The following is a 110,933-nucleotide window of genomic DNA, read 5'->3' as shown; positions in this document are numbered from 1 at the left end:
CCCGGAAGATCCGCACGCCCATGGCCATCCAGTGTCGCAGCAGCCGGCAGGCCTCGGCGGCCAGGCCGCCGGGGTCGGTGTCGAAGGCGAGCGGGTAGATGTCCTGGTACTTCTTGGGCGGGTTCTCCGCGTGGGCGATGGTGCCGTCGGGGCGGTGGTGGAACCACTGGGGGTGTTTGTGCACCCAGGGGTGGTCGGGGGAGCACTGCAGGGCGAAGTCCAGGGCGACCTCCAGGCCCAGCTCGCCGGCGCGGCGGACGAACCAGGTGAAGTCCTTTGCGGTGCCCAGTTGGGGGTGGACGGTGTCGTGGCCGCCCTCGGGGGAGCCGATGGCCCAGGGCACGCCGACGTCGTCGGGGGCGGCGGTGAGGGTGTTGTCGCGGCCCTTGCGGTGGGTGGTGCCGATGGGGTGGATGGGCGGGAGGTAGACGACGTCGAAGCCCATGGCGGCGATCGCGGGCAGCCGGCGGGCGGCGGTGCGGAAGGTGCCGTGCGGCTGGTGGGGGGTGCCCTCGGAGCGGGGGAAGAACTCGTACCAGGAGCCGTACAGGGCGCGTTCGCGTTCCACGAGCAGGGGCATCGAATCGCCGGTGGTGACCAGTTCCCGCAGCGGGTGGCGGGCCAGGACCGCGTCCACCTCCGGCGTCAACGCCGCCGCCAACCGGGAAGCCGTCGGCCGCCGTTCGTCGCGCAGCGCGTCCGCCGCGTCGAGGAGGACGTCCCGTCGGTCCGGCTCCGGCACTTCGGCCGCCGCCCGTTCGTGGAGCAGGGCGCCCTCCTCCAGCACCAGCTCCGTGTCCGTACCCGCCGGGATCTTGATCCGCGCGTGGCGGCGCCAGGTCGTGATGGGGTCGCCCCACGCCTCCACGGTGTACGTCCAACGCCCCGTCGCGTCGGCGCGGACGGTCGCCCCCCACCGGTCCGTGCCCGGCGCCAGCTCCCGCATCGGGATGAACGGCCGCCGACGGCCCTCGGGGTCCTTCAGGACGACGTTGGCGGCCACCGCCTCGTGCCCCTCACGGAACACGGTGGCCGTCACCTCGAACGTCTCACCGACGACGGCCTTCGCCGGCAGGCGTCCCTGACGGACCATCGGCCGGACGTCGAGGACGGGGATGCGCCCCAGGGAGGTCGAGTTCGCCGCGGCCGGTGGGGGCGTTCCGGCGGCGGGCTTCGGAGAAGGTGTCGGAGGGGCCGACGACGAATGATGCGTGGCGGGCATGACCGCTCCTGTCCGCGTCAACGTGGGTGGGCGGATGACTGTGGGGAGGTGGGTCCTGCTTGATGCTGCGTGGGGTTCCTGAGGGGTGTACCGCAGGAGCCTTCCCACACTGTTCGGGTGGGCAATCCGGCGCTTTGCTAACTACCCGTGCGTATGTCGACATACAAGACCGGCCCCGTCCGCGCGGGACGGAGCCGGTCCTCGAGAGGCCCGCTCCCGGCCCCTCGCCCGCCCCCCGCCGGTGCCCGGGTGGTCGTGGCGCGAGGGTCCGGCAGGTGCGCACTACCGCGTCGGCGTCCGGAGCAGCCGGTTCGGCGAGCCGAGCCCGCGGCCGCTCACCTTCCCGCTCGTCGCCCCCCTGACCAGTGCGTTCGCCACCTGCGCCGGGGCGGCCCGCCGATGCTCGGCGAGGTACAGCGCCGCCGCGCCCGCCGCGTGCGGTGACGCCATCGACGTACCCGAGGCGGTGACTTGCCCGGTGTCGCTCGCGGCCGACGCCGAGGTGATGGACACCCCCGGGGCGAACAGATCGAGGGCAGAGCCGTGGTTGGAAAAGGCCGGTTTCTTGTCCTGCCGGTCGGTCGCGCCCACCGTGATCGCCTGCTTCACACCCGCGGGCGAGTACAGGGCTGCCGCTGTCCCCTCGTTTCCCGCGGCGACCGTGTAGCTGACGCCGGACGCGATGGACTTCCGTACGGCGGCGTTCAGTTGGGCGTTGTGGAAGCCGCCGAGGCTGAGATTGGCGACCGCGGGCTTGACCGCGTTCCGGGTCACCCAGTCGATGCCCGCGATCACCTGGGCCGTGGTGCCCGAGCCGTTGTCGTCGAGCACGCGGACGGAGACGATCCTGGCCCGCTTCGCGACGCCGTGGGTCTTGCCCGCGATGATGCCGGCCACATGGGTGCCGTGGCCGTTGCCGTCCTGGGCGGTCCGGTCGTTCTGGACGAAGTCCCAGCCGTGCCGGGCCCGGCCGCCGAAGTCGCGGTGCGATATTCGTACGCCGGTGTCGATGACGTAGACCGTCACCCCCGCGCCCGCCGTGGCCGGCGTGGTGTACCGCTCGTCCATCGGCAGGTTCCGCTGGTCCACGCGGTCCAGTCCCCAGGACGGCGGGCGCTGCTGCGTGTTGTTCTGCAGTTTCTGCGGGTTCTGCGGTTTCTGCGGCTTTTTCGACTTCTCCGGCGTCCAGGCCGGCGTCACCCGGGTGTCCTGGGTGACCGAGGCGACCCGAGGGTCGGCCGCGAGCCGCGCGGCCTCTCTCGCGTCGGCCCGGACGGCGTAGCCGTTGAGCACGGTGCCGTAGGTATGGCTGATTCTCGCCCCGTAGCGCCGCACGAGATCCCTGCCGATCGCGGAGCGTGCCGCGGTCCCCTTCTCCAGTGTCACCAGGTAGCTGCCGGTCACGGAGCCGGGTGCCCCGGCGCCGGATATCCGCCCCTCAGGCGCGGCGTGCGCGGGCAGGGTCGCGGCCGAGACCGTCGCGGTACACAGGACCGCCGCCATGACCCCCGCCCGGCGCAGACGCCGCGTTCGCGTCCGTGCCATGGTCCGAGTTCCCCTCCTTGACTCCGCGAACGGCGAATCGGCGTACGGCGTCGCCCGCCGGGTGCACCCGGCGGGCGACGCCGTACGCCACCGTGGCAGCGTCTCGTGCGGAACGAAGTGCCACAAGAACGCCTGCGGGTGGGGAATCGGCCATATCCGCCATGAGGCGAATCGTTTGGGTCGGGGTACGGCGGGGCCGGATTGCCCGGCTTCCACCGTGGAGGACGTTCCCGCCGGTACTGTCGTGCGCGACGACCGGACGCACACAGCCGTCCTTCCGCACCGCGACTCGCGCCGAGGTGGAACTTGAAGGCGATCCGTCGATTCACCGTCCGACCCGTTCTCCCCGACCCCCTCCGGCCCCTCAGCGAACTGGCCCGGAACCTGCGCTGGTCCTGGCACACGCCGACCGGGGACCTGTTCCGCTCCGTCGACCCCGAACGCTGGGCCGCCTGCGGCCGGGACCCCGTACGGCTGCTGGGCAGTGTGCCGCCCGACCGGCTCACGGAACTGGCCGGGGACCGCCCGTTCCTGGACCGCCTCGACGCCGTCGCGGACGACCTGCACACGTACATGACCGGCGACCGCTGGTACCAGGACCAGTCCGGCTCCCGGTCGCAGGGTGACCGACTGCCCGCCGCCATCGCCTACTTCTCCCCGGAGTTCGGCATCACGGCCGCCCTTCCGCAGTACTCCGGCGGGCTCGGCATCCTCGCCGGCGACCACCTCAAGGCCGCCAGCGACCTCGGCGTCCCGCTGATCGGCGTCGGTCTGCTCTACCGGCACGGCTACTTCCGCCAGTCGCTGTCCCGGGACGGCTGGCAGCAGGAGCACTACCCCGTCCTCGACCCCCACGAGCTGCCCCTCGCCCAGCTCAAGGAGCCCGACGGCACCCCCGCCCTGGTGATCCTCGCGCTGCCCGGCGGCCGCTCGCTGCGCGCCCGGATCTGGCTGGCCCAGGTGGGCAGGGTCCCGCTGCTCCTGCTGGACTCCGACGTCGAGGAGAACGACCTCGGCGAACGCGGCGTCACCGACCGGCTCTACGGCGGCGGCAGCGAGCACCGCCTGCTCCAGGAGATGCTGCTCGGCATAGGAGGGGTCAGGGCGGTGCGCGCGTACTGCAGGCTGACCGGGCACGCACCGCCCGAGGTGTTCCACACCAACGAGGGCCACGCCGGTTTCCTCGGCCTGGAACGCATCGCCGAACTGCGCGCCGAAGGACTGGAGTTCGGCCCCGCGTTGGAGACGGTCCGGGCGGGGACCGTGTTCACCACGCACACCCCCGTACCGGCCGGCATCGACCGTTTCGACCGCGAGCTGGTCGCCCGCCACTTCGGCCCCGACGCCGAACTGCCGGGCATCGAGGTCGACCGCGTCCTCCGGCTCGGCATGGAGACGTACCCCGGCGGCGAGCACAACCTCTTCAACATGGCCGTCATGGGCCTGCGTCTGGCCCAGCGCGCCAACGGCGTCTCCCTGCTGCACGGCAGGGTCAGCCGCGAGATGTTCGCCGGGCTCTGGCCCGGATTCGATCCCGAGGAGGTGCCCATCACCTCCGTGACCAACGGGGTGCACGCGCCGACCTGGGTCGCCCCCGAGGTGCTCCGGCTCGGCGCCCGGCAGATCGGCGCCGAGCGCGCCGAGGAGGCGCTGACCGTCGGCGGCTCGGACCGCTCGGACCGCTGGAACTCCGTCGGGGACATCCCCGACGAGGACATCTGGGAGCTGCGCCGGTCCCTGCGCTCGCTGCTGGTGACGGAGGTGCGGGAGCGGCTGCGCGCCTCGTGGCGGCAGCGCGGCGCGGGGACGGCGGAGCTCGGCTGGATCGACCGGGTGCTCGACCCGGACGTGCTGACCATCGGCTTCGCCCGGCGGGTCCCCTCGTACAAGCGGCTGACGCTGATGCTGCAGGACCGGGACCGGCTGACGGACCTGCTGCTGCACCCCGAGCGGCCGGTGCAGATCGTGGTCGCGGGCAAGGCGCACCCGGCGGACGAGAGCGGCAAGCGGCTCATCCAGGAGCTGGTCCGGTTCGCCGACGACCCGCGGGTGCGGCACCGGATCGTCTTCCTGCCCGACTACGGCATGGCGATGGCGCAGAAGCTCTACCCGGGCTGCGACATCTGGCTGAACAACCCGCTGCGGCCGCTGGAGGCGTGCGGGACCAGCGGCATGAAGGCCGCCCTCAACGGCTGCCTCAACCTCTCGGTGCTGGACGGCTGGTGGGACGAGTGGTTCCAGCCCGACTTCGGCTGGGCCATCCCCACCGCGGACGGGGCGGGTGGGGGCGCCCCCACGCTTTCGGCAGCGGGGGACGACCCGGACCGGCGCGACGCCCTGGAGGCCGCCGCGCTGTACGACCTGCTGGAGCAGCGGATCACGCCGCGCTTCTACGAGCGCGGTGAGAGCGGGCTGCCCGACCGGTGGCTGGAGATGGTCCGGCACACCCTGAGCCTGCTCGGCCCGAAGGTGCTGGCCGGCCGCATGGTCCGCGAGTACGTCGAGCGCCTGTACGCGCCCGCCGCGCGCGCCCACCGGGCGATGGGACCCGACCGTGCGCGCGACCTCGCCCGGTGGAAGACCCGGGTGCGCGCCGCCTGGCACGGCGTGAGCGTCGACCACGTCGAGACGTCCGGGACGACGACGGCCACCGCGGAACTCGGCACCACCCTCGCGCTGCGGGTGCGCGTCGGTCTCGGCGACCTCGATCCGGACGACGTCGAGGTCCAGGCGGTCTCCGGGCGGGTGGACGAGGAGGACCGCCTCACCGGCGCGACGCCCGTCCCGCTGAAACCGGTGGGGGCCGCCGACCTGGAGGGCCGCTGGGTGTACGAGGGCCCGCTCTGCCTGGACCGCACCGGGCCCTTCGGCTACACGGTCCGTATCCTGCCCAGCCATCCGCTGCTGGCGTACGGCACGGAGATGGGTCTGGTCGCGGCCCCCTCGGAGGACGTCCTGGGGGCGGCGGGGCTGCTGATGCGGTAGGCCGCCGGTCCGGCGGACGGACGTCGGGTGACGCGAAGGGCCTCAGAACTCCTCGAGGCCCTTCGTGGCCAGGCGCCGCAGCACCGTGCCGCAGCGGCGGGCGTAGGCGTGCTGCATTCCGCGGACCGCCGGGCCGGCCGCCCGGGCGTACCAGCGGGCCGCCTTGCTGAACGCGGAGACGGTCAGCCACACCGTTCCGTCACCGGTGCGGTGCACGACGAAGGCCTCCTCGCCGCACTCCGGGTGACCGGGCAGGGTGCCGTACGCCCAGCCGGCCCTGCGGGGTTCCTCCAACGTCCAGACCACCCGGCACGGCGCCCTGACCACCCCGGCGAGCGTGACGGTGACGTCGACACCGGGCGCCGCGCGGTCGGCGGTGGTGTCGATGCCGACGCCCAGGGCCCGGTGCAGCTCCCAGGTGAGCACCGCCTCCGCGCCCTGGCGGAAGACCGCCTCGCCCTCGCCGAGGCGGGTGCGCACGTGCAGGGGGTGGAACCCGGGAGGGCAGAAACCCGGCTCACGGGTCGCGCCGACGTGGTCGTAGGTGAAGTCCGCCGAAGACATGGGACCCAAGGGTAGGACGGTCCCGCACACCCGGTGGCACGGGGGCGCCCGCACCGGAGGATCTGACTCCGGTGCGGGCGCCCCCGTGCCGCGTACGGCGGGCCTGCGGCCTACCGGCCGCCCGGCCCCGCGCCCTCAGCCGCTGGCGCGGGCGCCGACGTTGACGGCGGCCCAGGCGTTCTGCACCGCCTTGTACTCGGCGCTGTTCGTGCCGTACAGCTCACCGGTCGCCGCCAGGGTGCCGGTGCGGGCGCCGGCGTAGTTGGTGGTCGAGGTGAACTTGGTGGTCAGCGCGCGGAACCAGATCTTCTCCGCCTTGGCACGGCCGATGCCGGTGACCGGCAGCCCGTCCGAGGTGGGCGAGTTGTAGCTGACGCCGTTGATGGTCTTGGCTCCGCTGCCCTCGCTCAGCAGGTAGAAGAAGTGGTTGGCGGGGCCCGAGGAGTAGTGCACGTCGATCGAGCCGAGCCCGGAGTACCAGGAGTCCTTGGACGAGCCGTCCTTGCTCGGCCTGTCCATGTAGCGCAGCGGGGTGCCGTCGCCGCGGATGTTGATCTCCTCGCCTATGAGGTAGTCACCGGCGTCCGAGGAGTTGCCGGCGTAGAACTCCACCGTCGCGCCGAAGATGTCGCTGGTCGCCTCGTTGAGGCCGCCGGACTCCCCGCTGTAGCGCAGGCCGGCGGTGTTCGAGGTGAGGCCGTGGGTCATCTCGTGGGCCGCCACGTCGATCGAGGTCAGCGGGTTGACGTTGCCCGATCCGTCGCCGTAGGTCATGCAGAAGCAGCTGTCCGACCAGAAGGCGTTGACGTAGTTGTTGCCGTAGTGGACCCGGGAGTAGGCGCCCACGCCGTCCCCGCGGATGCCGTTGCGGCCGTGCACGTTCTTGTAGTAGTCCCAGGTCAGCGCGGCCCCGTAGTGGGCGTCGGCGGCGGCCGACTCCGCGTTGGAGGGGCTGCCGTTGCCCCAGACGTCGTCGGAGCCGGAGAACAGCGTGCCAGTGCCGGAGGTGCCGCGGTTCAGGTTGTACGTCCTGTGGTTGCCGCGCGCCCCGTCGGTGAGGTTGTACGACGATCCGGACCGGGTGGTCGTCAGGTCGACGGTGCCGCTGTAGACGGTGTGGCCGGTTCCGTCCTGGACGGCCTGCCACTCGTACAGCTTCTCGCCCGTGGTGGCGTCGGTGACGACGTGCAGTTCCTGCGGGGTGCCGTCGTGCTGGAGCCCGCCGACGACGGTCTCGTACGCGAGGGTCGGCGTACCGTCCGCGGCCCAGACGACCTTGCGCGGGGCGCCCTCGACGTCGGGGCTCTTGGCGTTCTCGGCCTTCGCGGCGCCGAGGGCCTGCTGCTCCGCCTTGGCGGCGGGCACCGCGGCCTTGGTGGTGGCGGGCTTCACCGAGGCCCGGGTGGCCTTGACCACGGACTCGGCCGTGCCGGCCCGTTCGCCCTGGACGACCAGGTCGCCGCCGAGGACGGGCAGGCCGTCGTAGGTGCGCTCGTAGCGGACGTGGACGGTGCCGTCGCGGTCCTTGAGGACGTCACGGACGACGAGCTGCTCCTTCTCGCCCAGTCCGAGGTCCGCGGCGGTGTCCGCCTTGGTGGCGTTCGCCTCGCGGATCAGCTCGGCGCGCTGGGCGGGGGTGAGCCGGACCGACTCGGCGCCCGGGTTCGCCCGGCTCGAGGCCGACAGGGTGTCGTCCGGGGCGGCGGTGGCGCTGCCGGACTGCACGGCCGTGGCGACCAGGGCGGCGACCCCGGCGAGGGCGACGGCGGCGGTGCGGCGGCGTGCGGTGTGGGGGGTGCGTCCGTGGGAAGACCTGCTTCTCAACACTGACTCCTTCTGCGCGGCCGCGGGTTGTGCGGCCAGGGGAGACCGGCCGACTGGTGAGCCGGCCGGGCAGAACAGGGCGGTACGCGGTACCACGTGCTGCTGTGCTGGAGCGATGGCCGGGGCACGACGGTTCGGTGGCGCTGTGGGGTTGTCGCGCGGCGGCCGTGGGAAGAGTCGCAGGAGACCGCACTTCTTGTCAGGAGCGCGTCATAACATTGGCCGGAAACAGTCCGTTGTCCGAGAGTTCAGGTTCGATAAACGGAGCGTTCCGCCGGTGTGGCGCCGGTGCTGCCGACGACGGCAGAGGTTCCACGCCTGCCCGCTTCTTCACGTACGTCTTCTTCGCGTACGTCTGCGCTCCCGCTACGCCAGGCTGTCCCGCCAGGCGCGGTGGAGGTCCGCGAAGCGGCCGGTGCCCGCGATGAGTTCGGCCGGGGCGCCGTCCTCCACGATGCGGCCGTGTTCCATCACCAGAACGCGGTCCGCGATCTCCACGGTGGACAGGCGGTGGGCGATCACCACCGCCGTACGCCCCCGCAGGACCGTCGCCATCGCCCGCTGCACCGCCCGCTCGCCGGGGATGTCCAGGGAGCTGGTCGCCTCGTCCAGGATCAGTACGGCCGGGTCGGCGAGCAGGGCCCGGGCGAAGGCGACGAGTTGGCGCTGGCCGGCCGAGATGCGGCCGCCGCGCTTGCGTACGTCGGTGTCGTAGCCGTCGGGCAGGGCGGCGATGAAGTCGTGCGCGCCGATCTCCTTCGCGGCCCGCTCGATCTCCGCACGGGTGGCGTCCGGACGTCCGATGGCGATGTTCTCGGCGACCGTGCCGGAGAACAGGAACGCCTCCTGCGTCACCATGACCACCTCGCGCCGCAGTGCGGGCCCCGCGAGATCGCGCAGGTCGACGCCGTCCAGCAGGACCCGGCCGTCGGTGGGGTCGTAGAAGCGGGCGAGCAGTTTGGCCAGCGTCGACTTGCCCGCACCGGTCGAGCCGACGACGGCGACGGTCTGCCCGGCCGGGAGGGTGAGGTCGAAGCGGGGCAGCACCTCGCCGCCGGTGCGGTACGCGAAACGGACCGAGTCGAAGACGACCTCGCGCCCCGGGTGCCGCGACGGCGCCTCCGGAAGCTCCCGGGGGGCCGCGGGCTCCGGCACGGACGGGACCTGTGCCAGGAGCCCGGCGATCTTCTCCAGCGAGGCGGCCGCCGACTGGTACGCGTTGAGGAACATGCCCAGCCGGTCGATCGGGTCGTACAGCCGCCGCAGATACAGCACCGCCGCCGCCAGCACGCCGAGCGCGAGCGTCCCGTCCGCGACCCGGTAGGCACCCCACAGCACGATCAGCGCGACCGTCGTGTTGGCGACCACCCGGGAACCGACGACATAGCGGGCCATCTCCAGCAGGGCGTCCCCGTTGGTCCGCTCGTGCCGCCGGTTCAGCGCGCGGAAGTCGGCGTCGTTGGCGGCCTCGCGGCGGAAGGCGCGCACCGGGCGGATGCCGTTCATCGTCTCGACGAACTTCACGATCACCGCGGCGATCGCCGTCGACCGCTGCCGGTACACCTCCGTGACGCGCCGCCGGTACGACCGTACGAGTGCGTACAGCGGGACGAAGGACGCCGCCGCCATCGCGCCGAGCCCGAGGTCCAGCCAGAGCAGCAGCACCGAGACGTAGACGCAGGACACGATGACCGTGACCAGCTCCTGCAGGCCCTCCTCCAGCAGCTCCCGCAGCGACTCGACGTCCGTGGTGGAGCGGGAGATGAGCCGGCCCGAGGTGTAGCGCTCGTGGAAGTCGACGCTGAGCGCCTGCGCGTGCCGGAAGATCCGGCCGCGCAGATCCAGCAGCACGTCCTGGCTGACCCGGGCGGCGGTGGCGATGAACGCGTACTGCAGCACACCGCCCGACGCCGCACACAGCAGATAGCCCACCGCGACCGCGATCAGCGGCCCGTGGTCGGCGGACCGGAACGCGGGCACGCCCCGGTCGATCGCGTACGCCACCAGCAGCGGGCCCGCCTGCACCGCCGTCTGCTGGAGCAGCAGCAGGAGCGCGGTGAGGGCGACCCTGCCCCGCATCGGGGCCAGCAGGGAGCGCAGCAGGACGCCGGTGGCGCCCGGGGGAGCGGGCAGTACGTCCTGGTCGAAGGGGTCGCCGGCCTGCGGGGTGGGTGGCTCGCCGTTCTTGCCGTCCTCGTCCCGCGCGGGCGCGGTGGGGGCCGCCGTCATCGCTGGTTCTCCTGTTCCCCCGCCGGGTCGCCGGACATGAGGTGGGCGTACTCGGGGTGGGTGCGCAGCAGTTCGTGGTGGGTGCCGACCGCCGTGATCCGGCCGCCGGAGAGCAGGGCGACGCGGTCGGCCAGCAGCACCGTGGACGGGCGGTGCGCCACGATCAGCGCGGTGGTGTCGGCGAGCACCCGGCGCAGGGCGGCCTCGACCGCGGCCTCCGTGTGCACGTCGAGCGCGGACAGCGGATCGTCCAGCACCAGGAACTCGGGCTGCCCGACCACCGCGCGGGCCAGCGCGAGACGCTGCCGCTGCCCGCCGGAGAGACTGAGCCCCTGCTCGCCGACCTGGGTGTCGGTGCCCTGGGGCAGCGCGTCCACGAAGTCGGCCTGCGCCACGCCCAGCGCCCGCTCCAGCTCGGCCTTCCCGGCCCCGGGCCCCGCGCCCATCAGCACGTTCTCCCCGACCGCGGCCGAGAACAGGGTGGGCTCCTCGAAGGCGACGGAGACCCTGCTGCGCAGCTCCTCGCGGGAGAGCGCGGTGATGTCCGTGCCGTCCAGGGTGATCCGCCCCGAGGTCGCCTCGTGCAGCCGCGGGACCAGGGCGGTGAGCGTGGTCTTGCCGCTGCCGGTCGCGCCGACCAGGGCCATCGACTCACCGGGCCGGATGTGCAGGTCGACACGGTCGAGGACGGGCGGGGAGCCGGAGGGGGCGTCGGGGTAGCGGAAGGTGACGTCGTGGAAGCGCAGCCCGCCGTCGCCGCCGCCCTCGGGGGTGACCGATGTCCGTGCGCCGTCGGGGCCCGGGGACTCCTCCTCGGCGTCCATCACCTCGAAGTACCGCTCGGTCGCGGTCGCCGCCTCCTGGCTCATCGCCAGCAGGAAGCCGATCGAGTCCACGGGCCAGCGCAGCGCCAGGGCCGTCGACAGGAACGCCACCAGGGTGCCCGCGGACAGGTCCCCGTCGGCCACCCGCATGGCCCCCAGCACCAGTGTCGTGCCGATGGCCAGCTCCGGGAGCGTCACGATGACGCTCATGATGGAGGCCAGCAGCCGTGCCTTGTGCAGCTCCGTCCCGCGCAGCTCCTTCGACAGCTCCCGGAACGCCCGCGCCTGGCTGCGGTGCCGTCCGAACCCCTTGATGACGCGGATGCCGAGCACGCTCTCCTCGACGACCGTCGTCAGATCGCCGACCTGGTCCTGGGCGAGCCGGGACGCCTTGGAGTACCGCTTCTCGAAGGCCACGCAGATGACCATCACCGGCACGACCGGAATCAGGAACACCAGCCCCAGAGCCCAGTCCTGGACCAGCATGATGATCACACCGACAAGGATCGTCACCCCGTTGACCAGGAGGAACGTCAGCGGGAAGGCCAGGAACATGCGCAGCAGCATCAGGTCCGTGGTCCCCCGGGACAGCAACTGCCCCGACGGCCACCGGTCGTGAAACGCCACCGGCAGCCGCTGCAGACGCCGGTACAGGTCCGCCCGCATCCCCGCCTCGACCCCCGACAGCGGGCGCGCCACCAGCCACCGCCGGAACCCGAACAGCAGGGCCTCCGCGAGCCCGAGCAGCAGCAGGTACAGGGCGCCGAGCCACACACCCGCCGGGTCCCGGTCGGCGATCGGACCGTCCACCATCCACTTCAGGACCAGCGGGATGACCAGGCCGATGCACGAGGCGAGGATCGCGATGGAGGCGGCGGTGAACAGCCGCGCCCGCACGGGCCGTACGTACGGCCACAGGCGCAGCAACGTACGGACGGTGGATCGCGCTTCGGGTGCTCCGGGCGCTTCGCGCGTTTCGAGAGGCGGGGGCGCGGGTGGGGGTGTCGTGGCCATCAGCAGTGAGCCTACGGAACGCAACTGACACTGCCCACCGAGTTTTGGCCGGACCGGACTCGGTCTTCGGACCTACGACCTGCGGCTCCGGCCGCCCGTACGGGGAGACCGGGGGAGTCGTACCACCCCATCAGCCGATCGGTCGATGCGTCTCGAGCGTGACGGCCGATGTACGGGCACCCCGCCCACCGGGACACTCGGTGCCATGCCCGTCATCGAAGTCACCGAGCTGCGCAAGTCCTACGGGGGCCGGCCCGCCGTGGACGGCGTCTCCTTCACGGTCGAGGAGGGTGAGATCTTCGGCGTCCTCGGCCCCAACGGCGCCGGCAAGACGACCACCGTCGAATGCGTCGAGGGCCTGCGCGTCCCCGACGCGGGCCGCGTCCGCGTCACCGGCCTCGACCCGGTCGCCGACCACGGGCAGGTCGCCCAGGTCCTCGGCGCCCAGCTCCAGCAGAGCCGGCTCCAGGCCAAGATCACCGTCCGCGAGGCCCTGGGACTGTACGCCGCCTTCCATCCGCGGCCCGCCGACTGGCGGCCCCTGGCCGAACGCCTGGGCCTGACCCCCCACCTGAACAGCCGCTTCGGCAAGCTCTCCGGCGGGCAGCAGCAACGCCTGTCCATCGCGCTCGCCCTCATCGGCGACCCCCGGATCGTCGTCCTCGACGAACTCACCACCGGACTGGACCCCCGGGCCCGTCGCGACACCTGGCAGCTCATCGAGGACATCCGCGCGAACGGCGTCACCGTCCTGCTCGTCACCCACTTCATGGAGGAGGCCCAGCGCCTCTGCGACCGGATCGCGGTGATCGACAAGGGCAGGCTGGCCGCCCTGGACACCCCGGCCGGGTTGATCCGCCGCTCGGCGGGCGCCACCGTCATCAGCTTCACGCCCTCCGCGCCCCTGGACGAACACGAGCTGAACGGTCTGCCCGGCCTCGTCTCGATCGAGCACCAAGGCGGCCGCGTCACCCTGTCCGGCACGGACGAGACCGTCAACGCCGTCATCACCCTCCTCGCCCGCACCCGTGTCACCGCCCACCAGCTCCGGGTCACCGACGCCACCCTGGACGACGCGTTCCTGGACCTGACCGGGCAGACCGACAGCACACCCGAGCGCGACACCACACCCGAGCCCGCCGCCACCGAGGAGGTCCAGGCGTGACCGCTTCCGTCCTCACCCCTGTCCTCAACGCAGCCGTCCTGCGCAGCGAGATCCGCCTCTTCCGCCGTGAGCCCGGCGGGATCTTCTGGGTCCTGCTCTTCCCCACCCTCCTGCTGGCGATCCTCGGCTCCATCCCGTCCTTCCGCGAGGCCGACCCGTCCTTCGGCGGACTGCGCCCGGTGGACGCGTACGTCCCGGTCGCCGTGCTGCTCGGCCTGCTCGTCGGCGGTCTGCAGGGCATGCCGCAGACCCTCACCGGCTACCGCGAACACGGCATCCTGCGCCGGATGGCCACCACCCCGGTACGGGCCACGGCCCTGCTCGGCGCGCAGATGCTGGTGCACGGCGGGGCCGCCCTGCTCTCGGCGCTGCTCTCGCTCACCGTCGGCCGGCTGGCCTTCGGCGTGCGGCTGCCCCGCCAGCCCCTCGGCTATCTCCTCGCGCTGCTCCTCGCCGTGCTCGTCGCCCTCGCCCTGGGCGCCGTGCTCTCCGCGCTGTCCCGCACGACGAAGATCGCGGGCGCGGTGGGCTCCGCCGCGCTGTTCCCGGCGATGTTCTGCGCGGGGGTGTGGCTGCCGGTGCAGGCCATGCCGGACCTGCTCGCCGACATCGTCGGCTGGACCCCGTTCGGCGCCGCCGCCGAGGCGCTGAACCAGGCCGCCGCCGGCGCCTGGCCCGGCTGGGCCCACCTGGCCGTCCTGGCGGCCTGGACCCTGCTGCTGACGGCCGCTGCCGCACGCTGGTTCCGCTGGGAGTGAGCGGATGGCCGGGCGGGTGGCCGAGCACGCCGAGTACGCCGAGCACGCCGAGCACACTGAGAACACAGAGAACGCCGAGAATGGAGCCATGTCGGACGGGGCGGGGACAAGCGGGCACCGGTCTGATGGCGGGGTGTCCGTGTGGGGGACCAAGCCCCGGGCGTCCGCGCGGGTGACCGGGAAGGGCGCCGTGCCGGACGGGGCGGTGGTCGAGCAGCGCTGGGCGGTCTTCCACCGCTGGGGGCCGTACGTGCTGCTCGCGGCCGGCACCCTGCTGTCGGTGGCGGCCGCCGACGGGGTCGGCATGACCGGCGGTGAGCGGTGGGCGAGCGGTGTGCTGGTCGTCGCGGCCGCCGCCCTGCAACTGGCCTGGGGCAGAGCGGAGCGCCGACGCCCCGGGCCGTCCACCGAGAGCGCCTGCTACTACGCCGTCCGCTGGGCCGTCGGGTTCGCGCTCACCTGGCTGAACCCGCTGTTCGCCTTCTACACGGTCATCGGCTACTTCGGCGTCGGACGTCAGCTCCCGAGACGTCTGGTCCGATGGGGCCTGCTCGCCACCGCGGTGACCACGGCGGGCTCGCAGTCCGGCGGGCTGCCGCCGCGCGGGGGACTGGGCTGGGTGTTCTTCGGGGCGGTCCTCCTGGTCAACGCCCTACTGGTGGCCCTGTTCGCCCACTTCGGCGAACTGGAGGAGGAGCGCACCCGCGCGCAGGCCGCCACCATCGCCGAACTGGAGCGCACCAACGCCGCGTTGCAGCAGGCCCTCGACGAGAACGCCGCCCTGCACACCCAACTCCTCGTCCAGGCACGGGAGGCGGGGGTCGCCGACGAACGCAGGCGGCTGGCCGCCGAGATCCACGACACCCTCGCCCAGGGCCTGACCGGCATCATCGCCCAGCTCCAGGTCGTCGCGAACACCCGTGACCCCGACCTGGCGCGCGTCCACGTGGTGCGGGCCACCGACCTGGCCCGCGAGAGCCTCGGCGAGGCACGCCGCTCCGTGCACAACCTCGCCCCGGTCGCCCTCGACCGGGACGGACTGCCGCAGGCCCTGGAGAAGACAGTCGCGGAATGGGGCGAACGCACCGGGGCCCGCGCCGACTGCACGGTCACCGGCACCGCCGAGCCCCTCCACGAGGAGGTCGCCGCCACCCTGCTGCGGATCGCCCAGGAGGCCCTGTCCAACGCCTCCCGGCACGCCCGCGCCACCCGGGTCGGCGTCACGCTCTCCTATATCGGCGACGAGGTCACCCTGGACATCCGCGACGACGGCCGGGGCTTCGACCCGCGGGTGCGCCCCGCCCGCACCGGCAGCGGCGGCTTCGGCCTCGACGGGATGCGCGCCCGCGCGGAGCGCATCGCGGGCTCCCTCACGGTGGAGTCCGAGCCCGGCCACGGGACGGCGGTGTCGGCTCGCGTACCGTTGGTCCGCCATGACTGACACCCCGGCCACGACGGACCCCCCGGCCGTCTCCGTACTGATCGTCGACGACCACCCCGTCGTACGGGACGGTCTGCGCGGCATGTTCGAGTCCGCGCCCGGCTTCCGCGTCCTCGGCGAGGCGGCGAACGGCGTCGAGGCGCTGGAACGGGCCGCCGCCCTGGACCCGGACGTCGTGCTCATGGACCTGCGCATGCCGGGCGGTTCGGGCGTGGACGCCATCCGGGAACTGTCCCGCCGGGGCGCACGGGCCAAGGTGCTCGTCCTGACCACCTACGACACCGACTCCGACACCCTGCCCGCGATCGAGGCGGGCGCGACCGGCTATCTACTGAAGGACGCGCCGCGCGAGGAACTGTTCACGGCCGTGCGGGCGGCGGCCGAGGGACGTACGGTCCTCTCCCCGGCGGTGGCCTCCCGTCTGGTCTCCGCGGTCCGCTCCCCCCGCTCGTCCGGCGGCGAACCGCTGTCCGCGCGGGAGCGCGAGGTCCTCGGCCTGGTCGCCCGGGGCACCTCCAACCGTGAGATCGCCCGCGAACTCTTCATCAGCGAGGCGACCGTGAAGACGCACCTCACCCACCTGTACGCCAAACTGGGCGTCAGGGACCGCGCCGCGGCCGTGGCGGCCGCCTACGACCGCGGCATCCTCGGCTGACCGCGCGCCGCCCCGTCCCCCTCCCCGCGGCCTGCCGGTCCCCTCACCGCACCCGCAGCAGCAGAACCGTCCGTCCCGGCACCGTGATCGTCGTGTCCGCCGGGTGGGCCGTGCCCGGCGTGTCCGCCTGGTCCTCCCGGCCGGTGTCCAGGACCACCTCGTAGCGCCGCGCCCACGGCGGCCCCGGCAGCAGGACGTCCACCGGTGCGTCACCGGCGTGCAGCACGGCGAGGAAACTGTCGTCGCGTATCCGCTCCCCGTGCTCGTCGTGGTCCGGGATGTCCCGCCCGGAGAGATACATGCCGAGCGTGGCGGCGGGCGCGTACCAGTCCTCCTCGGTCATCTCCGTGCCCCGCGCGGTGAACCAGGCCAGGTCGCGCAGGCCGTCGGGGGAGTGCGCCCGCCCGGAGAAGAACGCCCGGCGGCGCAGCACCGGATGGCGGCGGCGCAGGGCGATCAGCCGGGACGTGAGGTCGAACAGGGCCTTCCACCCCGGTTCCGCCAGCAGCTCCCAGTCCACCCAGCCGGTCTCGTTGTCCTGGCAGTAGGCGTTGTTGTTGCCGCGCTGGGTGCGCCCCATCTCGTCGCCGGCGACCAGCATCGGCACGCCCGTCGACAGCAGCAGCGTGGCCAGCAGGTTGCGCAGCTGCCGCCGCCGCAGCGCCAGGACGTCCGGGTCGTCGGTCTCGCCCTCGGTGCCGCAGTTCCAGGAACGGTTGTCGTCGGTGCCGTCCCGGTTGCCCTCGCCGTTGGCCTCGTTGTGCTTGCGGTCGTACGACACGAGGTCGCGCAGCGTGAACCCGTCGTGCGCGGTGACGTGGTTGACCGAGGCGTACGGGCGCCGCCCGCCCCAGTCGTAGAGGTCGCTCGAACCGGAGAGCCGGTAGCCGATCTCCCTCAGGTCCGCCGCCGCGGGCCGCCAGAAGTCCCGCACGGCGTCGCGGTACCGGTCGTTCCACTCCGACCACAGCGGAGGGAACGCCCCCACCTGGTAGCCCCCGGGACCCACGTCCCACGGCTCGGCGATCAGTTTCACCCCGCGCAGCACCGGGTCCTGGGCGATCACCGCGAGGAACGGGGAGTTCATGTCGACGTCGTGCGCGGAGCGGGCCAGCGCCGCCGCCAGGTCGAAGCGGAAGCCGTCGACGCCCATCTCGGTCACCCAGTAGCGCAGCGAATCCATGATCAGGCGCAGTACGTGCGGCCGGCCGACGTCCAGGGTGTTCCCGCAGCCGGTGTAGTCGGCGTACCGGCGGGCGTCGGCCTGGAGCCGGTAGTGGCCGCGGTTGTCGACGCCCTTCAGGGACAGTGTGGGGCCCAGCTCGTTCGACTCGGCGGTGTGGTTGTAGACCACGTCGAGGACGACCTCGATGCCCGCCGCGTGCAGGGCGCGCACCATCCGCTTGAACTCGCCGACCTGCTGCCCGGCCGTCCCGGAGGCCGCGTAGCCGGCGTGCGGGGCGAAGTAGCCGATGGAGTTGTACCCCCAGTGGTTGCGCAGCCCGCGTCGCAGCAGATGGTCCTCGTGCGCGAACTGATGCACCGGCAGCAGCTCCACGGCCGTCACGCCCAGCTTCACCAGGTGCTCGACCGCCGCGGGGTGCGCGAGCCCCGCGTAGGTGCCGCGCAGCTCCTCGGGGACGCCGGGGTGGCGTCGGGTGAACCCCTTGACGTGCAGTTCGTAGAGGACCGTGTCCGCCCACGGGGTGCGGGGCCGGTGGTCGGCCGCCGCGCCGTCGGTGCCGTTGTCGGGTTCGTGGACGACGACGGCCTTCGGCACGTACGGGGCGGAGTCCCGGTTGTCGCGCACGGTGTCAGCGACGCGCTGCTCCGGCCAGTCCCGGACGTGCCCGTACACCTCGGGCGACAGTCCGTGCGTGGCGTAGTCGCCGTCCACCGCGCGTGCGTACGGGTCGAGCAGCAGCTTCGCCGGGTTCCAGCGGGCGCCGGTCCACGGGTCCCAGCGGCCGTGCACCCGGTAGCCGTAGCGCCGGCCGGGCAGGACGCCGGGTACGAAGCCGTGCCAGACGCCGTTCGTCAGCTCGGTGAGCCGGGCCCGGACCTCCCCGCCGCCCTCGTCGAACAGGCACACCTCGACCCCCTCCGCGCCGCCCGCCCACAGGGCGAAGTCGGTCCCCGCCACCCCGTCCGGGCCGACCCGGAAGCGGGCGCCCAGCGGTGTCGGAGGGCCGGGCCGCACGGGCACGGTCGCCGGCGGCGGTGGCGCCGCCCGCACGCCGTTCACGGCGACGGCCGGGCGCCCGTCGCCGGTGGCCCGCTCCCCGGCCACCGCCTCCTGCTCGGCTGCGCTGGACACCTGTCCGCCTCCCGCGGCTCGTGGGACGACGGCGGGCAGGGAAAGTGGCCGCGGCTCCCCGGCGCGTCGTCCTCCCCACAGTTCTGCCCAGAGCGTGCCGCGCACTCACGTGTCGCCGAGAGCACGACCTGTCCGCGTGACGGCACACCTGGAGCGGGGGCGCACCCGCGGGTTCCCCCGGAGGGCGTACCCCCGCGTGCCCCGAGGGGGCGCATGGTCGTTTCCCGACGGCGCGGACCGTCGTTGGGTACCGCGTGAGCCACGTACAAGGGCGCGCACGGCGCGCGAGGGCCGCACTGGCCGCCGTACTGACATGGACAGGGTTGTTGGCCGGAGCCGTCGGCTGCACCTCGGACGGCGCGATCGGAGGGGCGTTCGGCCCTCCGGCGCCCGAGGAGGTCATCCGGGTCGCGCCCGCCGACGGCAGCAAGGAGGTGCGCCCCGGCAGCACGCTGCGGGTACGGGCGCCCGAGGGGCGGCTGGAGTCGGTGAAGGTCGTCAGATCGCAGGACGCGCGGGAGTCCCCGGTTCCCGGGCGCATCTCCGCCGACGGGCGGAGCTGGAAGCCCGAGGACGAACGGCTGGCGCTCGCCGCGAGGTACACGGTCGACGCCGTGGCCCTGGACGGCGCCGGCCGCCGCTCCTCCCGCCGCACCACGTTCACCACGTACGTCCCCGAGGAACGCTTCATCGGCTACGTCGCCCCAGAACACCGCTCCGTGGTCGGCACCGGGATGATCGTCTCCCTGGCGTTCAACCGTGAGATCGTCCACCGCGCGGCGGTCGAACGGGCCATCCGGGTCACCTCCCGCCCGGCCGTCGACATCCGCCCGCACTGGTTCGGCAAGGACCGGCTCGACTTCCGGCCCGAGAATTACTGGCAGCCCGGCACCGAGGTCACCGTCGGACTGGACCTGCGGGACGTCGAGGGCGCGCCCGGCGTGTACGGACTCCAGCACCGCACGTTCTCCTTCACCGTCGGCCGCAGCCAGATCTCGGTGGTCGACGCGGGCCGGCACACCATGAAGGTGAGCCGGGACGGTGAGGAGCTCGCCACGGTGCCGATCACGGCCGGGGCGCCGAAGACCCCCACGTACAACGGGAAGATGGTGATCACCGAGATGCTCGAGGTCACCCGGATGAACGGCGCGACCGTCGGCTTCACCGACGCCGAGGGCAAGGGCGAGTACGACATCCCCGATGTCCCGCACGCCATCCGCCTGACCGAATCCGGCACCTTCCTGCACGGCAACTACTGGGCCGGGGAGGACGTCTTCGGCGACACCAACGTCAGCCACGGGTGCGTGGGACTGCACGACGTGAAGGGCGGTGGCGCGGACACCCCGGCCGGCTGGTTCTTCGACCGCAGCCTCATCGGTGACGTCGTCGAGGTGGTCAACAGCAAGGACACGACGGTCGCCCCCGACAACGGCCTCGGCGGCTGGAACATGGACTGGGAGGAGTGGACGAAGGGCAGCGCCGTGAAGTGACCCCGCGCAGTGTCTCCTTGAGGTGTCTCCTCGAGGTGTCTCCTCGTAGCGCCCCCGCGCGGACCGCCGGGAGGGCGCCCCGGTTGTGCGCCGCAGGCCATTGAATTTGGAACGGAACGGTGACAAACCTGCCGCGCCCAACGCCCCTGGCCTGTGGTTACTATGCGCCGAAGCGCGCGAGGGGCGTGCGGGGGCGCGGGTCCGGCCAGGCCCGCCGAGGGGAGAAACAAGTGAACGTGGGGCCGGTTCCGGGGGCGTCGGTTGACGCGCGGAGGCATGGTGGCAGGAAGCTGGCGGCGCTGGCACTCGGAGTGATGCTGGCGGTCACCGCGTGCGGCGGTGGGGAGACGGGCCCGGCGGCCGAGGGCAAGGGCAAGGACAAGGACTCCACCGCGGCGCAGAGCAAGCAGTCCGAGGCGGTCATCGGCATAGCGCCCAAGGACGGCGCCGAGTCCGTGAAGACCAGCGGCGCGCTGAAGGTCGACGCGACCAAGGGGAAGCTGACCGAGGTCGTCGTCAAGGCCCCGGACGGCAAGGAGGTCGACGGGGAGATATCCGGTGACGGCGCCAGTTGGACGCCGTCGGCCCACCTGGCCGCCGCCACCAGGTACACGGTGCACGCGGTCGCCGAGGATTCCGCCGGCCGCACCGCAGCCGAGGACTCCAGCTTCACCACCCTGACGCCGAAGAACACCTTCGTCGGCACCTTCACGCCCGAGGACGGCTCCAAGGTCGGTGTCGGCATGCCGTTCTCGCTCCGCTTCACCCGGGGCATCACCAACCCGGACGACGTCAAGAAGGCCATCCGCATCACGACCGAACCGCCCGTCGAGGTCGAGGGCCACTGGTTCGGCAACGACCGGCTCGACTTCCGGCCCGAGAAGTACTGGAAGTCCGGCACCAAGGTCACCGTCGACCTCGCCCTCGACGGAGTCGAGGGCCGCCCCGGCGTCTACGGCAAGCAGTCCAAGACCGTCTCCTTCACCATCGGCCGCAGCCAGGTCTCCGTCGTCGACGCCAAGAAGCACACCATGAAGGTCGAGCGGGACGGCAAGGTCATCAAGACCATCCCGATCACCGCCGGTGCCCCCGGCACCGAGACCTGGAACGGCAAGATGGTCGTCAGCGAGCGGCTCAAGGTCACCCGGATGAACGGCGCGACCGTCGGCTTCACCGACGCCGACGGCAAGGGCGAGTACGACATCAAGGACGTCCCGCACGCCATGCGTCTGAGCACCTCCGGCACCTTCATCCACGGCAACTACTGGGGCGGCGGCGCCTTCGGCAACTACAACGCCAGCCACGGCTGCATCGGGTTGCGCGACACCCGGGGCGGCTGGGACAAGAAGGCCCCGGGTGCCTGGTTCTACGAGAACACCATGATCGGCGACGTGGTCGTCGTGAAGAACTCCAACGACGCCACCATCGCCCCGGACAACGGCCTCAACGGCTGGAACATGTCCTGGGAGGAGTGGAAGGCGTAGGCCTGACCCGGTCCGTCACGGCGTACGCGGCCCCGGTGCCTGCCAAGGCACCGGGGTCGCTGCCGTCAGCCGGGTGTGATCTACCGCACCAGCCTCGTTGCCGTTAGTCACCGTGCTGTGTCTGCCCGGGGGCGACCCCCGGACCCCCGGCCGGGTGTGATCTACCGCACCAGCCTCGTTGCCGTTAGTCACCGTTAACCTGCTGGCATGACCGTACATCTCGAAGTCGCCGAGGGCGTCGGCACGCTGCGCCTGGACCGCCCGCCCATGAACGCACTGGACGTCGCCACACAGGACCGGCTGAAGGAACTCGCCGAGGAGGTCACGCGTCGCGAGGACGTACGCGCCGTCGTGATCCACGGCGGCGAGAAGGTGTTCGCGGCGGGCGCGGACATCAAGGAGATGCAGGCCATGGACCACACCGCGATGGTCCTGCGCGCCCGCGCCCTGCAGGACTCCTTCACGGCCGTGGCCTGCATCCCCAAGCCGGTGGTGGCCGCGGTGACCGGTTACGCGCTCGGTGGCGGCTGCGAACTCGCGCTCTGCGCCGACTTCCGCATCGCCGGGGAGAACGCCAAGCTGGGCCAGCCGGAGATCCTGCTCGGGCTGATCCCGGGGGCCGGCGGTACGCAGCGCCTGGCCCGCCTCATCGGCCCGTCGAAGGCGAAGGACCTCATCTTCACGGGCCGTCAGGTGAAGGCCGACGAGGCGCTCGCGCTGGGCCTGGTGGACCGTGTGGTCCCCGCCGCCGAGGTCTACGAGCAGGCGCACGCGTGGGCCGCGCGGCTCGCCAAGGGGCCGGCGATCGCGCTGCGCGCGGCCAAGGAGTCGATCGACACCGGTCTGGAGACCGACATCGACACCGGCCTCGCCGTCGAGCGCAACTGGTTCGCGGGCCTGTTCGCCACCGAGGACCGTGAACGGGGGATGCGCAGCTTCGTGGAGGACGGCCCCGGCAAGGCGAAGTTCCTCTGAACCCTCCTCCGAGGGCTTGCAATTGACGCGATGTCTGATCCGGGTCCCTCGACGGGGCGGTTTATGGGAGCCTTAACGGGCCCTTAAGTCTGCCGCGTCGAGGGAGCCTGTCGATTGCCGCACAGCGAGCCGTTGCCGCAGGTCGCAGGGGCCGCTGACGGCGCCGACGTGCCGAAGGCATATGTCGGCGGCCCGGCCCGGCACGGGGGCGTGCAGGGGGCGCATTCCCCCGGAACGACCCCGGACGCCCCACCGGACGGCCATGATGGGGCCATGACGGGGCTGGATGGCATGGAACAGCCGCGGGGAGACGGACGTGCGACCGCGTCGCGCTGGTCGCCGACGGTCGAGGACGAACACGCCCAGAAGGCACTGGAGTTGTTCGGCAACCCGACGGAGGCGGAGGTTCCGCTGCCGTCCCGCCCCGAGTCCGCCGCCACCGCACGCCGACTCACCCAGATCGTGCTCCTGCGCCAGTGGGGCCTCACCGCCGCGACCACCGAGGACGCCGTTCTGCTCGTCTCCGAGCTCGTCGGCAACGCGGTACGCCACACCGGTGCCCGCGTCTTCGGCCTCCGGCTGCGCCGCCGCCCCCGCTGGATCCGCGTCGAGGTCCGGGACCCGTCCCGCGGCCTGCCCTGTCTCATGCCGGTCCAGGAACTGGACGTCAGCGGGCGCGGTCTCTTCCTCGTCGACACCCTCGCCGACCGCTGGGGCGTCGACCTGCTCCCACGGGGCAAGACGACCTGGTTCGAGATGCGCGTCACCGACCGCTGAACCGCGGCCGCCACCAGGTCCCTCACATGCCGTCGGCCCACTCCTCCAGGGCCGCGCGGTCGGGGAAGTCGGCGACGTTCTTGTCCAGGGGGTCGTCGGTGTACTGGTGGAAGCGCCACTCCGCCTTGATGCGGGGCTTGCCCGCGGTGACGTAGTCGGCGATCCAGAGGCCGTCACCGGTGTAGGAGGTGGTGTCGACGTTGAGCCAGAAGTGCCTGTTCGCGTACAGGATCACCCTGCTGTGCGGCCGTAGTTCCTTCACCTTGCGGATGAAGCGGTCCTTCTCCGCGTTGCTCGCGCGGGTGCCCTCGCCGGTCGTCTCCCAGTCGACGGCGAGGATGTCACCCCGCTGCCCGGGAGCCTCGGAGACGAAGTGCTCCGCCTGCGCGCTCAGGTTGCCCGGCCAGAGGAAGTGGTAGAAGCCGACGACCAGTCCGGCCTCGCGGGCGTTCTCCGTCTGGGCGGAGAGTCTGGGGCTGACATAGGAACGGCCTTCCGTCGCCTTGATGAAGACGAAGGAGAGGCCGTCGGTGTCGAACGACGAGGACTGGTGCGAACTCACATCGATGCCGCGCAGCATGAGGCTCCCTGCGGTGCCGGTGGGGGGAGGGGAGTCGAATGGCTCACTGCCCTCACGGTGGCACGGGGGCCCCGCCTAAGTGGTGGAAACGTCAACTTCTCCCCGTAAGGGGTGACCGGAGGACCGCGACTCCCGCCCCGCCGACAGACCCGCCCCCAGGGGCCTGGGCCGGTCTCAGCCGTCGCACCAGCCGTGGGTCTTGCCGAACTGCAGCAGCCCGCGGCGCGCCTGGAGGATCTGCTCGCCGGTGAGCGTGGGCGCGGCGGACAGCAGGACCTCCGTGACCTCCTGGAGGTACTCCTCGGCGGTGAGCACGTCGCACAGCGAGTCGTCGCCGTCCGGATGCCTGCCCACGGCGGAGGACACCCCGCCGGCTCCCTGGGCCAGCCGTACGCCCGAGGCCTTGAGACCCCGGTCGCCCTCCTCGATCTCGAACTCCACGGCGATCCCGGGACGCAACTGGTGCTCCGGGATCCGTACGTCGTTGACGTGGAGGAAGACGTCCTCCCCGCCGTGCTCGGGAGCGATGAACCCGTAACCCCGCACGGCGTCGAACCGCACCACACGACCAGCAACCATGATTCCAACCCCCAGCAGAACACCGGACCCCATGTGCGGACCCCGTGCCCGAGCCCCGTGTCCGGGCCCCATGTCCGGACCAGAGTCCCAGCGGACAAGAATACGCCGCCGCCCGGCCTGCCGTCAGCTGTGGGCCGGAGCCCTGGACGGGCACACCCGCCGGGAGCGAAGGGAAGCGGTACGCCGAACGGGCAGCGGCCGAACAGGTGAATCTGAGGCGTTGTCCCCCGCCCTGGCCGGCCGACCGGAACCTCCTGCACGGCGGGGAAGCCCGGCGGGCGGTGGTCCGGTGGCGTCTGCTCCGGAGGAACGGGTTCCCGCAGGCCGCCGTGCGGCGGCGCCCCTGCTCGAGCAAGCTCATGGCAAAGCGGGACCACGTCCGCGCATGTGCCGAATGGAGGCGTCCTTGAAAACAGCCCTGCGCCTGGCCCTGGCCACCGTTCTGTCCACCGGGGCCGTGTGGGCCACGGCATCGGTCCCGGCTGCGTCGGCCGCGGCCGAACCACTGCGGTACGTCGCGCTCGGCGATTCCTTCGCGGCCGCACCACTGGTGCCGCCCGTCGACCCGGCCGACCTGAGGTGCCTGCGCTCCCTGGCCGACTATCCCCACATCGCGGCCGAGGCCCTCGGTGCGAAACTCACCGACGTCAGCTGCTCCGGCGCCACCAGCGGCCATCTGAGCACCGCCCAGCACCCGGGAACCGCGCCCCAGTACGAAGCACTCAAGCCCGACACCGACATCGTCAGCATCACCATCGGCGGCAACGACACCGACCTGTTCAACGAGGTGCTGGGCTGCGTCAACATCCTGCCCCAGCCTCACGGCACCAGCTGCGCGGAGAAGAACACCGCCGGCGGCACCGACAAGGTCAGGGCCCGCATCGACGCCTGGGCACCGTCCTTCGCCGCCGTCCTGGACGGCATCGCCCGACGGGCACCGCGTGCCGAGGTCTTCGTCGTCGGCTACGGCGACTACTTCCGCACCGACGGCTGCCACCCCGCCCAGCCCTTCTGGAAGCAGGACGCCAACCACCTCCAAGGCGCGGTCAACCACCTCAACACCGTGCTGAAACAGACGGCCGAAAAGCACCGCGCCGCCTTCGTCGACACCTACACCCCGGGCACCGGACACGACGTCTGCGCCGCCCCCGCCGACCGCTACATCGAGGGCCTGATCCCCACCCGTGCGGCCGCGCCGCTGCATCCCAACGCTTCGGGGGCCCGGGCCGTCGGCGAGGCCCTCGCCGCGGCCGTTCGCGCGACGTAGGCGCCGTCCCGCGGCCTTCGGCTCAGGGCCTGTTCCCTCAGCACTCGATGATGTTGACCGCCAGCCCGCCCCGCGCCGTCTCCTTGTACTTGACGGACATGTCCGCGCCGGTGTCCTTCATCGTCTTGATGACCTTGTCGAGGGACACCTTGTGCGAGCCGTCGCCGCGCAGGGCCATGCGCGCGGCGGTGACCGCCTTCACCGCCGCCATGCCGTTGCGCTCGATGCACGGGATCTGGACGAGGCCGCCGACCGGGTCGCAGGTCAGGCCGAGGTTGTGCTCCATGCCGATCTCCGCGGCGTTCTCGACCTGCTCCGGCGAGCCGCCCATCACCTCGGCGAGGGCGCCCGCCGCCATCGAGCAGGCGGAGCCGACCTCGCCCTGGCAGCCCACCTCGGCGCCGGAGATGGAGGCGTTCTCCTTGAAGAGCATGCCGATCGCGCCGGCCGCGAGCAGGAAGCGGACCACCCCCTCCTCGTCGGCACCGGGGACGAAGTTCATGTAGTAGTGCAGGACGGCGGGGATGATGCCGGCCGCACCGTTGGTCGGGGCGGTGACGACGCGGCCGCCGCCGGCGTTCTCCTCGTTCACGGCCATGGCGTAGAGCGTGATCCACTCCATGGCGAGGGCCTTCGGGTCGCCCTCGGAGCGCAGCTTGCGCGCCGTGTTCGCGGCGCGGCGGCGCACCTTCAGTCCGCCCGGCAGGATGCCCTCGCGGGACATGCCGCGCGCCACGCACGCCTGCATCACCCGCCAGATCTCCAGCAGATCCTGGCGGACCTCCTCCTCGCTCCGCCAGGAGCACTCGTTCTCCAGCATCAGCGCGGAGATGGACAGGCCCGTCTCCCGGGTCAGGCGCAGCAGCTCGTCGCCGGTGCGGAAGGGGTACTTCAGGACCGTGTCGTTGAGCTTGATGCGGTCCGCGCCCACCGCCTCCTCGTCGACGACGAAGCCGCCGCCCACCGAGTAGTACGTCTTCGACAGCACCTCGGCGCCGGACGCGTCGAAGGCCTGGAGGGTCATGCCGTTCGCGTGGTACGGGAGCGCCTTGCGGCGGTGCAGCACCAGGTCGTCGTCGAAGGAGAACGCGATCTCGTGGTCGTCGAGCAGCCGCAGGCGGCCCGATTCCTTGATCTTCTCCACCCGCTCGTCGGCCGTCTCCACGTCCACCGTGCGGGGCGAGTCGCCCTCCAGGCCGAGCAGCACCGCCTTGGGAGTGCCGTGGCCGTGGCCGGTGGCGCCCAGCGAGCCGTACAGCTCCGACCGGACCGAGGCGACCGAGTCCAGCAGGCCCTCGTTGTCCAGCCGCCGGGCGAACATGCGGGCGGCCCGCATCGGGCCGACCGTGTGCGAGCTGGACGGACCGATGCCGATCGAGAAGAGGTCGAAGACCGAGAGGGCCACGGGGGGACTCCTAGGGGTTCGGTGGACGGCGCTGTCCGCCGGGGCAGGGCCGGGAAAGGCCGGGGAAGGGAGATTCGGCACTGGATGCGCGCGGTGCATGGTGCGGGGCACCGTGCCCACCGATCCAGTGTGCGCGATGCCCCGCCCGTACGAACAAAAGCGTACGAAATTGTGAAAACTGCGAAACTACTTCAGACCCGGGTACAGCGGGTACTTCTCGGCGAGCGCGGTCACCCGGGCCCGGAGCGCCTCGACGTCGGCGGCCCCGAAGGGAGAGGACGCCTTGAGCGTCTCGGCGATCACGTCCGCCACCTCGGCGAAGTCCTCGGCCGTGAAGCCGCGGGTGGCCAGGGCGGGCGTGCCGATCCGCAGACCCGAGGTGACCATCGGGGGGCGCGGGTCGTTCGGGATCGCGTTGCGGTTGACGGTGATGCCGACCTCGTGGAGACGGTCCTCGGCCTGCTGCCCGTCCAGCTCGGAGTCGCGCAGGTCGACCAGGACCAGGTGCACGTCCGTGCCGCCGGACAGCACGTCCACGCCCACGGCCTTGACGTCGTCCCTGACCAGGCGCTCGGCCAGGATGCGGGCGCCCTCCAGGGTGCGGCGCTGCCGGTCCTTGAAGTCCTCGGACGCGGCGACCTTGAAGGCGACGGCCTTGGCCGCGATCACGTGCTCCAGCGGGCCGCCCTGCTGGCCGGGGAAGACCGCGGAGTTGATCTTCTTGGCCAGTTCGGCCGTGGAGAGGATCACACCGCCGCGCGGACCACCGAGGGTCTTGTGCGTGGTCGTGGTGACGACGTGGGCGTGCGGGACCGGGTTCGGGTGCAGGCCCGCCGCGACCAGACCGGCGAAGTGCGCCATGTCGACCATGAGGTAGGCGCCGACCTCGTCCGCGATCCGGCGGAACGCGGCGAAGTCCAGCTGACGCGGGTACGCCGACCAGCCGGCGACGATCAGCTTCGGCTTGCTCTCCTTGGCCAGCCGCTCGACCTCGGCCATGTCGACCTGGCCGTCGTCGCCGACGTGGTACGCGACCACGTCGTAGAGCTTGCCGGAGAAGTTGATCTTCATGCCGTGGGTCAGGTGCCCGCCGTGCGCGAGGTTCAGGCCCATGATCGTGTCACCGGGCTTGAGCAGCGCGAACATCGCGGCGGCGTTGGCCTGCGCACCCGAGTGCGGCTGCACGTTCGCGTGCTCGGCGCCGAAGAGTTCCTTGACCCGGTCGATGGCGATCTGCTCGATCACGTCGACGTGCTCACAGCCGCCGTAGTAGCGGCGGCCGGGGTAGCCCTCGGCGTACTTGTTGGTGAGGACCGTGCCCTGGGCCTCCATGACCGCGACCGGGGCGAAGTTCTCCGAGGCGATCATCTCGAGGGTGGACTGCTGACGGTGCAGCTCGGCGTCGACCGCCGCCGCGACGGCCGGGTCGAGCTCGTGCAGCGGGGTGTTCAGAAGCGACATGGTCACGGCCTCCTCAGCCCTGGATGAAGGCGTCGTACTCGGCGGCCGAGAGCAGGTCGGCAGGCTCGTCGCTCACCCGCACCTTGAACAGCCAGCCGTCCTCGAAGGGGGCCGAGTTCACCAGCGACGGGTCGTTCACCACGTCCTCGTTGACCTCGGTGACCTCACCGGTGACCGGGCAGTACAGGTCGCTGACCGACTTGGTCGACTCCAGCTCGCCGCAGGTCTCACCCGCGGTCACGGTGTCGCCGACCCCGGGGAGCTGGACGAACACGATGTCGCCGAGCGCGTTGGCCGCGTGCTCCGTGATGCCGATCGCCGACACGCCGTCCTCGGCGGCCGTCAGCCACTCGTGTTCCTTGCTGTAGCGGAGCTGCTGGGGGTTGCTCATGATCTGGATCCTCCTGTGTGCGAGGGACCGCCGGGATCGACGGCGAAGAAAGGGGGTGAAAGGGGGTGGAGGGGGGAGGGGGCCCGGGGGTCACGGGACCGGCCCGGGGTCGGCTGACGGCGGAAGCGCGGGTGAGCGGGTGCGCCGCGTCCGGCCTCGGCCGGTACGGCCGGACACGCGGCCCACGTCCTACGACGGCGTCACTTCTGCCGCTTGTAGAACGGCAGCGCCACGACCTCGTACGGCTCGTGGTTGCCACGGATGTCCACGCCCACGCCCGGGGTACCCGGCTCCGAGTGCGCCACGTCGACGTACGCCATCGCGATCGGCTTGCCCAGCGTCGGTGCGGGCGCGCCGGAGGTGACCTCGCCGATCACCTCGCCGCCGGCCACCACCGGGTACCCGGCGCGCGGGACCCGGCGGCCCTCGGCGACCAGGCCCACCAGGGCGCGGGGCGGGGTCCGCTCGGCACGGGCGGCGGCCTCGGTCAGGGCGGCACGGCCCACGAAGTCGCCCTCCTTCTCGAACTTCACGACCCGGCCGAACCCGGCGTCGAACGGCGTCAGCGAGGCGCTCAGCTCATTGCCGTACAGCGGCATGCCGGCCTCCAGGCGCAGCGTGTCCCGGCAGGCCAGCCCGCACGGGACCAGCCCCACGCCCTCGCCCGCCCCGGTCAGCGCCTGCCACACCTCGACCGCGTGCTCCGGCGCGACGAACAGCTCGAAGCCGTCCTCGCCGGTGTAGCCGGTACGGGCGATGAGCGCGGGGACGCCGGCGACCGTGCCGGGCAGGCCGGCGTAGTACTTCAGGCCGTCCAGGTCGGCATCGGTGAGGGCCTTGAGGATGCCGGCGGCCTCGGGGCCCTGTACGGCGATCAGCGCGTACGCGTCGCGGTCGTCGCGGACCTCGGCGTCGAAGCCCGCCGACCGCTCCACGAGGGCGTCCAGCACCACCTGGGCGTTGGAGGCGTTGGCGACGACCAGGTACTCGGGGGCCTCGGTCTCACCGAGGCGGTAGACGATCAGGTCGTCCAGGATGCCGCCGTCCTCGCTGCAGATCATGGTGTAGCGGGCGCGGCCGGGCTTGACGGTCCCGATGTTGCCGATCAGGGCGTAGTCCAGGAACCGCGCCGCCTGCGGGCCGGTGACGGTGATCTCGCCCATGTGCGAGAGGTCGAAGAGGCCCGCCTTCGTGCGCACGGCGTTGTGCTCGTCGCGCTCGGAGCCGTAGCGCAGGGGCATGTCCCAGCCGGCGAAGTCGGTCATCGTGGCGCCGAGCGAACGATGCAGGGCGTCGAGCGCTGTCCGGCGGAGTTCGGTACTGCTCATCGGTCGGTCTCCCAGGGCGATGGGGTCCCCGCCGGCCGGGGCCGAGCACGGGGAGGGTGAGGACGTTCCTCCCCATCTGTCATCGGAACCTGAGAGGTTCGCCATGACCGTCCGCGCAGGGGACGTCACGGCTTGCACCTTGGGTGGAGCCGCCGGAAACTCGCACGGCGGCCCGCTTTTCAGATGTGCCTGGCCCGCGCGGTAACGGTGCCTGAGAGATTCAAGGGAGGGACTTGCTCCTTCGGCGCCCCGGCGAAACGTGCCAGGGACTCTCCCGCGCGGATTCAAACGGCCGGTATGCAGTTGGCGCGCTCATCATTGCACGCATCGTGAGGCTTCGGCAGGGGGACCTTTCCTTCGTACGCACAGGGTGTTCAGGCCTGTACGGACGGCTGTGACAGGTCTGTATCGGGAAACGGACGGAATGAAGAGGCTCCGCCGTTACCGTCTCTTTACACTCGACGGGGACGGTGCTCAGGCGCCTGCCCCAGGGGAGGACTCACGGTGAACAGGACCACGGCGTACGCCACCACGGGTGTCGCGCCGCCCGAGCAGCAGGCCCCTTCGGCCCGGGAGGCCCGCGGCGCGCGGCCGTCGCCCGTCGTCCGCGACCTGCGCGGGTGCGCCGGCCGCGGTCCGCACGTCCTGGTCTTCGGCCCCCGCGACCTCGTCGTGGTCACCGGACTGCCCGGCAGCGGCAAATCCACACTGATGCGGCGCGCGGTGCGCGGCACCCGTATCGACTCCCAGGACACCCGCGACCGCTGGGACCGCCGCATGCCGCGCCTCCTGCCGTACGCGGTGTACCGGCCCCTGGTCCGTCTCGACCACTACGCCGGGCTGCGCCGCGCCCTGCGCGCCGGCGAGGGGGTCGTCGTGCACGACTGCGGTACCCACGCCTGGGTGCGCCGCTGGCTGGCCCGCGAGGCCCGCCGCCGGGGCGCGGGGCTGCATCTGCTGCTGCTCGACGTCCCCCCCGGGCAGGCGCTGGACGGGCAGCGTGAGCGCGGCCGCGGCGTCTCCCGGTACGCCTTCCTGCGGCACCGCACCGCCGTCGGCCGGGTGCTGCGGTCCGTGGAGCGCGGCGACCCGCCCGCGGGCTGCGGCTCGGCGGTCCTGATCGACCGGGACGCGGCGAACGCGCTGCACCGCATCGACTTCACGAGCTGACGGCTGCACGGGCTGACGGCCCCGGCGCGGCAGCGGTTAGCCTTTTCAGCCACAGCAGTGGTTCCAGGCAGGCGGTAGGCAGATGGACTTCCCGGCGGGCTTCTCCGCGGACTTCCCGGCACAGACTCACCCCCATCCGCACGGAGGATGGCCCGGCAACGAGTTGGAGGAGGTGCTCTCCGCCTCCCTCGGTGTCCCCTCGGCGGACGGCCGGATCATCGAGGTGCTGGGCAGGAGCTTCGTCTGGGTCCCGCTGCCGAACGGCGGCGGTCCGCACAGCGGCCCGCTGGACCTGCCCACCCTGGAGATCGAGGGGCAGGCGTACGTCCCGGTCTTCAGCTCCGAGGAACAGTTCCGCCAGGTCGTCGGCTCCCCCATGTCGTTCACCGTCGCGCCCGCGGTGGAGTTCGCGCGGGGTCTGCCGCCGCAGGCCGGGATCGCGGTGAACCCCGGCGGCGTGGTCGGCGTCCCGCTGCCGCCGCCCGCCGTGGCCGAACTGTGCCTGGCCGGACGCGGCCCGCTGGACGGTCCGGCGGGCGGCGGCCGGGTCAAGCTGTTCGAGCCCGACTGGCAGGACGACCCGGTGGACTTCCTCGCCGCCGCGGGCGCGGAGTTCGAGTCGATCGGCGTCGTCAGCACCGCCCGCCGCTGCCTCGCCGAGATAGAGACCGCGGACCCGGTGCTGTTCGTCGGGGTCGAACTGTCCCAGTGGGAGGGCGATCTGCGGGTCCTGCCCGGCGACGCCCTGGGCCGCGCGCTGGGCCGCCGGCCGGTGAAGTGGCCCGTCAACCTGGTCCTCCTGGACGTGGCCCAGGACCCGGTCGGCCAATGGATGCGCGACCGCGTCCGCCCGTTCTACCAGCGCGAGGGCTAGAGCCTGTCCGGCGGAGCGAGGGGGAGGCCCCCGTCCGGGGGCTCGCCGGTGCCCGGCGGACGGGCGGAGCCCCCGGGCCGCGGGCGGCTTAAGCTAGGTTCATTGGCTGGGGCGAGGGTGTTGTACGGAGGGGCGATACAAAGTGAGCGCTGGCACCGCGGCGGCCGGGCAGGTCGAGCACATGCTGCGCCAGGTGACCCCCGGGCGTTACGACGCCTATGAGGCGTTGCTTCGCGCGCTCGCGACCCCCTCCTCCGGTCATGTCTGGATGCTGCTGTGGCACGGTCAGGCCGGCTCCCCGGACGCCCAGTACGGGAACATGGAGGTCGGCGGCTTCGGCTACGCGCCCTGCGTGACCTCCGCCCAGGAGCTGTCCGCCAGTGGCTGGAACCGGTCGTACGAGGTCGTCGACGGCCTCGAGGCCGCCCGCGCCCTCTACCCCGACCGCTACGGCCTCTGGCTCAACCCGCACGCCCCCGGCGGCGGCCTCGGCATCCCGTGGCTCGATCTGCGCCGGCTCGCCACCGGCCTCGACCGGCAGCCCGCCGGACCCCTGCGGCTGTCCGAACCCGCCATCGAGATCCCCCAGTTCTACGCCCTGCTCACGCAGAACGCGCACCGTACGCCCGCCGTGCGCGCGTTGCGCCGCGCCTGGGTGCAGCCGGCGCTGGGCGCGCCGTATCTCGCCATCGGGCTGGACGTGTACGACACTTCGCCGCCGGCCGTCGACGCGGTGCGCGCGATGATGCAGCAGTCCATCGGTGCCGTCCCGGACGGGCTCCCGGTGTCGACCGTCGCGATGACCGACGAGCACGACCCGGTCGCCATGTGGCTGCGGGCCAACGCCCGCCCGTTCTACGACCGTGAGGCCCACGGGGCCGTTCCGCCCCCCGTCGCCGGCTCCGGCTACCCGCCCGCGCACCAGCACTGACCGGGCCGTATCCGCCGGAGGCCGGGGCCGTCGTACCCGCCGTTACTGACTCAGCGTGACGGTGTCCACATGGTGGACGCGAGTGCCGGCGGTGAGCGTCCGCGCCCCCGACGAGACTGATGTCACGTCAGTTTTTCGGTCGTATGTGCTCGGCTATGACCAGTTGACCGCCTGTCACCTGCGGTTTCACCCGTTCTTCACGCCGTTCGGCGCTTCCCGGGCGGCTGTTGGGGGAGGCGCCGGATATCTCGGGATGGTCACTTCCCGGCGGAGGGGCGCCTGAAGCGTCCCTTATGTCAACTGTTCAGATCTCAGGTAGGTATCACCGCTATCCGGACTGTTCTCGACTCGCTGTGAACATCTGTAGTGTTCGGCCGGTCAAGATGCATCCACATAGCGGACCCGGAGTGGCCCCAATATGCGCATAACCAAGTCCCGAGCGGCTCGGGCGATCACGGCCGCGGTGGCGGTCGCTCTGATCGCCACGGGCTGCTCCAGCGACCGGGACAGTGACAACAAGAGCGACGGCAAGAAGGACACCTTCGTCTTCGCCGGCGCCGGTGACCCTGGCTCCCTGGACCCTGCCCTCGCCAGCGACGGTGAAACCTTCCGTGTGACGCGGCAGGCGTTCGAGGCTCTCATCGAGCACGAGTCCGGCGGCAGCGAAATGGTCGGCGGTCTCGCCGAGGACTGGTCCAGCAACGACAAGGGCACCGTCTGGACCTTCAACCTCCGCAAGGGCGTGAAGTTCCACGACGGCGAGGCGTTCAACGCCGAGGCCGTCTGCGCCAACTACGACCACTGGTTCAACTGGACGGGCACCTACCAGTCCAGCGCGGTCTCCTACTACTGGCAGACCATCATGGGCGGCTTCGCGAAGAACGAGGACAAGGAGACGCCCGAGGCGAACTACAAGTCCTGCACCGCGAAGGACGAGAACACCGCCGTCATCGAGGTCAAGGAGCCCTCCGCCAACCTCCCCGGCGGCTTCTCCCTCAACGCCCTGGCGATCCACTCGCCGAAGGCGATCGAGGAGTACAAGAAGCAGGACGCCTCCGCCAAGGGCGACGCCATCACGTACCCCAAGTACAGCCAGGAGGCCGGCACGGTCGCCGGTACCGGCCCGTACAAGATCACGAAGTGGAACAAGGGCAACAAGGAAGTTTCCCTCGAGCGCTTCGACGACTACTGGGGCGAGAAGGCGAAGATCAAGAACCTGGTCTTCCGCACGATCTCCGACGAGCAGACGCGCCGCCAGGCGCTCCAGGCCGGTGACATCGACGGCTACGACCTCGTCGCGCCGGCCGACGTCACGACCCTCGAGAAGCAGGGGTACGTCGTCCCGACCCGTGGCGTCTTCAACCTCTTCTACGTGGGCATGAGCCAGGAGGCCAACCCCGCGCTCAAGAAGAAGGAAGTCCGCCAGGCGATCGCGCAGTCGATCGACAAGGAGAACCTGGTCAAGACCCAGCTGCCCGAGGGCGGCAAGGTCGCCGACCAGTTCATGCCCGACACGATCGAGGGCTACTCCAAGGGCGTCAAGCAGTACCCCTTCGACACGGACGCCGCCAAGAAGCTCCTGAAGAAGGCCGGCCAGGAGAAGCTGAAGGTCGACTTCTGCTACCCGACCGAGGTCACCCGCCCGTACATGCCTGCCCCGCAGGACCTGTTCGAGCTGATGAAGGCCGACCTGGAGAAGTCCGGCATCACCGTCACGCCCAAGGCGATGAAGTGGGCCCCGGACTACCTGGACGCCACCGAGTCGGGCTCCTGTGACCTGCACATGCTCGGCTGGACCGGTGACTTCAACGACGGCTTCAACTTCATCGGCACCTGGTTCTCCGGGTACGACAAGCAGTGGGGCTTCAAGGACAAGAAGGTCTTCGACGCCGTGAACGCCGGCTCGAAGCTCGGCAAGCACGACGAGCGCGTCGCCGCGTACACGAAGGCCAACGAGGTCGTCATGGACTACCTGCCGGGTGTCCCGATCTCGTCCTCCCCGCCGGCCATCGCCTTCGGCAAGAACGTGAACCCGCCGAACGTCTCCCCGCTGACGCAGGAAGTCTTCTCCGAGGCCTCCTTCAAGTAAGCGCGTAAGCGGCAGGAAACGAAGAAACGAAAAACGGGGGGTCCGCCCGGCCGCCGCAACTCGGCGGCCGGGCGGGTCCATTCATGTAAGACATCACGCAAGAAAGGGGCATGCGGGGTGCTGCGTCTCGTCGTACGAAGACTGCTCCAGCTCATACCCACGCTGCTCGGCCTGTCGGTACTGCTCTTCCTGTGGCTCGACCGGCTGCCCGGCGGACCCGCCTCAGCGATCCTGGGGGAAAAGGCCACCGAGGCCGAAGTAATCCGCATCAACCGTGCGCTCGGGCTGGACCAGCCCGTCTACGTCCAGTACTGGCGCTTCCTCAAGCGCATCGCCGAACTCGACCTGGGCACCAGCACCCAGACCGGACAGCCGGTATGGGACGAGTTCGTCCTGCGCTTCCCCGCCACCGTGGAGCTGTCCCTCCTCGCGATCCTCATCGCCGTGGCCGTCGGCATCCCGCTCGGTTACTTCGCCGCCCGCAACCGCGGCGGCTGGCTCGACGTCTCCGCGGTCTCCGGCTCGCTCATCGGCATCTGTATCCCGGTCTTCTTCCTCGCCCTGATCCTCAAGAGCGTCTTCGCCGTCCAGCTGGGGCTCTTCCCCGTCTCCGGACGCCTGGAGACCGGCATCGACGCCACGAGCGTGACCGGTTTCGCCGTCCTGGACGGCATCCTCACCGGGGAGTTCGACGCCGCCGGGGACGCGCTCCATCACCTGGTCCTGCCCGCCGTCGCCCTGTCCTCCATCCCGCTCGCGGTCATCGTGCGCATGACCCGCGCCAGCGTTCTCGAGGTGCAGGACGAGGACTACGTCCGCACCGCCGAGGCCAAGGGCCTCAAGCGGAGCGTCGTCCGCGGCCGGCACGTGCTGCGCAACGCGATGCTCCCCGTGGTGACCGCGGTCGGCCTGCTCACGGGCTCCCTGCTGTCCGGCGCGGTCCTGACCGAGTCCGTGTTCGACTTCGGCGGTATCGGCTCCTTCATCCGGACCGCGATCGACGGCCGCGACTACCCCGTGCTCGTCGGGTTCATCATGTTCATCGCGATGGTGTACGTCCTGATCAACCTGCTGGTGGACGTGGCGTACAGCCTCATCGACCCGAGAGTGCGGGTGCACTAGCGTGAGCGTCGCCACCAAGACCGAGAAGATCCAGCGCCTCGCGGAACTGACCGCGACCAAGGAGACCAGCACCGGCGCCAGCCTGTGGCGGGAGGCCTTCCGCCGTCTCAGGCGCAGCAAGATGGCGATCATCGGCGCGGCCGTCATCGCCCTGTTCGTCCTCGTCGCGATCGTCGGGCCCTACCTCACCCCGTACGCCCCGACTGCCCAGACCTGGCGGGGCGAGGTCTTCCCCAACCGGGGTGAGTTCGTCGGCCCGCGCGGCGGGAACTGGTTCGGAATCGACCACCTCGGCCGGGACATGTTCTCCCGCATGCTGGTCGGCGCCCGCCAGACGCTGCTCGTCGGCGTCGTCGCCACGCTCATCGGCCTGACCATCGGCTTCCTGATCGGCGGCCTCTCCGGAGCCGCCGCCACCCTCGGCGGCGACACCGGAAAGCGCATCGACTCCGTCATCATGCGCTTCATCGACATGATGCTGGCGATGCCCTCGCTGCTGCTGGCCGTGTCCATCGCGGCCGTCATGGGCCAGTCGCTGACCACCGTGATGATCGCCGTGGGTGTCGTCCAGATCCCGGTGTTCGCCCGGCTGCTGCGCGGTTCCATGCTGGCGCAGGGCGGCGCGGACTACGTGCTCGCGGCCAAGTCCCTCGGGGTGCGCAAGCGACGCATCGTGGTCTCGCAGATCATCCCCAACTCGCTCAGCCCGGTGATCGTGCAGGCCACGCTCTCCCTGGCCACCGCGATCATCGAGGCGGCCGCCCTGTCCTACCTGGGCCTGGGCAACCCCGACCCGGCCATCCCCGAGTGGGGCGTCATGCTCGCCCAGGCGCAGCGCTTCTTCGACAACGCGCCGATGATGGCGGTCTACCCCGCCGTCGGCATCATCATCACCGCCCTCGGCTTCACCCTCCTCGGCGAGGCCATGCGGGAAGCCCTCGACCCGAAGCTGAGGGGCTGAACCACCATGTCTCTGCTCACTGTCGACGAACTGACCGTCACCTTCGGCGGCCGCGGCCGCAAGGAGTCCCGGGCGGTCGACGGCGTCTCCTTCGAGGTCGACCAGGGCCAGGTCGTGGGCCTGGTCGGTGAGTCCGGCTGCGGAAAGTCCGTCACCTCCCTGGCCCTGATGGGCCTGCTCCCCACCAAGGGCCTCACCATCGGCGGCCGCGCCGAATTCGACGGCACGGACCTGTTCACCATGAACCCGTCCGCCCGTCGCAACCTGCGCGGCAGCGAAATGGCGATGATCTTCCAGGACCCGCTGTCCTCGCTCAACCCGGTCGTTCCGGTCGGCGTGCAGGTCACCGAGATCCTGGAGCGCCACCGCGGGATGAAGGGCGAGGCCGCCCGCAAGGAGGCCGCCCACCTGCTGGACCGGGTCGGCATCCCCGACCCGACCCGGCGGCTCAAGGAGTACCCGCACCAGCTCTCCGGCGGTATGCGCCAGCGCGCGCTGATCGCCATGGCGGTGGCCTGCGCCCCGCGCATGCTCATCGCCGACGAGCCCACCACGGCCCTCGACGTGACCATCCAGGCGCAGATCCTGGAGCTGCTCAAGGAACTCGTGGACCAGGAGGGCACCGCCCTGCTGATGATCACCCACGACCTCGGCGTGGTCGCCGGCCTCTGCGACCAGGTCAACGTGCTCTACGCGGGCAAGGTCGTGGAGTCCGCCGGGCGCCGCGAGCTGTTCGCCCACCCCACCCACCCCTACGCGCACGGACTGCTGGGTTCCATCCCGCGTCTGGACTCGCCCCGGGGAGAGTCCCTCAAGCCCATCCGCGGTTCCATCAACGACCGCATCGCCTGGGCCGACGGCTGCGCCTTCGCGCCCCGCTGCGACCGGTACGAGATGGGCTGCCTGACCGGCACCCCGCAGCTCACCGAGCCGCGCGCCGCCGGTCACCAGGCGCGGTGCGTCAACCCCGTGCTCGACGACGCGAAGGCCGAGGAGGTCCCCGCATGAGCCTGCTCGAACTGGACGGCGTCAAGGTCCACTTCCCCATCAAGAAGGGCGTGCTGTTCGACCGTACGGTCGGCCACGTCTACGCCGTGGACGGGGTGTCCCTGAAGGTCGAGGCCGGCGAGACCTACGGCCTGGTCGGCGAGTCCGGCTGCGGAAAGACCACCCTCGGGCGGTCGGTGCTGCGGCTGGTGGACATCACCGAGGGGTCCGTCGTCCTCGACGGCACCGACCTGGCGAAGCTGCCCGGTGAGGAGATGCGCCGCTTCCGGCGCCGGCTCCAGATGGTCTTCCAGGACCCGCTGGGCTCGCTCAACCCCCGGCAGAACATCGAGTCGATCCTGTCCGAGGGCATGGTCGCCCACGGCATCGGCAAGGACCAGGAGGAGCGCCGGGAGAAGATCAAGTCGATCCTGGACAAGGTCGGCCTGCCCTCCAACGCGCTCGCCCGCTACCCGCACGAGTTCTCCGGCGGCCAGCGCCAGCGCATCGGCATCGCCCGCGCCCTCGTCCTCGAACCGGACGTGATCATCTGCGACGAGCCGGTCTCCGCGCTCGACGTGTCGGTCCAGGCCCAGGTCATCAACCTGCTGGAGGACCTCCAGGAGGAACTCGGCCTGACCTACCTGGTGATCGCCCACGACCTCGCGGTGGTCCGGCACATCTCCGACACGATCGGCGTGATGTACCTGGGTTCGCTGGTCGAGGAGGCACCGAGCGACGCGCTGTACGCCGAGCCCAAGCACCCGTACACCAAGGCCCTGATGTCGGCGGTGCCGGTGCCGGACCCGGAGGTGGAGGACAAGCGCGAGCGCATCCTGCTCACCGGTGACCTGCCCTCCCCGGCGAACCCGCCCAGCGGCTGCCGCTTCCACACCCGCTGCCCCTGGGCCCAGGCCGAGCGGTGCGCGACCGAACGGCCGGAACTGAAGGACGTCGGCGGCGGCCACCGGGTGGCCTGCCACTACACCGCCGAGATCGCGGCCGGGACGCTGAAGCGGAGCCAGGGCGAGGTGGTGTCGGCGACCCGCGAGGGCGTCGAGGACGCCCCGCCGTCGGTGGGTTCCGATGACGTGACGGTGCCGGAGCAGTCCGGGGAGCCGGTGAAGGAGAGCGCGGCGGAGAAGCCCGAGACCTCGCCGGAGAAGGCCGAGCCGGAGTCCGCGGAGGAGCCCGAGCTCGAGTCCGCGGAGAAGGCCGAGACCTCGCCGGAGAAGCCCGAGACCTCGGCGGAGAAGCCCGAGCCGGAGTCCGCGGAGGAGAACGAGTCCGCGGAGGAGGCCGAGCCCGAGTCCGCGGAGAAGGCGTCCGCGGAGGAGCCGGAGGCCCCCGCGGAGGAGAAGGGCGCTGCGAAGAAGGCCGTTTAGCCTCTGCCGCGCGTTCGCCGGTGTGCACCGAACCCCTCGCCTTGGTTTGTAAGGCGAGGGGTTCTTGCTGAGTCAGAATATGAGGGTGCTCCAGCAACTCTTCAGCCCGTCCCTCCTGCACGCGCTCGACCTGATCGGCATCTTCGTCTTCGCGATCTCGGGCGCCCTGCTGGCCGTTCGCAAGAACCTCGATGTCTTTGGCATCGCGGTCCTCGCGGAGGCCACCGCCCTCGGCGGCGGACTCTTCCGTGATGTGGTCATCGGCGCCGTGCCGCCCGCCGCCTTCACGGACCTGGGATACTTCGTCACCCCGCTGCTCGCCGTGGCGCTGGTGTTCTTCCTGCATCCGCACGTGGAGCGCATCCAGAACGCCATCAGCTTCTTCGACGCCGCCGGGCTCGGTCTGTTCTGCGTCGTCGGCACCGCCAAGGCGTACGACTACGGGCTCAGCGCGACCTCCTCCGCCTGCCTCGGCCTGGCCACCGCGGTGGGCGGCGGCGTGGTGCGGGACGTGCTCGCCAACGAGGTGCCCTCGCTGCTGCGCTGGGACCGTGATCTCTATGCGGTACCGGCGATGGTCGGCGCGACCATGGCGGCGCTGTGCCTCCGCTTCGACGCGCTGAACGCGTTCACCAGCACCCTTGCCGTGCTCACGGCGTTCACGCTGCGACTGCTGGCGCTGCGGTACCACTGGCGGGCGCCCCGCGCGTGGCAGCGGCGCTCGACGGCCCGCGAGGAGGAGTAGGACGGGCCGGTGCGGGAGAGGGGGAGGACGTTCGACAAAGCTACCGCTTAGTAGCTATTTCTTGTACTCTTCATCCATGCCAGAAGCAGCCTCCGCCCAGGTCGCGACCCGGGCCACCGTCGGTGACAGCGAGTTCGACCGCGACACCGCGGTGGCGCTCCGCGCGCCGGGCGTCTACGACGTCGACCTCTCCGTCGGCTGGACGATCATCAACGCCGTCAACGGCGGCTATCTGCTGGCCGTCCTGGGCCGCGCCCTCGCCGACGCCCTGCCGCACCCGGACCCGTTCACCATCTCCGCGCACTACCTGACCGCCTCCCGGCCGGGCCCGGCGGTCGTCCGCACCGAGACCGTGCGCACCGGGCGCACCCTGTCGACCGGTCAGGCGTCCCTCCTCCAGTACGACGACGAGGGCCGCGAGGTCGAACGCATCCGCGTACTGGCCTCCTACGGCGACCTGGACACCCTCCCCGACGACGTCCGTACGACGGCCCGGCCGCCCGCGCTACCGCCCATGGAGCAGTGCTTCGGCCCCGAGGACGGTCCGACCCCCGTCGACGGCAGCTCCGCCATCACCGAGCGGCTGATGCTCAAGCTCGACCCGTCGACCCTCGGCTGGGCCCTCGGTCAGCCCTCCGGCAAGGGGGAGATGCGGGCCTGGTTCGGGCTCGCCGACGGCCGGGACGCCGACCCGTTCTCCCTGCTGCTCGCGGTGGACGCGCTGCCGCCCACCGCCTTCGAGCTCGGGCTCACCGGCTGGGTCCCCACGGTCGAGCTGACGGCGCACGTCCGTTCCCGTCCGGCGCCCGGCCCGCTGCGGGTGTCGATCACCACCCGCAACCTCGCCGGCGGCTTCCTGGAGGAGGACGCCGAGGTCTGGGACAGCGCGGACCGGCTGGTGGCCCAGTCCCGCCAGCTTGCCCGCGTACGGCTGCCCTGAGGGGCCCGGCAGGCACCGCGCCGGGGCTGCCGGGCCCGCTTGTCCTCAACTCATCGATTCATCGATGTCGCCCTCGGCCCCGGCGGCGCGGATCTGCCGGCCCGGTCGGTGTTCCCGCAGGTGAGCGACGCCGTTTCGTGGAGCCTCTGAGCCGGAGCGCTCGAACCGGCGTCGTTTCCCGGCCGACCGCGCCCCCGGGTCCGCCGGACAAGGCCCGTAGAATCGGGCTCACCATGACATACCTCGACCACGCCGCGACCACCCCGATGCTTCCCGAGGCAGTCGAGGCACTCACCGCGCACCTGGGCGTCACCGGCAACGCCTCCTCCCTGCACGCGGCCGGCCGGCGCGCCCGCCGGAGCGTCGAGGAGGCCCGCGAAACCCTCGCCGAAGCCCTCGGCGCCCGCCCCAGCGAGGTGGTGCTCACCTCCGGCGGGACCGAGGCCGACAACCTCGCGGTGAAGGGCCTGTACTGGGCCCGCCGTGACGCGGAGCCGGCCCGCACCCGTGTCCTCGCGAGCCCCGTCGAGCACCACGCCGTCCTCGACGCCGTGCACTGGCTCGGCGAGCACGAGGGCGCCACCGTCGAGTACCTGCCGGTCGACCCCTACGGCCGGGTCCACCCGGACGCGCTGCGCGAGGCGATCGCCCGCAACCCCGACGACGTGGCCCTGGCCACCGTGATGTGGGCGAACAACGAGATCGGCACGCTGCTGCCGATGCATGAACTCGCCGAGGTCGCCGCTGAGTTCGGCGTTCCGCTGCACTCCGACGCGGTCCAGGCCTTCGGCCAGGTGCCCGTGGACTTCGCCTCCTCGGGGCTCGCCGCGATGACCGTGTCCGGCCACAAGATCGGCGGCCCGTACGGCATCGGGGCGCTGGTCCTGGGTCGCGAGCACACCCCCGTACCGGTGCTGCACGGAGGCGGACAGGAGCGCCACGTGCGCTCCGGCACGCTCGACGTGCCCGCGGTCGCCTCCTTCGCGGTGGCCGGCCGACTGGCCGCCGAGCAGCAGGAGTGGTTCGCCCGCGAGATCGGAGCCCTCCGCGACGACCTGGTCGCCGCGGTCCGCGAGGCCGTCCCGAACGCCATCCTCGGCGGCGACCCCTCGCCCGGGGGGCGGCTCCCGGCCAACGCCCATTTCACGTTCCCCGGCTGCGAGGGCGACTCCCTGCTGCTCCTGCTCGACGCCCAGGGCATCGAGTGCTCCACCGGTTCCGCCTGCACGGCGGGCATCGCCCAGCCCAGCCACGTCCTCCTGGCCACCGGCACCGACCCGGACCTGGCCCGCGGCACCCTCCGCTTCTCCCTCGGCCACACCTCCACCCGGGCCGACGTCGAAGCCCTGGCCAAGACCATCGGCCCGGCGGTGGAACGGGCCCGGGCGGCGGGGCTGACCTAGCTCCCCCGGGCACGACAACGACCTACGAGGCGGGTTCCCTTCGCCGGTATGACCCGGATCAGGTGACTAGGGGTCGCCTTCCGGTCCTGGGACCTTCCGGCCTCTCAGCCCGACCGTCGATGTCGGCACCAGCGGAAGCCGCAACCTCACGCTGAAGTCGGCTACTCCGGTCGAACTCCCTCACTCGTCTCGTAGGCCTGTTCTCATAATAGGACGTCCTCCGCTGGAGGGAAGAGTCCGGATTGAGATTTTTTATCCTTTTTTCGGGCGGCGGGGTCAGGCCGTCGCCGTGCGCGCCTGACGTACGAGCTTCATGTAGCGGTCCCAGTCCCAGTGCGGGCCCGGGTCGGTGTGATCCGTCCCCGGCACCTCGATGTGGCCGATGATGTGCTTCCGGTCGACGGGTATGTCGTAGCGCGCGCAGATCCGGGCCGTGAGCCGGGCCGAGGCCTCGTACATCTCGTCCGTGAGGTCCTGCGGCCGGTCCATGAACCCCTCGTGCTCGATGCCGATGCTGCGCTCGTTGTAGTCGCGGTTTCCCGCGTGGTACGCCACGTCGAGCTCGCGGATCATCTGGGTGATCCGCCCGTCCTGTCCGACGATGTAGTGCGTGGCCGCCCGGTGCCCGGGGTCCTGGAACGCCCGCACCGCGCTGTCGAAGCTGCCCTGGGTGACATGGACGATCACCATGCCGATGCCGTAGTCGTCGGGCCGGTCCGCGCGCCGCCAGTTGGCGTCCGAGGCCGCGACCCAGCGGGCGCCCGAGAAGTCGACCACGCCCGGCTCGCGCGGCTTCTCGACCCCGGGCACGCGCCACCACAGGCGGCCCAACTCGTCCCGCGCCAGCACGGCGGTGCCCGCGGCGGCCGCCACCCCGCCGACGATCAGGGCGCGCCGCCCGATGCGCCGGTCGCCGTCCTTGGAAGCTCTTCTCTCCCCCATGCCGGCAACAACGGATATCCGGTGGCCCCGGTTCCCGTGCCCCGTACCCTGGAGGGGTTATGACTGAGATCCCGCAGCCCTCCCGCTCCCGCCCCCTCCGGGTACTGGCCGCCATGTCCGGCGGAGTCGACTCCGCCGTGGCCGCCGCCCGTGCCGCCGAAGCGGGACACGACGTGACCGGCGTCCACCTCGCGCTCTCCGCGAACCCCCAATCCTTCCGCACGGGCGCGCGGGGCTGTTGCACCATCGAGGACTCGCGCGACGCCCGCCGCGCCGCCGACGTGATCGGCATCCCGTTCTACGTGTGGGACCTCGCCGACCGCTTCCGTGAGGACGTGGTGGAGGACTTCGTCGCCGAGTACGAGGCGGGCCGCACCCCCAACCCGTGCCTGCGCTGCAACGAGAAGATCAAGTTCGCCGCGCTGCTGGACAAGGCACTGGCCCTCGGTTTCGACGCCGTGGCCACCGGCCACTACGCGCGCGTGGTCACCCTGTCCGACGGCACGCGAGAGCTGCACCGCGCCTCCGACATGGCCAAGGACCAGTCGTACGTCCTGGGCGTGCTGGACGACCGGCAGCTCGCCCACGCCATGTTCCCGCTCGGCGACACGGTCACCACCAAGGAGGAGATCCGCGCGGAGGCCGAGCGGCGTGGACTCGCGGTCGCCAAGAAGCCCGACTCGCACGACATCTGCTTCATCGCCGACGGCGACACCCAGGGCTTCCTCGCGAACCGCCTGGGCCGGGCCGAGGGCGACATCGTCGACGAGTCCGGCGCCAAGCTCGGCACGCACGAGGGCGCGTACGGCTTCACCATCGGCCAGCGCAAGGGCCTGCGGATCGGCACCCCCGCCCCCGACGGCAAGCCCCGCTACGTCCTCGACATCTCCCCGGTGACCAACACCGTCACCGTCGGCCCCGCGGACGCCCTCGACGTCGGCGCCCTCACCGCGATCAACCCCCGCTGGTGCGGCACCGCCCCGACCGGCCCCGGCACCTACACCGCCCAGCTCCGCGCCCACGGCGACGAGACCGAGGTCACCGCCGAACTCGTCGACGGCACCCTGGAGGTGTCGTTCACGGAGCCGGTGCGCGGCGTCGCCCCCGGCCAGGCCATCGTCCTCTACGCGGGCACCCGCGTCGTCGGCTCCGCCACCATCGCCACCACGTCCCGCACGACGAAGACCCCCACGAGGGTCTGACCCCGGGGCGTCCGACGGGGGCGGCACGGTGAGCTCGCCGAAAACCGCGAGCAGTCGGCGGCCGACTGTCGCTTCCGGACGAAGAGCGGGGGCGGGGGCTGCTGATTCTGGATCTGCCGGCCGATGACCGGGGCGGATGCGGGGCCGGGGAGACGCTGTTCGGGGCGGGCGGCAAGAGCCCCTGGCTCGAGTTGGTGCTCGGCGGGGGTGATCCTCCGTCAGGAGGCTGTGCGGCAGACGGTGCCGGGCCCCGGCCGCCCGGGCTGCCCGTGCTCGCCGCCTGACGGCAGTGCCGTTCGGGGCCTCAGCGGGCGAAGAAGTCCGCCAGGACCGGGGCCAGGACGTCCGGTTCGACCATGTGGGTCTGGCCGGCCAGGGTGCGGCAGGTGCCCTGGGGTGCGGCGTCCGCGATGGCCCGGGCGGCCTCGCGCATCCAGGCCGGGCTCGCGTCGCCCGCGATGGACAGCACCGGTACGGGGATCGACGCCAGCAGTTTCACGGGGACACCGCCGTCACCCATGACGGCGTCGTCGTGGGCGAGGCTCGGCGCCATCGACTCCATGCCGGCCCACATGGGGGACTGCCGGGCGCTCTGGATCACCGCCTCGCCGAGCCCGGTGAGACGGAGGAAGAGCTCCACCGCGTCCCCGCGGCGCCCCTCGGCGAGTGCCTGCGTCAGGCGCTCGGTGTATTGCGCACGCTCGCGCAGGTCCTCCTCGGACATCGCGTACGGCGTCTCGTACACGGCGACATGCCGCACCGGCAGCCCGCCCGCCGCCGCGCGCAGCGCCAGCGCGCCGCCCGAGGAGACGCCGTACAGCGACGCCTCCCCGCCCGTCGCCGCGATCAGCGCCGCCAGGTCCTCGACCTCGCGTTCCACCGCGTACGGCAGGGTGTCCCCACTCGCGCCGCGGCCCCGGCGGTCGTAGACGACGACCCGGAACCGCTCCGAGAGGGGTGCGGCGAGCGGCGCCACCGTGGCGCCCGTCGACATCGCGCCGCTGACGAGGACGACCACGGAGCCCCGTCCGGCGCTCTCGTGGGCGATGAGGGTGCCGTCACGCGAAACGATGTTCTTGTCCATATCCCCGCAGACTGCCGCACCGCGGCCCGATCATGGGTGAGGCGGGCCGCGCGTCCGTCGATCGCAACCCTTCTATCCGATCATCGGACTTCCACGTCGTAGAAACACAGGTGGTCCTTGATGTCGCCGACGGCGGGCTTCGGGTCCGGGTAGGCCCAGACGAGATCGGCCGCGTCCGGGCGCGACCAGTAGGACGCGGTGCCCTTGAAGGGGCAGTGGGTGTGGGTCCCGGACGGGGTCAACAGGTCGAGCCGTACGTCCTCGGGCGGGATGTAGTACCGGGCGGGACAACCCGTCTCGCGCAGCACCAGTGCCCGGTCGCTCTCGGCCAGGACCTCCCCGCCGTGCACCACGCGCACGTGTCGGTCGCTCCGCTCGACGGTGATGCGGTGTCCACTGGTCACGGTCCGCGCTCCTCTCGGGTGGCCGGGTCGACGGATACAGCGCACGCTGAAGCCGACTTCTTCCCCCAGGAGGCACCATGGGAGCCGAGGCCGCCGGCCGCAACCGCAGCACCCTCGCCCACCAGGCCCGCTACGCCGTGCGGCATCCGCGGCGCGTCCCCCGCCACGTCCGGCGGCTGCTGCGTGACGCCTGGCTGCGGCTGCGGCACCGCGACCACATCTCCTACTACCGGGCCGTGATGGCCTCCGACGCGGCCCGCAGTGTCGAGGCGGCGGTGGGGCACAACCCCTCGAGGGGAAAATGGGCCCGCATCGGCCGGATGCAGTTCGACTACCTGGTCGGGCACGGCCTGAGCCCGCAGCACCGGATGCTGGAGATCGGCTGCGGCAACCTGCGCGCCGGGCGTCTTTTCATCGACCACCTCGAAACCGGTCACTACTACGGCATCGACATCTCGCCGCACATCCTGCTGGCCGCCCAGGACACCGTGGTGCGCGAGGGGCTCCAGGCGAAGCTGCCCCATCTGGCCCTCGCCGACGATCTGACCTTCGCCTTTCTGCCCGCCGGGCACTTCGACGTCGTGCACGCGCACAGCGTCTTCTCCCACTCGCCCCGGCACGTCATCGAGGAGTGCTTCGCGCACGTCGGCCGGGTGCTCGCCCCGGGCGGGTTCTTCGACTTCACGTTCGACCGCACGGAGGGCGAGGAGCACCACGTACTGCACGAGGACTTCTACTACCGGACCGAGACGCTCGCCGGACTGGCCGCCGAGCACGGTCTGTCGGCACGGTTCATGGAGGACTGGGAGGAACTGCCGCACCGGCAGTCCAGGATGCGGCTCACCGCGGTGTCCGACCGGGCCCGTATCGTGGGTCCGTGAATATTTGCGTCTTCCTCTCCGCGGCCGACCTGGACGAGCGCTACACGGGCCCCGCGCGGGAGTTCGCCCGACTGCTGGGCAAGGGTGGCCACACCCTGGTGTGGGGCGGTTCCGACGTCGGCCTGATGAAGGTCGTCGCCGACGGGGTGCAGGAGGCGGGCGGGCGGCTCCTCGGCGTCTCGGTGGAGTTCCTGGCGGCGAAGGCGCGCCGGGGTGCCGACGAGATGGTGATCGCCCCCGACCTGGCGGAGCGCAAGCGCCTGCTCCTCGAGAAGGCCGACGCGGTGGTGATCATGGTGGGCGGCACCGGCACGCTGGACGAGGCGACCGAGATCCTGGAGCTGAAGAAGCACGGACACACGGACAAGCCGGTGGTCCTGCTGAACACCGCGGGCTTCTACGACGGCCTCAAGACGCAGTTCCGCCGGATGGAGGACGAGGGCTTCCTGCCCCGCGCCCTCACCGACCTGGTGTTCTTCGCGGAGGACCCCGTGGGCGCACTGGCGTACCTGGAGGAGAGCCAGGGCATCTAGGGCCTGACCCGTGCGTGATGCGAACATGGCGGCATGGCTACACATGTGATCACCGGAGCCGGCTCCGGCATCGGCGCGGCCGTCGCCCGCAGGCTGCACGCGCGGGGGGACGAACTCGTGCTGCACGCGCGTGGGGCGGGGCGGGCGAAGGAGCTGGCGGCCGCGTTCCCCGGGGCGCGGACCCTCGTCGGTGACCTGGCGGACCCCGACAGGCTCAGCTGGGCCTTCTCGCACCAGTCGCTCCCGGACCGGGTGGACTCCCTGCTGCACATCGCCGGCGTCGTCGACCTCGGCACGGTCGGCGAGCTGACCCCGAAGACCTGGCGGCACCAGCTCGACGTCAACCTCGTCGCCCCCGCCGAACTCACCCGTCACTTCCTGCCCCAGCTCCGCGCGAGCCGGGGCCACGTGGTCTTCGTCAACTCCGGCGCCGGGCTGAACGCCCATGCCCAGTGGTCCGCCTACGCGGCCTCCAAGCACGGCCTGAAGGCGCTCGCCGACTCGCTGCGCCACGAGGAGCACGACAACGGCGTCCGCGTCACCTCGGTCTACCCCGGCCGCACCGCCAGCCCCATGCAGGCCAAGGTCCACCGGCAGGAAGGCAAGGACTACGACCCCGGCCGGTGGATCGACCCCGAGTCGGTCGCCACGACCATTCTCATGGCCCTCGACCTGCCCGGGGACGCGGAGGTCAACGATCTGACGGTACGGCCGGGACGCTGACCCCACGGGCGTAAGGACCGGGACGCGGGAGCCCCGGACCGTTCCGTACGCTTCTCCGGTGAGCGATAACAGCCAGTTCAGGTTCGGGGCCGCGACCGGGATCGGGTCGATGCCGGGCGGGGACGCCCGCGAGGCCGTCAAGACCGTCACCGGAAGCTTCGAGGACTTTCCGTTCCTGCCCGAACTGCCCGCCCGGGGGCCCGGCGCGGACATGATCGGACGGACCGCCGGGATGCTCGTCGAGCTGTACGCGCGCGTGGAGCCCAGCGGCTGGCGGATCGGGGACCGGCCGGGGCGGGACACCAGGCGGGCCCGCTCCTGGCTCGGTGAGGACCTCGACGCGCTGGAGGAGTTCACCCAGGGGTACGAGGGCCCGCTGAAGGTGCAGGCCGTGGGTCCCTGGACGCTCGCCGCCCAGCTGGAGCTGAGGAACGGGGAGGCCGCCCTCTCCGACCCCGGCGCCTGCCGTGACCTCACCGCCTCGCTCGCCGAGGGGCTGCGTCTGCACCTCGACGAGATGCGGCGCCGGGTGCCCGGCGCACGGCTCGTCCTCCAGCTCGACGAGCCGTCCCTCACCGACGTCCTGCGCGGCCGGGTGCGCAGCGCCAGCGGCTACCGCACCCACCGCGCGGTGGACCGGCAGCTGGTCGAGGCCGCGCTCCGGGACGTCGTCGGGGTGCACGACGGCGGGCCCGTCGTGGTCCACTCGTGCGCGCCGGACGTGCCGTTCGCCCTGCTGCGCCGGGCGGGCGCGCAGGCGATCTCCTTCGACTTCTCGCTTCTCACCGAGCGTGACGACGAAGTGATCGGGGAGGCGGTGGAGAGCGGTACCCGGCTGTTCACCGGGGTCGTGCCGGGCACGGACGGCCCGTTGTCAGACCCTGCCGGTAGCGTCATGGGTGTCAGAACGCTGTGGCGCAGGCTGGGGCTGCGGCCGGGCCTTCTCCCGGAGGCGGTCACGGTCACTCCGGCGTGCGGACTCGCGGGGGCCTCCCCGGAGTACGCGCGCAAGGCTTACGCGCACTGCGTCCGGGCGGCGAGGTCCCTGGCGGACAACCCAGAGTAACGGGAGGACACACGGTGGCGGGTGACAAGCAGGCGGAGACGACGAGCGTGCCGGCCGAGGCACGGGAACAGCACGCCAGGCTCGCTGAGCAGATCGAGGAGCACCGCTTCCGGTACTACGTGAACGACGCGCCCGTCATCAGCGACGCCGAGTTCGACCGGCTGCTGCGGGAGTTGGAGGCACTGGAGGAGGAGCATCCGGAGCTGCGCACGCCCGACTCCCCGACCCAGAAGGTCGCCGGGGCGTACGCGACGGAGTTCACCTCCGTGCAGCACGTCTCGCGCATGCTCTCCCTCGACAACACCTTCAACGACGACGACCTCGCCGCCTGGGTCGAGCGCATCCACAAGGAACTGGGCGAGCAGAAGTTCCACTTCCTGTGCGAGCTGAAGGTCGACGGCCTCGCCGTCAACCTCACCTATGAGCGGGGCCGGCTCGTCCGCGCGGCGACCCGGGGCGACGGCCGCACCGGCGAGGACATCACGCCCAACGTGCGGACGATCGCCGAGATCCCGGACCGCCTGAAGGGCGAGGAGGTCCCCGACCTCGTGGAGATCCGCGGCGAGGTCTTCTTCCCGATGGAGAAGTTCCAGGGGCTCAACGCCCGTCTGGTGGCGGCCGGTGACAAGCCCTTCGCCAACCCCCGCAACGCGGCGGCGGGTTCGCTGCGCCAGAAGGACCCGCGCGTCACCGCCGGCCGTCCGCTGCACATGGTCGTCCACGGCATCGGTGCCCTGGAGGGGTTCACCGGCCTGTCCCGGCTCTCCGAGGCGTACGACCTGCTGAAGACCTGGGGGCTGCCCACCTCCCCGCACAACAGGGTCGTCGACGGCCTCGCCGGCGTACGGGAGTTCATCGCGCACTACGGCGAGAACCGGCACTCCGTGGCGCACGAGATCGACGGAGTGGTGGTCAAGCTCGACGAGATCCCGCTCCAGGGCCGCCTCGGCAGCACCTCGCGCGCCCCGCGCTGGGCCATCGCGTACAAGTACGCGCCCGAGGAGGTCAACACCAAGCTGGTCAACATCCGTGTGGGCGTGGGCCGTACGGGCAGGGTCACGCCGTACGCGCAGGTCGAGCCGGTCACCGTGGCCGGTTCCGAGGTGGAGTTCGCCACGCTGCACAACCAGGACGTGGTCAAGGCCAAGGGCATCCTCATCGGTGACACGGTGGTGCTGCGCAAGGCCGGTGACGTCATCCCGGAGATCCTCGGCCCGGTCGCCGACCTGCGTGACGGCAGTGAGCGCGAGTTCGTGATGCCGGGCGAGTGCCCGGAGTGCGGCACGCCGCTGCGCGCGATGAAGGAGGGCGACGTCGACCTGCGCTGCCCCAACGCCCGTGCCTGCCCTGCCCAGTTGAGGGAGCGGCTGTTCTACCTCGCGGGCCGCAAGGCGCTGGACATCGAGCACTTTGGCTATGTCGCCGCGGCGGCTCTCACCAGGCCGCTGGAGCCGAAGGAGCCGCCACTGAGGGACGAGGGCGACCTGTTCGACCTCACCGTCGAGCAGTTGCTGCCCATCAAGGCGTACGTCCTCGACCAGGACAGCGGTCTGCCCAAGCGGGACCCGAAGACGGGCGAGGAGAAGATCGCCACGGTCTTCGCCAACCAGGAGGGCGAGCCGAGGAAGAACGCGGTCGCGATGCTGGCGAACATCGAGGCGGCCAAGGAACGTCCGCTCGCGCGGGTCCTCACCAGCCTGTCCATCCGGCACGTCGGCCCGGTCGCGGCCGAGGCACTGGCCCGGGAGTTCCGGTCCATCGACCGGATCGAGCAGGCCACCGAGGAGGAGTTGGCCGGTACCGAGGGCGTCGGCGGCATCATCGCCGCCTCCCTCAAGCAGTGGTTCGCCGAGGACTGGCACCGCGAGATCATCCGCAAGTGGCGGGCGGCCGGTGTCCGCATGGAGGACGAGGGGTCCGGCGAGGACGAGGGACCGCGTCCACTGGCGGGACTGACGGTCGTGGTGACCGGAACCCTGGAGCACTACACCCGGGACGGCGCGAAGGAGGCGCTGCAGACCCGGGGAGCGAAGGTGACCGGTTCGGTCTCGAAGAAGACGTCCTTCGTCGTCGTGGGAGACAACCCCGGGTCGAAACACGACAAGGCGATGCAGCTCAAGGTGCCGGTTCTGAACGAGGAGGGCTTCACCGTTCTTCTCGCCGAAGGGCCGGAAGCAGCCTCCGACATGGCACTTCAGACCGAGGAGTAGCGGTGGGAGGCCACCCGATCGGCGCATACCAGATGCATACGGGTGGCTGGGGCGCATTCGGGCAACCGTCGGCGACCGGTGCCCCTGAAAGCCCTCCGCGGCCTACTGTTGGGATGTGCGCCTGCCGTGCCCAGCTGCGGTCGGGGCATCCCTGTGTTCGTGAGGGGGCCGTGGAAGGGCTTTCTGCCACGGAGCCGCTGAGGGTAGTCGGGCATCGAGCCGTGTGGCGTGGGCACCGCCGGCTGTGAGAGGGACGGGAATGGAACCCACCGAGAGCGCCGCCCCGGGCTCACGGCTGCGCCTGGGCCTGCGCCGCGTGGCGGCCGCAGGGCGACGCAGACGTGGGGGCGGGCGGCCCGCGGGGCATTCGGGCAGCCAAGGACGCCCGGTGGCGTACACCGCGGACGCGCGCGGAGCCGGACCGCCGGTCGCCGGGCAACCTGTCGCCGGACAGGCGGCTGTCGGACGGCCCGCGGCCGGATACGCTCCCGGGCGGCTCCCGCACGGTCCAGGACGGTCGCCGCGCGGTCCCCGGGCGTCCTCGCCGGGCACCGGACTGCCCTCGCACCGCACCGGACTGTCCGAGACGGACACCGAACGCCACCCGTCCTGGCCCGCGTTGCCCACCGCGGTCGTCGCGGCGGCCGCGTTCGTGCTGGGCATCGGCTTCCTGCGGGCGTTCACCGGCGGTCACGCGCTCTTCCCGTCCGGCCGGGTCGGTTGGTCGCTGGCCGTACTGACCGGGATCATCGTCGGTCACCTGGTGATGCTGGGCCGCTCCCGCTGGTGGGGCGGCACCGGCTCGGGCAGCGCCGTCACCCTCGCGGTGCTGCTGCTCTACGGCTGGGTCCCGGCCGGCCTGGTCAGCCTCACCGTGGTCGTGCTGGTCGGCATAGCCAGGCGGGGCCGTTGGCGTCAGGGCGTCCTGCACGGCGCGGTGGACCTGCTCGGCATCAGCGCCGGCGCGCTGGTGCCGGCCCTCTTCGGGTCCGTACCGTCCGTCGAGTCCCCCTCGACCCCGGACACCTGGGGCCTGCACACCGCTGCCGAAGTGGTGCTGGCCGCCGCCGCGTATCTCGTGGTCACCCGCACCCTCCTCTGGTACCTGCACACCCCGCGCGCCGGACTGCCCACCGTCGCCCGCACCGCCCTGGTCAGACAGGGCCTGGTCGCGGTCGCGCTGCTCGGCATAGCGCCGCTGATCTGCGTGGTCGTGTACGCCCGGCCGATCCTGCTGCCACTGTTCGCCATCCCGCTGATCGCGCTCGACTCCACCCTGTGGATAGCCAGGGCCCGGGCGGAGGAGCAGTTGCGCGATCCGCTGACCGGGCTGCCGAACCGCCAGTGGCTGCTGGAGCGCATCTGGACCGCGCTGGACGACGCCGAGCGCGTCGGCGCCCGCGCAGCCCTGATGTTGATCGATCTCGACCGTTTTCGATCGGTCAATGACACTCTCGGTCACCTTGCCGGTGACCGGCTGCTGCTGCAGATCGCCGACCGGCTGAGGCTGGCCCTGCCGCGCGGGGCGGAGGCCGCGCGGCTCGGTGGCGACGAGTTCGCCGTGTTACTGCCGGTCGCCGACTCCACGACGTCCGCGACCCGGGTCGCCCGCGGTCTGGTCTCCGCGCTCAGCTCGCCGCTCGACCTCGACGGGCTCACCCTCGTGCTGGAGGCCAGCGCGGGCGTCGCCGTCTTCCCCGACCACGCCCTCGACGCCGAGGGGCTGCTGCGGCGGGCGGACGTGGCGATGTACCAGGCCAAACGGGACCGCACCGGCGTCGAGGTCTACGAGTCCAAGCGGGACTCCAACACCCCCGACCGGCTGGGACTCCTGGGCGATCTGCGCCGGGCCCTGGACGCCCACGAGGTCCAGCTCCACTACCAGCCCAAGGTCCGTTTCGACGGACAGGTCGCGGGCATGGAGGCCCTGGTCCGCTGGGTGCACCCGGAACGCGGCAGGGTCCCGCCGGACGAGTTCATAGCGATCGCCGAGTCCTCCGGCCTGATGCCGCACCTCACCGAGTACGTGCTGGAGACCGCCCTCGGGCAGGTCGCCCGGTGGCGTTCCCAGGGCCTGTACGTGCCGGTCGCGGTCAACGTCTCCCCGCGCGACGTCCACAGCCCCGGCTTCGCCGGCTCCGTCGCGGCGCGCCTGGCCCGGCACGGCGTGCCGGCGGGAGCGCTCCAGCTCGAGATCACCGAGCACGTCCTCCTGGAGGACCCGCAGCGCGCCGCCGACACCCTCAACGCGCTGACCGGCCACGGCGTGAAGATGTCCCTGGACGACTTCGGCACCGGCTACTCCTCGCTCGTGCACCTGCGGCGGCTGCCCGTCAGCGAACTGAAGATCGACCGCTCCTTCGTGGCCCGGCTGGCCGTCGACCCCGAGGACGCCGAGATCGTGCGCTGCACCGTCGACCTCGCCCATTCGCTCGGCCTGCTCGTCGTCGCCGAGGGCGTCGAGGACGACGAGACCTGGGAACGCCTGCGCGACCTCGGCTGCGACGCCGTCCAGGGCTGGCTGGTCGCGGCCGCGATGCCGCCCGACGAGACCACGGCCTGGCTCCTCGCCCGCGGTTCCCGAGGCTGGGAGCGCCCGGCGGTGGCCCTCCCGGCGGCAGCATCCGACGACTCGACCCGCCCGGCCTGACACCGTCCTGTGCGCCGACCGGGCGAGTGCGGCCGGGAGGCGTCGGGGGGCGGTGTCGGCCCGGGTTCCGGCGTCCTGATCACGGCACCGGTGTGCCGTGATTCCGGGGGCGGGGGAAACCGTTTCACGGGTATGGGGCGGTGCCCCATAGGATTGGGGCCTGTCGTCACCTTCCCGCCCGCCGCTCCACGCCTGGCCCGGATCGCGACGGCCCTAGCCCCGAACCGCACACTCACCCCAGAGGATCGCTGCATGCCTGGCATTACGCGCGAGGAGGTCGCCCACCTCGCCCGGCTGGCGCGTCTGGAGCTGAAGCCCGAAGAACTCGACCACTTCGCAGGCCAGCTCGACGACATCATCGGCGCGGTGGCCCGCGTCAGCGAGGTCGCCGACCAAGACGTACCGCCGACCTCGCACCCGCTGCCGCTGACGAACGTCATGCGCCCGGACGAGGTCCGTCCCTCGCTCACCCCCGAGCAGGCGCTCTCCGGCGCCCCGGCCCAGGAGCAGCAGCGTTTCAAGGTGCCGCAGATCCTGGGGGAGGACTGAATTCCATGACGGACATCATCAAGCTCACGGCCGCCGACACCGCCGCGAAGATCGCCTCCGGCGAGCTCACGGCCGTCCAGGTCACCGAGGCACACCTGGCCCGGATCGAGGCCGTCGACGAGAAGGTGCACGCCTTCCTGCACGTCGACCGCGAGGGCGCCCTCGCGCAGGCCCGTGCCGTCGACGAGAAGCGCGCCAGGGGCGAGAAGCTCGGCCCGCTGGCCGGCGTGCCCCTCGCGCTCAAGGACATCTTCACCACCGAGGGCATCCCGACCACCGTCGGCTCCAAGCTCCTCGAGGGCTGGATCCCGCCGTACGACGCGACGCTCACCAAGCGGCTCAAGGCCGCCGACGTCGTCATCCTCGGCAAGACCAACATGGACGAGTTCGCCATGGGGTCGTCGACCGAGAACAGCGCCTACGGCCCGACCGGCAACCCCTGGGACCTCACCAAGATCCCCGGTGGCTCCGGCGGCGGGTCGAGCGCCGCGCTCGCCTCCTTCCAGGCCCCCCTCGCCATCGGCACCGACACCGGCGGCTCCATCCGCCAGCCGGCCGCCGTCACCGGAACGGTCGGTGTGAAGCCGACCTACGGCGCGGTCTCCCGCTACGGCATGGTGGCGTTCTCCTCCTCCCTCGACCAGGGCGGCCCCTGCGCCCGCACGGTCCTGGACGCGGCCCTGCTGCACGAGGTCATCGCCGGACACGACCCGCTCGACTCCACATCCGTCGACGCCCCGGTCCCGCCGGTCGTCGAGGCCGCCCGCAACGGCTCGGTCCAGGGCATGCGCGTCGGCGTGGTCAAGCAGTTCCGCGGCGAGGGCTACCAGGCCGGCGTCATCCAGCGGTTCGACGAGGCCGTCGAGCTGCTCAAGGGGCTGGGTGCCGAGATCGTCGAGCTGGACTGCCCGTCCTTCGACCTCGCCCTGTCGGCGTACTACCTGATCGCCCCGTCCGAGTGCTCCTCCAACCTCGCCCGCTTCGACGGCCTGCGCTACGGCCTGCGGACCGGCGACGACGGCGCGCACTCCGCCGAGGAGGTCACCTCGCTGACCCGCGAGGCCGGCTTCGGCCCGGAGGTCAAGCGCCGCATCATGCTCGGCACGTACGCCCTGTCGAGCGGTTACTACGACGCGTACTACGGCAGCGCCCAGAAGGTCCGTACGCTCATCAAGCAGGACTTCGACAAGGCGTTCGAGCAGGTCGACGTGATCGTCTCCCCGACGACCCCCACCACCGCCTTCGCGATCGGCGAGCGCGCCGACGACCCGATGGCGATGTACCTCGCCGACCTGTGCACCATCCCGACCAACCTGGCGGGCAACGCGGCCATGTCGCTGCCCTGCGGTCTCGCGCCCGAGGACAACCTGCCGGTCGGACTGCAGATCATCGCCCCGGTCATGAAGGACGACCGTCTCTACAAGGTGGGTGCCGCCGTCGAAGCCGCCTTCGTGGAAAAGTGGGGGCACCCGCTGATCGAGGAGGCTCCGTCGCTGTGAGCGCACTGTCCAAGGCCAAGGGCTTCAAGAAGTCCAAGTCGGGTCTGTACGTCTCGATGGCCACCTCGGCGTTCGGCGCCGTGGGTGTCTACAAGCAGATCAAGAAGGCGCGTGGCGAGAACGACACGCTGCGGCTGCTCGACGCCGTCGTCACCGGCGCCGCGGTCGTCACCAACCTCGCCATCCTCTACCGCGAGCTGAAGCGCCTCGGCGACGACGACGTCCTGCTGGGCTGAGAGGGAAGTTTCACCGTGACCACCACGACCGACCTGGTGTCGTACGAGGACGCGCTGGCGTCCTACGACCCCGTCATGGGCCTCGAGGTCCATGTCGAACTCGGCACCAGGACCAAGATGTTCTGCGGCTGCTCGACCACACTGGGCGCCGACCCCAACACCCAGACCTGCCCCGTCTGCCTCGGCATGCCGGGCGCGCTCCCGGTCGTCAACGCGACCGGCGTCGAGTCCGCCATCAAGATCGGCCTCGCGCTGAACTGCGAGATCGCCGAGTGGTGCCGCTTCGCCCGGAAGAACTACTTCTATCCGGACATGCCGAAGAACTTCCAGACCTCCCAGTACGACGAGCCGATCGCCTTCGACGGCTACCTCGACGTACAGCTGGAGGACGGGGAGACCTTCCGCGTGCAGATCGAGCGTGCCCACATGGAGGAGGACACCGGCAAGTCGACGCACGTCGGCGGCGCCACCGGCCGCATCCACGGCGCGTCCCACTCCCTGCTCGACTACAACCGCGCGGGCATCCCGCTGATCGAGATCGTCACCAAGCCGATCGAGGGAGCGGGCGAGCGTGCCCCCGAGGTCGCCCGGGCCTACGTCCGTGAGCTGCGCGAACTCATCCGTGCCCTCGGCGTGTCCGAGGCCCGGATGGAGATGGGCCAGATGCGCTGCGACGTGAACCTGTCGCTGCGCCCGCACGGGCAGGAGAAGTTCGGCACCCGGAGCGAGACCAAGAACGTCAACTCGCTGCGGTCCGTCGAGCGTGCCGCCCGCTTCGAGATCCAGCGGCACGCCGCCGTACTGGGCAGCGGCGGGACGATCATCCAGGAGACCCGGCACTTCCACGAGGACACGGGGTCGACGACCTCCGGCCGCGTGAAGGAGGAGGCCGAGGACTACCGGTACTTCCCGGAGCCCGACCTGGTGCCGGTCGCCCCGTCCCGAGAGTGGGTCGAGGAACTGCGCGCCGGGCTGCCCGAGCTGCCGCTGGTGCGCCGCAACCGGCTCCGTGAGGAGTGGGGCATCTCCGGCACCGACATGCAGGCGATCCTCAACGCCGGTGCGCTGGAGCCGATCGTCGCCACCATCGATGCCGGTGCCGACGCGGCCTCCGCGCGCAAGTGGTGGATGGGCGAGCTCGCTCGCAGCGCCAACGAGTCCGGCAAGGCGCTCGACGAGCTGGAGATCACGCCGCCGCAGGTGGCGCGGGTCGCCGAGCTGGTCACGAAGGGCGACCTGAACGACAAGCTGGCCCGTCAGGTCATCGAGGGCGTCCTCGCGGGCGAGGGCACGCCGGACGAGGTGGTCGAGAAGCGCGGACTGAAGGTCGTCTCCGACGATGGCGCGCTCACCGCCGCCGTGGAGGAGGCCATCGCCGGCAACCCGGGCGTCGCGGACAAGATCCGTGGCGGCAAGGTCGCGGCGGCCGGTGCGCTGGTCGGCGCGGTCATGAAGGCCACCCGCGGTCAGGCGGACGCGGCCCGCGTGAAGGAGCTGATCCTTCAGCAGCTGGGCGTCGAGGGCTGATCCCGCACAGCGGTCAGGGGGTGCACCGGTCTCCGGTGCACCCCCTCGGCATGCGGTCGGCGGCGACCGGTCAGGCGCGCCGGCCCACCACGCGGGCGAAGCCCAGCGTCTGCCCGCGGTCCGCGCGCACCATCTCCGCCGAGGTCCGTGCCATGCCCGCCATGAAGTCGCTGGAGCTCTCCTCGGCGCACACCTCGCTCCACAGCAGCCAGTCCCGCCAGCCGTTCGGCTGCCAGTCGGCCGCCTCGACCTCCACCGCCCCGCTGCGGGACCAGTGACGGTGCCACCAGTCGGGGGCGTGGAAGGACCAGAAGGCGGGCTCCCAGAAGGGCTTCAGATGCTCCGGCGGCTCGGTGCCCTCGAGTTCCTCGCGCGTCGCCGGGACGACGACACCGATCCGTCCACCCGGCTTGAGCAGCCGGGTCAGCGTCGGCAGATACAGATCATCGGTGCCGAAGTAGTGGTACGCGTCGATGGAGACGATCGCGTCGAAGCTCTCCTCCCCGAAGGGCAGGTCGTGCGCCTCGGTGAGAACCGGCAGCACCCGGTCGGCGACGCCCGCCTCGGCGATGCGGCGCGCGTTCTCGTCGGGCTTGATCCACAGGTCGGCGGCGGTGACCTGGACGTCGTACTCCCGGGCCAGGAAGACGGACGTCATGGCGCGTCCGCAGCCCAGGTCGAGCACGCGGGCGCCGGGGCGCAGGGTGTCGAGGCCGAGGGCCGGGGCAAGCCACTCCAGCAGCCACAGCGCGTGCGGCCCCATCTGGTTCTCGATGGTCCAGCGGACGTCGTAGGCGCTGCTGCGGGGGTAGTGGGGGAGGGTCAGGCGGTTAGTGAGGTCGTCGTGCGGGGTGTTCGGTGTGATGTCCGACATCGGTGAACGGGCTCCTCGGGTCCGTGTAGGGGGAAAGGACTGCGTCGGAAATCGGGCGGACAGTCATCAAAGCACCTGCTTCGGCCGGCGGCGGGCTGCCGCGGAACGTCGGACCGACGGACGCTAACAGGTGGCCACCGCCCCCGCATCCGGGTTTCCGAGCCCGAGGCGCTACGCTCCCGCGGCATGAGTGGACGCGCAGATTCCGACACACCCCCGGAGACTCGGGTGGAGCCGGCCGACGCGCCGCAGGACGCCGATGCCGACGAGGAGACGGGCGTCGCCGGAGCCGGCGGGACCGCCGCCGACAGGGCCGCCGAGACCGCCGAGACCGCCGAGACCGCCGAGGACGAGGACGCCGGAGCCGACGAGCGGGAGGCGCACAGGGCGCGGTGGGCCGCGGTCTGCACCGGCGTGGTGCTCGCTCTCGCGGGGCTGGCCGCCGCCCTGCTCCGCCTCACCGGCTCCGCTCCGCTCCTCGTCGCGGCGGCCTACGCCTGCGGGGCCGGCGGCTGCGCCCTCGCCGCCGTACTGGGCTCACGCGGCCGGACCCGCAGGGCACTGTGGCTGTTGGTCGCGGGGCTGATGGTGATGGCGCTGGGGGATCAATTCGACTGATCCGACTGGTCGACTGATCCGACCGACTCGGCTGGTCCGCCTGGCTCGCGGGTCGGAACGGGCAGGTGAAGGGTGAGCCGAGTCACATCCGGTGGCGGAAGCGGTGCGCTTGTCCGGTGAGTCGCTCCTCATCAATGTGAATAAGCCCACGAACACGACAATCGATCATTTTTGCCTGCAACAGTGGCATTGCATTGCTCATGCGTTCTTTGCGGGTTGTTCAGGTCATATCGGCTGCTCCCGGTCAAAGATCCACACCGTCACTCTGGGAGCACGTTTCGTGGCAGCCCTCGCACGCTGGTGTGTCCGACGCCGTCTGATCACGGTCCTGCTGTGGCTCCTCGCCCTCGGCGGGGTCGCGGCAGGGGCCTTCGCGACCGGATCCGCGTACTCGAACGACTACGACGTGCCCGGTACCGAGTCCGGACACGCCGCCGAGCTGCTGCACGAAGGGTTCCCGACCCTCGGGGGTGACAGCGACACCCTTGTCTGGCACACCCCGTCCGGCAGTGTCCGGGACCCCGGCGTCGAGCAGACCATGACCCGCACCCTGGACCGGATCGAGGAACTGCCCGGCGTCGCCGCCGTGACCGGCCCGTACGACGCCCAGGGCCCCGGCCGGATCAGTGCGGACGGCCGCACCGCCTACGCCACCGTCACCTTCGACGCCCCGGCCAAGGACATCGACCCGGCCGAGGCGGCGGCCGTGGTCGAGGCGGCCCAGGCCGCGGAGACCGACGGACTCCGGGTAGAGGTGGGCGGCAGCGCCGCCGCACTGACCGAGGCCCCCGAAGGGCACCTCGCCGAGGTCGTCGGTGTGGTCGTCGCCGCCGTCGTGCTCTTCCTCGCCTTCGGCTCGCTCGCGGCCTCGCTGCTCCCCATCGCCACCGCGCTGGTCGGGGTCGGCACCGCCTACGCCGGAATCGTGCTGCTCGGGCACGTGATGACCGTCGCCGACTTCGCGCCCATGCTCGGCATGCTGATCGGACTCGGCGTCGGCATCGACTACGCGCTGTTCATCGTGACCAGGCACCGGCGCGGACTGAAGCGCGGGCTGTCCGTCACCGAGGCCGCCACCGAGGCCGTCGCCACCACCGGACGCGCGGTCGTGTTCGCGGGTGCCACCGTGTGCATCGCCCTGCTGGGCATGCTGATCCTCCGGCTGAACTTCCTCAACGGCGTCGCCGTCGCGGCCTCACTCACCGTCGTGCTGACCGTGGCCGCCTCCATCACCCTGCTGCCCGCCCTGCTGTCGTTCATCGGCATGCGCGCGCTCAGCCGCCGCGAGCGGCGCCGATTGGCGGAACTCGGGCCCCAGCCCGAGCTGCCGACCGGCTTCGCCGCCCGCTGGTCGGTGTTCGTCGAGCGCCACCCCAGGCTGCTCGGCGCGCTCGCGCTGGTCGTGATGGCGGTGTTGGCGCTGCCCACCTTCTCCCTGCACCTCGGCACCTCCGACCAGGGCAACGCACCCAAGACGTCCACCACCCGCCAGGCCTACGACCTCATCGCCGACGGCTTCGGGCCCGGGGCCAACGGCCCCCTCACCCTCGTCACCGAGGTCGACGGCGCCGCCGACCGGCTCGCCCTGGACCGGCTCGGTCCCACACTGAGCGCGACCGAGGGCGTCGCCTCCGTGGGACCGGTGGTCCACAGCTCCGGCGGTGACACCGCGTACCTCACCGTGGTACCCGAGTCCTCCCCGCAGTCGAAGCAGACCAGCGACCTGGTCGACCGGCTGCGCCAGGACGTGCTGCCGCGCGCCGAGGCCGGTACCGCCCTCGACGTACGGGTCGGCGGGGTGACGGCCGGCTACGACGACTTCGCCGACGTCATCATCGGCAAGCTGCCCGTGTTCGTGGGTGTCGTCGTCGGCCTGGGCTGTCTGCTGCTCCTGCTCGCCTTCCGGTCCGTCGCCATCCCGCTCAAGGCCGCCGCGATGAACGTGGCCGCCGTCGCCGGCGCCTTCGGCGTGGTCGTGGCGATCTTCCAGTGGGGCTGGGGCAGCGAACTGCTCGGCCTCGGCAGCGCGGGCCCCATCGAACCCTTCCTTCCCGTGATCATGGTGTCGGTCCTCTTCGGACTCTCCATGGACTACCAGGTCTTCCTGATCAGCCGCATGTACGAGGAATGGCTGGAGACCGGCGACAACCGGCGCGCGGTACGGGTCGGTCTCGCGGAGACCAGCAGGGTGATCAACTCCGCCGCCGTCATCATGATCTCGGTCTTCCTCGCCTTCGTCCTGACCGGCGACCGCGTGATCGCCATGTTCGGCATCGCACTCGCCGTGGCCGTCGCCCTCGACGCCTTCGTGCTCCGGACCCTGCTGGTCCCCGCGCTCATGCATCTGCTAGGCGGGGCCAACTGGTGGCTGCCGCGCTCGCTGGACCGGATCCTGCCGCGCATCAGCATCGAGCCCCCCGAGGCCCGCGCCGCCCATGAAAGGCTGGTCACGGCCATGGCCACGGACGCCGGGGCGGCGACCGTGCCCGCACAGCAGGAGGGGCGGAAGCGGGATGTACGCGATACGACTGGGTGACGACGGAGCCGAACTGCGCCCCCTGGAGCCCTGGCACGCGGAGGAGTTCCTCGCCCATCTGGAGCGGGGCCGGGAGTTCATCAACCAGTACGTCCCCTTCGGCTCCCGGGCCACCGACGTGCCCACCGCGCGGGAGGCGCTCCAGCGGTACGCCGACCTCCGCGCCGCCGACACGGCCTCGCTGCACGGCCTGTGGCTGGACGGCAGGCTCGTGGGCGGGGTGCTCACCCTCCACTTCGACGCCGAGAACGGCACCTGTGAGGTGGGCTGCTGGCTCGAGCCCGCCGCCACCGGGCGCGGGCTCGTCGCCCGGGCGATGCGGGTGCTGATCGACTGGGCGGTCGAGCAGCGCGGCATCCACCGCGTGGAGTGGGTCGCCGCCGCCGGCAACGAGCCCAGCCTCAACACCGCCCGTCGGCTCGGCATGACCCGGGACGGGGTGCGGCGCGAGGCCCATCTCCACCACGGCGTACGGCACGACCTGGAGGTGTGGTCGGTCCTGGCCCCCGAATGGCGGCGGGCACGCGCGCGTGCGGACCGATAGCGCCCGCGCTCCGGAGCCCTCCGGGGCGCACCGCGAGCACGGGGCCTCAGGCCGTCCACGAGCACCTCACGGACGGGCTAAGGCCCCTCACGCGTATCTCCCCGCACGTCTAAGGCCCCGACGGCCGCTGAAGATGCGGAACTCTTCCGATGTGGCCGGCCCGCCTGGGAGACGAAGGTGGAGGCATCGCGGAAAGCGATGTCCGACCCCCACTCTCCGAGGGATCACACCATGTACGAGTACGAGATCCACAAGTACCGTTCCACCGAGCTCATCCGCGAGGCCGAGCAGGACCATCAGGCCCGCGAGGCCGTCCGCCTCGAGCGCGCCGCCCGCCGCGGAGCCGCCGCGCGGGGCACCGAGCCCGAGAGCCATGGCCGCGGCCCACGCCGGCACCGGTTCGCCCGAGCCGTATGAACACCGAGGGGAGCAGGGGGCTCCGGCCCGCTCCCGTCGCCGACGGGCGCCGTCCGGCAGTGCTCCACGCGGTGAAAACCGGTGCCGCGATGTCGGACCCCCGTGCGATGCTCGGGGCCGTGGAGACCAGGTCCGTCAGTCCCGTGTTCGTCGGTCGTGCCGGTGAACTCGACGCGTTGAACACCGCGCTCGCCCGCGCCACCGAAGGCGCGGGCGATCCGCAGGCGTTGCTCATCGGGGGAGAGGCCGGTGTCGGGAAGACCCGCCTCGTCGAGGAGTTCGCCGCCGAGGCCCGTCGCCGGGGCGCGGTCGTCGCGCTCGGCGGCTGCGTCGAGATCGGCGCCGACGGACTGCCCTTCGCCCCCTTCTCCACCGCCCTGCGACAGCTGCGCCGCGAACTGCCCGACCAACTCGCCGCCGCGGCCGCCGGGCAGGAGGAGGAACTGGCCCGCCTGCTGCCCGAAATCGGCACCGTCGCCCCCGAGGCCCGGCGCGACGAACAGGGCATGGCCCGCCTCTTCGAACTCACCGCCCGCCTGCTGGAGCGCGTCGCCGCCGAGCACACCGTCGTCCTCGCCCTGGAGGACCTGCACTGGGCGGACGCCTCCACCCGGCATCTGCTCTCCTACCTCTTCCGCACCCTGCGCACCGGCCGCCTCGTCGTCCTCGCCACCTACCGCTCCGACGACATCCACCGCCGTCACCCGCTGCGCCCCCTCCTCGCCGAACTCGACCGGCTCCGCACGGTCCACCGCATCGAACTCCGCCGTTTCAACCGCGAGGAGGTCGGCCGTCAGATCGCCGGCATCCTCGCCCGGGAACCCGAACCGGACCGCGTCGACGAGATCTTCGAACGCTCCGACGGCAACGCCTTCTTCGTCGAGGAGCTCGCCGTCGCCTCCCACGAGGGCTGCCGCACCGGTCTCACCGACTCCCTGCGCGATCTGCTCCTGGTCAGGGTGGAGCGGCTGCCGGAGAGCGCCCAACAGGTGGTCCGGTTCGTCGCCGAGGGCGGCTCCACCGTCGAGTACCGGCTGCTGGCCGCCGTCGCCCGGCTCCCCGAGGACGACCTCCTCGACGCGCTGCGCTCGACGGTGAACGCCAGCATCCTCACGACCGCGCCCGACCGCGACGGCTACCGCTTCCGCCACTCCCTGGTCCGCGAGGCCGTCAGCGACGACCTGCTGCCCGGCGAACGCTCCCGCCTCAACCGCCGCTACGCCGAGGCCCTGGAGGCCGACCCCACGCCCGTGCCCGCCGACGAGCGGGTGACGCGCCTGGCCAGCTACTGGTACCACGCCCACGACGCGGCCAAAGCGCTGCCCGCCGTCCTCGACGCCTCCGTCGAGGCCCGTCGGCGTCACGCCTACTCCGAGCAACTGGGCCTGCTGGAAAGGGCGATGGAACTGTGGGACGCCGTCCCCGACGACCTGCGGGCCACCCTGCGCCCCGCCGACTACGCCGCGATCTACCCTTCCCCGCTGCCTGAAGGGCGTGGGGGAACCCCCAGCGGCAGCGACCCCGAGACCACCCCCCTGCGCTACCTCGACCTGATGGCCGAGGCCGCCGTCGCCGGACGGCTCTGCGGGGAACGCGAACGTGCCATGAAGATCACCAAGCGGGCCCTGCGCGTCCTCGAGGAGGAACCGGACCCGCTGCGCGCCGCCTGGTTCTGGGTGCAGCGCTCCCGGCTGACCACGTCCCTCTCCCGGGGCGACGGCTGGACCGAGCTCGGCTTCGCCCAGGACCTGGTGCGCGGCCTGCCGCCCTCCGAAGTGCATGCCGAGGTGCTCGCCTCCGCCGCCGGCTGGTCCATGCTGCACGAACCGGGCCCCGAGGCCATGGCGGCCGCCGAACGGGCCGTCGAGTACGCGCGCATGGTCGGCGCCCACGACATCGAACTCAATGCCCGGCTCACCCTGGGGGGCCTCATGGTCGACGCCGGCGCCATCGACGCCGGCCTCGCCGAGATGTACGAGGTCAAGGAGCGGGCGACCGAACTGGGTGTGGACACGGTGGTGGGCCGCAGCCACATCAACCTGCCCTCCGTCCTCGAAGGCATCGGCCGCTCGGAGGAGGCGGCCGGACTCCTGCGCGAAGGCGTGCGGGTCACCCGCAGGCTCGGGCTGCTGGACGCGGAGGGCTGGGTGTGGGGCAACCTCGCCGAGTCCCTCCACTCCCTCGGCCGCTGGGACGAGGCGGCCGAGGCCGCAGCCGGCGCCCAGCACCTGGAGCAGAGCGCCAAGCCGCGGGCCGGGGCCTGGGTACGGCTGGCCCATCTCGCCCTCGACCGGGGCGACCTGGCCACCGCGCACCGTCATCTCGACGCGGCCCGCGCCTCCTTCGGCACCCACGACTCCATGCCGCAGTACTCCCTGCCGATGGCCTGGGTCGCCATCGGGACAGCCGCCGCCGAGGGCCGTCTCGCCGACGCCCGAACCGAACTGCTCACCGCTCTCGGCGACTTCGACTCCGGGTTCCCACCCGGCACCCAGCGCTACGGCTGGCCGCTGCTGCTCGCCGCCGCGACCGCCGAGGCCGACGCCCACGGAGACCCGGTCACCGAACCGGACCGCCCGCGGATCCTCGGACACCTCCGTGCGGCGGCCAAGACCCTGGCGACCGGCGTACCGCTGTGGCAGGCGTACGAGGTGTGGCTGCGCGCCGAACTGCTGCGCGCCGAGGGCCGGTCGGCGCCGGGGGAGTGGGCCGCCGCCGTCGCCGCGCTGGAACCGCTGGAGCGGCCCTACGACCTTGCGCGGGTCCGCTTCCGGCTCGCCGAGGCGCTGCTCGCCTCCGGGGCGGGCGAGGACGAGCGCGCCCGCGCCACGGAGCTGCTGCGGCTGTCCGGAGCTGTCGCCGAGCACCTCGGAGCCGCCCCGCTGGCCCGGTCGGTCGCCCTGCTGGCCCAGCGCGCCCGCCTCACACCGGCCCCCGCCGCCCGGGAGTCCGCCCCGGCGCCCACGGATCCGGCCGACGCCCTCGGCCTCACCGGCCGGGAACGCGACGTGCTGCGCCTGGTGGCCGCCGGCCACACCAACCGCCGCATCGCCGAGCAGCTGTTCATCTCACCGAAGACGGCCAGCGTCCACGTGTCCAACATCCTCGCCAAGCTGGGTGTCTCCGGCCGGGGCGAGGCGGCGGCACTGGCCCATCGCCTGGGCCTCTTCCCGGCCGAGGGCGAGGCCGAGGCCGGGGACCGGCGGGCCGCGGGATGATGGGTGCCACGCCCACGCGGTCCTGAAAGGGGGAGCGATGTTCAACTTCTTCGAGGAACTGTTCGCACCCGGCCGCAAACACACCCACGACGAGCAGAAGCGGCTGGAGCTGACCCGGGAGGACGTCGGCGACGCCGACCCCGGACGCGGCCCGATAGACCTCGCCTCCGGAAAGGTCGTCGTACGCCCGTCACCGGCCCACCCCGAACCGGAACCGAACGAGGGGCCTTAGGGCCTGTCCGGCGGATCATGCCGCAGACGCGGGGTCCGGGACGCCCCTCCCTCAAGCTCTTCGAGCAGGGGCCCAGCGGCGTTGCCGTCGGTTGCCGAATCCCCCGCTCTCGACTTCTCCCCCACTCTCGGCTTCGCTCACCCGCGCCGATGAGGCGCCGTCGATTTCCTGCGCCCTGCTCCGCCGGACAGGCCCTAGCTCACCCGCACCTCCAGGATGCGGTCGTCGCCCTCCCTCGGAGTGAGGCGGCCGTCCGTGTTGCTGGTGACCAGCCACAGCTTGTCGCCGCCGGCCGACGCCACCGTGCGCAGCCGGCCGTACTCGCCCTTGAGGAAGGCCTGCGGTTTTGCCGAGACCTCCGTGCCCTTGAGCGGGATCCGCCACAGGCGCTCGCCGCGCAGGCCCGCCATCCAGATCGACCCCTCGGCGTACGCGATGCCGCTGGGGGAGGCCTCGTCCGGCCTCCACTGGGCCACCGGATTGTGGAAGCCGTCGTCGGACGAGCCCTCGGCCTCGGGCCAGCCGTAGTTGTCACCGGGCTTGATCGCGTTCAGTTCGTCCCAGGTGTTCTGGCCGAACTCCGAGGCGAACAAGCGCTGTTTGCCGTCCCAGGCCAGGCCCTGCACATTGCGGTGGCCGTACGAGTACACCGGGGAGTCGGGGAACGGGTTGCCCGGTGCCGGCTCACCTTCCGGGGTCAGCCGAAGGATCTTGCCGCCCAGGGATTCCTTGTCCTGGGAGAGTCCGGTGTCCCCGCTCTCGCCCGTGCCCACGTACAGCATCTTGTCCGGACCGAACGCGATCCGGCCACCGTTGTGGACCATCCCCTTGGGGATGCCGCGAAAGACGGTGTCGGGTGCGCCCAACTGCTGGCCCGCGGGCTTCTTCTCGTCGTAGATCATGCGGACGATGCGGTTGTCCGAGGCCGAGGTGAAGTAGGCGTAGACCATGTGGTCCGAGGCGAACTCCGGGGAGAGCGCGATGCCGAGCAGACCGCCCTCGCCGGCCGGCGCCACCCCCGGCACCTCGCCCAGCTCGGACTTCTCGCCCGTCTTCGTGTCGACCCGGGTGATCGTCGCCTCGTCCCGGGAGGACACCAGCAGATCGCCGTCGGCCAGGGGCGCGAGACCCCAGGGGGTGTTCAGGTCCTCGGTGACCGTGCGGAGCACCTTCACCGAGCCCTTCGCCGGGGGTGTCTCCTCGGCGCCGCGCTCCGCAGGCGAGGACTGCCCCGTCGCACGGCTCGACGGGGTGTCGCCTCCACCCGGCGCTCCTCCGTCGTCGGAGGAACAGCCGGCCGTCAGCAGGAGCGCGGCGGCGGCCAGCACGGCCGTAACGGCTCGATGGTGCACGATCTTGTCCCTTCGACACGGCAGGTTCTACCTGTCATACCCCGCTCGCGCCCCACAGGTTCCCGATCACGCGAGTCCGAATCGTCGATCACCGCGCAGCCCAGCCCCAGCCCCGGTCCAGTCCCGTCCCGCCTCAGTCCCACGACCCCTGTGCCGCGGGCAGCGCCGCAATCTCCGCCAGGTCCGTTTCCGTCAGGCGCAGCTCCGCCGCCCCGGCGTTCTCGGCGACCCACCGCTCCCGCTTGGCGCCCGGCACCGGGACCACCTGCCCGCCCAGGGACAACACCCAGGCCAGAGCCACCTGCGCCGGGGTGACGTCCTCGCCGTGCCGGCGGGCGACACGGCGCAGGCCGACCACGATCGGCTGGTTCGCGGCCATCATCTCGGCCGTGAAGCGCGGGTGCCGGGCGCGCAGATCGTCCGCCTCGAATCCCTCCCCCGGTGTCAGCGTGCCGGTCAGGAAGCCGTTGCCGAGCGGCATCGCGGCCAGGAAGCCCACGCCGCGTGCCCCGCACCACGGCAGCAGCGCCTCCACCGCCTCCGGCGACCACACCGACAGCTCCGCCTGCACCGCGCTCACCGGGAAGACCTGCTGCACCCGCTCCAGCTGCCGGATCGTCGTGTCGTGCAGCCGTGCCCCCGGCCGCCGCGCCGACCGCGCGCCGACCGCGCAGAGCCCCAGCGCCCGTACCTTTCCGGCCCGGACGAGATCGGCCATCGCGCCCCAGGTCTCCTCGACCGGCACCTCCGGGTCCGCGCGGTGCAGCTGGTAGAGATCGATGACGTCCGTCTGGAGCCGCCGCAGGGACGCGTCACAGGCTCTTCTCACGTATCCGGGGCGGCCGTTGGCCACGATGTGCTGATCGCCCACCAGCAGACCGACCTTCGTCGACACGAAGGCGTCGGCACGCCGCTCCTTCAGCACCCGCCCCAACAGCAGCTCGTTGGTGAACGGGCCGTACATGTCGGCCGTGTCCAGCAGCGTCGAGCCCAGGTCGAGTGCCCGGTGCACCGCCCTGAGCGAGTCCTCGCCGCGCTGCCGCGAGGTGCTGTAGGCCCAGCTCATCGGCATGCACCCGAGTCCGACGGCCCCCACCGCGAGCGCCGTCGCGCCGATCGTCCTGCGCTCCACCTGGTCGTGACCCTCCCTCTCCCGGCCACCAACCTAACCTCTGCCGCCGTACGCCCCTGACATAGCCTCCTGGCCATGACTGCTGACGTATGGCTTCCCCTCCCGCCGGACGAGATCGAGGGCCTTCCCGAGGGGCCCGAATACCGCTTCTGGGACGGCGCCGAGGACTTCCCCGCCGACCCGGCCGACTGCGTGTTCTACGTCGTGCCGTACATGAAGCCCAGCGAGGTCGGGGTGCGCCCGCTGCCGCTGATGAGCTCCGTCCGGGTCGTGCAGACCCTGTCCGCCGGCATCGACCACGTGCAGCCGGGTCTGCGGCACCTGCGCCCCGGCGTGCGGCTGTGCAACGCGCGCGGTGTGCACGAGGCGAGCACGGCGGAGCTGACGCTCGCCCTGATCCTGGCCTCGCTGCGCGGCCTGCCCGATTTCGTGCGGGCGCAGGACAAGGGGGAGTGGCTCGGGGGATTCCGGCCCGCGCTCGCCGACCGGAACGTGCTCATCGTGGGGTACGGATCGATCGGCGCGGCGATCGAGGACCGGCTCGCCCCGTTCGAGCTCGCGCGGGTGGCGCGCGTTGCGCGCTCCGAGCGCACCACGGCGCGCGGCCCGGTGCATCCGTTCACCGAACTGCCCTCGATGCTGCCGGAGGCGGACGTCGTCGTCCTCGCCACCCCGCTGACCGAGTCCACCCGACACCTCGTGGACGTCGGCTTCCTGGCCCGGATGAAGGACGGCGCCCTGCTCGTGAACGTGGCGCGGGGGCCCGTCGTCGACACCTCGGCCCTGCTCACCGAGGTGGAGAGCGGCCGTATCACCGCGGCCCTCGACGTCACCGATCCCGAACCCCTTCCCGCGGAACATCCCCTGTGGCGGGCGCCGGGCGTCCTCATCAGCCCGCACGCGGGCGGACCCACCTCCGCCTTCCGGCCACGTGCCGAGCGGTTGCTGGTGGACCAGTTGAACCGTTTCCTGAACCAGGAGGAGCTCCGCAACGTGATCCTGGTGACGGGGGCGGCAAGCGCGTAGTCCGCTTCGAGCACGGTCCGCGACCGTTCGGGTGCGACGGGTGCTCGCGCGTCAGGTGATCGTCACGGAGCGTAGAGAAGCTATGTCCCTGAGTGACGAGACTGGTGTATCGTCCCGACAGGGGCTGCGCCGCTGACCGATCGGCGCGGGGGATTGACATTGCGGACTGTGAGGGGGGCGACGGGCGATGCACGGCCTATGGACGAGCGATCCGACGCGACGGAGCCGCCGGCGGCGACCCTGGCGCACGACTGCGCGCAGCCGGGGTCACCGCGGCGAGTGGCCGCCCCGCCCCGCGCCCCGGAACCCAGAGGGCGCGGAGGTGTCGCGGCATCCGAGGGACCTGGAGGCAGCGCGGGCCGGGAGGGACCGGTGAGCGCGCCGGCCTCCACCTCCACGCTCGAGGGGGCGGCGCGGACGCAGCCCGCCCCAGGAGTGACGCCGGCCCGCCCGACGGCCGTGGACCGCCGGGCGGGCCTGGTCCCGCAGCTCGTCCTGGCCTTCGTCTGCGCGGTCTATGCCATCGGGGCCGCGCTCGGTTGGGGATCGGACCGACTCGCTCTGATCATGGGTGACTTCGGGCTGAGCGCCGCCGCGGCCGCGGCGGCCGTGTCCTGCTTCCTCTACGCGCGCGGCCGCCGCGTCAGCTTCCGGTCCGCCTGGCTGCTGTTCGGCATCTCCTCCGCCATGGCGTCCCTGGGCAACCTGGTCTGGGGGTGGTACGAGGTCGTTCTCGGGCTTCCCGTACCCAGTCCCAGCTACGCGGACCTGTTCTTCCTGTGCTTCGCGCCCCCCGCCATCGTCGGGCTGCTGGTGCTCGCCAAACGGCCCGTGACCAAGGCCGGCTGGGTCTGTCTGGGGCTGGACGCCTGGCTGATCGGCGGCTCCCTGCTCACCCTCGCCTGGAGCCTCGCGCTCGCCCAGACCGCGCAGGCCGGCGGTGAGCACGTGGCGCACACCGCGCTGTCGCTGGCCTATCCGCTGCTCGACATCGCCCTGGTCAGCATGGTGCTCGCCCTGCACTTCCGGCGGTCGGCAGTGAACCGCTCCGCGGTCAACACCGCGATCGGTGCGCTCGCGCTCACCGTGATGTGCGACGCCGTGTTCACCTCTCCGCTGCTGCACGACACCTACCGCTCGGGACAGCTGCTCGACGCGGGCTGGTTCGCCGGCTCGCTGCTCCTGGCGTACGCACCCTGGACCGGACCGAGGGGCGACCGGTCCGAGGACGAGGGGCACACGCGCGTGGTGCGCGAGCACCTGCCCGGACAGCGCGGCGGACCCGGCCACCACCATCTCCCCGGACCCGGCGGTGAGCGCGGCCGTTATCCGGTCTCCCGGCCCATCGCCGGTTCCCTCGCCGCGCTCACCCCGTATCTCGCCGCTGCGGTGTGCACCCTGGGCATCCTCTACACCGTCCTCAACGGTCGCAGCGTCGACCGCGTGGTCCTGCTCACCGGTGGCACCGTGGTGCTCGCGCTCGTCGTGCGCCAGGGCATCATGCTGCTCGACAACATCACCCTCACCCAGGAACTGGCGCACAAGGAGAACCACTTCCGCTCCCTGGTGCAGGGCTCCAGCGACGTCATCATGATCGCCGCCCCCAGCGGCATGCTCCGCTACGTCTCCCCGGCCGCCGCCGGGGTGTACGGCCGTCCCGCGGAGGAGCTGGTGGGTACGGAACTGGCCCAGCTCATCCACCCGGAGGACCTGGGCTGCGTCGTGCACGAGGTGCGCCGTTTCCTCGCCGCCAACCCCGTCGAGGAACCCACCACGCGCATCGAATGCCGTTTCCGCTCCGGCGGTGGGGCACCTCCCGCTCAGGGGGGTCCCCCCGCTCGAGCGAAGCCGAGAGTGGGGGAGGCTGGCTGAACGTGGAGTCGACCGTCAACCGGCACCACGGCGGCCTCATCTTCAACAGCCGGGACGTCACCGAGAGAGTGCGCCTGCAGGCGCAGCTCCAGCACAACGCCGAACACGACCCGCTGACCGACCTGCCCAACCGCGCCCTGTTCACCCGGCGCGTCCAGCAGGCCCTGTCCGGCCGCCGCGCCTCCGACCGGGGTGCCGCCCTCAGGGGCACGGCCGTGCTCTTCATCGACCTCGACGGCTTCAAGGCCGTCAACGACACCATCGGCCACCAGGCCGGGGACGAGCTGCTCATCCACGCCGCCCGCAGACTCCGGGACGCGGTCCGCAAGGGCGACACCGCCTCCCGGCTGGGCGGCGACGAGTTCGCTGCCCTGATCGTGGGCGACGGAGCCCGTGACCGGGAGGCCCGCGAGCGGCACATCCTGGAGCTCGCCGACCGTCTCAGAGTGACCCTGTCCCAGCCCTACCTCATCGACGGCAACGATGTCCGGGTCAACGCCTCCATCGGTGTCGCCTTCGCCGAACCGGCCCTCGGCGCGGGTGAACTGCTGCGCAACGCGGACCTCGCCATGTACCGGGCCAAGGCCGCCGGCAAGGGCCGGGTGGAGCTGTACCGGCCGCAGATGCAGCAGGACGTCGTCCGCAGGGCGGAGCTGGCCACCCGGCTGCGCGCCGCGCTGCACGACGGGGAGTTCGCGCTGCTGCACCAGCCGGTGGTGTCCCTGGAGGACGGCAGGATCACCTCGGTCTGCGCGCAGGCGCGCTGGCGTTCCGCGCAGGGGGTGCTGTTCACCCCCGCGGAGTTCCTGCGCGTCGCCGAGGACAGCGAGAAGACCGCCGAGCTGGGCCGCTGGCTGCTGGAGGAGGCGGTCGAGCAGGCCGCCGAACGGCAGGCGACGGGGGCGTCGGTGCCCGTGGCCGTCCGGATCGGCGCCCGCAGGCTGCTGGACCGCTCACTGCCGCTCAGCTCGATCGAGGCCCTGCTCACCCGGCACGGATTGCCCTCCGGCTCGCTGGTCGTCGAGGTGGCCGAAACCGACCCGCGGGTCTGCCTGGACGAGCTGGAGCGCCGCCTGACCGCCCTCAGGCGCGTCGGCGTCCGCATCGCCCTGGACGGCTTCGGCGACGGCTACGCGGCGATCACCGCCCTCAGGCGGCTCCCCGTGGACGTGCTCAAACTCGACCGCAGCCTGGTCGAGGGCGTGGTCGAGTCCGCACGGCTGCACAAGATCACCAGCGGACTGCTGCGGATCGCCGGCGACCTCGGGATGCAGTCCGTGGCCGACGGGGTGGACCTGTCCGAGCAGGTCGTCGCCCTCCGCGCGATGGGGTGCACGCACGGGCAGGGCATGGCCTTCTCCGGACCCCTGGACGAGTACCGGCTGCGCAGGGCGCTCGGCGCCGGTCACTGTCCGATGCCGCACGGACCGGCCGAACCCGCGTTCGCGGGCGGCGGCTCCGGCGGGTACACGTCGGGGGTGGCCACCATGCTCAGAGGCGGCACGGCTCTGCGCTCACATGATGAGACGCCTGTCCCACCCACTTGACAGTCGGTGCACGTCGGGGGGAGGGTCAGTGACATGCGCACCCGAATTCTCGTACTTGGAAAGCGCGTCGGCTGACGCTGAGCATCGACTGCTCGGCGCCCCCGTCCGGCGCGCTCCCCTCGATTGCCTTTTGGCACGAGGGGTTTTTTGTTGCACCAGCACCTGCCGCACCGCCCGCACACACCGCACAAACCTCGCAAGAACCCTCAGCATCGAGAAGAGAAGCCGATGACCGAGCAGGCCACCGGGGCCCATCCGCAGCCGCGGCCCCGATCCGGAGGACAGCAGTCCGCCCCCGAGAGCGTCACGGGCGCGCAGTCCCTCATTCGCTCTCTCGAGGAGGTCGGCGCCGACACGGTATTCGGCATCCCCGGCGGTGCGATCCTTCCCGCCTACGACCCGCTGATGGACTCCACCCGGGTGCGTCACGTCCTGGTCCGCCACGAGCAGGGCGCCGGCCACGCGGCCACGGGGTACGCGCAGGCCACCGGCAAGGTGGGCGTCTGCATGGCGACCTCGGGCCCCGGCGCCACCAACCTGGTCACCCCGATCGCCGACGCGCACATGGACTCCGTGCCGCTGGTCGCGATCACCGGCCAGGTCGCCTCCAAGGCGATCGGCACGGACGCCTTCCAGGAAGCGGACATCGTCGGCATCACCATGCCGATCACCAAGCACAACTTCCTGGTCACCAAGGCCGAGGACATCCCCCGGGTGATCGCGCAGGCCTTCCACATCGCCGCCACCGGCCGCCCCGGCCCGGTGCTGGTGGACATCGCCAAGGACGCCCTCCAGGCGCGCACCACCTTCTCCTGGCCGCCCACCATGGACCTGCCCGGCTACCGGCCCGTCACCAAGCCGCACGCCAAGCAGATCCGCGAGGCGGCCAAGCTGATCACCTCCGCGAAGCGGCCGGTCCTCTACGTCGGCGGTGGTGTCATCAAGGCCCGCGCCACGGCCGAGCTGAAGGTCCTCGCGGAACTCACCGGTGCTCCCGTCACCACCACCCTGATGGCACTCGGCGCATTCCCCGACAGCCACCCGCTGCACGTGGGAATGCCGGGCATGCACGGTGCGGTCACCGCCGTCACCGCGCTGCAGAAGGCAGACCTGATCGTCGCCCTCGGAGCCCGCTTCGACGACCGCGTCACCGGCAAGCTGGACAGCTTCGCCCCGTACGCCAGGATCGTCCACGCCGACATCGACCCGGCCGAGATCGGCAAGAACCGCGCCGCCGACGTGCCGATCGTCGGTGACGCCCGCGAGGTCCTCGCCGATCTCGTCCAGGCCGTCCAGAAGGAGCACGCCGAGGGCCACTGGGGCGAGGCCGCCAGGTCGCGGTATGCGGCCTGGTGGAAGGACCTGAGCCGCTGGCGCGACACCTACCCCCTGGGCTACGACCAGCCCGAGGACGGTTCGCTCTCCCCGCAGCAGGTCATCGAGCGCATCGGACAACTGGCGCCCGAGGACACGATCTTCGCCGCGGGCGTCGGCCAGCACCAGATGTGGGCCGCGCACTTCATCCAGTACGAGAAGCCCGCCACCTGGCTGAACTCCGGCGGTGCCGGGACCATGGGCTACGCCGTCCCGGCGGCCATGGGCGCCAAGGCCGGACAGCCCGGCCGGGCCGTCTGGGCGATCGACGGCGACGGCTGCTTCCAGATGACCAACCAGGAACTCACCACCTGCGCCCTGAACAACATCCCGATCAAGGTCGCCGTCATCAACAACGGCGCTCTCGGGATGGTCCGCCAGTGGCAGACCCTGTTCTACAACCAGCGGTACTCCAACACCGTGCTGGGCTCCGGCCCCGTCGAGACGAACAACGCCCCCACCGACCTGAACGGCGGCTCCGCCGTGGGACCGGCCACGCAGCGGAGCGCGGGCACCCGAGTCCCCGACTTCGTCAAGCTGTCGGAGGCCATGGGCTGCCACGCGATCCGCTGCGAGGACCCGGCGGACCTCGACAAGGTCATCGAGGAGGCGAACTCGATCAACGACCGCCCGGTCGTCGTCGACTTCATCGTCCACCAGGACGCCATGGTGTGGCCGATGGTCGCCGCCGGCACCTCCAACGACGAGATCATGGCCGCCCGCGACGTCCGCCCCGACTTCGGCGACAACGAAGACGACTGAGCGAGAGAGACCCAAGAGATCATGTCCAAGCACACGCTCTCCGTCCTGGTGGAGAACACCCCCGGCATCCTGGCCCGGATCGCCGCGCTGTTCTCCCGCCGCGGCTTCAACATCGACTCGCTCGCCGTCGGCGTCACCGAGCACCCCGACATCTCCCGTATCACCATCGTGGTGAGCGTCGAGGAGTTCCCGCTGGAGCAGGTGACCAAGCAGCTCAACAAGCTCGTCAACGTTCTGAAGATCGTCGAACTCGAGTCGTCGCAGGCCGTTCAGCGCGAACTCGTCCTGGTGAAGGTGCGCGCCGACAACGAGACGCGTTCCCAGATCGTCGAGATCGTCCAGCTGTTCCGCGCCAAGACCGTGGACGTCTCCCCGGAGGCCGTCACCATCGAGGCCACCGGCAGCAGCGACAAGCTGTCCGCCATGCTCAAGATGCTGGAACCGTTCGGCATCAAGGAACTGGTCCAGTCCGGGACGATCGCGATCGGACGCGGTGCCCGTTCGATCACCGACCGGTCGCTGCGCGCTCTCGACCGGTCGGCGTAAGACGGAACGGGGCGGTCGGCGACACTCCCGGCCGCCCGTATTCCGAGACTCCAAAACTTCCCGTCCCCTCACCGTCATACGGTGGGACGTGACACCCGCACACAAGGAGAGAACCCAAAGTGGCCGAGCTGTTCTACGACGCCGACGCCGACCTGTCCATCATCCAGGGCCGCAAGGTCGCGGTCATCGGTTACGGCAGCCAGGGCCACGCCCACGCCCTGTCGCTCCGTGACTCGGGTGTCGACGTCCGTGTCGGTCTGCACGAGGGCTCCAAGTCCAAGGCCAAGGCCGAGGAGCAGGGCCTGCGCGTGGTGACCCCGTCCGAGGCCGCCGCCGAGGCCGACGTCATCATGATCCTGGTCCCGGACCCGATCCAGGCCCAGGTCTACGAGGAGCACATCAAGGACAACCTGAAGGACGGCGACGCCCTGTTCTTCGGTCACGGCCTGAACATCCGCTACGGCTTCATCAAGCCCCCGGCCGGCGTGGACGTCTGCATGGTCGCCCCCAAGGGCCCGGGCCACCTGGTGCGCCGCCAGTACGAGGAGGGCCGCGGCGTTCCCTGCATCGCCGCCGTCGAGCAGGACGCCACGGGCAACGCCTTCGCGCTGGCCCTGTCGTACGCCAAGGGCATCGGCGGCACCCGCGCCGGCGTCATCAAGACCACCTTCACCGAGGAGACCGAGACCGACCTGTTCGGTGAGCAGGCCGTCCTCTGCGGTGGCACCGCGGCACTGGTCAAGGCGGGCTTCGAGACGCTGACCGAGGCGGGCTACCAGCCGGAGATCGCCTACTTCGAGTGCCTGCACGAGCTGAAGCTGATCGTCGACCTCATGTACGAGGGCGGCCTGGAGAAGATGCGCTGGTCGATCTCCGAGACCGCCGAGTGGGGCGACTACGTCACCGGCCCGCGGATCATCACCGACGCCACCAAGGCCGAGATGAAGAAGGTCCTCGCCGAGATCCAGGACGGCACCTTCGCCCAGCAGTGGATGGACGAGTACCACGGCGGTCTGAAGAAGTACAACGAGTACAAGCAGCAGGACTCCGAGCACCTCCTGGAGACCACCGGCAAGGAGCTGCGCAAGCTGATGAGCTGGGTCAACGAAGACGCGTGAGCCGAGCACTCCGCGACGGCGCCGTGCCCGGGCCGCCCCGGCCCCGCCGGCGCCGTCGTGGAGGCTTCGCCCCACACCCCCGTATCTCCAACGCCACAGGGGCTGGATTCTTCGTTGGCAGGCCCGCCCGGCCACTTCCGGATGATCCTTCCGCAGTGACGCAGGACGACGCCCCGGCGCCACTACACTGCTGAGACATACGCGTCAGGCCCACAGCGTCGTGCGTCTTCCACGCGGCTAAGCGACACCGAGGAATGCAGGCCACCCCGGCGCCGCTCCCCTCCACCGCATGCGGCCGTCGGGACGGCCGTCCTCCCCCGTAGCGCCACCCGCGCACGGGCGGTGCCCCCATGGACATGTGAGGACTCACGTGAGCTCGAAACCTGTCGTACTCATCGCCGAAGAGCTGTCGCCCGCGACCGTGGACGCGCTCGGCCCGGACTTCGAGATCCGCCACTGCAACGGCGCGGACCGGGCGGAGCTCCTGTCCGCCATCGCCACCGTGGACGCGATCCTGATCCGTTCCGCCACCAAGGTCGACGCCGAGGCCATCGCCGCCGCGAAGAAGCTCAAGGTCGTCGCGCGGGCCGGCGTCGGCCTGGACAACGTCGACGTCTCCGCCGCCACCAAGGCGGGCGTGATGGTGGTCAACGCCCCCACCTCGAACATCGTGACCGCCGCGGAACTCGCCTGCGGTCTGATCATCGCCACCGCGCGCAACATCCCGCAGGCCAACGCCGCGCTGAAGAACCACGAGTGGAAGCGCAGCAAGTACACGGGCGTCGAGCTCGCCGAGAAGACCCTCGGAGTCGTGGGACTGGGGCGGATCGGCGCCCTCGTCGCGCAGCGCATGTCCGCCTTCGGCATGAAGATCGTCGCCTACGACCCCTACGTGCAGCCCGCGCGGGCCGCGCAGATGGGCGTGAAGGTGCTGTCGCTGGACGAGCTGCTCGAGGTCTCCGACTTCATCACCGTCCACCTGCCCAAGACCCCCGAGACGCTCGGCCTGATCGGCGACGAGGCGCTGCGCAAGGTCAAGCCGGGCGTGCGCGTCATCAACGCCGCGCGCGGCGGCATCGTCGACGAGGAGGCGCTGTACGCGGCGCTCAAGGAGGGCCGCGTCGCCGGCGCCGGTCTCGACGTGTACGCCAAGGAGCCGTGCACGGACTCCCCGCTCTTCGAGTTCGACCAGGTCGTGTGCACCCCGCACCTCGGTGCCTCCACCGACGAGGCGCAGGAGAAGGCCGGCATCGCCGTCGCCCGCTCGGTGCGCCTCGCGCTCGCCGGTGAGCTGGTCCCGGACGCGGTGAACGTGCAGGGCGGGGTCATCGCCGAGGACGTCAAGCCGGGCCTGCCGCTCGCCGAGCGCCTCGGCCGGATCTTCACCGCGCTCGCCGGTGAGGTCGCGGTCCGCCTCGACGTCGAGGTGTACGGCGAGATCACCCAGCACGACGTGAAGGTACTGGAGCTCTCCGCACTCAAGGGCGTTTTCGAGGACGTCGTCGACGAGACGGTGTCCTATGTGAACGCGCCCCTGTTCGCCCAGGAGCGGGGCGTCGAGGTGCGGCTGACCACCAGCTCCGAGTCGGCCGACCACCGCAACGTGGTCACCGTGCGCGGCACCCTCGCCGACGGCGAGGAGATCGCGGTCTCCGGCACGCTGGCCGGACACAAGAACGTCCAGAAGATCGTCGCGGTCGGCGACTACGACGTGGACCTCGCGCTCGCGGACCACATGGCCGTGCTCCGCTACGAGGACCGCCCGGGTGTCGTCGGCACCGTGGGCCGGATCTTCGGCGAGGCGGGCATCAACATCGCCGGCATGCAGGTCGCGCGCGCGGCGGTCGGCGGCGAGGCCCTCGCGGTCCTGACGGTCGACGACACGGTCCCCTCCGCGGTGCTGGCCGAGGTCGCGGCGGAGATCGGCGCGACGTCCGCCCGCTCGGTGGAGCTGGTCTGATCCCGCCGTCCCCGGGCGCCCCGCCGCCGGGCCCCCGTTCGGACTGAAAGGCGCCGGGCGGCCGAGAACCCTCTCGGCCGCCCGGCGCCTTTCCCGTCGGCCGGGTGAACGAGACCGTCACCCGGCGCCGACGCGCCTTCCGGTGATCACAGGCGGTGCGCCTTCAGCGCCATGTGCAGCAGGAGTCGGTCCTCGCCGTCGTCCAGGTCGAGGCCGGTGAGCTGCTCGACGCGGGACAGGCGGTAGTACAGGGTCTGACGGTGGACGCCCAGTTCGGCGGCCGTGCGGCCGGCCTGGCCCGCGCAGTCGAGATAGGTCTCGGCGGTGCGGGCGAGTTCCCGGTGTGCCGGGGCGAGCAGCGGGCCGACGACGGGGTCGTGGGCGGCCCGCGCGGGGAGCGCGGTCAGGAGCCGGTAGGGGCCGATCGAGGTCCACCGGGCCGCCGGGCCGAGCCGGGGCTCGGCCAGGGCGGCGCGGGCCGCCGCCGACGCCTCGCCCCAGGCGACGTCGAGTTCGGCGAGGCCGGAGCGGGGCGCGGCGATCCCGGCGGCCACGGCGGGACCGGAACGGCCGCCTTGGCCCTCCCGCGCGCCGACCGCCCCGTCCCGGTGCCCGGGGCCGCTCCCGTGTGCCCGTTCCAGGAGCCGCGAGGCGGCAGCCGTCGCCGGGGTCAGCACGTCGGACGCGCGCAGCCGCAGCAGCAGTGCCAGCGACACGTCCGCGGCTCCCCACGGCAGGGTGCACAGCGCCGTCGCGCCCGGCACCGTACGGACCGACGGGGCGTCCTCGGGGTCGGCGGAGGGCCACGGGGCCACACAGACCATGGTGTGCGGGCCGTCGGCGCGGCCACCGAGGGCGGTACGGAGTTCGGCGACCGCCATGTCGCGCTGCCAGCCGCGTTCCGCACTGAGGACGGCCCGCAGCTCGCGGGTCAGGTCCGCGCCGTGCTGCGCCTCGTCGGCGAGCAGCGCCCCGATCCGGGCCGCCACACCCATGGCCGCGCTCAGCTGCCCCTCGGAGGGGCCCGGGTCGTAGTCCAGCAGCCAGACGTAGCCGAGGACGACACCCTTGTGGCGTACCGGCAGACAGATGCGGCCCCGGTGCACGCCCGCCTCCGGGGTTCTCGGGACCCGGACCGGACCGGTCGCGCGGGTGATGCCGAAACCCTCGAACCAGGCCCGGACGGCGGCCGTCGAGCGACGGGTGAGGATCGAGCGGGTGCGCACCGGGTCCAGCACGGACGGATCGAGGTCGCCCTCGCTGTCGTACGCGCCGAAGGCGATCAGCTCGAAGTCACGGTTCTCCAGGGTCGCCGGAGCGCCGAGCAGCTCCGAGATCTCGTCCACCAGCTCCTGGTATTCGCCCCTGCGTTCCGACGTCACCCCCGCATTGTCCCGCAGAACCGCGCGGCCTTCATACAACTGTCTGAGATCGACGGCACGGATGCGTGACAGCTGTCGATGGCCCACGCTCGAAGGAATCCCTAGATTTCACGGTGGTTCTCCGTGCCGTACCCGAAACGTCGGGCAGCGGCCGTTTCGCAGCTTGTGGAGGTGCCCGTGCTGGGTCCCGTGATTCTCGCCGCGTCGCGCAGCGACCGGATGCGACGCCTGGTCTCGGCGGCCCCGGTGACCAAGCAGGTCGTCGACCGTTTCATCCCCGGGGAGACCGTCGACGAGATCCTGCCCGTCATCCAGGGGCTCACCGGCAACGGTCTCGAACTGACCATGGACGTCGTCGGCGAGGACATCACGACCCCCGGCCAGGCATCCGCCGCCCGCGACGCCTACCTGGAACTGGTCCGCAGGCTCGCGCCGCTGGAGCTGGGCACCCGCGCCGAGATGTCGGTGAAGCTGTCGATGTTCGGCCAGGCGCTCCCCGGCGGCCATGAACTGGCGCTCGCCAACGTCCGCCCGGTGGTCGAGGCCGCCGCCGCGATCGGCACCACCGTCACCCTCGACGCCGAGGACCACACCACCCTCGATTCGATGTTCGCCATCCACGAGGAGCTGCGGAAGGACTTCCCGCAGACCGGCTGCGTCATCCAGGCCTACCTCTTCCGCACCGAGGCCGACGCGCGCCGCCTCGCCGCCGACGGCAGTCGCGTACGGTTGGTGAAGGGCGCCTACAAGGAGCCCGCCGAGGTCGCCTACCAGCAGAAGCACGAGATCGACAAGGCGTACGTGCGCGTCCTGCGGACCCTGATGGAGGGCGAGGGGTACCCGATGATCGGGTCCCACGACCCGCGTCTGATCTCCATCGCCCAGGAGCTGGCGCGCGGCGCCGGACGCAAGATCGACGAGTACGAGTTCCAGATGCTCTACGGCATCCGCGGTGACGAGCACCTGCGCCTGGCCGCCGAAGGCCACCGCATGCGGGTCTACACGGCCTACGGCACCGACTGGTACGGCTACTTCATGCGCCGTCTGGCGGAGAAGCCGGCGAACCTGCGCTTCTTCCTGCGCTCGATGGTCAGCAAGGGCTGAGCCCGAGCACCACCGCTCACCCACTCACCGCTCAAGTCAAGGAGTACGGAAACAATGGACGCTGTGACCCAGGTCCCCACGCCCGTCAACGAGCCGGTGCACGGCTACGCCCCCGGCTCGGCCGAACGCGCCCGGCTGGAGGCCAAGCTCAAGGAACTGGCTGACAACCCGGTCGACCTTCCCTGCACCATCGGCGGCGAGAAGCGGATGGGCGGCGGCGAGCGCTTCGACGTCGTGCAGCCGCACAACCACAAGGCACGCCTGGGCACCTACGCCAACGCCACCCGGCAGGACGCCCAGGACGCGATCGACGCCGCTCTGGCCGCCGCCCCCGCCTGGCGCGCGATGTCCTTCGACGACCGCGCGGCGATCATCCTGCGCGCCGCCGAACTGCTCTCGGGCCCCTGGCGCGAGACCATCGCCGCCTCCACCATGCTGGGCCAGTCCAAGACCGCCCAGCAGGCCGAGATCGACAGCCCCTGCGAGCTGATCGACTTCTGGCGGTTCAACGTCCACTACGCGCGCGGCATCCTGGCCGAGCAGCCCCCGGCCAACTCGCCGGGCGTGTGGAACCGCATGGACCACCGCCCGCTGGAGGGCTTCGTCTACGCGATCACGCCGTTCAACTTCAGCGCGATCGCCGCCAACCTGCCCACCGCGCCCGCGCTGATGGGCAACGTCGTGGTCTGGAAGCCCTCCCCGACCCAGACCCACGCCGCCGTGCTGCTGATGCGGCTGCTGGAGGAAGCCGGACTGCCCAAGGGCGTCATCAACCTCGTCACCGGTGACGGCATCGAGGTCTCCGAGGTCGCGCTCGAGCACCGGGACCTGGCGGGCATTCACTTCACGGGCTCGACCAAGACCTTCCAGCACCTGTGGAAGACGGTCGGCAACAACATCGAGAAGTACCGCACCTACCCGCGGCTGGTCGGTGAGACCGGCGGCAAGGACTTCGTCGTCGCCCACCCGTCGGCCGACCGCGCGATCCTCAAGACGGCGCTGACCCGCGGCGCCTTCGAGTACCAGGGCCAGAAGTGCTCGGCGACCTCCCGCGCGTACATCCCGGCGTCCATCTGGAACTCCGGGTTCAAGGAGGAGTTCGCGGCCGAGGTCGACGGCATCAAGATGGGTGACGTCACCGACCTGTCCAACTTCATCGGCGCCGTCATCGACGAGCGGTCCTTCGCCAAGAACAAGGCCGCGATCGACCGCGCCCACGAGGACCCGTCCTGCACGATCGTCGCGGGCGGCAGCTACGACGACTCCGTCGGCTACTTCGTCCGTCCGACCGTCGTCGAGTGCGACGACCCGGACAACGAGGTCTTCCGCACCGAGTACTTCGGTCCGTTCCTCGCCGTGCACGTCTACGACGACAGCTCCGCCGAGAAGTACGACGAGATGCTGACCCAGATGGAGGCGGTGTCCGACTACGCGCTGACCGGCTCGGTCATCGCGAACGACCGCGCGGCCGCCGCGTACACGATGGAGAAGCTGCGCTACGCGGCCGGCAACTTCTACATCAACGACAAGTCGACCGGTGCCGTCGTCGGCCAGCAGCCCTTCGGCGGCGGTCGCGCCTCCGGCACCAACGACAAGGCCGGCGCCCCGCAGAACCTGATGCGCTGGACCCTGACCCGTGCCATCAAGGAGACGCTGGTCCCGCCGACCGACTACACGTACCCGCACATGGGCTGACGCCCCCCGGCACCGGGGCCTTCGTACCCGCTGCCGCTGCCCCGTCGGACGGGCCAGGTCGTACGGACCTGGCCCGTCCGACGTTTTCGCAGGTCGCGGGGGTGTGACGCGGTCCACTGTCTCAGATAGTAGGAAGTCCGAGTAATTGTGCAGACAGATGCCCCGCACGCCCTTATTTTTGTAGGAGCCGAACGTCTCGCTCGACCAAGCGAACGGCGGTCGTGAGCCGGGCCCCGTGCAGGCAATCCCTGCGGCCCCCGCTCCCCGCCCCTTCCGGTGACGCGTTTCCCCCTCCGCATTCCCGGCTTGTCGAAGGAGTCGATTCCCATGGCCGAGACCACTGTCCGCCGCCGAGTCCGCCACGCCTCCCGTACGAGCGAGTCCGACCGCAAGAACGCCGCGGCCGCCCTCCAGCGTGCCCTCGACCGCCGGGACAACGGCGGTTCGACCGGCCACTGAGCCGCTCCGGGCGGTCCCGGTCGACGGTCCCCTCATGCGAGTGTCCGCATCTCGGACGGCTCGTGTCAGAGCATGGGACGAGGAGTAGGGTGCTCGCATGTCTCGCAGCATCAATCTCGCAGTGATCCCCGGTGACGGCATCGGCCAGGAGGTCGTGACCGAAGGTCTCAAGGTCCTCTCCGCCGTCCTTCCGCAGGATGTGAAGCTGGAGACCAGGGAGTACGACTTCGGCGCGCGGCGCTACCACGCCACCGGTGAGGCCCTCACCGACGCCGACCTCGACGCGCTGAAGCAGCACGACGCCATCCTGCTCGGTGCCATCGGCGATCCGAGCGTCCCCTCCGGCGTCCTGGAGCGCGGCTTCCTGCTCAAGCTCCGCTTCGCCTTCGACCACCACGTCAACCTGCGGCCGTCGAAGCTCCTGCCGGGTGTGTCCACGCCGCTCGCGGGGCAGCCGGAGATCGACTTCGTCGTGGTCCGGGAGGGCACCGAGGGCCCGTACACCGGCAACGGCGGCACCATCCGCAAGGGCACCGAGCACGAGGTCGCCACCGAGGTCTCCGTCAACACGGCCTACGGTGTCGAGCGTGTCGTGCGTGACGCCTTCGCCCGCGCCCAGGCCCGCCCGCGCAAGAAGCTCACGTTGGTCCACAAGAACAACGTGCTGACCTTCGCCGGCCACCTGTGGACGAACGTCTTCAACAAGGTGGCCGCGGAGTACCCCGAGGTCACCACTGACTACATCCACGTCGACGCCGCGACGATCTACCTCGTCACCCAGCCCGAGCGTTTCGACGTGATCGTCACCGACAACCTCTTCGGTGACATCATCACCGACCTCGCCGCGGCCGTCTCCGGCGGCATCGGCGTCGCCGCGAGCGGGAACATCAACCCGTCCGGCGAGTTCCCGTCGATGTTCGAGCCCGTGCACGGCTCGGCCCCGGACATCGCCGGCCAGGGCAAGGCGGACCCGAGCGCCACGGTCCTCTCCGTCGCCCTCCTCCTGCGCCACCTCGGCCACGACGCCGAGGCGGCCCGCATCGAGGAAGCCGTCTCCGCCGACCTCGCGGAGCGCGGAGATCTGCCCGCGCGCAGCACCTCCGAGATCGGCGACGCGCTCGCCGTACGCGTAGCCGGCTGACCGGGCGCGCACACTCGACACCATTCGAAGCCGCCGGTCGCAACCGCCCGGCGGCTTCCCCATGTCCCCGCCGGGTGCCACCATCGACCACCGGGCCGCATTCACCCTGTGTTCCCCCGCCGCAGCCCCCGGGCGATAATCGAACGCGGAGCCGCGGAATGAGGGAATGCTCGGACGTCCTACCACTGGCCACCGGCCGTACGGGCGTGAGCGCGGCCCGTCACTACAACCGGTGAAGGACAACCATTCATGACGACGCCCACGATCGAGCTCAAGCCCTCCGCCCACCCCCTCTCGGACGCCGAGCGAGAGGCGATCCTGGCCGACCCGGGGTTCGGCCGCCACTTCACCGACCACATGGTGACGATCAAGTGGACCGAGGGCCGGGGCTGGCACGACGGACAGCTCGTCCCCTACGCGCCGATCCCCCTCGACCCGGCGACCCACGTCCTGCACTACGCACAGGAGATCTTCGAGGGACTGAAGGCCTACCGCAGGCCCGACGGGTCCGTCGCCACCTTCCGCCCCGAGAAGAACGCCGAGCGTTTCCAGCGCTCCGCCCGCCGCCTCGCGATGCCCGAGCTGCCGGTCGAGACGTTCATCGAGGCGTGCGACGTGCTGGTCGGGCAGGACAAGGCGTGGGTGCCGGCGCACGGCGGTGAGGAATCCCTCTACCTGCGCCCCTTCATGATCGCCACCGAGGTCGGACTGGGCGTCAAGCCCGCCAACGAGTACCTGTTCCTGGTGATCGCCTCCCCGGCCGGCGCCTACTTCCCCGGTGGTGTGAAGCCGGTCTCCATCTGGGTCTCCGAGGACCGCGTCCGTGCCGTCCCCGGCGGCATGGGCGACGCGAAGACCGGTGGCAACTACGCCGCCTCGCTGCTCGCCCAGGCCGAGGCCGCGGCCAAGGGCTGCGACCAGGTCTGCTACCTCGACGCCGTGGAGCACACCTGGGTCGAGGAGCTCGGCGGCATGAACCTGTACTTCGTGTACGGCAACAAGATCGTCACACCGGCCCTCACCGGCTCCATCCTGGAGGGCGTCACCCGTGACTCCCTGCTGAGCGTCGCCCGCGACCTCGGCTACGAGGCCGTCGAGGAGCGGGTCTCGGTCGACCAGTGGCAGCGCGACTCCGAGAACGGCACCCTCACCGAGGTGTTCGCCTGCGGCACCGCGGCCGTCATCACTCCCGTCGGCACCGTCAAGCGGGCCGGTGGCGAGTGGCAGCAGAGCGGCGGCGAGCCCGGCGAGGTCACCCTGCGCCTGCGCCGGGCCCTGCTCGACATCCAGCGCGGCACGGCCGAGGACAAGCAGGGCTGGATGCACCCCCTGGGCTGACTCCCGTCCGCCCCGGCAGGGCCGCCCGGACCCCACCGTCCGCGGCGGCCCGCTCGGCGGGGGCGGTGGGGTCCGGTCGCCGAAGGGCGGACACCCAGCGCCCGTATCCTGAGACGGACGGTGATCGTCGGGTCGGGTTGTGCCACACTTCCCCCGTGCTCTCGTTCGCCATGATTATTGGCAGCAGGCGCGCCGGTCCGCAGTGACCGCCCTTACGACAACGTACAGGCGGACATCGTCGTCCTCGACCCGCGCGCAGACCTCTCGCACCCGCGAGAGGTTTTTCTGTTTCCTGGCCCACCAGAAGCCGGGGAGCCGGCGCGAGGGACCATGGGGGGACGGTGGAACCGGTCATTCCGGTAGACCGAGATCCAACATCAGGAGCCTTCAGACCATGACCGCAACCAGCGAGCCCGACGACTCGTTCCACGTCTTCGACACCACCCTGCGCGACGGCGCCCAGCGCGAGGGAATCAACCTCACGGTCGCCGACAAGCTGGCCATCGCACGGCACCTGGACGACTTCGGGGTGGGCTTCATCGAGGGCGGCTGGCCGGGCGCGAACCCGAGGGACACCGAGTTCTTCGCCCGTGCCCAGCAGGAGATCGAATTCCGGCACGCCCAGTTGGTCGCCTTCGGCGCCACCCGCCGCGCCGGCACCACCGCCGCCGAGGACCCGCAGGTCAGGGCGCTCCTCGCCTCCGGCGCGCAGGTGATCACGCTGGTCGCCAAGTCCCACGACCGTCATGTCGAGCTCGCCCTGCGCACCACCCTGGACGAGAACCTGGAGATGGTCCGCGACACCGTCGCCTTCCTCAAGGCCGAGGGCCGCCGGGTGTTCGTCGACTGCGAGCACTTCTTCGACGGCTACCGCGCCAACCCCGAATACGCCAAGTCGGTCGTCCGCACGGCCGCGGAGGCCGGTGCCGACGTCGTCGTCCTGTGCGACACCAACGGCGGCATGCTCCCCGCCCAGGTCCAGGCCGTGGTCTCGACGGTGCTCGCTGACACCGGCGCCCGGCTCGGCATCCACGCCCAGGACGACACCGGGTGCGCGGTCGCCAACACCCTCGCCGCCGTCGACGCGGGCGCCACCCACGTCCAGTGCACGGCCAACGGCTACGGCGAGCGCGTCGGCAACTCCAACCTGTTCCCGGTGGTGGCGGCGCTGGAGCTCAAGTACGGCAAGAAGGTCCTGCCCGAGGGCCGGCTCCGGGAGATGACGCGCATCTCGCACGCCATCGCCGAGGTGGTCAACCTGACCCCGTCCACCCACCAGCCCTACGTGGGTGTCTCCGCCTTCGCCCACAAGGCCGGTCTGCACGCCTCCGCCATCAAGGTCGACCCGGACCTGTACCAGCACATCGACCCCGAACGGGTCGGCAACACCATGCGGATGCTGGTGTCCGACATGGCAGGCCGCGCCTCCATCGAGCTCAAGGGCAGGGAACTCGGCATCGACCTGGGAGACGACCGCGAGCTGGTCGGCCGGGTCGTGGAGCGGGTCAAGGAACGCGAGCTCAAGGGCTACACGTACGAGGCCGCCGACGCCAGCTTCGAACTGCTGCTGCGGGCGGAGGTCGAGGGCAGACAGCTGAAGTACTTCGACGTCGAGTCCTGGCGCGCGATCGTCGAGGACCGCCCCGACGGCACCCATGCCAACGAGGCCACGGTGAAACTGTGGGCCAAGAGCGAGCGCATCGTCGCCACGGCGGAGGGCAACGGTCCGGTCAACGCCCTGGACCGGGCCCTGCGCGTCGCCCTGGAGCGGATCTACCCGCAGCTCGCCAAGCTGGAGCTGGTCGACTACAAGGTCCGCATCCTCGAGGGCAAGCACGGCACGCACTCCACCACCCGGGTCCTGATCTCCACGTCCGACGGCGCGGGGGAGTGGTCGACCCTGGGTGTCGGGGACAACGTCATCGCCGCGTCCTGGCAGGCGCTGGAGGACGCGTACACCTACGGCCTGCTGCGGGCCGGGGTCGAACCGGCGGCCTGAGGGGACCGGGCCCGGCAGGGGCCCCGCGCCGTCGCGGGGGACCCCTACCGGGCCCGATGCCCGTTTCCGGCCCGGTTCGGGTAGCTTCGAACACATGAAGGACGCGCTGACGCGTACCCTCGTACGCCTGCTGATCGTGCCCGTGGTCGCCGCGCTGGCGGTTCTGACGGCCGGGGCGCCGGGCGCGCACGCGGCCACCGACCTCTCGGCCGTGGCTCAGGCCCTGCGCGAGCGTCCCGTCTACGTCGATCCCGAGGCGAGGGACATCCTGTCCGAGTCGGACGCCGAGGCCCTCGCGAACAAGATCGAGAACGCGGACAAACCCGTCCTCGTGACGGTCCTCCCGGCCGGTTACCCCACCGAGAACCTCTTCCGGAACCTGCGCACCGAGACCGGCGTCACCGGTCTGTACGGCATCCGTCTCGGCGACCGGTTCGACGCGCGCGCCGACAGCAGCGTGCTGAGCCGCCAGGGCGTGCAGAACCTGGTCACGGCCGCGCAGGGCGCGGGGGACGCCAAGGCCCAGCTGAACGACTTCGTCGACGACGCGCTGCGCAACACCGGCGGTTCGGCGCCGAGTTCCTGGAGCGGCGGGTCCGACGGCGTCCCCGTCGGCGGACTGATCACCGTCGGCACCCTGCTGGTCGCCGGCGGCGCGGGCGCGTACGCGGTGTCCCGACGCAATCGGCGTCGGACCATGGAGCACGCGGCGGAGCAGCGGGCCGCGCTGGAGAAGCTGCGGGTGGTGGTCGACGAGGACATCACCGCGTTCGGCGAGGAACTCGACCGGCTCGACTTCCACCCCGGTGAGCCCGGCGCCGACGACGCCATGCGCGCCGACTACGAGCGTGCGCTGGACTCCTACGAGCAGTCCAAGCGGTTGATGGACGCGGCCGGCAGGCCGGAGGACGTCCGCGCGGTCACCCAGGCCGTGGAGGACGGCCGCTTCGCGCTGGCGCAGCTCGATGCCCGCCGTGCGGGCCGGTCGCTGCCGGAGCGCAGGCCGCCCTGCTTCTTCGACCCGCGCCACGGCCCCTCGGTCGCCGACGCCCTCTGGGCGCCCCCCGGCGGCACCGAGCGGGAGGTCCCGGTCTGTGCGGCGGACCGGACCCGCCTGGCCGACGGCCACGACCCGGCCGTCCGCGAGGTCGACACCGACCGGGGCCGCCGCCCCTACTGGGAGGCGGGCCCGGCCTACGGCCCCTGGGCGGGCGGCTACTTCGGCGGCGGCCTGCTGCCCGGTCTGCTCGTCGGCACGGTGCTCGGCGGCATGATGGCCGACCCCTCCTACGCGGCCGACTACGGCTCCGGCTACGGAGACTTCGGCGGCTACACGGGCGGAGACGTCTCCGGCGCCGACTTCGACAGCGGGGACTTCGGCGGCGGCTTCGGCGGGGGAGACTTCGGAGACGGTGGCTTCGGCGGCGGGGACTTCGGCGGAGGGTTCTGAGCGCCGGGCCACGGGGAGACGCCGGACACCGGGTCCGCGCCCGGTCCCGGGGTCAGGCCCGGGGATGCCGAGCGCCCGCCCTCCCGTACGGGGGGTACCGGGGGCGGGCGCGCTCAGGGGTGGCGGCGGTCAGGGCCGCGCCGTCGGCGGATCAGGCGTTGCGGATCGCCGAGATGTCGAAGTTCAGCTTGATCTTGTCGGAGACCAGGACGCCGCCCGTCTCCAGTGCCGCGTTCCAGGTCAGGCCCCACTCGGAGCGCAGGATCTCGGCCTTGCCCTCGAAGCCGACGCGCTGGTTGCCGAACGGGTCGGTGGCGGAGCCGTTGAACTCCAGGTCGATGGCGAGCGGCTTGGTGGTGCCGAGGATCGTCAGGTCACCGGTGATGCGGTAGTCGTCCCCACCGAGGGCTTCGGCCTTGGTGGAGCGGAACGTCATCGTAGGGAACTCGTCGGTCTTGAAGAAGTCCGAGCTCTTCAGGTGACCGTCACGGTCGGCGTTGCCCGTCTCGATGCTCTCCATCACCACGTCGAGGGTGGCGGTGGAGTTGGACGGGTTGGAGCCGTCCAGGTGCAGCGTGCCGGTGAAGTCCTGGAAGCTGCCCTTGACGTTGGTGACCATCGCGTGCCGGGCGACGAAACCGAGGGTGGTGTGCGCCGGGTCGATCGTGTAGTCGCCGGTCAGGGCGGCCAGGGCCGGGCTCACGGCGGCCGGGGCGGTCGCGGTCTCGTTGCTCTTGCGGCTGAAGATGCCCATGGTGTGTTCCTCCTGGGGACGGGGATCGGATGATCCCGTTGAACGTTCAATCACTTCCAACGGGGCCTACTGTAGACACATTCCCTTTAAAGTTCAACATCTTTCGGGGGATGCTTTCGAGGGTGCCGAAGGCGAGTCCCCTCCGACCCCGTCCTTCATGTCCCGTACCGGTCCGTCCTCTCGAGCCGCTACTCTCTGCGGGGCGGGTCGACCCGAACGGGTGAACCCCGGAAGAACATCCGTGAACGCCCTGGAGCGCGGGCGGAAAACCGCCGCGGGCCCGGCGAATCCCCGGGCGCAGGGCGCCCGGCCGGGGCCGGGCCGCACCCTCCGGGAGATCCGCGCCATGCGGGGGTGTGAGGGGTTCCCCAGCCTCCAATTTTATTGGAACCCTACAACCAGCAGGCCCTCCAAGCAGTTGGAACGCCTGCATGCCGTCTCGGTTCTGTTCAGTGGCACCAGGAAAACGCCTCGGAGACTGTGAGGAGTCGACGGCTCGCATTCCCGGGTGAGCTTCGTAAGGTCACTACATGACCGTTTTGGATGAGGCGCCGGGTGAGCCGACCGACGCGCGCGGACGCGTGGCCGAACTGCACGAGATTCGCGCGCAGGCGCTGGCCGGCCCGAGCGAGAAGGCGACCCGGGCGCAGCACGCCAAGGGCAAGCTGACCGCGCGGGAGCGCATCGAACTGCTGCTTGACCCGGGCTCCTTCCGTGAGGTCGAGCAGCTGCGCCGGCACCGGGCGACCGGCTTCGGTCTGGAGGCCAAGAAGCCGTACTCCGACGGTGTGATCACCGGCTGGGGCACGGTGGAGGACCGTACGGTCTTCGTCTACGCCCACGACTTCCGGATCTTCGGCGGTGCGCTGGGCGAGGCCCACGCCACCAAGATCCACAAGATCATGGACATGGCCATCGCGGCGGGTGCGCCGCTGGTCTCCCTCAACGACGGCGCGGGCGCCCGTATCCAGGAGGGCGTCTCGGCGCTCGCCGGCTACGGGGGCATCTTCCAGCGCAACACCAAGGCGTCCGGTGTCATCCCGCAGATCAGCGTGATGCTCGGCCCGTGTGCGGGCGGCGCGGCCTACAGCCCCGCCCTGACGGACTTCGTGTTCATGGTCCGCGAGACCTCACAGATGTTCATCACCGGCCCGGACGTGGTCAAGGCCGTCACCGGTGAGGAGATCACCCAGAACGGCCTGGGCGGCGCGGACGTGCACGCCGAGACCAGCGGCGTCTGCCACTTCGCCTACGACGACGAGGAGACGTGCATCGCCGAGGTGCGCTACCTCCTCTCGCTGCTCCCGCAGAACAACCGCGAGAACCCCCCGCGGGCCGAGAGCGCCGACCCCGCGGAGCGCCGCGGCGAGAGCCTGCTGGACCTGGTCCCGGCCGACGGCAACCGTCCGTACGACATGACCAAGGTCATCGAGGAGATCGTCGACGACGGCGAGTACCTCGAGGTCCACGAGCGCTGGGCGCGCAACATCATCTGCGCGCTGGCCCGGATGGACGGCCAGGTCGTCGGCATCGTCGCCAACCAGCCCCAGACGCTGGCGGGCGTGCTCGACATCGAGGCGTCCGAGAAGGCCGCCCGCTTCGTGCAGATGTGTGACGCCTTCAACATCCCGATCCTCACCTTCCTGGACGTCCCCGGCTTCCTCCCGGGCGTCGACCAGGAACACGGCGGCATCATCCGCCACGGCGCCAAACTGCTCTACGCCTACTGCAACGCCACCGTGCCGAGGATCTCGCTGATCCTGCGCAAGGCGTACGGCGGCGCGTACATCGTCATGGACAGCCAGTCCATCGGCGCCGACCTCACCTACGCCTGGCCCACCAACGAGATCGCCGTGATGGGCGCGGAGGGCGCGGCCAACGTCATCTTCCGCCGCCAGATCGCCGACGCCGAGGACCCGGACGCCATGCGGGCGCGCATGGTCAAGGAGTACAAGGCCGAGCTGATGCACCCCTACTACGCGGCCGAACGCGGTCTGGTCGACGACGTCATCGACCCCGCCGAGACCCGCGAGGTGCTGATCCGGTCCCTGGCGATGCTCCAGAGCAAGCACGCCGACCTGCCCTCCCGTAAGCACGGCAACCCGCCGCAGTAACCCGGCGGACCCGCCGCGGCAACCCCGCGGACCTCTCTCCCAGGGAGACTGACACCCATGAGCACACCTGACATCCGTGTCGAGAAGGGCCACGCAGAGCCCGAGGAAGTCGCCGCCCTCACGGCGATCCTCCTCGCCCGCGCGGCCACCCGCCCCACCTCCGACGCCCGGGCCCACCGCGGCCGCGCCAAGGCCGGCTGGCGCCGCCTCGAACGCGAGCCGGGTTTCCGCGCCCCGCACAGCTGGCGCTGACCTCACACGCGAAGAGGCCCCTCCTTCTCAAGAAGGAGGGGCCTCTTCGCGTGGCACCACCGGGGCAGCCGGCTGCGCGGGGCACGGCACACAACAGCCCCCGGCAGCCCGGTGGCCGCAGGGGGCAGTGCGCAACCCGGCGCGGAGCGGCTACCGCAGCCGCGCCATCAGCGCGTGCTCGACCAGGGTGATCAGCGCGCTCTTGGCATCCGAGCGGTGCCGGGCGTCGGTGGTGATGATCGGGGCGTCGGGACCGATCTGCAGCGCCTCCCGCACCTCGTCCGGGTTGTACGGCTGGTTGCCGTCGAAGCCGTTCAGCGCGATGACGAACGGCAGGCCGCTGTTCTCGAAGTAGTCGACCGCGGGGAAGCAGTCGGCGAGCCTCCGCGTGTCGACGAGAACGATCGCGCCGATGGCGCCGCGGACGAGGTCGTCCCACATGAACCAGAAGCGGTCCTGGCCGGGTGTACCGAAGAGGTACAGGATCAGGTCCTGGTCCAGGGTGATGCGGCCGAAGTCCATGGCCACCGTGGTGGTGGTCTTGTCCCCGGTGTGGGTCAGGTCGTCGATGCCCGCCGAAGCAGACGTCATGACGGCCTCGGTGCGCAGGGGATTGATCTCCGAGACAGCGCCGACGAACGTGGTCTTGCCCACGCCGAAACCGCCCGCCACCACGATCTTCGCGGAAGTGGTGGAGCGGGAAGGACCGCCGCTAGAGCTTGCGAAGTCCACTGAGCACCCTTTCGAGCAGTGTCACGTCTGGCTGGCCGCCGGCGCTCTCGTCGCCGCCGGGCTGATGGATGGCGACCAGTCCTGCCTCCGCCAAGTCGGCGACGAGAATCCTGGCCACACCGAGAGGGATGGTCAGCAGTGCCGAGATCTCGGCCACCGACTTGATCTCCCGGCAGAGGTGGCAGATCCGCTGATGCTCGGGCAACTGGCCCTGCATCTGGTGCGGCTGCGCGGTGGTGTGCACCAGCGCCTCGATGGCGAGCTGGTACCGCGGCCTGGTGCGGCCGCCCGTCATCGCGTACGGGCGCACCAGGGGATTGTTCGACGCCCCGGAGGGCGTCGGCTCGGGGGCACGGCGCTGAGGCTGCACGGGCTGGACGCGCGGCGCGTGCGGCTGCTCGTACGGCGAAAGGCCGGGGCCCTGCGGCACGTACGGCTGCCGGTGGTCCGGTGGGGAGGGGTAGCCGTACCGGTTCTGGGAACCGTCGTTGTGACCCTGCGCAGGGTCGTACGACCAGTTGCCCGAAGACGATCCGTCTGGTGGTGTTACCACTTTCTCCTCCTCCGACTGTGCCTGGCACCCATCGTGTGGTAGCCGCGTCCCGAAACCTTACGGCCACGGGACGCCAAACCGCACCGTCCGTCTGTCAGTTGAGCAAGCTCCCTTGAAGCTCCGCACGAAGGTCCGGAGTCAGGACCGTACCGGCTCGGTCGACCAGAAGGGCCATCTCGTACCCGATGAGACCGATGTCCGCATCGGGATGTGCGAGAACCGCGAGAGAGGAACCATCGGAAATGGACATGATGAACAGGAATCCCCGCTCCATCTCCACAACCGTCTGGTTCACGCTGCCACCCTCGAAGATCCGGGAGGCGCCTGCCGTCAGCGACGTCAGCCCGGAGGCCACGGCCGCGAGCTGGTCCGCGCGGTCGCGGGGGAATCCTTCGGACATCGCCAGAAGGAGGCCGTCGGCGGAGACCACCACCGTGTGGGACACCCCCGGGGTGTTGTCCACGAAGTTGGTGATCAACCAGTTCAGGTTCTGTGCCGCCTGGCTCATCGGGCTCACACTAACGCTCCTGGTTGTAGGTGCTGTCAGGACCACTGCGGTGATTCCCAGTGGCCTGGCCGTTCGTTTCACTGCCTGCGTTGCGGCCTTGTTGGACGCCGCGCCGCAGGTTGCTCAGCCTGCCCCGGATGTCTTCCGGGGCGCGGGAGACCTGGGGGCCTCCCTGAGGGGTGGTCTCGGCGGCGCCCTCGACCAGGTTGGCCTTGGGCACCCGCCGCGGCAGACCGGATGAGGTCACCCCGCCCGCCTTGGGCTTCCGCAGCGAGGACGCCTGCTGCCAGCGCTCGTCGTTCGCCGAACGCCAGTTGTCGCCGTCGCCCTGCGGAGCCGCAGGGGAAGCCGGTGCCGGGACCGTCGGCTCCTGGTTCGCCCGCCGCGCTCCGCCGGTGCCGCTCGCGGTGGACCCGCGGCGCGGAAGTCCGGCGTCGGTGAGTTCGTGGGAGGCGGAGGGGGCCGGTCCCGGACGGTCGAAGCCTACGCTGTCCTGCGTGCTCGCGTCAGGGGCCGGGGCGGGCTCCGGCTCCGGGGCGATCGCGGGGTACTGCGCCGGGTAGCCGTTCTGGTAACCGCCCTGCTGCGGCCAGTCGTCCTGGGCCGGCTCGGCGTAGGAGGGGTCCGGGTAGCCGCCGTTCGGCTGGTAGTACGACTCGTCGTACGTCGGCTGCTGCTGTCCCTCGTACGCGGACTGCTGCCCGTCGCCGTACGCCTGCTGGTCGTATCCGGCGGGCTGCCGCTGGTCCGGGTAACCGGCCGGACCGCCGTCGAAGCCCTGTCCGTCGCGGTCGTACCCCTGGCCGTTGTCGTAGCCCTGCGGGGCGGCGAACTCGTCGGTGCCGGGCTGCTCCGGTCCGGACAGCGCGGGCTGCGGGCTCTGCGGATCCAGGGCCGCCCGCCGCTCCTCGCGCATCCGGGAACGGCCGACCGGGTTCAGGCCGCGGATGTCGTCCGGGACCTCGTAGCGGCTGTCGTCGAAGCCGAGTTCCGCCGCGGTGCGCATCGGCTGCTGCTGGCTGAAGTCCTCGCCCGGGTAGTTCTGCTCCGGGATGATCTGGGAGACGGTGAACTCGTCGGGGCCGGTCTGCGCCTCGCCACCGCCACCGTGGGTGATCGCGTCCGGCAGCATGACCAGCGAGGTCGTACCGGCCTGTTCGCCCGAGGGGCGCAGCTGGACGCGGATGCCGTGCCGGTCGGACAGCCGGCCGACCACGAACAGACCCATGCGCTGCGAGATCGCGGCGTCCACGGTCGGCGGGTTGGCCAGCTTGTGGTTGATGTCCGCGAAGTCCTCGGCGGTCAGGCCGATGCCCTTGTCGTGGATCTCGATCATCACGCGGCCGTCGGGGAGACGGGTCGCGGTGACACGGACCTTGGTCTGCGGGGAGGAGAACGTCGTGGCGTTCTCCAGGAGCTCGGCCAGCAGGTGCACGAGGTCGGTCACCGCGCGGCCGTGGATCTCGGCCTCGGGGACACCGGACAGCTCGACACGCTCGTACTGCTCCACCTCGGAGGAGGCGGCGCGGATCACGTCGACCAGCGGCACCGGCTGGTCCCAGCGGCGGCCGGGCTCCTCGCCGGCGAGGACGAGCAGGTTCTCGCCGTTGCGGCGCATACGGGTGGCCAGGTGGTCCAGCTTGAAGAGGTTCTCCAGCTGGTCCGGGTCGGCCTCGTTGTTCTCCAGGCCGGTGAGCAGGGTCAGCTGACCCTCGATCAGGGACTGGTTGCGGCGCGAGAGGTTGGTGAAGATCGCGTTGATGTTGCCCCGCAGCAGTGCCTGCTCGGCGGCGAGCCGGACGGCCTCGCGGTGGACCTGGTCGAAGGCGCGGGCGACCTCGCCGATCTCGTCCGTGGAGGTGATCGGGATCGGGGTGACCCGGGTGTCGACCCGGCCGGGGTCGGTGCGGGAGAGCTGGTCGACCAGCGTCGGCAGCCGCTGCTCGGCGATACCGAAGGCGGCGTGGCGCAGCTTGCGCATGGAGCGGCTCATCTGGCGGGCCACCATGCCGGCCAGGATGAACGCGGCGAGCAGGGCGATCACGACGGCGCTGCCGGTGACGAAGGCGTCGCGCTGCGCGTCGCCGGCGATGGTGGCCGCCTCGTCCACCGCGGTGTCGGCGAGGTCCGACTCGATCTGGCGGTAGCCGTCGAACTTGAGGGTGTTGACCGCCCACCAGTTCTCGGCGGTGATGCCGCGGCCGGCTATCTCGGCGCGGGCGGCCGGGTCGGTGGAGTTGAGGCGTGCGACCTCGGAGACCATCGTGCGCGAGTCGGAGGGCGGCGGGACGTAGTCCGGATCCTGGGCCGCCGCCTCCTTGGCCTGCTCCGCCCCGTCGGCCTTGATCTCCTGCTTGAGCTGATTCAGCTTGTCCTCGTCGGCCCCGGTGCCACCGCCGATGTACTCCTGGACGGCGATGCCCTCGAGGTAGGCGTAGGAGGAGAGCGCGACGCGCTGGCTGGCGAGCTGGCTGTCGGTGGGTCCGGGCTTCACCAGCAGGTGCGTACCGATGGACCGCTGCAGCGACACCGCCGCCTTGGTCAGCGAGATCGCGTAGACCGTACGGCCGTAGCTGGTGATGTTGCCGGTGCCCAGACCGAGTTCGTTGGCGAACTGCATCAGAGGGTTGGCCACCTCGACGTAGCCCTCTTCGGTCTCCACGCCCTTGAGCTTGGAGGTGTACGCGGCGGCGCGCAGCGCCGTGAGCTTGGGCTCGGCCTTGCGCAGCACGTCCAGCCGGCGCTGCAGGCCCGGCTTGGACGGCACGTTCTGCGCGGCCGCGTCGAACGCGTCGGCCGCCTCGTCCGTGGCGGCACGGGCCTTGACGACGACCGGGTCGTCCTCGCCCTTGCCCTGCAGCAGCGGGGCCGCGGTGAGGTCCCGCTCGCGGTAGAGGGCGTCGGCGTAGGTGAGGGAGGCCTGCACCAGGCGCGCGGTGTTCTCCGCGTCCTCGGCCTCCTGCCAGGTGTCGATCGAGCCCTTCACCTGGAAGCCGCCCATGACCAGGCCGACCAGCACGGGTACGAGCAGGATCGCGTTCAGCCTGGTCGCCACCCGCCAGTTGCGCGGGGAGAAGCGGCCGCCGCTCGGAGCGGGTGGGGCCGTCGGTTCCGCGTCGTGCACGGGGGTGGGCGCCGCTGCGCGCGGCGGCGGGGTGAAGTTGCCCCGGGCCGATGGCTCGGGACTGCTCGTGCTTCGCCTCACTCGACCAACAACCTCTCGGCGGTCGGCACCAACGTTGTGCCGCAGTGTCTCAGAGCCCGGCATGCCAACGACTACTGAGTGCGTCTTTGACCAATGGGCAGTTCAGGCATTCCAGCATGCCGACCAGTCCTCTTCCAAACAGCGGACGGAGGGGTTCCGGCGTGATGTAAGCCGCAGATAAAACGGTCAAACGGAGCGAGCCCCGCCAAAAGGCGGGGCCTTCGTGCGCATAGGGGAACTGGCCGAACGCGTCGAGTGTCGGCATGGCCTGATTCCTCTGCCGAAACGTTATGAACACCGGGGCCGGCCGTGTCCAAGGACACAGCCGGCGCCGGAACATCTACGGCAACTGCCGTATGCAGCTATGGCGTTGACTACCGGAGACGCGCCATGAGGGCGTGCTCGACCAGGGTGATCAGCGCGCTCTTGGCGTCCGAGCGGTGCCGGGCGTCGGTGGTGATGATCGGGGTGTCGGGACCGATCTGCAGCGCTTCGCGTACTTCCTCCGGCTGGTACGGCTGCTGTCCGTCGAAGCCGTTGAGGGCGACCACGAACGGCAGGCCGCTGTTCTCGAAGTAGTCGACCGCGGGGAAGCAGTCGGCCAGCCGGCGGGTGTCCACCAGCACGACCGCGCCGATGGCGCCGCGGACGAGATCGTCCCACATGAACCAGAAGCGGTCCTGGCCGGGTGTACCGAAGAGGTACAGGATCAGGTCCTGGTCCAGGGTGATGCGGCCGAAGTCCATGGCCACCGTGGTGGTGGTCTTGTCCCCGGTGTGGGTCAGGTCGTCGATGCCCGCCGAAGCAGACGTCATGACGGCCTCGGTGCGCAGCGGGTTGATCTCCGAGACGGCGCCGACGAACGTGGTCTTGCCCACGCCGAAACCGCCCGCCACCACGATCTTCGCGGAAGTGGTGGCGCGGCTCTCGGAGACCGCCTCGCCGCTAGAGGTTGCGAAGTCCACTGAGCACCCTTTCGAGCAGTGTCACGTCCGGTGCGCCGGTGTTCTCGTCGCCGCCCGGCTGGTGAACGGCGACGAGACCCGCCTCCGCGAGGTCCGCCACCAGGATCCGGGCCACGCCCAGCGGCATGTTCAAAAGCGCCGACACCTCGGCGACCGACTTCACCTCACGGCACAGATGGCAGATGCGCTGGTGCTCCGGGAGGAGCCCCATGAGCGCTGCCGGGTCGGCCGTCGTACTGATCAGTGCCTCGATGGCCAGCTGATAGCGGGGCCTGGTCCGGCCACCGGTCATCGCATACGGACGTACCAGTGGCTGGTCGCCCTCGTCCTCGTACGGCTCCGCGTACGGATCATGAGAGGCGGTGGGCGGGGTCATGGGTCCTCCGGACGGGACAGCAAGTCGGTCAGTCAAGCCGTCTGACGAGGCCGGTGGGGGGATTGTGGCGGCCGGACGGTGATTTGGTGAGACGGGTGGTGTCGGGGCCGGTCAGTGGAGCAGACTTCCCTGTAGCTCGGCGCGCAGGTCCGGGGTGAGGACCGCCCCCGCACGGTCGACCAGGAGCGCCATCTCGTAGCCGACGAGGCCGATGTCGCACTCGGGGTGCGCGAGGACGGCCAGCGACGAGCCGTCCGAGACGGACATGAGGAAGAGGAAGCCCCGCTCCATCTCGACGACCGTCTGTGCGACGTTGCCGCCTTCGAAGATGCGGGAGGCGCCGGCCGTCAGGGAGGTCAGTCCCGAGGCCACGGCCGCGAGCTGGTCCGCGCGATCGCGCGGGAAGCCCTCGGAGAGCGCCAGGAGGAGGCCGTCGGCGGACACGACGACGGTGTGGGACACCCCGGGGGTGTTGTCCACGAAGTTGGTGATCAACCAGTTGAGGTTCTGTGCCGCCTGGCTCATCGGGCTCAACTAACGCTCCTGCTGGTGAGTGGGTCGAGGGAAGCTACCGGTCTGGGTGGAGCCGGCCTGACGACCCTGTGCGATACCCCGACGGAGATTGGTCAGCCGTCCACGCACGTCGTCGGGCGCGCGTGAGACCTGCGGACCACTCTGGTGGGTCTGCTCCTGAGCCGTGCCCGGGACGAGGTTCGCCTTGGGCACCCGGCGCGGAAGGCCGGAGGTGGTGACGCCGCCCGCGGCCGGCTGCCGGACGCGTTCGGCCTGCCGGACCAGCTCGTCGTTGGGCGAGCTGCGCCAGGTGGAGGTGACGGCCCGCTGCGGGCCGGTGGGCCCCTGCGGCTGCTGAGGTTGCTGCTGCGGCTGCTGCTGTTGCGGCCGCTGGGCCGGAGCCGGGGGATTGCCCTGCTCCTGTTCCCGGGCACCGTGGAACCAGTTGGTCTCCAGGGTGTCGTAGAGGGGGGTGCGCCCGTCACCGGGGCCGGACGCCGGCGGCAGTGCCCAGGCGTCGCCCGGCGCGCGACCGTCGCCGGGCCGCTGAGGGGCGGGCCGCTGCGGCGCGGGCCCGTGGCCCGGCTGCTGCTGCGGAGCCGCGGGACGCTGGGCGCCGAAGTCGGGGCCCGCCCCTCCACGCGGTCCGTTCGGCTGCGGACGCTCGAACTGGCCGGTGGAGGCCGGGTCCGCGAGGTTCGGGCGCTCCGGGAGAGCGTGCCGCGCGGGAGCGCCGCCGTTCCGCTCCGGAGCCGGGTACCGGCCGGCCGAGCCGCTGTCGTAGCCCTGTGGGGCGGCGAACTGGTCGGTGTCGGACGGGTTCTGTCCGTTGTACTGGTCCGAGGGAGCGCCGTAGATGTCGCCGCGGACGAACTGGGCGTTGTTCGCGTCGGGCCGGCCGTACTGGCCGGTGTTCTGCGGAGCGCCGGCACCGGGGGCGCCGTAGGAGGCGGGCGAGCCGGGGTTCTGCCGGTCGTCGAAGCGGGGCATCTCGGCCGTCGCGCCGGGGCCCTGGCGGTCGTCGAACCGCGGCATGGAGCTCGTCCGGGAGACGTCCGGTTCCTCGTGCCCGCGCGGGGCGTCCAGCGGGGCCCGGGGCACCGGAGGCTGGGCGTTCTCGTCGCTCCAGCTGGGCACCCGCGGCTGCTGGTCGCCGCCGGGCAGCTCGGCGCGCGGACCACCGCGCGGCGGCAGCTGCGGACGACGGCCGCGCTCGGCGTTGCCGGTGCCCCGCTGCGGCGGCACGGAACCCCGGCCGCCGAACAGGTCCTGGCCCTGCGATCCGCCTTGACCCTGTGCTCCGCCCTGCCCCGGGGACTGCAGCCCCTGCGGGGCGCCCGGAGCCTGACCGCCGTAGCCGGCACCCGCGCCCGCGGGGGCCGGACGGCCCTGGCCCTGCGCGGAGGGAGGACCGCCCTGCTCGAACAGCGACGGCGCCGAAGACCTGCCCGGCTGACCCTGCGGGCCACGTGCCCCGCCCGGGGCACCCGGCCGGCCCTGGCCGTCCCGTCCGGGCAGCGCGGCCCGCGGACCCTGACCGGCGGCGAGCCTGCCACCACCGGGCGCGCCGCCACCGAGGGCACCGGCGCCGGACTGACCGCCACCGGCGGACCGCCGCGCCGCCGCCGCACCGGCCGCGGCCTGCGCGGCGGCGGGACCGCCGGCACCCGGCTGACCGGGCTTGCCCTGGGGCTTCTTGCCGCCCTGGGCGACATCGACGGGCAGCATGACCAGCGCGGTCGTACCACCGGAGTCGGACGGGCGCAGCTGGATGCGGATGCCGTGCCGCTGCGACAGCCGGCCGACCACGAACAGACCCATGCGGCGGGAGACGGAGACGTCCACGGTGGGCGGCGAGGCGAGCCGCTCGTTGATCGCCGCCAGGTCCTCCGGCGACAGACCGATACCGGTGTCGTGGATCTCGATCAGCACCCGGCCGTCGGGCAGCGCGTGACCGGTGACCTTGACCTTGGTCTGCGGGGAGGAGAACGAGGTCGCGTTCTCCAGCAGCTCGGCGAGCAGGTGCACGAGGTCGTTGACGACGCGGCCGGCCACTTCGGTGGTCGGCACGGCGGTCAGCTCGATGCGCTCGTACTGCTCCACCTCGGACGCGGCGGCACGCAGCACGTCGACCAGCGGGACCGGGCGGGTCCACCGTCGGCCGGGCTCCTCACCCGCGAGGACGAGCAGGTTCTCACCGTTCCGGCGCATACGCGTGGCCAGGTGGTCCAGCTTGAACAGCGAGGACAGCTGGTCCGGGTCGGCCTCGCGGGACTCCAGTTCGGAGATCAGCGACAGCTGGCGCTGGATCAGGCCCTGGGAGCGGCGCGAGAGGTTGGTGAACATCGCGTTGACGTTGCCCCGCAGCAGGGCCTGCTCGGCGGCGAGGCGGACCGCCTCGCGGTGCACGTCGTCGAAGGCCGCGGCCACCCGGCCGATCTCGTCCCGGGAGTGCACACCGACCGACTCCACGGACGTGTCGACGTCCTGCGGGTCGGACTCGGACAGCTGCTTGACCAGCTCGGGCAGGCGTTCCTGGGCGACCTTGGTCGCGGTGTCCTCGAGCCGGCGCAGCGAGCGGATCATGGAGCGGGCCACGACGAAGGCACCGACCAGCGACACACCGAGCACGATCAGGATCAACGCACCGGAGATGATCGCGTCCCGCTCGGTGGCGGCGCGCAGCTCACGGGCCTTTTGTTCCATCTCCTCGAGCAGCCTGTGCTCGACGTTCTTCATCTGCTGGATCTTGGTGGAGCTGTCGTCCAGCCAGTCCCGGTAGGACCGCTTGGCCATGGACCCCAGGCCGTCGGCCGACACCAGGGCACGGCCCGCGTACTTGTCGGTGGCCTTGATGACGGCGTTGCCGTCCTCGATGGGCAGCAGCAGCTCGGTGGCCTCGTCCTCGCCGTAGATGCTCTTGAAGCTGCGCAGCTCGGACTTCTGGCTCTCCAGCGCCGACTCGGCGTAGAGCCGGTCGTTCTCGGAGAGGTCACCGTGGGTGGTGTTACCGGCGGGCAGCGCCGCTGCGAGGACCGCGCGCTGGATCGACGCGTACTCCTTGGCGGAGGAGAAGGAGGCCAGGGCGCGGGTGCGCTGGATCATCTCGGGGTTGCTGGTCGCCTCGGCCATGTCCTGGGAGAGGTCGATCAGGTTCTCGATCAGACGGTGGTACCCCTCGACGGTCTGGGTGGAGTTGTCCTCCGACACATAGGCCGTGTTGCGGATCTTCTCGAGGTCGCCCAGGTCGCCGGCGAGCTGGACCAGGTTGTCGCGGATGCCCTTGAGGTTGCCGTCCCGGCTGGCGTTGTTGATCTCCTCGGAGCTGTCGAGGAAGTTCTTCCGAGCGCGGTCGGTCTTCTCGCGGTGGCCCTTGACCCCGAAGTCGGTGGCCTTGCCGCCGTGCGCCAGTGGGCCGGCCGACTGGTCGCGCTCCTCCTGGAGCGCGGCGGCGAGCTCGGTGGCCTCCTGGGTGATGTCCGTCAGCAGCTTCATGTTGTCGAGCTGCTGGATGTCGTCCATCGACTGGTTGATACGCAGGGCGCCCAGCGAGGTGGCCGCGACCACCGGGAGCGCGAGCAGCGACACCAGACGGGTGGAGATGCGCCAGTTGCGCAGGGCAACGCGCGGTCCCGGGCCGTCGGGACCCTCCGGGGGCTTCGGCGGAACGGGGGGAGTGCCCGCCGGTCCCGCGGGCGTGGCTCCGGGGCGGCCGGGTCGTTCGCCGCCTTCACCGTTCGCGGCCGGGCCCTGGTTCTGGGCGTGCTGGGGCGAGGAGCCGACGGCCCTGGGGCCAGTCCCGCCGTGCTGCTCCGGCTCCGCCGAAGCGCTGCCATCCCTCTTGAAACGTCCCTGCACTAGCGTCGCAACCTCTGGACCAGGCGCCCCTCCGCGCGAACGGCGGGACACGGTGTCGGCGTCATAGGAGCGCCCTGAATGCGCCCCCGTGGTGGTCGTGAGTGACCGGCGTGGGTTCCCCCTTGCTCACCGCCACAATGGCGCGTTTGTGCGCCCCCTGTGCGCCGGATCGATAACTGCGGCGGTCCGGGGAATTCCAGCACAGTGCGGGATGCCCCAACAAGGCCCGCGAGTCATGCCGCGACTTGCGTGACGCCGTGTGAGGGGTGAGTCACCAGGCGTAGAAAGTGATCTCACGCAAAGGGGGCGAATGGGGTTGATTCGAGGGAGTCGGGAAGGTGTCCCAGTCGCGATGATCAGGAGCGGAATGATGCATTCAGGGGGTCAATGTCCGTTTCGGTGGAGCGGCGCGCCGGTCCGGATTGACCCATTTGGCTGTCGATTCGTGAGCAAACTCACACGGTGATCGTGGTCCCTCGCGGCGGTCGGCGGGGAATCAGATGTTTAGCCTGACGCTTTACAGGGATGGCAAAACAGACAACCCGCGTCCGACGGAGGGTCCCCGGACCCCGTCGGACGCCCCGTGAACAGGACAGGTTCGAGTAAACAGTGAAGACGACGACGATGTTCCACAAGATCGCCAACCCGCGACGCACGACGCTGGCGCACCTCGACGGCGCCGCCGAACTGCAGACGCCGGTCCACCAGGAGCACACCGTCGAACTCCCGGCCCAGACTGCCAACCCCAGGCGCACCGTCCTCATGGAGATCCCGGTCGCGGCCGCCGCGAACTAGCACCTTCCCCAGTCTTTCCCGGCACCAGTACCGACCAGTACGCGCGCCGGCCCCGAAACGCTCAAGGCGCACGGGCCCGGCCGGACCTGTGCCGGCCCCACGATCACAGGCGGCGTCCCCCCTTCCAGGTGGGACGCCGCCTGTGATGCGCGAGGCGTGCGTGCCCTGCCGCGTTAGCCTGGAGCGTCAGACTCCAGCCAGCTCAGTCAAGGTCAAGGGGCCAAGAATCCCGTGCGCATCGCCAGATTCTCCATCGACGGGAACGTCGCCTTCGGCGCGGTCGAGGGTGACCAGCAGGACGAGCTCGTCCTGGACATCATCAAGGGCATCCCGTTCGCGGACTTCGAACTCTCCGGCACCAAGGTCCCGGTGAGCAAGGTCAGGCTGCTGCCCCCGGTGCTCCCCAACAAGGTGGTGGCCTTCGGCCGCAACTACGCCGAACACGCGAGGGAGATGGGCAACGAGGTGCCCGACGCCCCGTTCGCCTTCTTCAAGCCCGCCACCTCGGTGATCGGCCCCGGCGACGACATCCAGTACCCCTCCTTCTCCCAGGAGGTGCACCACGAGGCCGAACTGGCCGTGGTGATCGGCAGGATGTGCCGTGAGGTCCCGCGCGACCGGGTCAAGGACGTGATCTTCGGCTACACCTGCGCCAACGACGTCACCGCCCGCGACGTCCAGCGGCGGGAGAAGCAGTGGGCGCGGGCCAAGGGCTTCGACACCTCCTGCCCGCTCGGCCCCTGGGTGGAGACGGACCTGGACATCGCCGCCGCCGGCGACCTCACCGTCCAGCTCACGGTCAACGGCGAGCAGCGCCAACTCGGCCGTACCAGCGAGATGATCCACTCCATCGAGGACCTGATCGTCAACATCTCCGAGGCGATGACGCTGCTCCCCGGCGACGTGATCCTCACGGGCACCCCGGCCGGCGTCGCCCCCCTCAACGTCGGCGACGAGGTCGCCGTCACCATCGAAGGCATCGGCACTCTCACCAACAAGGTTGTCAAGCGTGGCTAGCGCAGCAGGTTCCCCCTCCCCCAAGTCCTCGACTCACCTCGGACAGGGGGCGCCCCCACGCGTCCGTTTCTGTCCGTCGCCCACCGGCAACCCCCACGTGGGTCTGGTCCGCACCGCCCTGTTCAACTGGGCGTTCGCCAAGCACCACCAGGGCACGCTGGTCTTCCGCATCGAGGACACCGACGCGGCCCGCGACTCCGAGGAGTCCTACGCCCAGCTCCTCGACTCGATGCGCTGGCTCGGCTTCGACTGGGACGAGGGCCCCGAGATCGGCGGCCCCCACGCCCCCTACCGCCAGTCGCAGCGCATGGACGTCTACGCCGACGTCGCCGCCAAGCTCCTCGACGCCGGCCACGCCTACCGCTGCTACTGCTCCCAGGAGGAGCTGGACACCCGCCGCGAGGCCGCCCGCGCCGCCGGCAGGCCCTCCGGCTACGACGGCCACTGCCGCGACCTCACCGACGCCCAGGTCGAGGAGTACAAGGCCCAGGGCCGCGAGCCGATCGTCCGCTTCCGCATGCCCGACGAGACGATCACCTTCACCGACCTGGTCCGCGGCGAGCTGACCTTCACCCCGGAGAACGTCCCGGACTACGGCATCGTCCGCGCCAACGGCGCTCCGCTGTACACGCTGGTCAACCCGGTCGACGACGCCCTGATGGAGATCACCCACGTCCTGCGCGGCGAGGACCTGCTCTCCTCCACCCCGCGCCAGATCGCCCTGTACCAGGCGCTGACCGAACTCGGCATCGCGAAGCAGATCCCGGCCTTCGGCCACCTGCCCTACGTGATGGGCGAGGGCAACAAGAAGCTCTCCAAGCGTGACCCCCAGTCCTCGCTCAACCTCTACCGCGAGCGCGGCTTCCTCCCCGAGGGACTGCTCAACTACCTCTCCCTGCTGGGCTGGTCGCTCTCCGCGGACCAGGACATCTTCACGATGGAGGAGATGGTCGCGGCCTTCGACGTCGCGGACGTGCAGCCGAACCCGGCCCGCTTCGACCTGAAGAAGTGCGAGGCGATCAACGCCGACCACATCCGCCTGCTGGAGGTGAAGGACTTCACCGAGCGCTGCCGCCCCTGGCTGAAGGCGCCCGTCGCCCCCTGGGCCCCGGAGGCCTTCGACGAGGCCAAGTGGCAGGCCATCGCCCCGCACGCGCAGACCCGCCTGAAGGTGCTGTCGGAGATCACCGACAACGTCGACTTCCTGTTCCTGCCGGAGCCGGTCTTCGACGAGGCCTCCTGGACCAAGGCGATGAAGGAGGGCTCCGACGCCCTGCTGCGCACCGCCCGCGAGAAGCTGGACGCGGCCGACTGGACGTCCCCCGAGTCCCTGAAGGAGGCCGTCCTGGCCGCCGGCGAGGCCCACGGCCTCAAGCTCGGCAAGGCCCAGGCCCCGGTCCGCGTCGCCGTCACCGGCCGCACGGTCGGCCTGCCCCTCTTCGAGTCCCTCGAGGTCCTGGGCAAGGAGCAGACCCTGACCCGCATCGACGCGGCCCTGGCGAAGCTCGCCGGGTAGCCCGGTCCGACCGCAGGTGAGGGGCGGCGCCCGGAGCTTCCGGGCGCCGCCCCTCACCGTTCTTGGGTACGGTCGGTCCCATGGTGATCCGAGCCGTCGTCTGGGACGTGGACGACACACTCTTCGACTACACCTCCGCCGACCGCGAGGGGATGCGGGCGCACCTGCTGGCCGAGGAGCTGCTGGCCGGGTACGCCTCCGTGGAGGAGGCGCTGGTGCGGTGGCGGGAGGTGACCGATCTCCAGTGGGCCCGGTTCGCCGCCGGCGAGGTCGACTTCGAGACGCAGCGGCGCGACCGCACCCGGCTCTTCCTGGGGCGTGAACTGACCGACGACGAGGCCGACGACTGGTTCCGGCGCTACCTGGGGCACTACGAGGCGGCCTGGTCCCTGTTCCCGGACGTCCTGCCGGTCCTCGACGCGCTCGCCGCCAGCCACCGGCACGCGGTGCTGTCCAACTCCAGCGTCCACGTCCAGGACCGCAAGCTGCGCGTCCTCGGTGTCCACGACCGCTTCGAGGCCGTCCTGTGCGCCGCCGAGCTGGGCGTCTCCAAACCCGAGCCCCGCGCCTTCCTGGCGGCCTGCGAGGCCCTGGCGCTGCCTCCCGACCAGGTCGCGTACGTGGGCGACCACCCGGAGATCGACGGCCGGGGCGCCGCGGAGGCGGGACTGCTGTCGGTGTGGATCGACCGGGGCGGTGCGTACGCGGCCCTGGAGCCGCCCGTCGGGCCGCGCAGGATCGCCTCCCTCGACGAACTCCCCGCGCTCCTCGGCACGGATACTCGTTTTGGAGCCGGGTCCGGCATCGGGTAATGTTCTTCCTGCGCCGCGGGGGACCGGGCCGGAAGGCCACCAACCTCAAGCGCACTGCTAGAACGAAAACCCTCCGGGGCTTGCGTTCCAGTGGCCTATGGTGTAATTGGCAGCACGACTGATTCTGGTTCAGTTAGTCTTGGTTCGAGTCCAGGTAGGCCAGCTCGCAGAGCTCATCTGCACCTGCGGATCTCATCCGCGAAGCCCCCGTTGTGTAGCGGCCTAGCACGCTGCCCTCTCAAGGCAGTAGCGCCGGTTCGAATCCGGTCGGGGGTACAGATCCATCCCGCGAGGGCGGCCGGGTAGCGCCCACTGTCCTCACGGTGAAACCATCCGGCTCCGGCCGGGTGAGGATCGCCAGGGCCCCCGTTGTGTAGCGGCCTAGCACGCCGCCCTCTCAAGGCGGTAGCGCCGGTTCGAATCCGGTCGGGGGTACTGAACTGGTCTAAACCATCATTGGTCTATGGTGTAATTGGCAGCACGACTGATTCTGGTTCAGTTAGTCTTGGTTCGAGTCCAGGTAGACCAGCTCGGACCTGCGGAAACGCAGAGTCCACGCCCCCGTTGTGTAGCGGCCTAGCACGCCGCCCTCTCAAGGCGGTAGCGCCGGTTCGAATCCGGTCGGGGGTACACAGGAAGACAGAAGCAAAGCCCTCCACCTCGGTGGGGGGCTTCTTCGTGTCCGCGTACCGAGGTGCGGCGGGGCGCGAGCCCGGAAGAGGGCCTGCCGCGGCGTTGAGGCGGGCCCGTTCCCGAGGGGCGGGTGGGGTCAGGAGCGGCGCAGCGCCTCGGAGAGGCGGGCCGCGGAGTCGATGACGGCCTGGGCGTGCATACGGCCCGGGTGACGGGTCAGGCGCTCGATGGGCCCCGACACCGAGACGGCGGCCACCACGCGATTCGAGGGGCCGCGCACCGGCGCGGAGACGGAGGCGACGCCGGGCTCTCGCTCCCCGATCGACTGCGCCCAGCCGCGGCGCCTGACGCCCGACAGGGCCGTCGCCGTGAAGCGGGCGCCCTGCAGGCCGCGGTGCAGGCGCTCCGGCTCCTCCCAGGCCATCAGGATCTGCGCGGAGGAGCCGGCCTTCATCGTGAGCGTGGAACCCACCGGGACCGTGTCCCGCAGGCCCGACAGGCGCTCCGCCGCGGCGACGCAGATGCGCATGTCGCCCTGCCGGCGATAGAGCTGGGCGCTCTCGCCGGTCACGTCGCGGAGATGGGTGAGTACCGGGCCCGCCGTGGCGAGCAGCCGGTCCTCGCCCGCCGCCGCGGCCAGTTCGGCCATGCGCGGACCGAGGATGAACCGGCCCTGCATGTCGCGCGCCACCAGACGGTGGTGTTCCAGTGCCACGGCCAGGCGGTGGGCCGTGGGTCGTGCCAGTCCGGTCGCACCGACCAAACCCGCGAGGGTGGCCGGGCCGGACTCCAGAGCGCTCAGGACGAGGGCCGCCTTGTCCAGAACGCCGACGCCGCTACTGTTGTCCATGCAACGATACTTGCGTCTCACTCTGTGAAACGCAAGTTCAATTTTCGGTGGAACGCGCCACTCTTGACGTACGAGGCAATCGGCACGACGCATTCCGCACGACGCGATCGGTGCTGTGCGCCGATCAGTAGGAAGCACCGTGGCCCGTGGATCACCGGGCCTGGCGGCGACGCCCGGGATCAGGGGTGGGGCGCCGTCTCCTCACAGATCTCTAGTTGGGCCGGCGCGTGTGTGCCGGCCGGAGGGAAAGCGATGGGTAGGACACTCGCGGAGAAGGTCTGGGACGACCATGTCGTCCGGCGCGCCGAGGGCGAGCCCGACCTCCTCTTCATCGATCTGCACCTGCTGCACGAGGTGACCAGCCCGCAGGCCTTCGACGGTCTCCGTAAGAGCGGCCGCGGGGTGCGTCGGCTCGATCTGACCATCGCGACCGAGGACCACAACACCCCGACCCTGGACATCGACAAGCCCATCGCCGACCCGGTCTCCCGCGTCCAGCTGGAGACGCTGCGGGCGAACTGCGCGGAGTTCGGTGTCCGGCTGCACTCGCTGGGCGACGTGGAGCAGGGCGTCGTGCACGTGGTGGGGCCGCAGCTGGGGCTGACCCAGCCCGGCATGACCGTGGTCTGCGGGGACTCGCACACCTCCACGCACGGCGCGTTCGGCGGCCTGGCCTTCGGCATCGGCACCTCCCAGGTCGAGCACGTGCTGGCCACCCAGACCCTGCCGATGACCCGCCCCAAGACCATGGCGATCACCGTCGAGGGCGAACTGCCCGACGGGGTCACGGCCAAGGACCTGATCCTGGCGGTCATCGCGCGGATCGGCACCGGCGGCGGCCAGGGCTACGTCCTGGAGTACCGCGGCGAGGCCATCGAGAAGCTCTCGATGGAGGCCCGGATGACCATCTGCAACATGTCGATCGAGGCCGGCGCCCGCGCGGGCATGATCGCCCCCGACGAGACCACGTTCGCCTACCTCAAGGGCCGCCCGCACGCCCCCCAGGGTGAGGACTGGGACGCGGCCGTGGCCTATTGGAAGACGCTGCGCACCGACCAGGACGCCGAGTTCGACGCCGAGGTCGTCATCGACGCTGCCGAACTGTCGCCGTTCGTCACCTGGGGCACCAACCCCGGCCAGGGCGCGCCGCTGTCGGCCGCTGTGCCCGACCCCGCCTCGTACGAAGACGCCTCGGAGCGCCTGGCCGCCGAAAAGGCCCTGGAATACATGGGGTTGACAGCCGGCCAGCCGCTGCGCTCCATCAACGTGGACACCGTCTTCGTAGGTTCCTGCACCAACGGCCGGATCGAGGACCTGCGCGCCGCCGCCGACATCGTCAGGGGCCGCAMAGYCGCCGACGGCGTACGGATGSTGGTCGTCCCCGGCTCCGC

The 110,933-nt window shown here is 71.3% G+C and carries 88 protein-coding genes, 5 tRNA genes, 1 pseudogene and 2 riboswitches; of the genes and pseudogenes, 63 read left to right on the top strand and 31 right to left on the bottom strand.

All coding sequences use genetic code 11. The features are described from left to right. Together DIZ27_RS28000 and DIZ27_RS27995 are read right to left on the bottom strand one after the other, a co-directional pair. Positions 1-1,222, bottom strand: a 1,222-nt coding sequence (locus DIZ27_RS28000; protein ID WP_146228998.1) for a maltotransferase domain-containing protein, incomplete at its 3' end; no start/stop codon positions are given. Positions 1,223-1,504: 282 nt separating this feature from the next. Continuing rightward, the gene (locus tag DIZ27_RS27995; protein WP_109381239.1) at positions 1,505-2,767 is read right to left on the bottom strand and encodes a S8 family peptidase; all 1,263 of its coding nucleotides are present in this window, start codon (positions 2,765-2,767) and stop codon (positions 1,505-1,507) included. 306 nt (positions 2,768-3,073) lie between these two features. On the opposite strand from DIZ27_RS27995, the gene DIZ27_RS27990 reads away from it, so the two are divergent. Continuing rightward, positions 3,074-5,752: a glycosyltransferase family 1 protein gene (locus tag DIZ27_RS27990; protein ID WP_109381238.1), complete on the top strand. Its 2,679-nt coding sequence runs from the start codon at positions 3,074-3,076 to the stop codon at positions 5,750-5,752. A gap of 42 nt (positions 5,753-5,794) precedes the next feature. Here DIZ27_RS27990 and DIZ27_RS27985 read toward each other — a convergent pair whose 3' ends face one another. From DIZ27_RS27985 to DIZ27_RS27970, 4 genes are all read right to left on the bottom strand, one after another. Then, positions 5,795-6,316: a DUF1990 domain-containing protein gene (locus DIZ27_RS27985; protein ID WP_109381237.1), complete on the bottom strand. Its 522-nt coding sequence runs from the start codon at positions 6,314-6,316 to the stop codon at positions 5,795-5,797. 135 nt (positions 6,317-6,451) lie between these two features. Beyond that, positions 6,452-8,140 (bottom strand): M4 family metallopeptidase, encoded by a 1,689-nt coding sequence (locus DIZ27_RS27980; RefSeq protein WP_375232009.1) that lies wholly within the window; start codon positions 8,138-8,140, stop codon positions 6,452-6,454. A 366-nt stretch (positions 8,141-8,506) separates the two neighbouring features. Continuing rightward, complete coding sequence (locus tag DIZ27_RS27975) at positions 8,507-10,369, bottom strand: ABC transporter ATP-binding protein (RefSeq protein ID WP_109381236.1); 1,863 nt, start codon at positions 10,367-10,369, stop codon at positions 8,507-8,509. Continuing rightward, positions 10,366-12,207 (bottom strand): ABC transporter ATP-binding protein, encoded by a 1,842-nt coding sequence (locus DIZ27_RS27970; protein WP_258308564.1) that lies wholly within the window; start codon positions 12,205-12,207, stop codon positions 10,366-10,368. Before DIZ27_RS27970 ends, DIZ27_RS27975 begins: the two co-directional genes overlap by 4 nt. A gap of 205 nt (positions 12,208-12,412) precedes the next feature. On the opposite strand from DIZ27_RS27970, the gene DIZ27_RS27965 reads away from it, so the two are divergent. From DIZ27_RS27965 to DIZ27_RS27950, 4 genes are all read left to right on the top strand, one after another. After that, positions 12,413-13,372 carry an ABC transporter ATP-binding protein gene (locus tag DIZ27_RS27965; RefSeq protein WP_109381234.1) on the top strand — a complete coding sequence of 320 codons (960 nt, stop codon included), beginning with the start codon at positions 12,413-12,415 and terminating at the stop codon, positions 13,370-13,372. Further along, positions 13,369-14,130 (top strand): ABC transporter permease, encoded by a 762-nt coding sequence (locus DIZ27_RS27960; RefSeq protein WP_109381233.1) that lies wholly within the window; start codon positions 13,369-13,371, stop codon positions 14,128-14,130. The genes DIZ27_RS27965 and DIZ27_RS27960 overlap by 4 nt, the downstream gene beginning before the upstream one ends. Positions 14,131-14,218: 88 nt before the next feature. Then, the gene (locus DIZ27_RS27955) at positions 14,219-15,571 is read left to right on the top strand and encodes a sensor histidine kinase (RefSeq protein WP_109381243.1); all 1,353 of its coding nucleotides are present in this window, start codon (positions 14,219-14,221) and stop codon (positions 15,569-15,571) included. Beyond that, complete coding sequence (locus DIZ27_RS27950) at positions 15,564-16,226, top strand: response regulator transcription factor (protein ID WP_109381232.1); 663 nt, start codon at positions 15,564-15,566, stop codon at positions 16,224-16,226. The genes DIZ27_RS27955 and DIZ27_RS27950 overlap by 8 nt, the downstream gene beginning before the upstream one ends. A 43-nt stretch (positions 16,227-16,269) precedes the next feature. Here the strand turns inward: DIZ27_RS27950 and glgX are convergent, their stop codons facing one another. Continuing rightward, positions 16,270-18,543 carry a glycogen debranching protein GlgX gene (gene glgX / locus DIZ27_RS27945; protein ID WP_109381231.1) on the bottom strand — a complete coding sequence of 758 codons (2,274 nt, stop codon included), beginning with the start codon at positions 18,541-18,543 and terminating at the stop codon, positions 16,270-16,272. A 254-nt stretch (positions 18,544-18,797) separates the two neighbouring features. Between glgX and DIZ27_RS27940 the strand changes: the two genes are divergently transcribed. The 4 genes from DIZ27_RS27940 (at position 18,798) to DIZ27_RS27925 (ending at position 23,269) form a co-directional block, all read left to right on the top strand. Further along, on the top strand, positions 18,798-20,033 hold the full coding sequence (locus DIZ27_RS27940) for an Ig-like domain-containing protein (RefSeq protein ID WP_109381230.1): 1,236 nt from the start codon (positions 18,798-18,800) through the stop codon (positions 20,031-20,033). A 314-nt stretch (positions 20,034-20,347) separates the two neighbouring features. Next, positions 20,348-21,517, top strand: a complete 1,170-nt coding sequence (locus tag DIZ27_RS27935; RefSeq protein WP_109381229.1) for an Ig-like domain-containing protein — start codon at positions 20,348-20,350, stop codon at positions 21,515-21,517. A gap of 207 nt (positions 21,518-21,724) precedes the next feature. Further along, positions 21,725-22,492: an enoyl-CoA hydratase/isomerase family protein gene (locus DIZ27_RS27930; protein ID WP_109381228.1), complete on the top strand. Its 768-nt coding sequence runs from the start codon at positions 21,725-21,727 to the stop codon at positions 22,490-22,492. Positions 22,493-22,765: 273 nt separating this feature from the next. After that, positions 22,766-23,269 (top strand): ATP-binding protein, encoded by a 504-nt coding sequence (locus tag DIZ27_RS27925; RefSeq protein ID WP_258308562.1) that lies wholly within the window; start codon positions 22,766-22,768, stop codon positions 23,267-23,269. A gap of 22 nt (positions 23,270-23,291) precedes the next feature. Here DIZ27_RS27925 and DIZ27_RS27920 read toward each other — a convergent pair whose 3' ends face one another. Beyond that, positions 23,292-23,849 carry a glycoside hydrolase family 25 protein gene (locus DIZ27_RS27920; RefSeq protein WP_109381226.1) on the bottom strand — a complete coding sequence of 186 codons (558 nt, stop codon included), beginning with the start codon at positions 23,847-23,849 and terminating at the stop codon, positions 23,292-23,294. 174 nt (positions 23,850-24,023) lie between these two features. Next, positions 24,024-24,428 carry a cold-shock protein gene (locus DIZ27_RS27915; protein ID WP_109381225.1) on the bottom strand — a complete coding sequence of 135 codons (405 nt, stop codon included), beginning with the start codon at positions 24,426-24,428 and terminating at the stop codon, positions 24,024-24,026. Positions 24,429-24,834: 406 nt separating this feature from the next. Between DIZ27_RS27915 and DIZ27_RS27910 the strand changes: the two genes are divergently transcribed. Next, the gene (locus DIZ27_RS27910) at positions 24,835-25,695 is read left to right on the top strand and encodes an SGNH/GDSL hydrolase family protein (RefSeq protein ID WP_219933658.1); all 861 of its coding nucleotides are present in this window, start codon (positions 24,835-24,837) and stop codon (positions 25,693-25,695) included. A gap of 37 nt (positions 25,696-25,732) precedes the next feature. Here the strand turns inward: DIZ27_RS27910 and DIZ27_RS27905 are convergent, their stop codons facing one another. The 4 genes from DIZ27_RS27905 to gcvT all read right to left on the bottom strand — a co-directional run bounded on the left by DIZ27_RS27905 (position 25,733) and on the right by gcvT (position 30,280). Beyond that, positions 25,733-27,100 (bottom strand): L-serine ammonia-lyase, encoded by a 1,368-nt coding sequence (locus DIZ27_RS27905; protein ID WP_109381223.1) that lies wholly within the window; start codon positions 27,098-27,100, stop codon positions 25,733-25,735. A 186-nt stretch (positions 27,101-27,286) separates the two neighbouring features. Then, positions 27,287-28,561 (bottom strand): serine hydroxymethyltransferase, encoded by a 1,275-nt coding sequence (gene glyA / locus DIZ27_RS27900; RefSeq protein WP_109381242.1) that lies wholly within the window; start codon positions 28,559-28,561, stop codon positions 27,287-27,289. A 13-nt stretch (positions 28,562-28,574) separates the two neighbouring features. Continuing rightward, positions 28,575-28,952 (bottom strand): glycine cleavage system protein GcvH, encoded by a 378-nt coding sequence (gene gcvH / locus DIZ27_RS27895; RefSeq protein WP_109381222.1) that lies wholly within the window; start codon positions 28,950-28,952, stop codon positions 28,575-28,577. A 200-nt stretch (positions 28,953-29,152) separates the two neighbouring features. Next, positions 29,153-30,280 carry a glycine cleavage system aminomethyltransferase GcvT gene (gene gcvT / locus DIZ27_RS27890; RefSeq protein ID WP_109381221.1) on the bottom strand — a complete coding sequence of 376 codons (1,128 nt, stop codon included), beginning with the start codon at positions 30,278-30,280 and terminating at the stop codon, positions 29,153-29,155. A 189-nt stretch (positions 30,281-30,469) separates the two neighbouring features. Then, a riboswitch (glycine riboswitch) is annotated at positions 30,470-30,567 on the bottom strand. Between the two features lie 217 nt (positions 30,568-30,784). On the opposite strand from gcvT, the gene DIZ27_RS27885 reads away from it, so the two are divergent. The 11 genes from DIZ27_RS27885 to DIZ27_RS27835 all read left to right on the top strand — a co-directional run bounded on the left by DIZ27_RS27885 (position 30,785) and on the right by DIZ27_RS27835 (position 42,887). Continuing rightward, positions 30,785-31,450, top strand: a complete 666-nt coding sequence (locus DIZ27_RS27885; protein WP_109381220.1) for an AAA family ATPase — start codon at positions 30,785-30,787, stop codon at positions 31,448-31,450. Positions 31,451-31,532: 82 nt separating this feature from the next. Beyond that, positions 31,533-32,324 (top strand): enhanced serine sensitivity protein SseB, encoded by a 792-nt coding sequence (locus DIZ27_RS27880; protein WP_109381219.1) that lies wholly within the window; start codon positions 31,533-31,535, stop codon positions 32,322-32,324. A gap of 181 nt (positions 32,325-32,505) precedes the next feature. Next, positions 32,506-33,255, top strand: a complete 750-nt coding sequence (locus DIZ27_RS27875) for an enhanced serine sensitivity protein SseB C-terminal domain-containing protein (RefSeq protein WP_109381241.1) — start codon at positions 32,506-32,508, stop codon at positions 33,253-33,255. A 418-nt stretch (positions 33,256-33,673) separates the two neighbouring features. Then, entirely contained in the window at positions 33,674-35,344 is a 1,671-nt protein-coding gene (locus DIZ27_RS27870; protein ID WP_109381218.1) for an ABC transporter substrate-binding protein, read from the top strand. A 117-nt stretch (positions 35,345-35,461) separates the two neighbouring features. After that, a complete protein-coding gene (locus DIZ27_RS27865) occupies positions 35,462-36,466 on the top strand; it encodes an ABC transporter permease (RefSeq protein WP_109381217.1) in 1,005 nt (334 codons plus the stop codon). A gap of 1 nt (position 36,467) precedes the next feature. Further along, on the top strand, positions 36,468-37,427 hold the full coding sequence (locus DIZ27_RS27860; protein ID WP_109381216.1) for an ABC transporter permease: 960 nt from the start codon (positions 36,468-36,470) through the stop codon (positions 37,425-37,427). Positions 37,428-37,433: 6 nt separating this feature from the next. Continuing rightward, on the top strand, positions 37,434-38,435 hold the full coding sequence (locus DIZ27_RS27855) for an ABC transporter ATP-binding protein (RefSeq protein ID WP_109381215.1): 1,002 nt from the start codon (positions 37,434-37,436) through the stop codon (positions 38,433-38,435). Continuing rightward, positions 38,432-39,799, top strand: a complete 1,368-nt coding sequence (locus tag DIZ27_RS27850) for an oligopeptide/dipeptide ABC transporter ATP-binding protein (RefSeq protein WP_109381214.1) — start codon at positions 38,432-38,434, stop codon at positions 39,797-39,799. Before DIZ27_RS27855 ends, DIZ27_RS27850 begins: the two co-directional genes overlap by 4 nt. An 85-nt stretch (positions 39,800-39,884) precedes the next feature. After that, a complete protein-coding gene (locus tag DIZ27_RS27845) occupies positions 39,885-40,544 on the top strand; it encodes a trimeric intracellular cation channel family protein (protein WP_109381240.1) in 660 nt (219 codons plus the stop codon). 76 nt (positions 40,545-40,620) lie between these two features. After that, a complete protein-coding gene (locus tag DIZ27_RS27840) occupies positions 40,621-41,484 on the top strand; it encodes a thioesterase family protein (RefSeq protein ID WP_109381213.1) in 864 nt (287 codons plus the stop codon). 233 nt (positions 41,485-41,717) lie between these two features. Then, positions 41,718-42,887 (top strand): cysteine desulfurase family protein, encoded by a 1,170-nt coding sequence (locus DIZ27_RS27835; RefSeq protein WP_109381212.1) that lies wholly within the window; start codon positions 41,718-41,720, stop codon positions 42,885-42,887. Positions 42,888-42,905: 18 nt separating this feature from the next. Further along, positions 42,906-43,079: riboswitch (TPP riboswitch) on the bottom strand. An 84-nt stretch (positions 43,080-43,163) separates the two neighbouring features. Here DIZ27_RS27835 and DIZ27_RS27830 read toward each other — a convergent pair. Continuing rightward, positions 43,164-43,829 carry an N-acetylmuramoyl-L-alanine amidase gene (locus DIZ27_RS27830; RefSeq protein WP_109381211.1) on the bottom strand — a complete coding sequence of 222 codons (666 nt, stop codon included), beginning with the start codon at positions 43,827-43,829 and terminating at the stop codon, positions 43,164-43,166. 59 nt (positions 43,830-43,888) lie between these two features. Here DIZ27_RS27830 and mnmA point away from each other — a divergent pair, with 59 nt between their 5' ends. Further along, complete coding sequence (mnmA, locus tag DIZ27_RS27825; protein WP_109381210.1) at positions 43,889-45,031, top strand: tRNA 2-thiouridine(34) synthase MnmA; 1,143 nt, start codon at positions 43,889-43,891, stop codon at positions 45,029-45,031. A 304-nt stretch (positions 45,032-45,335) separates the two neighbouring features. Here mnmA and DIZ27_RS27820 read toward each other — a convergent pair whose 3' ends face one another. Both DIZ27_RS27820 and DIZ27_RS27815 read right to left on the bottom strand, forming a co-directional pair. Next, complete coding sequence (locus DIZ27_RS27820) at positions 45,336-46,115, bottom strand: alpha/beta fold hydrolase (protein ID WP_109381209.1); 780 nt, start codon at positions 46,113-46,115, stop codon at positions 45,336-45,338. A gap of 80 nt (positions 46,116-46,195) precedes the next feature. Next, the gene (locus DIZ27_RS27815; RefSeq protein ID WP_109381208.1) at positions 46,196-46,519 is read right to left on the bottom strand and encodes a DUF427 domain-containing protein; all 324 of its coding nucleotides are present in this window, start codon (positions 46,517-46,519) and stop codon (positions 46,196-46,198) included. Between the two features lie 77 nt (positions 46,520-46,596). Here DIZ27_RS27815 and DIZ27_RS27810 point away from each other — a divergent pair, with 77 nt between their 5' ends. From DIZ27_RS27810 to gatB, 10 genes are all read left to right on the top strand, one after another. Continuing rightward, on the top strand, positions 46,597-47,400 hold the full coding sequence (locus DIZ27_RS27810) for a class I SAM-dependent methyltransferase (protein ID WP_109381207.1): 804 nt from the start codon (positions 46,597-46,599) through the stop codon (positions 47,398-47,400). Beyond that, positions 47,397-47,933, top strand: coding sequence for a TIGR00730 family Rossman fold protein (locus DIZ27_RS27805; RefSeq protein WP_109381206.1), 537 nt, complete (start codon positions 47,397-47,399; stop codon positions 47,931-47,933). Before DIZ27_RS27810 ends, DIZ27_RS27805 begins: the two co-directional genes overlap by 4 nt. Positions 47,934-47,966: 33 nt before the next feature. Beyond that, complete coding sequence (locus DIZ27_RS27800; RefSeq protein WP_109381205.1) at positions 47,967-48,656, top strand: SDR family oxidoreductase; 690 nt, start codon at positions 47,967-47,969, stop codon at positions 48,654-48,656. 58 nt (positions 48,657-48,714) lie between these two features. Continuing rightward, entirely contained in the window at positions 48,715-49,722 is a 1,008-nt protein-coding gene (locus DIZ27_RS27795; RefSeq protein WP_109381204.1) for a methionine synthase, read from the top strand. Positions 49,723-49,736: 14 nt separating this feature from the next. Next, positions 49,737-51,932 carry an NAD-dependent DNA ligase LigA gene (gene ligA, locus DIZ27_RS27790; RefSeq protein WP_109381203.1) on the top strand — a complete coding sequence of 732 codons (2,196 nt, stop codon included), beginning with the start codon at positions 49,737-49,739 and terminating at the stop codon, positions 51,930-51,932. Positions 51,933-52,191: 259 nt separating this feature from the next. Then, on the top strand, positions 52,192-54,582 hold the full coding sequence (locus tag DIZ27_RS27785) for a bifunctional diguanylate cyclase/phosphodiesterase (RefSeq protein ID WP_109381202.1): 2,391 nt from the start codon (positions 52,192-52,194) through the stop codon (positions 54,580-54,582). 252 nt (positions 54,583-54,834) lie between these two features. Next, on the top strand, positions 54,835-55,131 hold the full coding sequence (gatC, locus tag DIZ27_RS27780; protein WP_031117542.1) for an Asp-tRNA(Asn)/Glu-tRNA(Gln) amidotransferase subunit GatC: 297 nt from the start codon (positions 54,835-54,837) through the stop codon (positions 55,129-55,131). Positions 55,132-55,136: 5 nt separating this feature from the next. Then, positions 55,137-56,630 (top strand): Asp-tRNA(Asn)/Glu-tRNA(Gln) amidotransferase subunit GatA, encoded by a 1,494-nt coding sequence (gene gatA / locus DIZ27_RS27775; protein WP_109381201.1) that lies wholly within the window; start codon positions 55,137-55,139, stop codon positions 56,628-56,630. Continuing rightward, entirely contained in the window at positions 56,627-56,866 is a 240-nt protein-coding gene (locus tag DIZ27_RS27770; RefSeq protein ID WP_030402391.1) for a hypothetical protein, read from the top strand. Before gatA ends, DIZ27_RS27770 begins: the two co-directional genes overlap by 4 nt. 15 nt (positions 56,867-56,881) lie before the next feature. Further along, entirely contained in the window at positions 56,882-58,393 is a 1,512-nt protein-coding gene (gene gatB / locus DIZ27_RS27765) for an Asp-tRNA(Asn)/Glu-tRNA(Gln) amidotransferase subunit GatB (RefSeq protein ID WP_109381200.1), read from the top strand. Between the two features lie 70 nt (positions 58,394-58,463). Here the strand turns inward: gatB and DIZ27_RS27760 are convergent, their stop codons facing one another. Further along, the gene (locus DIZ27_RS27760) at positions 58,464-59,267 is read right to left on the bottom strand and encodes a cyclopropane-fatty-acyl-phospholipid synthase family protein (RefSeq protein ID WP_109381199.1); all 804 of its coding nucleotides are present in this window, start codon (positions 59,265-59,267) and stop codon (positions 58,464-58,466) included. A gap of 186 nt (positions 59,268-59,453) precedes the next feature. On the opposite strand from DIZ27_RS27760, the gene DIZ27_RS27755 reads away from it, so the two are divergent. The 6 genes from DIZ27_RS27755 to DIZ27_RS27730 all read left to right on the top strand — a co-directional run bounded on the left by DIZ27_RS27755 (position 59,454) and on the right by DIZ27_RS27730 (position 66,832). Continuing rightward, positions 59,454-59,885, top strand: coding sequence for a hypothetical protein (locus tag DIZ27_RS27755; RefSeq protein WP_109381198.1), 432 nt, complete (start codon positions 59,454-59,456; stop codon positions 59,883-59,885). A 280-nt stretch (positions 59,886-60,165) separates the two neighbouring features. After that, positions 60,166-62,421: an MMPL family transporter gene (locus DIZ27_RS27750; protein ID WP_109381197.1), complete on the top strand. Its 2,256-nt coding sequence runs from the start codon at positions 60,166-60,168 to the stop codon at positions 62,419-62,421. Next, positions 62,399-62,965: a GNAT family N-acetyltransferase gene (locus DIZ27_RS27745; RefSeq protein WP_109381196.1), complete on the top strand. Its 567-nt coding sequence runs from the start codon at positions 62,399-62,401 to the stop codon at positions 62,963-62,965. Before DIZ27_RS27750 ends, DIZ27_RS27745 begins: the two co-directional genes overlap by 23 nt. Positions 62,966-63,196: 231 nt before the next feature. After that, entirely contained in the window at positions 63,197-63,382 is a 186-nt protein-coding gene (locus DIZ27_RS27740; protein WP_109381195.1) for a hypothetical protein, read from the top strand. Positions 63,383-63,489: 107 nt separating this feature from the next. Beyond that, a complete protein-coding gene (locus DIZ27_RS27735; RefSeq protein ID WP_181383719.1) occupies positions 63,490-66,600 on the top strand; it encodes a helix-turn-helix transcriptional regulator in 3,111 nt (1,036 codons plus the stop codon). Positions 66,601-66,637: 37 nt separating this feature from the next. Further along, entirely contained in the window at positions 66,638-66,832 is a 195-nt protein-coding gene (locus tag DIZ27_RS27730) for a DUF6191 domain-containing protein (RefSeq protein WP_109381193.1), read from the top strand. A 194-nt stretch (positions 66,833-67,026) separates the two neighbouring features. Here the strand turns inward: DIZ27_RS27730 and DIZ27_RS27725 are convergent, their stop codons facing one another. Together DIZ27_RS27725 and DIZ27_RS27720 are read right to left on the bottom strand one after the other, a co-directional pair. Beyond that, the gene (locus tag DIZ27_RS27725) at positions 67,027-68,184 is read right to left on the bottom strand and encodes a sorbosone dehydrogenase family protein (protein ID WP_109381192.1); all 1,158 of its coding nucleotides are present in this window, start codon (positions 68,182-68,184) and stop codon (positions 67,027-67,029) included. Between the two features lie 133 nt (positions 68,185-68,317). Further along, positions 68,318-69,316: an aldo/keto reductase gene (locus DIZ27_RS27720; RefSeq protein ID WP_109381191.1), complete on the bottom strand. Its 999-nt coding sequence runs from the start codon at positions 69,314-69,316 to the stop codon at positions 68,318-68,320. Between the two features lie 75 nt (positions 69,317-69,391). Here DIZ27_RS27720 and DIZ27_RS27715 point away from each other — a divergent pair, with 75 nt between their 5' ends. From DIZ27_RS27715 to serA, 6 genes and pseudogenes are all read left to right on the top strand, one after another. Continuing rightward, the gene (locus tag DIZ27_RS27715; RefSeq protein ID WP_109381190.1) at positions 69,392-70,342 is read left to right on the top strand and encodes a 2-hydroxyacid dehydrogenase; all 951 of its coding nucleotides are present in this window, start codon (positions 69,392-69,394) and stop codon (positions 70,340-70,342) included. A gap of 372 nt (positions 70,343-70,714) precedes the next feature. Then, positions 70,715-73,761 (top strand): annotated as a pseudogene (locus DIZ27_RS27705) (putative bifunctional diguanylate cyclase/phosphodiesterase). A 228-nt stretch (positions 73,762-73,989) separates the two neighbouring features. Continuing rightward, positions 73,990-75,897: an acetolactate synthase large subunit gene (locus DIZ27_RS27695; protein ID WP_109381188.1), complete on the top strand. Its 1,908-nt coding sequence runs from the start codon at positions 73,990-73,992 to the stop codon at positions 75,895-75,897. Between the two features lie 21 nt (positions 75,898-75,918). After that, positions 75,919-76,443, top strand: coding sequence for an acetolactate synthase small subunit (gene ilvN, locus DIZ27_RS27690; protein WP_109381187.1), 525 nt, complete (start codon positions 75,919-75,921; stop codon positions 76,441-76,443). A 119-nt stretch (positions 76,444-76,562) separates the two neighbouring features. Beyond that, the gene (gene ilvC, locus DIZ27_RS27685; protein WP_109381186.1) at positions 76,563-77,561 is read left to right on the top strand and encodes a ketol-acid reductoisomerase; all 999 of its coding nucleotides are present in this window, start codon (positions 76,563-76,565) and stop codon (positions 77,559-77,561) included. 370 nt (positions 77,562-77,931) lie between these two features. Beyond that, positions 77,932-79,521 (top strand): phosphoglycerate dehydrogenase, encoded by a 1,590-nt coding sequence (serA, locus tag DIZ27_RS27680; protein WP_109381185.1) that lies wholly within the window; start codon positions 77,932-77,934, stop codon positions 79,519-79,521. 146 nt (positions 79,522-79,667) lie between these two features. Here the strand turns inward: serA and DIZ27_RS27675 are convergent, their stop codons facing one another. Further along, complete coding sequence (locus DIZ27_RS27675; protein WP_109381184.1) at positions 79,668-80,903, bottom strand: CdaR family transcriptional regulator; 1,236 nt, start codon at positions 80,901-80,903, stop codon at positions 79,668-79,670. A gap of 177 nt (positions 80,904-81,080) precedes the next feature. Between DIZ27_RS27675 and DIZ27_RS27670 the strand changes: the two genes are divergently transcribed. The 7 genes from DIZ27_RS27670 (at position 81,081) to DIZ27_RS27640 (ending at position 90,089) form a co-directional block, all read left to right on the top strand. Further along, positions 81,081-82,007 (top strand): proline dehydrogenase family protein, encoded by a 927-nt coding sequence (locus DIZ27_RS27670; RefSeq protein WP_109381183.1) that lies wholly within the window; start codon positions 81,081-81,083, stop codon positions 82,005-82,007. A gap of 54 nt (positions 82,008-82,061) precedes the next feature. Then, positions 82,062-83,702, top strand: coding sequence for an L-glutamate gamma-semialdehyde dehydrogenase (pruA, locus tag DIZ27_RS27665; protein WP_109381182.1), 1,641 nt, complete (start codon positions 82,062-82,064; stop codon positions 83,700-83,702). 327 nt (positions 83,703-84,029) lie between these two features. Next, positions 84,030-84,161 carry a hypothetical protein gene (locus DIZ27_RS47440; protein ID WP_095534071.1) on the top strand — a complete coding sequence of 44 codons (132 nt, stop codon included), beginning with the start codon at positions 84,030-84,032 and terminating at the stop codon, positions 84,159-84,161. Positions 84,162-84,258: 97 nt separating this feature from the next. Beyond that, a complete protein-coding gene (locus DIZ27_RS27655; protein ID WP_109381181.1) occupies positions 84,259-85,302 on the top strand; it encodes a 3-isopropylmalate dehydrogenase in 1,044 nt (347 codons plus the stop codon). 249 nt (positions 85,303-85,551) lie between these two features. Continuing rightward, entirely contained in the window at positions 85,552-86,640 is a 1,089-nt protein-coding gene (locus DIZ27_RS27650) for a branched-chain amino acid aminotransferase (protein WP_109381180.1), read from the top strand. 394 nt (positions 86,641-87,034) lie between these two features. Next, entirely contained in the window at positions 87,035-88,639 is a 1,605-nt protein-coding gene (gene cimA, locus DIZ27_RS27645; protein WP_109381179.1) for a citramalate synthase, read from the top strand. Positions 88,640-88,733: 94 nt separating this feature from the next. After that, positions 88,734-90,089, top strand: coding sequence for a hypothetical protein (locus tag DIZ27_RS27640; protein WP_109381178.1), 1,356 nt, complete (start codon positions 88,734-88,736; stop codon positions 90,087-90,089). A 151-nt stretch (positions 90,090-90,240) separates the two neighbouring features. Here DIZ27_RS27640 and DIZ27_RS27635 read toward each other — a convergent pair whose 3' ends face one another. After that, positions 90,241-90,843, bottom strand: coding sequence for a YceI family protein (locus tag DIZ27_RS27635; RefSeq protein WP_109381177.1), 603 nt, complete (start codon positions 90,841-90,843; stop codon positions 90,241-90,243). 530 nt (positions 90,844-91,373) lie between these two features. Here DIZ27_RS27635 and DIZ27_RS27630 point away from each other — a divergent pair. Continuing rightward, entirely contained in the window at positions 91,374-92,957 is a 1,584-nt protein-coding gene (locus DIZ27_RS27630) for an acyl-CoA carboxylase subunit beta (protein ID WP_109381176.1), read from the top strand. A 57-nt stretch (positions 92,958-93,014) separates the two neighbouring features. Beyond that, a complete protein-coding gene (locus DIZ27_RS27625) occupies positions 93,015-93,209 on the top strand; it encodes an acyl-CoA carboxylase subunit epsilon (protein WP_109381175.1) in 195 nt (64 codons plus the stop codon). Positions 93,210-93,359: 150 nt separating this feature from the next. On the opposite strand, the gene DIZ27_RS27620 is transcribed toward DIZ27_RS27625, so the two are convergent. The 9 genes from DIZ27_RS27620 to DIZ27_RS27585 all read right to left on the bottom strand — a co-directional run bounded on the left by DIZ27_RS27620 (position 93,360) and on the right by DIZ27_RS27585 (position 103,919). After that, on the bottom strand, positions 93,360-93,941 hold the full coding sequence (locus DIZ27_RS27620; RefSeq protein ID WP_109381174.1) for an ATP/GTP-binding protein: 582 nt from the start codon (positions 93,939-93,941) through the stop codon (positions 93,360-93,362). Further along, the gene (locus DIZ27_RS27615; RefSeq protein WP_109381173.1) at positions 93,922-94,494 is read right to left on the bottom strand and encodes a DUF742 domain-containing protein; all 573 of its coding nucleotides are present in this window, start codon (positions 94,492-94,494) and stop codon (positions 93,922-93,924) included. The genes DIZ27_RS27620 and DIZ27_RS27615 overlap by 20 nt, the downstream gene beginning before the upstream one ends. A gap of 94 nt (positions 94,495-94,588) precedes the next feature. Then, a complete protein-coding gene (locus tag DIZ27_RS27610; RefSeq protein WP_055493648.1) occupies positions 94,589-95,002 on the bottom strand; it encodes a roadblock/LC7 domain-containing protein in 414 nt (137 codons plus the stop codon). A 10-nt stretch (positions 95,003-95,012) separates the two neighbouring features. Next, positions 95,013-98,207 (bottom strand): nitrate- and nitrite sensing domain-containing protein, encoded by a 3,195-nt coding sequence (locus DIZ27_RS27605; RefSeq protein WP_181383716.1) that lies wholly within the window; start codon positions 98,205-98,207, stop codon positions 95,013-95,015. A gap of 49 nt (positions 98,208-98,256) precedes the next feature. Then, a complete protein-coding gene (locus DIZ27_RS45230) occupies positions 98,257-98,472 on the bottom strand; it encodes a hypothetical protein (protein WP_146228996.1) in 216 nt (71 codons plus the stop codon). Between the two features lie 109 nt (positions 98,473-98,581). After that, entirely contained in the window at positions 98,582-99,172 is a 591-nt protein-coding gene (locus tag DIZ27_RS27600; protein WP_109381171.1) for an ATP/GTP-binding protein, read from the bottom strand. After that, positions 99,153-99,548 (bottom strand): DUF742 domain-containing protein, encoded by a 396-nt coding sequence (locus DIZ27_RS27595; RefSeq protein ID WP_109381170.1) that lies wholly within the window; start codon positions 99,546-99,548, stop codon positions 99,153-99,155. Before DIZ27_RS27595 ends, DIZ27_RS27600 begins: the two co-directional genes overlap by 20 nt. 111 nt (positions 99,549-99,659) lie before the next feature. Then, entirely contained in the window at positions 99,660-100,073 is a 414-nt protein-coding gene (locus tag DIZ27_RS27590; protein WP_004983056.1) for a roadblock/LC7 domain-containing protein, read from the bottom strand. Positions 100,074-100,082: 9 nt separating this feature from the next. Continuing rightward, positions 100,083-103,919 carry a nitrate- and nitrite sensing domain-containing protein gene (locus DIZ27_RS27585; RefSeq protein ID WP_109381169.1) on the bottom strand — a complete coding sequence of 1,279 codons (3,837 nt, stop codon included), beginning with the start codon at positions 103,917-103,919 and terminating at the stop codon, positions 100,083-100,085. 609 nt (positions 103,920-104,528) lie between these two features. On the opposite strand from DIZ27_RS27585, the gene DIZ27_RS27580 reads away from it, so the two are divergent. The 9 genes from DIZ27_RS27580 to DIZ27_RS27540 all read left to right on the top strand — a co-directional run bounded on the left by DIZ27_RS27580 (position 104,529) and on the right by DIZ27_RS27540 (position 108,689). After that, the gene (locus tag DIZ27_RS27580) at positions 104,529-104,714 is read left to right on the top strand and encodes a hypothetical protein (RefSeq protein WP_109381168.1); all 186 of its coding nucleotides are present in this window, start codon (positions 104,529-104,531) and stop codon (positions 104,712-104,714) included. Positions 104,715-104,945: 231 nt separating this feature from the next. Continuing rightward, positions 104,946-105,731: a fumarylacetoacetate hydrolase family protein gene (locus DIZ27_RS27575; RefSeq protein ID WP_109381167.1), complete on the top strand. Its 786-nt coding sequence runs from the start codon at positions 104,946-104,948 to the stop codon at positions 105,729-105,731. After that, on the top strand, positions 105,724-107,247 hold the full coding sequence (gene gltX, locus DIZ27_RS27570) for a glutamate--tRNA ligase (RefSeq protein WP_109381166.1): 1,524 nt from the start codon (positions 105,724-105,726) through the stop codon (positions 107,245-107,247). The genes DIZ27_RS27575 and gltX overlap by 8 nt, the downstream gene beginning before the upstream one ends. 80 nt (positions 107,248-107,327) lie before the next feature. Beyond that, complete coding sequence (locus DIZ27_RS27565; RefSeq protein WP_109381165.1) at positions 107,328-108,059, top strand: HAD family hydrolase; 732 nt, start codon at positions 107,328-107,330, stop codon at positions 108,057-108,059. A gap of 91 nt (positions 108,060-108,150) precedes the next feature. After that, a tRNA-Gln gene (locus tag DIZ27_RS27560) sits at positions 108,151-108,222 on the top strand. 40 nt (positions 108,223-108,262) lie between these two features. Then, positions 108,263-108,335: transfer RNA gene (locus DIZ27_RS27555), tRNA-Glu, on the top strand. A gap of 86 nt (positions 108,336-108,421) precedes the next feature. After that, positions 108,422-108,494: transfer RNA gene (locus tag DIZ27_RS27550), tRNA-Glu, on the top strand. A 22-nt stretch (positions 108,495-108,516) separates the two neighbouring features. Beyond that, positions 108,517-108,588 (top strand) — tRNA-Gln (locus tag DIZ27_RS27545). 28 nt (positions 108,589-108,616) lie between these two features. Continuing rightward, positions 108,617-108,689: transfer RNA gene (locus tag DIZ27_RS27540), tRNA-Glu, on the top strand. A gap of 139 nt (positions 108,690-108,828) precedes the next feature. Here DIZ27_RS27540 and ndgR read toward each other — a convergent pair. Continuing rightward, complete coding sequence (ndgR, locus tag DIZ27_RS27535; RefSeq protein ID WP_109381164.1) at positions 108,829-109,542, bottom strand: IclR family transcriptional regulator NdgR; 714 nt, start codon at positions 109,540-109,542, stop codon at positions 108,829-108,831. Positions 109,543-109,794: 252 nt separating this feature from the next. Between ndgR and leuC the strand changes: the two genes are divergently transcribed. Beyond that, positions 109,795-110,933, top strand: a 1,139-nt coding sequence (gene leuC / locus DIZ27_RS27530; RefSeq protein ID WP_109381163.1) for a 3-isopropylmalate dehydratase large subunit, incomplete at its 3' end; no start/stop codon positions are given.

It is taken from the genome of Streptomyces sp. NWU339 (assembly GCF_003143855.1).
GTDB lineage: Bacteria > Actinomycetota > Actinomycetes > Streptomycetales > Streptomycetaceae > Streptomyces.
This window is presented reverse-complemented; position numbering and strand designations above follow the sequence as displayed.

Coding starts and splice junctions, on each gene's coding strand:
- DIZ27_RS27985 (WP_109381237.1), bottom strand. CDS start 6,316: ATGTCTTCGGCGGACTTCACCTACGACCACGTCGGCGCGACCCGTGAG.
- DIZ27_RS27935 (WP_109381229.1), top strand. CDS start 20,348: ATGCTGGCGGTCACCGCGTGCGGCGGTGGGGAGACGGGCCCGGCGGCC.
- cimA (WP_109381179.1), top strand. CDS start 87,035: ATGACCGCAACCAGCGAGCCCGACGACTCGTTCCACGTCTTCGACACC.
- DIZ27_RS27715 (WP_109381190.1), top strand. CDS start 69,392: ATGACTGCTGACGTATGGCTTCCCCTCCCGCCGGACGAGATCGAGGGC.
- ndgR (WP_109381164.1), bottom strand. CDS start 109,542: ATGGACAACAGTAGCGGCGTCGGCGTTCTGGACAAGGCGGCCCTCGTC.
- gatC (WP_031117542.1), top strand. CDS start 54,835: ATGCCTGGCATTACGCGCGAGGAGGTCGCCCACCTCGCCCGGCTGGCG.
- DIZ27_RS27950 (WP_109381232.1), top strand. CDS start 15,564: ATGACTGACACCCCGGCCACGACGGACCCCCCGGCCGTCTCCGTACTG.
- DIZ27_RS27760 (WP_109381199.1), bottom strand. CDS start 59,267: ATGTCGGACATCACACCGAACACCCCGCACGACGACCTCACTAACCGC.
- DIZ27_RS27590 (WP_004983056.1), bottom strand. CDS start 100,073: ATGAGCCAGGCGGCACAGAACCTCAACTGGTTGATCACCAACTTCGTG.
- DIZ27_RS27820 (WP_109381209.1), bottom strand. CDS start 46,115: ATGGACAAGAACATCGTTTCGCGTGACGGCACCCTCATCGCCCACGAG.
- DIZ27_RS27630 (WP_109381176.1), top strand. CDS start 91,374: ATGACCGTTTTGGATGAGGCGCCGGGTGAGCCGACCGACGCGCGCGGA.
- gcvH (WP_109381222.1), bottom strand. CDS start 28,952: ATGAGCAACCCCCAGCAGCTCCGCTACAGCAAGGAACACGAGTGGCTG.
- DIZ27_RS27640 (WP_109381178.1), top strand. CDS start 88,734: ATGAAGGACGCGCTGACGCGTACCCTCGTACGCCTGCTGATCGTGCCC.
- DIZ27_RS27810 (WP_109381207.1), top strand. CDS start 46,597: ATGGGAGCCGAGGCCGCCGGCCGCAACCGCAGCACCCTCGCCCACCAG.
- gcvT (WP_109381221.1), bottom strand. CDS start 30,280: ATGAGCAGTACCGAACTCCGCCGGACAGCGCTCGACGCCCTGCATCGT.
- DIZ27_RS27830 (WP_109381211.1), bottom strand. CDS start 43,829: ATGGGGGAGAGAAGAGCTTCCAAGGACGGCGACCGGCGCATCGGGCGG.
- DIZ27_RS27840 (WP_109381213.1), top strand. CDS start 40,621: ATGCCAGAAGCAGCCTCCGCCCAGGTCGCGACCCGGGCCACCGTCGGT.
- DIZ27_RS27625 (WP_109381175.1), top strand. CDS start 93,015: ATGAGCACACCTGACATCCGTGTCGAGAAGGGCCACGCAGAGCCCGAG.
- DIZ27_RS27870 (WP_109381218.1), top strand. CDS start 33,674: ATGCGCATAACCAAGTCCCGAGCGGCTCGGGCGATCACGGCCGCGGTG.
- DIZ27_RS27930 (WP_109381228.1), top strand. CDS start 21,725: ATGACCGTACATCTCGAAGTCGCCGAGGGCGTCGGCACGCTGCGCCTG.
- mnmA (WP_109381210.1), top strand. CDS start 43,889: ATGACTGAGATCCCGCAGCCCTCCCGCTCCCGCCCCCTCCGGGTACTG.
- DIZ27_RS27655 (WP_109381181.1), top strand. CDS start 84,259: ATGTCTCGCAGCATCAATCTCGCAGTGATCCCCGGTGACGGCATCGGC.
- DIZ27_RS27635 (WP_109381177.1), bottom strand. CDS start 90,843: ATGGGCATCTTCAGCCGCAAGAGCAACGAGACCGCGACCGCCCCGGCC.
- DIZ27_RS27875 (WP_109381241.1), top strand. CDS start 32,506: ATGCTGCGCCAGGTGACCCCCGGGCGTTACGACGCCTATGAGGCGTTG.
- DIZ27_RS27800 (WP_109381205.1), top strand. CDS start 47,967: ATGGCTACACATGTGATCACCGGAGCCGGCTCCGGCATCGGCGCGGCC.
- DIZ27_RS27745 (WP_109381196.1), top strand. CDS start 62,399: ATGTACGCGATACGACTGGGTGACGACGGAGCCGAACTGCGCCCCCTG.
- DIZ27_RS27855 (WP_109381215.1), top strand. CDS start 37,434: ATGTCTCTGCTCACTGTCGACGAACTGACCGTCACCTTCGGCGGCCGC.
- DIZ27_RS27995 (WP_109381239.1), bottom strand. CDS start 2,767: ATGGCACGGACGCGAACGCGGCGTCTGCGCCGGGCGGGGGTCATGGCG.
- DIZ27_RS27595 (WP_109381170.1), bottom strand. CDS start 99,548: ATGACCCCGCCCACCGCCTCTCATGATCCGTACGCGGAGCCGTACGAG.
- DIZ27_RS27915 (WP_109381225.1), bottom strand. CDS start 24,428: ATGGTTGCTGGTCGTGTGGTGCGGTTCGACGCCGTGCGGGGTTACGGG.
- DIZ27_RS27880 (WP_109381219.1), top strand. CDS start 31,533: ATGGACTTCCCGGCGGGCTTCTCCGCGGACTTCCCGGCACAGACTCAC.
- DIZ27_RS27925 (WP_258308562.1), top strand. CDS start 22,766: ATGACGGGGCTGGATGGCATGGAACAGCCGCGGGGAGACGGACGTGCG.
- DIZ27_RS27565 (WP_109381165.1), top strand. CDS start 107,328: ATGGTGATCCGAGCCGTCGTCTGGGACGTGGACGACACACTCTTCGAC.
- DIZ27_RS27755 (WP_109381198.1), top strand. CDS start 59,454: ATGAGTGGACGCGCAGATTCCGACACACCCCCGGAGACTCGGGTGGAG.
- DIZ27_RS27955 (WP_109381243.1), top strand. CDS start 14,219: ATGTCGGACGGGGCGGGGACAAGCGGGCACCGGTCTGATGGCGGGGTG.
- DIZ27_RS27970 (WP_258308564.1), bottom strand. CDS start 12,207: ATGGCCACGACACCCCCACCCGCGCCCCCGCCTCTCGAAACGCGCGAA.
- DIZ27_RS27695 (WP_109381188.1), top strand. CDS start 73,990: ATGACCGAGCAGGCCACCGGGGCCCATCCGCAGCCGCGGCCCCGATCC.
- DIZ27_RS27735 (WP_181383719.1), top strand. CDS start 63,490: ATGCTCGGGGCCGTGGAGACCAGGTCCGTCAGTCCCGTGTTCGTCGGT.
- DIZ27_RS47440 (WP_095534071.1), top strand. CDS start 84,030: ATGGCCGAGACCACTGTCCGCCGCCGAGTCCGCCACGCCTCCCGTACG.
- glyA (WP_109381242.1), bottom strand. CDS start 28,561: ATGTCGCTTCTGAACACCCCGCTGCACGAGCTCGACCCGGCCGTCGCG.
- DIZ27_RS27740 (WP_109381195.1), top strand. CDS start 63,197: ATGTACGAGTACGAGATCCACAAGTACCGTTCCACCGAGCTCATCCGC.
- DIZ27_RS27920 (WP_109381226.1), bottom strand. CDS start 23,849: ATGCTGCGCGGCATCGATGTGAGTTCGCACCAGTCCTCGTCGTTCGAC.
- DIZ27_RS27650 (WP_109381180.1), top strand. CDS start 85,552: ATGACGACGCCCACGATCGAGCTCAAGCCCTCCGCCCACCCCCTCTCG.
- ilvN (WP_109381187.1), top strand. CDS start 75,919: ATGTCCAAGCACACGCTCTCCGTCCTGGTGGAGAACACCCCCGGCATC.
- gatA (WP_109381201.1), top strand. CDS start 55,137: ATGACGGACATCATCAAGCTCACGGCCGCCGACACCGCCGCGAAGATC.
- DIZ27_RS45230 (WP_146228996.1), bottom strand. CDS start 98,472: ATGCCGACACTCGACGCGTTCGGCCAGTTCCCCTATGCGCACGAAGGC.
- pruA (WP_109381182.1), top strand. CDS start 82,062: ATGGACGCTGTGACCCAGGTCCCCACGCCCGTCAACGAGCCGGTGCAC.
- DIZ27_RS27835 (WP_109381212.1), top strand. CDS start 41,718: ATGACATACCTCGACCACGCCGCGACCACCCCGATGCTTCCCGAGGCA.
- DIZ27_RS27785 (WP_109381202.1), top strand. CDS start 52,192: ATGGAACCCACCGAGAGCGCCGCCCCGGGCTCACGGCTGCGCCTGGGC.
- DIZ27_RS27730 (WP_109381193.1), top strand. CDS start 66,638: ATGTTCAACTTCTTCGAGGAACTGTTCGCACCCGGCCGCAAACACACC.
- DIZ27_RS27965 (WP_109381234.1), top strand. CDS start 12,413: ATGCCCGTCATCGAAGTCACCGAGCTGCGCAAGTCCTACGGGGGCCGG.
- DIZ27_RS27610 (WP_055493648.1), bottom strand. CDS start 95,002: ATGAGCCAGGCGGCACAGAACCTGAACTGGTTGATCACCAACTTCGTG.
- DIZ27_RS27850 (WP_109381214.1), top strand. CDS start 38,432: ATGAGCCTGCTCGAACTGGACGGCGTCAAGGTCCACTTCCCCATCAAG.
- DIZ27_RS27975 (WP_109381236.1), bottom strand. CDS start 10,369: ATGACGGCGGCCCCCACCGCGCCCGCGCGGGACGAGGACGGCAAGAAC.